The 113,950-nt window shown below is 60.8% G+C and carries 103 protein-coding genes, 3 tRNA genes and 1 pseudogene (2 of these 107 cut by a window edge); 62 read left to right on the top strand and 45 right to left on the bottom strand.

Going from position 1 to position 113,950, the window contains the following annotated elements; all coding sequences use genetic code 11:
* The 7 genes from rplS to LIY36_RS16300 all read left to right on the top strand — a co-directional run.
* Positions 1–178: the 3' portion of a 50S ribosomal protein L19 gene (gene rplS / locus LIY36_RS16330; RefSeq protein WP_003175895.1), read on the top strand. The gene continues 173 nt to the left of window position 1, outside the view; the window shows 178 of its 351 coding nt (coding positions 174–351); its start codon lies beyond the left edge, outside the window; the stop codon is at positions 176–178.
* Between the two features lie 82 nt (positions 179–260).
* Complete coding sequence (locus LIY36_RS16325; protein ID WP_192299522.1) at positions 261–674, top strand: acyl-CoA thioesterase; 414 nt, start codon at positions 261–263, stop codon at positions 672–674.
* Positions 675–825: 151 nt separating this feature from the next.
* A complete protein-coding gene (xerD, locus tag LIY36_RS16320; protein WP_192299521.1) occupies positions 826–1,722 on the top strand; it encodes a site-specific tyrosine recombinase XerD in 897 nt (298 codons plus the stop codon).
* A gap of 139 nt (positions 1,723–1,861) precedes the next feature.
* Positions 1,862–2,593, top strand: a complete 732-nt coding sequence (locus tag LIY36_RS16315; protein WP_124525023.1) for a thioredoxin fold domain-containing protein — start codon at positions 1,862–1,864, stop codon at positions 2,591–2,593.
* A 129-nt stretch (positions 2,594–2,722) separates the two neighbouring features.
* Complete coding sequence (locus tag LIY36_RS16310; RefSeq protein WP_192299520.1) at positions 2,723–4,027, top strand: homoserine dehydrogenase; 1,305 nt, start codon at positions 2,723–2,725, stop codon at positions 4,025–4,027.
* Positions 4,028–4,094: 67 nt separating this feature from the next.
* Entirely contained in the window at positions 4,095–5,504 is a 1,410-nt protein-coding gene (gene thrC, locus LIY36_RS16305) for a threonine synthase (RefSeq protein ID WP_192299519.1), read from the top strand.
* A 356-nt stretch (positions 5,505–5,860) separates the two neighbouring features.
* On the top strand, positions 5,861–6,145 hold the full coding sequence (locus LIY36_RS16300; protein ID WP_192299518.1) for a DUF3509 domain-containing protein: 285 nt from the start codon (positions 5,861–5,863) through the stop codon (positions 6,143–6,145).
* Positions 6,146–6,315: 170 nt separating this feature from the next.
* Here LIY36_RS16300 and LIY36_RS16295 read toward each other — a convergent pair whose 3' ends face one another.
* Both LIY36_RS16295 and LIY36_RS16290 read right to left on the bottom strand, forming a co-directional pair.
* The gene (locus LIY36_RS16295; RefSeq protein ID WP_226456296.1) at positions 6,316–7,200 is read right to left on the bottom strand and encodes a TIGR02285 family protein; all 885 of its coding nucleotides are present in this window, start codon (positions 7,198–7,200) and stop codon (positions 6,316–6,318) included.
* Positions 7,200–8,399, bottom strand: coding sequence for a CaiB/BaiF CoA transferase family protein (locus LIY36_RS16290; RefSeq protein WP_226456295.1), 1,200 nt, complete (start codon positions 8,397–8,399; stop codon positions 7,200–7,202). Before LIY36_RS16290 ends, LIY36_RS16295 begins: the two co-directional genes overlap by 1 nt.
* A gap of 148 nt (positions 8,400–8,547) precedes the next feature.
* Here LIY36_RS16290 and LIY36_RS16285 point away from each other — a divergent pair, with 148 nt between their 5' ends.
* Both LIY36_RS16285 and recJ read left to right on the top strand, forming a co-directional pair.
* Positions 8,548–9,090: a YaeQ family protein gene (locus LIY36_RS16285; RefSeq protein ID WP_192299515.1), complete on the top strand. Its 543-nt coding sequence runs from the start codon at positions 8,548–8,550 to the stop codon at positions 9,088–9,090.
* A 92-nt stretch (positions 9,091–9,182) separates the two neighbouring features.
* Positions 9,183–10,892 (top strand): single-stranded-DNA-specific exonuclease RecJ, encoded by a 1,710-nt coding sequence (gene recJ, locus LIY36_RS16280; protein WP_226456294.1) that lies wholly within the window; start codon positions 9,183–9,185, stop codon positions 10,890–10,892.
* Positions 10,893–11,029: 137 nt separating this feature from the next.
* On the opposite strand, the gene LIY36_RS16275 is transcribed toward recJ, so the two are convergent.
* From LIY36_RS16275 to LIY36_RS16260, 4 genes are all read right to left on the bottom strand, one after another.
* The gene (locus LIY36_RS16275) at positions 11,030–12,310 is read right to left on the bottom strand and encodes a virulence factor family protein (protein ID WP_226456293.1); all 1,281 of its coding nucleotides are present in this window, start codon (positions 12,308–12,310) and stop codon (positions 11,030–11,032) included.
* Complete coding sequence (mprF, locus tag LIY36_RS16270; RefSeq protein ID WP_226456292.1) at positions 12,310–14,952, bottom strand: bifunctional lysylphosphatidylglycerol flippase/synthetase MprF; 2,643 nt, start codon at positions 14,950–14,952, stop codon at positions 12,310–12,312. Before mprF ends, LIY36_RS16275 begins: the two co-directional genes overlap by 1 nt.
* Before the next feature lie 267 nt (positions 14,953–15,219).
* A tRNA-Met gene (locus LIY36_RS16265) sits at positions 15,220–15,296 on the bottom strand.
* A 207-nt stretch (positions 15,297–15,503) separates the two neighbouring features.
* A tRNA-Met gene (locus LIY36_RS16260) sits at positions 15,504–15,580 on the bottom strand.
* Positions 15,581–15,859: 279 nt separating this feature from the next.
* Between LIY36_RS16260 and dinB the strand changes: the two genes are divergently transcribed.
* Positions 15,860–16,918: a DNA polymerase IV gene (gene dinB, locus LIY36_RS16255; RefSeq protein WP_192299511.1), complete on the top strand. Its 1,059-nt coding sequence runs from the start codon at positions 15,860–15,862 to the stop codon at positions 16,916–16,918.
* A 130-nt stretch (positions 16,919–17,048) separates the two neighbouring features.
* On the opposite strand, the gene LIY36_RS16250 is transcribed toward dinB, so the two are convergent.
* From LIY36_RS16250 to LIY36_RS16235, 4 genes are all read right to left on the bottom strand, one after another.
* Entirely contained in the window at positions 17,049–18,002 is a 954-nt protein-coding gene (locus LIY36_RS16250; protein ID WP_192299510.1) for a hypothetical protein, read from the bottom strand.
* Positions 18,003–18,022: 20 nt separating this feature from the next.
* The gene (locus LIY36_RS16245) at positions 18,023–19,738 is read right to left on the bottom strand and encodes a proline--tRNA ligase (RefSeq protein ID WP_226456291.1); all 1,716 of its coding nucleotides are present in this window, start codon (positions 19,736–19,738) and stop codon (positions 18,023–18,025) included.
* A 195-nt stretch (positions 19,739–19,933) separates the two neighbouring features.
* Complete coding sequence (locus tag LIY36_RS16240; RefSeq protein ID WP_192299508.1) at positions 19,934–21,466, bottom strand: AmpG family muropeptide MFS transporter; 1,533 nt, start codon at positions 21,464–21,466, stop codon at positions 19,934–19,936.
* 43 nt (positions 21,467–21,509) lie between these two features.
* Complete coding sequence (locus tag LIY36_RS16235) at positions 21,510–21,872, bottom strand: MGMT family protein (protein ID WP_226456290.1); 363 nt, start codon at positions 21,870–21,872, stop codon at positions 21,510–21,512.
* 143 nt (positions 21,873–22,015) lie between these two features.
* On the opposite strand from LIY36_RS16235, the gene LIY36_RS16230 reads away from it, so the two are divergent.
* The 5 genes from LIY36_RS16230 (at position 22,016) to groL (ending at position 26,645) form a co-directional block, all read left to right on the top strand.
* Complete coding sequence (locus LIY36_RS16230; protein ID WP_192299506.1) at positions 22,016–23,023, top strand: DUF481 domain-containing protein; 1,008 nt, start codon at positions 22,016–22,018, stop codon at positions 23,021–23,023.
* Positions 23,024–23,129: 106 nt separating this feature from the next.
* Positions 23,130–23,861: a HugZ family pyridoxamine 5'-phosphate oxidase gene (locus tag LIY36_RS16225; protein WP_226456289.1), complete on the top strand. Its 732-nt coding sequence runs from the start codon at positions 23,130–23,132 to the stop codon at positions 23,859–23,861.
* Positions 23,862–23,927: 66 nt separating this feature from the next.
* On the top strand, positions 23,928–24,404 hold the full coding sequence (locus LIY36_RS16220) for an FxsA family protein (protein ID WP_226456288.1): 477 nt from the start codon (positions 23,928–23,930) through the stop codon (positions 24,402–24,404).
* 247 nt (positions 24,405–24,651) lie between these two features.
* A complete protein-coding gene (locus tag LIY36_RS16215) occupies positions 24,652–24,948 on the top strand; it encodes a co-chaperone GroES (RefSeq protein WP_124525003.1) in 297 nt (98 codons plus the stop codon).
* Positions 24,949–24,998: 50 nt separating this feature from the next.
* Complete coding sequence (gene groL, locus LIY36_RS16210; RefSeq protein WP_226456287.1) at positions 24,999–26,645, top strand: chaperonin GroEL; 1,647 nt, start codon at positions 24,999–25,001, stop codon at positions 26,643–26,645.
* Between the two features lie 117 nt (positions 26,646–26,762).
* Here groL and LIY36_RS16205 read toward each other — a convergent pair whose 3' ends face one another.
* Positions 26,763–28,712, bottom strand: coding sequence for an LTA synthase family protein (locus LIY36_RS16205; RefSeq protein ID WP_226456286.1), 1,950 nt, complete (start codon positions 28,710–28,712; stop codon positions 26,763–26,765).
* A 201-nt stretch (positions 28,713–28,913) separates the two neighbouring features.
* Here LIY36_RS16205 and colR point away from each other — a divergent pair, with 201 nt between their 5' ends.
* The 5 genes from colR (at position 28,914) to LIY36_RS16180 (ending at position 32,687) form a co-directional block, all read left to right on the top strand.
* On the top strand, positions 28,914–29,597 hold the full coding sequence (gene colR, locus LIY36_RS16200) for a two-component system response regulator ColR (RefSeq protein ID WP_016975511.1): 684 nt from the start codon (positions 28,914–28,916) through the stop codon (positions 29,595–29,597).
* Positions 29,587–30,867 carry a sensor histidine kinase gene (locus tag LIY36_RS16195; RefSeq protein WP_192299501.1) on the top strand — a complete coding sequence of 427 codons (1,281 nt, stop codon included), beginning with the start codon at positions 29,587–29,589 and terminating at the stop codon, positions 30,865–30,867. Before colR ends, LIY36_RS16195 begins: the two co-directional genes overlap by 11 nt.
* 191 nt (positions 30,868–31,058) lie before the next feature.
* On the top strand, positions 31,059–31,739 hold the full coding sequence (locus LIY36_RS16190) for a class I SAM-dependent methyltransferase (protein WP_226456285.1): 681 nt from the start codon (positions 31,059–31,061) through the stop codon (positions 31,737–31,739).
* Between the two features lie 4 nt (positions 31,740–31,743).
* Positions 31,744–32,463 carry a lipopolysaccharide kinase InaA family protein gene (locus LIY36_RS16185; RefSeq protein ID WP_192299499.1) on the top strand — a complete coding sequence of 240 codons (720 nt, stop codon included), beginning with the start codon at positions 31,744–31,746 and terminating at the stop codon, positions 32,461–32,463.
* A complete protein-coding gene (locus LIY36_RS16180) occupies positions 32,460–32,687 on the top strand; it encodes a hypothetical protein (RefSeq protein WP_192299498.1) in 228 nt (75 codons plus the stop codon). Before LIY36_RS16185 ends, LIY36_RS16180 begins: the two co-directional genes overlap by 4 nt.
* A gap of 255 nt (positions 32,688–32,942) precedes the next feature.
* Here LIY36_RS16180 and LIY36_RS16175 read toward each other — a convergent pair whose 3' ends face one another.
* The 5 genes from LIY36_RS16175 to LIY36_RS16155 form a co-directional block, all read right to left on the bottom strand.
* Positions 32,943–35,969, bottom strand: a complete 3,027-nt coding sequence (locus LIY36_RS16175; protein WP_226456284.1) for a multidrug efflux RND transporter permease subunit — start codon at positions 35,967–35,969, stop codon at positions 32,943–32,945.
* Positions 35,970–35,972: 3 nt separating this feature from the next.
* Positions 35,973–37,103, bottom strand: a complete 1,131-nt coding sequence (locus LIY36_RS16170) for an efflux RND transporter periplasmic adaptor subunit (protein ID WP_226456283.1) — start codon at positions 37,101–37,103, stop codon at positions 35,973–35,975.
* 135 nt (positions 37,104–37,238) lie between these two features.
* Positions 37,239–38,336 (bottom strand): DUF1513 domain-containing protein, encoded by a 1,098-nt coding sequence (locus LIY36_RS16165; RefSeq protein WP_226456315.1) that lies wholly within the window; start codon positions 38,334–38,336, stop codon positions 37,239–37,241.
* Positions 38,337–38,338: 2 nt separating this feature from the next.
* Positions 38,339–39,403, bottom strand: coding sequence for an imelysin family protein (locus LIY36_RS16160; RefSeq protein ID WP_226456282.1), 1,065 nt, complete (start codon positions 39,401–39,403; stop codon positions 38,339–38,341).
* 31 nt (positions 39,404–39,434) lie between these two features.
* Positions 39,435–40,862, bottom strand: a complete 1,428-nt coding sequence (locus tag LIY36_RS16155) for a di-heme oxidoreductase family protein (protein ID WP_226456281.1) — start codon at positions 40,860–40,862, stop codon at positions 39,435–39,437.
* Positions 40,863–41,001: 139 nt separating this feature from the next.
* Here LIY36_RS16155 and LIY36_RS16150 point away from each other — a divergent pair, with 139 nt between their 5' ends.
* Positions 41,002–41,565: an NAD(P)H nitroreductase gene (locus tag LIY36_RS16150; protein ID WP_226456280.1), complete on the top strand. Its 564-nt coding sequence runs from the start codon at positions 41,002–41,004 to the stop codon at positions 41,563–41,565.
* A gap of 168 nt (positions 41,566–41,733) precedes the next feature.
* On the opposite strand, the gene LIY36_RS16145 is transcribed toward LIY36_RS16150, so the two are convergent.
* From LIY36_RS16145 to gap, 7 genes are all read right to left on the bottom strand, one after another.
* Positions 41,734–43,872: a methyl-accepting chemotaxis protein gene (locus LIY36_RS16145; RefSeq protein WP_226456279.1), complete on the bottom strand. Its 2,139-nt coding sequence runs from the start codon at positions 43,870–43,872 to the stop codon at positions 41,734–41,736.
* A 139-nt stretch (positions 43,873–44,011) separates the two neighbouring features.
* Positions 44,012–44,413, bottom strand: coding sequence for a YbaN family protein (locus LIY36_RS16140; protein ID WP_226456278.1), 402 nt, complete (start codon positions 44,411–44,413; stop codon positions 44,012–44,014).
* A gap of 202 nt (positions 44,414–44,615) precedes the next feature.
* On the bottom strand, positions 44,616–45,224 hold the full coding sequence (locus LIY36_RS16135; RefSeq protein WP_192299490.1) for a biliverdin-producing heme oxygenase: 609 nt from the start codon (positions 45,222–45,224) through the stop codon (positions 44,616–44,618).
* A 135-nt stretch (positions 45,225–45,359) separates the two neighbouring features.
* Positions 45,360–47,930: a TonB-dependent receptor gene (locus LIY36_RS16130; protein ID WP_226456277.1), complete on the bottom strand. Its 2,571-nt coding sequence runs from the start codon at positions 47,928–47,930 to the stop codon at positions 45,360–45,362.
* A 115-nt stretch (positions 47,931–48,045) separates the two neighbouring features.
* Complete coding sequence (locus LIY36_RS16125; protein ID WP_226456276.1) at positions 48,046–49,014, bottom strand: FecR family protein; 969 nt, start codon at positions 49,012–49,014, stop codon at positions 48,046–48,048.
* A 61-nt stretch (positions 49,015–49,075) separates the two neighbouring features.
* Positions 49,076–49,594, bottom strand: a complete 519-nt coding sequence (locus LIY36_RS16120) for an RNA polymerase sigma factor (protein WP_226456275.1) — start codon at positions 49,592–49,594, stop codon at positions 49,076–49,078.
* 215 nt (positions 49,595–49,809) lie between these two features.
* Complete coding sequence (gap, locus tag LIY36_RS16115) at positions 49,810–50,811, bottom strand: type I glyceraldehyde-3-phosphate dehydrogenase (protein WP_192299486.1); 1,002 nt, start codon at positions 50,809–50,811, stop codon at positions 49,810–49,812.
* Between the two features lie 221 nt (positions 50,812–51,032).
* Between gap and edd the strand changes: the two genes are divergently transcribed.
* The 4 genes from edd (at position 51,033) to LIY36_RS16095 (ending at position 56,149) form a co-directional block, all read left to right on the top strand.
* Positions 51,033–52,859, top strand: a complete 1,827-nt coding sequence (edd, locus tag LIY36_RS16110; RefSeq protein WP_226456274.1) for a phosphogluconate dehydratase — start codon at positions 51,033–51,035, stop codon at positions 52,857–52,859.
* The gene (locus LIY36_RS16105; protein ID WP_226456273.1) at positions 52,856–53,812 is read left to right on the top strand and encodes a glucokinase; all 957 of its coding nucleotides are present in this window, start codon (positions 52,856–52,858) and stop codon (positions 53,810–53,812) included. The genes edd and LIY36_RS16105 overlap by 4 nt, the downstream gene beginning before the upstream one ends.
* A gap of 143 nt (positions 53,813–53,955) precedes the next feature.
* A complete protein-coding gene (locus tag LIY36_RS16100; RefSeq protein ID WP_192299483.1) occupies positions 53,956–54,690 on the top strand; it encodes a response regulator in 735 nt (244 codons plus the stop codon).
* A complete protein-coding gene (locus LIY36_RS16095; protein WP_192299482.1) occupies positions 54,680–56,149 on the top strand; it encodes an ATP-binding protein in 1,470 nt (489 codons plus the stop codon). Before LIY36_RS16100 ends, LIY36_RS16095 begins: the two co-directional genes overlap by 11 nt.
* Positions 56,150–56,275: 126 nt before the next feature.
* Here LIY36_RS16095 and LIY36_RS16090 read toward each other — a convergent pair whose 3' ends face one another.
* Positions 56,276–57,205 carry an AraC family transcriptional regulator gene (locus LIY36_RS16090; RefSeq protein WP_192299481.1) on the bottom strand — a complete coding sequence of 310 codons (930 nt, stop codon included), beginning with the start codon at positions 57,203–57,205 and terminating at the stop codon, positions 56,276–56,278.
* Positions 57,206–57,533: 328 nt separating this feature from the next.
* Here LIY36_RS16090 and LIY36_RS16085 point away from each other — a divergent pair, with 328 nt between their 5' ends.
* Both LIY36_RS16085 and LIY36_RS16080 read left to right on the top strand, forming a co-directional pair.
* Positions 57,534–57,875 (top strand): antibiotic biosynthesis monooxygenase family protein, encoded by a 342-nt coding sequence (locus LIY36_RS16085; RefSeq protein ID WP_192299480.1) that lies wholly within the window; start codon positions 57,534–57,536, stop codon positions 57,873–57,875.
* Between the two features lie 12 nt (positions 57,876–57,887).
* Positions 57,888–58,166 (top strand): hypothetical protein, encoded by a 279-nt coding sequence (locus tag LIY36_RS16080; protein ID WP_192299479.1) that lies wholly within the window; start codon positions 57,888–57,890, stop codon positions 58,164–58,166.
* A gap of 159 nt (positions 58,167–58,325) precedes the next feature.
* Here LIY36_RS16080 and LIY36_RS16075 read toward each other — a convergent pair whose 3' ends face one another.
* Positions 58,326–58,958 (bottom strand): flavin reductase family protein, encoded by a 633-nt coding sequence (locus LIY36_RS16075; protein WP_192299478.1) that lies wholly within the window; start codon positions 58,956–58,958, stop codon positions 58,326–58,328.
* Between the two features lie 196 nt (positions 58,959–59,154).
* On the opposite strand from LIY36_RS16075, the gene LIY36_RS16070 reads away from it, so the two are divergent.
* Positions 59,155–59,916, top strand: a complete 762-nt coding sequence (locus LIY36_RS16070; protein ID WP_192299477.1) for a COG4705 family protein — start codon at positions 59,155–59,157, stop codon at positions 59,914–59,916.
* A gap of 127 nt (positions 59,917–60,043) precedes the next feature.
* On the opposite strand, the gene LIY36_RS16065 is transcribed toward LIY36_RS16070, so the two are convergent.
* From LIY36_RS16065 to LIY36_RS16050, 4 genes are all read right to left on the bottom strand, one after another.
* Positions 60,044–61,363, bottom strand: a complete 1,320-nt coding sequence (locus tag LIY36_RS16065; protein ID WP_192299476.1) for an MFS transporter — start codon at positions 61,361–61,363, stop codon at positions 60,044–60,046.
* Between the two features lie 281 nt (positions 61,364–61,644).
* Complete coding sequence (locus LIY36_RS16060; protein WP_226456272.1) at positions 61,645–62,970, bottom strand: sigma-54-dependent transcriptional regulator; 1,326 nt, start codon at positions 62,968–62,970, stop codon at positions 61,645–61,647.
* Complete coding sequence (locus LIY36_RS16055) at positions 62,964–64,730, bottom strand: ATP-binding protein (RefSeq protein WP_226456271.1); 1,767 nt, start codon at positions 64,728–64,730, stop codon at positions 62,964–62,966. Before LIY36_RS16055 ends, LIY36_RS16060 begins: the two co-directional genes overlap by 7 nt.
* 240 nt (positions 64,731–64,970) lie before the next feature.
* Positions 64,971–66,494, bottom strand: a complete 1,524-nt coding sequence (locus LIY36_RS16050; protein ID WP_016971118.1) for a fumarate hydratase — start codon at positions 66,492–66,494, stop codon at positions 64,971–64,973.
* 217 nt (positions 66,495–66,711) lie between these two features.
* Between LIY36_RS16050 and LIY36_RS16045 the strand changes: the two genes are divergently transcribed.
* On the top strand, positions 66,712–67,644 hold the full coding sequence (locus LIY36_RS16045; protein WP_226456270.1) for an iron-sulfur-binding ferredoxin reductase: 933 nt from the start codon (positions 66,712–66,714) through the stop codon (positions 67,642–67,644).
* Positions 67,645–67,674: 30 nt separating this feature from the next.
* Complete coding sequence (locus tag LIY36_RS16040; RefSeq protein ID WP_226456269.1) at positions 67,675–68,424, top strand: enoyl-CoA hydratase-related protein; 750 nt, start codon at positions 67,675–67,677, stop codon at positions 68,422–68,424.
* Positions 68,425–68,591: 167 nt separating this feature from the next.
* Here the strand turns inward: LIY36_RS16040 and pyk are convergent, their stop codons facing one another.
* Complete coding sequence (gene pyk / locus LIY36_RS16035) at positions 68,592–70,043, bottom strand: pyruvate kinase (RefSeq protein ID WP_192299471.1); 1,452 nt, start codon at positions 70,041–70,043, stop codon at positions 68,592–68,594.
* A gap of 173 nt (positions 70,044–70,216) precedes the next feature.
* Here pyk and LIY36_RS16030 point away from each other — a divergent pair, with 173 nt between their 5' ends.
* A complete protein-coding gene (locus tag LIY36_RS16030; protein WP_226456268.1) occupies positions 70,217–70,591 on the top strand; it encodes a tetratricopeptide repeat protein in 375 nt (124 codons plus the stop codon).
* A gap of 226 nt (positions 70,592–70,817) precedes the next feature.
* Positions 70,818–71,177: a PilZ domain-containing protein gene (locus LIY36_RS16025; RefSeq protein ID WP_192299469.1), complete on the top strand. Its 360-nt coding sequence runs from the start codon at positions 70,818–70,820 to the stop codon at positions 71,175–71,177.
* A gap of 60 nt (positions 71,178–71,237) precedes the next feature.
* On the opposite strand, the gene LIY36_RS16020 is transcribed toward LIY36_RS16025, so the two are convergent.
* Genes LIY36_RS16020 through LIY36_RS15995 form a run of 6 tightly spaced genes read right to left on the bottom strand, consistent with a single transcriptional unit; the run spans position 71,238 to position 77,911 of the window.
* A complete protein-coding gene (locus LIY36_RS16020; RefSeq protein ID WP_226456267.1) occupies positions 71,238–72,569 on the bottom strand; it encodes a DUF58 domain-containing protein in 1,332 nt (443 codons plus the stop codon).
* A gap of 7 nt (positions 72,570–72,576) precedes the next feature.
* Entirely contained in the window at positions 72,577–73,572 is a 996-nt protein-coding gene (locus tag LIY36_RS16015) for an AAA family ATPase (protein WP_192299467.1), read from the bottom strand.
* Positions 73,569–74,729 (bottom strand): DUF4350 domain-containing protein, encoded by a 1,161-nt coding sequence (locus LIY36_RS16010; RefSeq protein ID WP_226456266.1) that lies wholly within the window; start codon positions 74,727–74,729, stop codon positions 73,569–73,571. Before LIY36_RS16010 ends, LIY36_RS16015 begins: the two co-directional genes overlap by 4 nt.
* Positions 74,726–76,255, bottom strand: a complete 1,530-nt coding sequence (locus tag LIY36_RS16005; RefSeq protein WP_226456265.1) for a DUF4129 domain-containing protein — start codon at positions 76,253–76,255, stop codon at positions 74,726–74,728. Before LIY36_RS16005 ends, LIY36_RS16010 begins: the two co-directional genes overlap by 4 nt.
* Entirely contained in the window at positions 76,242–77,222 is a 981-nt protein-coding gene (locus LIY36_RS16000) for a stage II sporulation protein M (protein ID WP_226456264.1), read from the bottom strand. The genes LIY36_RS16005 and LIY36_RS16000 overlap by 14 nt, the downstream gene beginning before the upstream one ends.
* Positions 77,219–77,911: an RDD family protein gene (locus LIY36_RS15995; protein WP_226456263.1), complete on the bottom strand. Its 693-nt coding sequence runs from the start codon at positions 77,909–77,911 to the stop codon at positions 77,219–77,221. Before LIY36_RS15995 ends, LIY36_RS16000 begins: the two co-directional genes overlap by 4 nt.
* A gap of 167 nt (positions 77,912–78,078) precedes the next feature.
* Between LIY36_RS15995 and sbcB the strand changes: the two genes are divergently transcribed.
* Positions 78,079–79,506, top strand: a complete 1,428-nt coding sequence (gene sbcB, locus LIY36_RS15990) for an exodeoxyribonuclease I (protein WP_226456262.1) — start codon at positions 78,079–78,081, stop codon at positions 79,504–79,506.
* Between the two features lie 90 nt (positions 79,507–79,596).
* Here sbcB and mvaT read toward each other — a convergent pair whose 3' ends face one another.
* Positions 79,597–79,971, bottom strand: coding sequence for a histone-like nucleoid-structuring protein MvaT (mvaT, locus tag LIY36_RS15985; protein ID WP_005790963.1), 375 nt, complete (start codon positions 79,969–79,971; stop codon positions 79,597–79,599).
* Between the two features lie 349 nt (positions 79,972–80,320).
* Between mvaT and purU the strand changes: the two genes are divergently transcribed.
* Together purU and LIY36_RS15975 are read left to right on the top strand one after the other, a co-directional pair.
* Positions 80,321–81,169, top strand: coding sequence for a formyltetrahydrofolate deformylase (gene purU / locus LIY36_RS15980; RefSeq protein ID WP_226456261.1), 849 nt, complete (start codon positions 80,321–80,323; stop codon positions 81,167–81,169).
* An 85-nt stretch (positions 81,170–81,254) separates the two neighbouring features.
* Positions 81,255–81,494: a hypothetical protein gene (locus LIY36_RS15975; RefSeq protein ID WP_192299579.1), complete on the top strand. Its 240-nt coding sequence runs from the start codon at positions 81,255–81,257 to the stop codon at positions 81,492–81,494.
* On the opposite strand, the gene LIY36_RS27880 is transcribed toward LIY36_RS15975, so the two are convergent.
* Positions 81,417–82,181, bottom strand: coding sequence for a methyl-accepting chemotaxis protein (locus LIY36_RS27880; protein WP_370694924.1), 765 nt, complete (start codon positions 82,179–82,181; stop codon positions 81,417–81,419). The genes LIY36_RS15975 and LIY36_RS27880 overlap by 78 nt on opposite strands.
* A 93-nt stretch (positions 82,182–82,274) precedes the next feature.
* Positions 82,275–83,306: pseudogene (locus tag LIY36_RS27875) on the bottom strand (cache domain-containing protein); the annotation flags it as partial.
* A gap of 204 nt (positions 83,307–83,510) precedes the next feature.
* On the opposite strand from LIY36_RS27875, the gene LIY36_RS15965 reads away from it, so the two are divergent.
* Entirely contained in the window at positions 83,511–84,989 is a 1,479-nt protein-coding gene (locus LIY36_RS15965) for a helicase HerA-like domain-containing protein (protein ID WP_226456259.1), read from the top strand.
* 4 nt (positions 84,990–84,993) lie between these two features.
* Here the strand turns inward: LIY36_RS15965 and LIY36_RS15960 are convergent, their stop codons facing one another.
* Complete coding sequence (locus tag LIY36_RS15960) at positions 84,994–85,449, bottom strand: DUF721 domain-containing protein (protein WP_192299440.1); 456 nt, start codon at positions 85,447–85,449, stop codon at positions 84,994–84,996.
* Between the two features lie 305 nt (positions 85,450–85,754).
* Here LIY36_RS15960 and secA point away from each other — a divergent pair, with 305 nt between their 5' ends.
* The 3 genes from secA (at position 85,755) to LIY36_RS15945 (ending at position 90,797) form a co-directional block, all read left to right on the top strand.
* Positions 85,755–88,490 carry a preprotein translocase subunit SecA gene (gene secA, locus LIY36_RS15955; RefSeq protein ID WP_192299439.1) on the top strand — a complete coding sequence of 912 codons (2,736 nt, stop codon included), beginning with the start codon at positions 85,755–85,757 and terminating at the stop codon, positions 88,488–88,490.
* A gap of 124 nt (positions 88,491–88,614) precedes the next feature.
* Positions 88,615–89,832, top strand: coding sequence for a bifunctional glutamate N-acetyltransferase/amino-acid acetyltransferase ArgJ (gene argJ, locus LIY36_RS15950; RefSeq protein ID WP_192299438.1), 1,218 nt, complete (start codon positions 88,615–88,617; stop codon positions 89,830–89,832).
* A 20-nt stretch (positions 89,833–89,852) separates the two neighbouring features.
* On the top strand, positions 89,853–90,797 hold the full coding sequence (locus LIY36_RS15945; protein ID WP_226456258.1) for a Nudix family hydrolase: 945 nt from the start codon (positions 89,853–89,855) through the stop codon (positions 90,795–90,797).
* 125 nt (positions 90,798–90,922) lie between these two features.
* Here the strand turns inward: LIY36_RS15945 and LIY36_RS15940 are convergent, their stop codons facing one another.
* Genes LIY36_RS15940 through LIY36_RS15930 form a run of 3 tightly spaced genes read right to left on the bottom strand, consistent with a single transcriptional unit; the run spans position 90,923 to position 94,504 of the window.
* Positions 90,923–91,501 carry a cob(I)yrinic acid a,c-diamide adenosyltransferase gene (locus LIY36_RS15940; protein WP_226456257.1) on the bottom strand — a complete coding sequence of 193 codons (579 nt, stop codon included), beginning with the start codon at positions 91,499–91,501 and terminating at the stop codon, positions 90,923–90,925.
* Positions 91,502–91,503: 2 nt separating this feature from the next.
* Entirely contained in the window at positions 91,504–93,540 is a 2,037-nt protein-coding gene (locus tag LIY36_RS15935; protein WP_226456256.1) for a sensor histidine kinase, read from the bottom strand.
* Positions 93,541–93,586: 46 nt separating this feature from the next.
* On the bottom strand, positions 93,587–94,504 hold the full coding sequence (locus LIY36_RS15930; RefSeq protein WP_226456255.1) for a putative 2-dehydropantoate 2-reductase: 918 nt from the start codon (positions 94,502–94,504) through the stop codon (positions 93,587–93,589).
* 123 nt (positions 94,505–94,627) lie between these two features.
* Here LIY36_RS15930 and LIY36_RS15925 point away from each other — a divergent pair, with 123 nt between their 5' ends.
* Together LIY36_RS15925 and LIY36_RS15920 are read left to right on the top strand one after the other, a co-directional pair.
* Positions 94,628–95,113, top strand: coding sequence for a YajQ family cyclic di-GMP-binding protein (locus LIY36_RS15925; RefSeq protein WP_003175814.1), 486 nt, complete (start codon positions 94,628–94,630; stop codon positions 95,111–95,113).
* A 136-nt stretch (positions 95,114–95,249) separates the two neighbouring features.
* Complete coding sequence (locus LIY36_RS15920) at positions 95,250–96,092, top strand: mechanosensitive ion channel family protein (protein WP_226456254.1); 843 nt, start codon at positions 95,250–95,252, stop codon at positions 96,090–96,092.
* A 192-nt stretch (positions 96,093–96,284) separates the two neighbouring features.
* Here the strand turns inward: LIY36_RS15920 and LIY36_RS15915 are convergent, their stop codons facing one another.
* Positions 96,285–97,574 carry an OprD family porin gene (locus tag LIY36_RS15915; protein ID WP_192299432.1) on the bottom strand — a complete coding sequence of 430 codons (1,290 nt, stop codon included), beginning with the start codon at positions 97,572–97,574 and terminating at the stop codon, positions 96,285–96,287.
* A gap of 733 nt (positions 97,575–98,307) precedes the next feature.
* Here LIY36_RS15915 and LIY36_RS15910 point away from each other — a divergent pair.
* Positions 98,308–98,733: an HIT domain-containing protein gene (locus tag LIY36_RS15910; protein WP_226456253.1), complete on the top strand. Its 426-nt coding sequence runs from the start codon at positions 98,308–98,310 to the stop codon at positions 98,731–98,733.
* A 3-nt stretch (positions 98,734–98,736) separates the two neighbouring features.
* Positions 98,737–98,943 (top strand): SlyX family protein, encoded by a 207-nt coding sequence (locus LIY36_RS15905; RefSeq protein WP_010208093.1) that lies wholly within the window; start codon positions 98,737–98,739, stop codon positions 98,941–98,943.
* 72 nt (positions 98,944–99,015) lie between these two features.
* Here LIY36_RS15905 and LIY36_RS27730 read toward each other — a convergent pair whose 3' ends face one another.
* Positions 99,016–99,618 (bottom strand): cold-shock protein, encoded by a 603-nt coding sequence (locus LIY36_RS27730; RefSeq protein ID WP_191956007.1) that lies wholly within the window; start codon positions 99,616–99,618, stop codon positions 99,016–99,018.
* Positions 99,619–100,046: 428 nt separating this feature from the next.
* On the opposite strand from LIY36_RS27730, the gene LIY36_RS15895 reads away from it, so the two are divergent.
* The 19 genes from LIY36_RS15895 to LIY36_RS15805 form a co-directional block, all read left to right on the top strand.
* Positions 100,047–100,520, top strand: coding sequence for a Dps family protein (locus tag LIY36_RS15895; protein ID WP_122720393.1), 474 nt, complete (start codon positions 100,047–100,049; stop codon positions 100,518–100,520).
* Between the two features lie 181 nt (positions 100,521–100,701).
* Positions 100,702–101,043 carry a ribbon-helix-helix domain-containing protein gene (locus tag LIY36_RS15890; protein ID WP_226456252.1) on the top strand — a complete coding sequence of 114 codons (342 nt, stop codon included), beginning with the start codon at positions 100,702–100,704 and terminating at the stop codon, positions 101,041–101,043.
* Positions 101,044–101,214: 171 nt separating this feature from the next.
* Complete coding sequence (locus LIY36_RS15885) at positions 101,215–101,436, top strand: FmdB family zinc ribbon protein (RefSeq protein ID WP_010208103.1); 222 nt, start codon at positions 101,215–101,217, stop codon at positions 101,434–101,436.
* A 107-nt stretch (positions 101,437–101,543) separates the two neighbouring features.
* The gene (gene aspS, locus LIY36_RS15880) at positions 101,544–103,319 is read left to right on the top strand and encodes an aspartate--tRNA ligase (RefSeq protein WP_192299429.1); all 1,776 of its coding nucleotides are present in this window, start codon (positions 101,544–101,546) and stop codon (positions 103,317–103,319) included.
* A gap of 136 nt (positions 103,320–103,455) precedes the next feature.
* Positions 103,456–104,202 carry a YebC/PmpR family DNA-binding transcriptional regulator gene (locus tag LIY36_RS15875; protein ID WP_226456251.1) on the top strand — a complete coding sequence of 249 codons (747 nt, stop codon included), beginning with the start codon at positions 103,456–103,458 and terminating at the stop codon, positions 104,200–104,202.
* 156 nt (positions 104,203–104,358) lie between these two features.
* On the top strand, positions 104,359–104,883 hold the full coding sequence (gene ruvC, locus LIY36_RS15870; RefSeq protein ID WP_065908840.1) for a crossover junction endodeoxyribonuclease RuvC: 525 nt from the start codon (positions 104,359–104,361) through the stop codon (positions 104,881–104,883).
* A 68-nt stretch (positions 104,884–104,951) separates the two neighbouring features.
* Positions 104,952–105,563, top strand: a complete 612-nt coding sequence (gene ruvA, locus LIY36_RS15865; protein WP_003193868.1) for a Holliday junction branch migration protein RuvA — start codon at positions 104,952–104,954, stop codon at positions 105,561–105,563.
* Complete coding sequence (ruvB, locus tag LIY36_RS15860) at positions 105,564–106,622, top strand: Holliday junction branch migration DNA helicase RuvB (RefSeq protein ID WP_015885611.1); 1,059 nt, start codon at positions 105,564–105,566, stop codon at positions 106,620–106,622. It abuts the gene before it with no gap.
* 138 nt (positions 106,623–106,760) lie between these two features.
* Positions 106,761–107,216, top strand: coding sequence for a tol-pal system-associated acyl-CoA thioesterase (gene ybgC, locus LIY36_RS15855; protein ID WP_015885610.1), 456 nt, complete (start codon positions 106,761–106,763; stop codon positions 107,214–107,216).
* A 1-nt stretch (position 107,217) separates the two neighbouring features.
* Positions 107,218–107,913: a protein TolQ gene (tolQ, locus tag LIY36_RS15850; RefSeq protein WP_010208111.1), complete on the top strand. Its 696-nt coding sequence runs from the start codon at positions 107,218–107,220 to the stop codon at positions 107,911–107,913.
* Between the two features lie 23 nt (positions 107,914–107,936).
* Positions 107,937–108,389, top strand: a complete 453-nt coding sequence (gene tolR / locus LIY36_RS15845; RefSeq protein ID WP_161549410.1) for a protein TolR — start codon at positions 107,937–107,939, stop codon at positions 108,387–108,389.
* Positions 108,389–109,462, top strand: a complete 1,074-nt coding sequence (gene tolA / locus LIY36_RS15840; RefSeq protein ID WP_017738026.1) for a cell envelope integrity protein TolA — start codon at positions 108,389–108,391, stop codon at positions 109,460–109,462. Before tolR ends, tolA begins: the two co-directional genes overlap by 1 nt.
* 17 nt (positions 109,463–109,479) lie before the next feature.
* Complete coding sequence (tolB, locus tag LIY36_RS15835; RefSeq protein ID WP_192299426.1) at positions 109,480–110,760, top strand: Tol-Pal system beta propeller repeat protein TolB; 1,281 nt, start codon at positions 109,480–109,482, stop codon at positions 110,758–110,760.
* A 52-nt stretch (positions 110,761–110,812) separates the two neighbouring features.
* Complete coding sequence (gene pal / locus LIY36_RS15830) at positions 110,813–111,313, top strand: peptidoglycan-associated lipoprotein Pal (protein ID WP_003209827.1); 501 nt, start codon at positions 110,813–110,815, stop codon at positions 111,311–111,313.
* Positions 111,314–111,319: 6 nt separating this feature from the next.
* A complete protein-coding gene (ybgF, locus tag LIY36_RS15825) occupies positions 111,320–112,153 on the top strand; it encodes a tol-pal system protein YbgF (RefSeq protein ID WP_226456250.1) in 834 nt (277 codons plus the stop codon).
* Positions 112,154–112,317: 164 nt separating this feature from the next.
* Positions 112,318–112,965, top strand: coding sequence for a 7-carboxy-7-deazaguanine synthase QueE (gene queE, locus LIY36_RS15820; RefSeq protein ID WP_159955528.1), 648 nt, complete (start codon positions 112,318–112,320; stop codon positions 112,963–112,965).
* 1 nt (position 112,966) lies between these two features.
* Positions 112,967–113,656: a 7-cyano-7-deazaguanine synthase QueC gene (queC, locus tag LIY36_RS15815; RefSeq protein ID WP_226456249.1), complete on the top strand. Its 690-nt coding sequence runs from the start codon at positions 112,967–112,969 to the stop codon at positions 113,654–113,656.
* Positions 113,657–113,719: 63 nt separating this feature from the next.
* Positions 113,720–113,795 (top strand) — tRNA-Lys (locus LIY36_RS15810).
* A gap of 133 nt (positions 113,796–113,928) precedes the next feature.
* Positions 113,929–113,950, top strand: partial view of a phosphotransferase gene (locus LIY36_RS15805; protein WP_226456248.1) — the start only. 848 nt of this gene lie beyond the right edge of the window; the window shows 22 of its 870 coding nt (coding positions 1–22); it begins with the start codon at positions 113,929–113,931; its stop codon lies off the right edge, out of view.

The raw sequence follows: 113,950 nt of genomic DNA, 5'->3' as shown, positions 1-113,950 counted from the left end.
TGCTTTCACTGTTCGTAAAATCTCCAACGGTGTTGGCGTAGAGCGTACTTTCCAGACCTACAGCCCGCAAATCGACAGCATGGCCGTCAAGCGTCGCGGTGACGTACGTAAAGCCAAGCTGTACTACCTGCGTGACCTGTCCGGTAAAGCAGCTCGCATCAAGGAAAAACTGGCTTAAGTCCAGCTTCCCGATGCAGAAAAAAGCAGCCTACGGGCTGCTTTTTTGTGCCTGAAATTTGTCTATTTGCCGGTATTTGTCCATGACCTCCCGCCTTGAAGAAATCCAGCGCCGCACCGACCTGTCCGTCACCCATGTGACCAAGGCCGTGTTCCCGCCGACCACCAATCACCACAATACGTTGTTCGGTGGCACCGCCTTGGCGTGGATGGATGAAGTGTCGTTCATCACGGCCACCCGTTTCTGCCGTCTCCCACTGGTCACGGTCTCCACCGACCGTATCGACTTCAACCACGCGATCCCGGCGGGTTCCATCGTTGAGTTGATCGGTCGCGTGATCAAAGTCGGTAACACCAGCCTCAAGGTCGAGGTGGAAGTGTTCGTCGAGAGCATGAGTGCTGATGGTCGCGAAAAGGCGATCCAGGGTGTGTTCAGTTTTGTGGCCATTGATGCCGATAAGCGACCAGTGCCAGTGCTGCCTGGGTTTGTAGACTGATCTGGAACCGCGTCGCGGCCTGCGCAGGCAAGCCTGCTCCCACATTTGATCGGTGTTGGATGCAAATCAGTGGCCCAACACAAAACCCTGTGGGAGCTGGCTTGCCTGCGATAGGATCTGACAGACACTCCAGTAATCCACCTGAGCCCCCATGCCCGCCATTGACCACCCCTTGATCGACCGCTTCCTCGATGCCCTTTGGTTGGAAAAAGGCCTGTCGGACAACACCCGCCAGGCTTACCGCAGCGACCTGGCCCTGTTCAATGGCTGGCTACAGGAAAAAAATCTCGAACTGCTCAACGCCGGCCGCGAGCTGATCCTCGACCACCTGGCCTGGCGCCTGGAGCAGAACTACAAGCCACGTTCCACTGCGCGATTCCTCTCTGGTGTGCGTGGTTTTTATCGCTATCTGCTGCGGGAAAAGCTGATCGCCCTCGACCCCACCCTGCAAGTCGATATGCCCCAACTTGGCAGGCCATTGCCCAAATCCCTGTCGGAAGCTGACGTGGAGGCCTTGCTCGCCGCCCCGGACCTGAGTGAAGCCATCGGCCAGCGCGACCGCGCCATGCTCGAAGTGCTGTACGCCTGCGGCCTGCGGGTGACTGAGCTGATCAGCCTGACCCTGGAGCAAGTGAACCTGCGCCAGGGCGTGTTGCGGGTGATGGGCAAGGGCAGCAAGGAGCGGCTGGTGCCGATGGGCGAGGAGGCGATTGTGTGGGTCGAGCGCTATATGCGCGATGCCCGCGGCGAACTGCTCGGCGGGCGCCCCAGCGATGTGCTGTTCCCCAGCCTGCGTGGCGAGCAGATGACCCGCCAGACCTTCTGGCACCGCATCAAGCACCAGGCCAGGGTCGCCGGGATCGGCAAGACGCTGTCGCCCCACACGTTGCGCCATGCATTCGCCACGCATTTGCTCAACCACGGGGCGGATTTGCGTGTGGTCCAGATGCTGCTCGGCCACAGCGACTTATCCACCACCCAGATCTACACCCATGTGGCACGCGCACGTTTGCAGGATATGCACGCAAAGCACCACCCGCGAGGCTGAAAACGTCCAATTTATCCGGCCACGGGCTGCCCTGCGGCCCAACTGTGGTAGGCTTTGCCGGTTAGCAAAGGGGACGACCCAGACCTGTGTTGCCAAGCAGTGTTACTTCCCGTCCCTGCATCTGCCTTCAGGAGTTCCCATGCGCTTGACCCAGATTATTGCCGCCGCAGCCATTGCGTTGGTTTCCACCTTTGCCTTCGCCGATGACGCTGCCGAGCAGACCATCCGCAAGAGCCTGGCCAACCTGCAGCTCGATACCCCGATCGAAAGCATCAGCGCCAGCCCGATGGCCGGCCTGTATGAAGTCAAGCTCAAGGGCAGCCGCGTGCTGTACGCCAGCGCCGACGGCCAGTACATCGTCCAGGGCTACCTGTTCCAGTTGAAGGATGGCAAGCCGGTCAACCTGACTGAAAAAGCCGAACGCCTGGGTGTTTCCAAGCTGATCAATGGCATTCCGGTGGCCGAGACTGTGGTGTACCCGGCCATCGGCGAGACCAAGACCCATATCACCGTGTTCACCGACACTACCTGCCCGTATTGCCACAAGCTGCACGCCGAAGTGCCTGCGCTGAACAAGCTCGGCGTGGAAGTACGCTACGTAGCGTTCCCGCGCCAGGGCCTGGGTTCGCCGGGTGACGAGCAGTTGCAAGCGGTGTGGTGCTCGGCCGACAAGAAAGCGGCCATGGACAAGATGGTCGACGGCAAGGAAATCAAGGCGGCCAAATGCGCCAATCCGGTTTCCAAGCAATTCGCCTTGGGCCAGTCCATCGGTGTGAACGGTACGCCGGCCATCGTTTTGGCCGACGGCCAAGTGATTCCGGGCTACCAGCCAGCACCACAAGTTGCCAAACTGGCGCTCGGTGCCAAATAAATCAGTATCGTCGAAACGTCGACGATCAAGGCGCGCTGACACGTCGGCGAGTCGTTAATTGCAAGCCGCAGTCGTGCGGCTGTTTTCCACGGCCGACCTAGCGTCGGCCGTTTCATGGGGAGTTCTTCAGTGAAACCGGTCAAAGTAGGCATCTGTGGGTTAGGGACCGTCGGTGGCGGCACCTTCAACGTACTTCAGCGTAATGCTGAAGAAATTTCCCGCCGTGCAGGTCGCGGGATTGAAGTGGCGCAAATTGCCACGCGTTCGCCAAAGCCTCAGTTCGAAACGACCGGTATTGCGATTACCAACGATGTCTTCGCCGTTGCCACCAACCCTGAGATCGATATCGTCATTGAGCTGGTCGGCGGCTACACCGTGGCCCGCGAGCTGGTGCTCAAGGCCATCGAGAACGGCAAGCACGTGGTCACCGCCAACAAGGCACTGATCGCCGTGCACGGCAACGAGATCTTCGCCAAGGCGCGCGAGAAGGGCGTGATCGTGGCGTTCGAAGCCGCGGTGGCCGGTGGTATCCCGGTGATCAAGGCGATCCGGGAAGGCCTGTCCGCCAACCGTATCAACTGGGTGGCCGGCATCATCAACGGCACCGGTAACTTCATCCTCACCGAAATGCGCGAGAAGGGCCGCACCTTCGAAGACGTGCTGGCCGAAGCCCAGGCCCTGGGTTACGCCGAAGCCGACCCGACCTTCGACGTGGAAGGCATCGACGCCGCGCACAAGCTGACCATCCTGGCGTCCATCGCCTTTGGTATCCCGCTGCAGTTCGACAAGGCCTACACCGAAGGCATCACCAAGCTGACCACCGCGGATGTGAACTACGCCGAAGCCCTGGGCTACCGCATCAAGCACCTGGGCGTTGCGCGCAGCACCCCGGCCGGTATCGAGCTGCGTGTGCACCCGACGCTGATCCCGGCGGACCGCCTGATCGCCAACGTCAATGGCGTGATGAACGCCGTGATGGTCAACGGTGACGCCGCCGGCTCCACGCTGTTCTACGGCGCCGGTGCCGGTATGGAGCCAACCGCTTCGTCGGTGATCGCCGACCTGGTGGACGTGGTGCGTGCCATGACCAGCGACCCGGAAAACCGCGTACCGCACCTGGCCTTCCAGCCGGATTCGCTGTCGGCCCACCCGATCCTGCCGATCGAAGCCTGCGAAAGCGCCTACTACCTGCGTATCCAGGCCCAGGATCACCCGGGCGTACTGGCTCAGGTCGCGAGCATCCTGTCGGAGCGCGGTATCAATATAGAGTCGATCATGCAGAAGGAAGTCGAGGAGCAAAACGGCCAGGTGCCGATGATCCTGCTGACCCACCGCGTGCTCGAGCAGCACATCAACGATGCCATCACCGCCCTGGAAGCCCTGCAAGGCGTGGTCGGCCCGGTGGTGCGCATCCGCGTCGAACACTTGAACTAACCGATTTGTTCCAGGGGCCCCGTACGTGCGGCGGCCTCTGTTCGAGAATGTTTTAGAGGAGCCAGTCATGCGTTACATCAGCACCCGCGGCCAGGCACCGGCCCTGAATTTCGAAGATGTCCTGCTGGCAGGCCTTGCCACCGACGGCGGCCTGTACGTGCCGGAAAACCTGCCACGCTTCACCCAGGAAGAAATCGCCTCGTGGGCCGGCCTGCCGTACCACGAGCTGGCGTTCCGGGTGATGCGCCCGTTCGTCACCGGCAGCATTCCGGACGCGGATTTCAAGAAGATTCTGGAAGAGACGTACGGCGTGTTTTCCCACAACGCTATCGCCCCTCTGCGTCAACTGAACGGCAACGAATGGGTCCTGGAGCTGTTCCACGGCCCCACCCTGGCGTTCAAGGACTTCGCACTGCAACTGCTGGGTCGCCTGCTGGACTACGTGCTGCAAAAACGCGGCGAGCGTGTGGTGATCATCGGCGCCACCTCCGGTGATACCGGTTCGGCGGCCATCGAAGGCTGCAAGCACTGCGAAAACGTCGACATCTTTATCCTGCACCCGCACAAGCGTGTGTCGGAAGTGCAGCGTCGGCAGATGACCACCATCTTCGGCGAGAACATCCATAACATCGCCATCGAAGGCAACTTCGATGACTGCCAGGAAATGGTCAAGAACAGCTTCGCCGACCAGAGCTTCCTGAAGGGCACACGCCTGGTGGCGGTGAACTCGATCAACTGGGCGCGGATCATGGCCCAGATCGTCTATTACTTCCACGCCTCGCTGCAGCTGGGTGGCCCGGCCCGTTCCGTGTCGTTCTCGGTGCCGACCGGCAACTTCGGCGACATCTTCGCCGGCTACCTGGCGCGCAACATGGGCCTGCCGATCAACCAGTTGATCGTCGCCACCAACCGAAACGACATCCTGCATCGCTTCATGAGCGGCAATCAGTACGTCAAGGAAACCCTGCACGCCACGCTGTCGCCGTCCATGGACATCATGGTCTCGTCGAACTTCGAACGCCTGCTGTTCGACATGCACGGTCGCAACGGTGCGGCCATTGCCGGCTTGATGGACACCTTCAAGCGCGGCGGCGGTTTCAGTGTGGATGAAGAGCGCTGGACCGAAACCCGCAAGCTGTTCGACTCCCTGGCCGTGGACGACGCGCAGACCTGCGAAACCATCGCAGAAGTCTATGCCCAGACCGGCGAGCTGCTGGACCCGCACACCGCCATTGGTGTGAAGGCCGCCCGCGAATGCCGTCGCAGCCTGGACATCCCGATGGTGATCCTGGGCACCGCGCATCCGGTCAAATTCCCGGAAGCGGTGGAGAAGGCCGGTGTCGGCAAGGCCCTGGAATTGCCGGTGCACTTGGCTGACCTGTTCGAACGTGAAGAACGTTGCACAGTCTTGGCCAATGACCTGAAGGCTGTGCAGACGTTTGTGAGCCAGCACGGAAATCGTGGCAAGCCGCTCTGATTCAATGGCTTTGCGAGGTTGCTCAAGCCCGTCTTCGTGACGGGCTTTTTTATTGGGGCAAGCCATACCCATGGATTAGCGACGTTTTTTGTTTTTGGCAAGCCCGGCCGAGCGCTATGAGAATAGCTTCTGCGCGACCTCTATTACGGTGCCGACAGCGGCATAAAAGCCTGTTGCGTAAGCATTTATGTGCGCCGTTTTTTGCCTGTCATGTTTCAAGCGCATGCTGGAATCCGTCACCCCTGACGCCCCCATAAAGACGATAAAGCGAACTTTCCTACGTCACAAACAGTCACTTAGGATAGATGCAGCTCCCGTTGAAACGATTGTTCCCGAACTATTGAGTGGTGATCGAGATGGAAAGTATCAGCCTATTGCTCGAAGAAGCACTGAGCCCTTATCAGGTTACGCTGACCACCTCTGGTGTGCAGGCCGAGTGCCTGGTAACCGTGAAGAACCCTGCTGGCGCCATCGTGGTCGAGCGTGAAGTCGACCGCGCCCAATTGATGGACAAGCGTGTGCTGGTGGATGTGGTGGATTGCCTGCTGCGCGACATCAAGATTGCCGAAGGGCGCCTGGAGCCCTCGGTCATTGCAGCCTTGCGCAACGCAGCCCAGACCCGCAGCGCCGCCGTTGCATGAAGAATTGTTTAATCATGGAAACTTCCTACGGCATGGCCGGTCAGATTTCGTAACAGCAAGAGCAAACATTGTGCTCCGGTGTTTGTGCCTTGCTGTACTGGTCTTTGTAGGCCACGTTTAACCCCGAAGTGTCTCCCCACTCTTCGGGGTTTCTTTTTGCCCGGGATTTGTCACTGCTCCGGGAAGTCCTGGAAAAAGCTCGGGTTGTCCCGCAGGTAACGTTCGCGCAAGACCGGGTCCAGCCACGACGCATACGATTGCTGCACCTGCTCCAATGGAATCTCACGCAGCACTTGATTGATTCGCGCTATGGCCTGGCGACCCAGGGGTGTATCCGAGCAAGCAATGTGCGTGTGTTGGTAAGGTGCCGTGCCCTTGATGGGATAGAAGCTCAGGTCGTCGGTGGCAATGCCCTGTTGCTGGGCGTGGTAGCGGATCTCCGGCCAGTAACCCAGTACCGCCTCCAGGCGTCCCAGGCGCTGCATTTGCAACAGGCTGCCCAAGGCATCGTTGCCGTAGTGAAGGGCGAGCGTGTGGGGATCGGCGTGCTTGAGCCGCTCATCGATGACCGGCCCGTAGCTGCGCTCCGCGATCGCGCCCACCCGTGTCTTGTGGGCATCGAGGAAGGCCTGCAGGTCAAACTGGCCCTCGATGATGTAGGGTTTCATCGCGTCCAACTGGCTGTGCCGGATCGCGATGCCATTGCTGGCAACCACAAATGCCTGGCTGGAAAACACGATGTACTTGGCGCGTTCTGGCGTCCACAGCAATGACGGGTCGCAGGTGAACGTAGGTTCGCGCAGCATCTGCATGCCACGCGCGCGATTGACGTGCTGCACCTGATGCCGGTACTCCGGCAAGTGTTCGATGAGTATCGGCAACAATTGGTCCAGCGCGCCCTGGCCTTTGCCCGGCCCCTCGAAAATGGTCAGTGGCGGCAAGTCGCGCAGCAGCCAGATCAAGGTGTCTTCGGCATGCGCCGTTGCAGGCAGCCCACCCAGTATTGCGCAGGCGAGGCACCACTGGATGAACCAGCATCTGCACCGGTGAGCCATCAGATCGCGCCTTCCTCACGCAAACGCACAATGGCGGCAGCGTCGTAGCCCAGTTCAGCGAGTACCACGCTGTTGTGTTCACCCAGTTGCGGCCCGACCCATTCGCAACTGCCTGGGGTGTCCGACAGTTTTGGCACGATGCCTGGCATCTTGAAGTCCTTGCCGCCGGGCAGTTTGGCCTGGAGGAACATTTCCCTGGCGAGATATTGCGGGTCGCCCAGCATGTCTTCGGCGCTGTAGATGCGACTGGCGGGCACCTCGGCGTTGTTCAATGCTTCGACCACCTGATCCAGCGCAAGCGAATTGACCCAGCGATCAATCACGCCATACAGCTCATCGCGGCGGCTGTCGCGCCCGTCATTGCTGGCCAGTTGCGGATCATTGGCCAGGTCTTCGCGACCAATGGCCAGCATGAACCGCTTGAAGATCGCATCACCGTTGGCGCCGATCTGTACGTGCTTGCCATCGGCGCTGGTATGGATCGACGACGGTGTAATGCCCGGCATGATGTTGCCGGTGCGCTCGCGGATAAATCCGAAGACATCGAACTCGGGGATCATGCTTTCCATCATGGCGAAGATGGCCTCATACAGCGCCACGTCCACCACCTGGCCCAGCCCGCCATTCACCTCGCGATGACGCAGCGCCATCAACGCGCCGATCACCGCCCACAGCGCGGCAATCGAGTCGCCGATGGAAATCCCCGTACGCACCGGCGGGCGGTCCTCGAAGCCGGTGATGTAGCGCAGGCCGCCCATGGATTCGCCCACCGCGCCAAAACCCGGCTGGTCTTTCATGGGCCCGGTCTGGCCAAACCCCGACAGGCGCACCATCACCAGCTTGGGGTTCAGTGCATGTAAGGTTTCCCAGCTCAGGCCGAGCTTCTCCAGCACGCCGGGACGGAAGTTTTCGATAAGGATGTCGGCGTCGGCCAGCAACTGTTTAAGGATCGCCAAACCCTGTGGGTGCTTGAGGTTCAGCGTCAACGACTGCTTGTTGCGCGCCTGCACGAACCACCACAGCGAAGTGCCTTCATACAACTTGCGCCATTTGCGCAACGGGTCGCCGCCGTCCGGGGATTCGACCTTGATCACCTCGGCACCGAACTCGGCACAGATCCGTGACGCAAACGGGCCAGCGATCAGGGTGCCCAGTTCGATGACTTTCAGCCCGGCAAGTGGTTTGGCGGTAAACGACATGAGGATCCTTGCAAACATGAGACGGTGGTGTGATGCCTTTTAACATAGGCGAGCGGCCCAGGGATAAGGATGATGCAGCGCAGTATTCGTTGAATGGCCTCGCCATCGGTTAGACTGGCCGCCTTTCCCTGTCTCTAGAAGTCCGTTCATGGCCCAGCCGTCCACAACCTACAAATTCGAACTCAATCTCACCGACCTCGATCGTTCGGTGTACGAGAGCGTCAAACAGACCATCGCCCGGCATCCTTCGGAAACCGAAGAGCGCATGACCGTGCGCCTGCTGGCCTACGCCCTCTGGTACAACGAACAGTTGTCGTTCGGTCGTGGTCTGTCAGATGTAGACGAACCAGCCCTGTGGGAAAAAAGCCTGGATGACCGGGTTTTGCATTGGATCGAAGTTGGCCAGCCCGATGCCGACCGCCTGACCTGGTGCTCGCGCCGCACCGAGCGCACCAGCCTGTTGGCCTATGGCAGCCTGCGTGTGTGGGAAGGCAAGGTGGTGCCGGTGGCGAACAACCTGAAGAACGTGCACATCGCAGCTGTGCCGCAGGACGTCCTGGAGATCCTGGCCAAGGACATGCCGCGCGTTATCAAGTGGGACGTGATGATCAGCGAAGGCACCATGTTCGTGACTGACGACCGTGGCCAGCACGAAGTGCAGCTGCAATGGCTGGTCGGCGAACGCGGCTGAACCTGCAGCAGCAGGCAGCTCCCACAAAGGGCCTGTGCCGTTTTCACTATTCCTGTTTAACCGTTGTATCGAAGAGAAGCCTTCCTCACCCCATGCGTATCGATCCCCGCCCGTTGCCCGCCGTCCTGCCGTTTCTCGGTGATCTGCCACCGCTGTTGACGCGCCTCTACGCCGCACGCGGGGTACAGTCCGAAGCCGAGCTGGATAAAAGCCTGGCGCGGTTGATTCCCTATCAGCAGCTCAAGGGCATCGACGCGGCGGTGGATTTGCTGGTGACGGCCCTGGAACAGCGCCAGCGCATCCTGATCGTCGGCGACTTCGACGCCGATGGCGCCACTGCCAGCACCGTGGGCACCCTCGGCCTGCGTTTGCTGGGTGCGGCCCATGTCGATTACCTGGTGCCCAACCGCTTCGAATACGGCTACGGCCTGACCCCGGAAATCGTCGCCGTGGCCTTGCAGCGCGAGCCGCAGTTGCTGATCACTGTGGACAACGGCATTTCCAGTGTCGAAGGCGTGGCGGCGGCGAAAGCGGCGGGGCTGCAAGTGTTGGTCACCGACCACCACTTGCCGGGCGATGAGCTGCCGGCGGCGGATGCCATCGTCAACCCGAACCAGCCAGGTTGCGAGTTCCCCAGCAAGGCCCTGGCCGGCGTGGGGGTGATCTTTTACGTGCTGATGGCCCTGCGTGCGCGTTTGCGCAGCCTGGGCTGGTACGAGAACAAACCCCAACCGAACATCGGCGAGTTGCTCGACCTGGTGGCCCTGGGCAGCGTGGCCGACGTGGTGCCGTTGGACGCCAACAACCGTATCCTGGTGCACCAGGGCCTGGAGCGTATCCGCGCCGGGCGTGCGCGGCCAGGGATCAAGGCGATCCTCGAAGTGGCCAAGCGCGACGCGGCGCGCATCACCTCCACCGACCTGGGCTTTATCCTCGGGCCACGCCTCAACGCAGCCGGACGCCTGGATGACATGAGCCTGGGCATCGAGTGCCTGCTTACCACCGACTTCGCCGCCGCGCGGGAAATGGCGGCGCAACTGGATGGCATGAACCAGGACCGCAAATCCATCGAACAAGGCATGCAGCGCGAGGCCCTGGCCCAGCTCAAGGACTTGCCGGTGGAGTCGATGCCGTACGGTTTGTGCCTGTTCGACCCAGAATGGCACCAGGGCGTGATTGGCATCCTGGCGTCGCGCATGAAGGAGCGCTACTTCCGCCCGACCATCGCTTTCGCCGATGCCGGTGATGGCTTGCTCAAGGGCTCAGGGCGCTCTGTACCAGGCTTTCACATCCGCGACGCGCTGGCGGTGGTCGCGAGCCAGCATCCCAACCTGATCGCTAAATACGGCGGCCACGCCATGGCGGCGGGGCTGACATTGCCCGAGGAAAATTTCCCACTGTTTGCCGAAGCCTTTGATGCTGAAGTGCGTCGGCAACTGCGCGAAGAAGACCTCACCGGGCGCCTGCTGTCCGATGGCACCCTGGCGGTCGAAGAGTTTCACCTGGAACTGGCCCGCGCCTTGCGCCACGCCGGCCCGTGGGGGCAGCACTTTCCCGAGCCGTTGTTTCACGGGGTGTTTCAGTTGGTGGAACAGCGCGTGGTAGGGGAGCGGCACCTGAAGGTGGTGCTCAAGAGCGAATGCGGGTCGGTGAAGCTCGATGGCATTGCGTTTGGGGTGGACCGCGAGGTGTGGCCGAACCCGACGGTGAAGTGGGTGGAGCTGGCCTACAAGCTGGATGTGAATGAGTTTCGGGGCAATGAAACGGTGCAACTGATGATTGCGCACATCGAGCCACGCTAGACCTTAATCACACCACGAAACAAATGTGGGAGCGGGCTTGCTCGCGAATACGGAGTGTCAGTCAAAGTTGCTGTGACTGATCTACCGCTTTCGCGAGCAAGCCCGCTCCCACATTGGGTTTTGCGTATGGCGCAGGATTACTCGGCCTTGGCCTGGTGCTTGACGATGATGTCCACCAAGCGCTTGGCCAGCGCCGGGTAGTTCTCATCAAAGTGATGCCCACCGGGTAGCTTCAAGGCTTCGCCTACAGCGGTTTTGTCGGTGCAGCCACTCTCGTCGACTTCTTCCGCACCGTAGATGCACACCACCTTCTCTGGCGGCAGCTTGGCCATTTCCGGGCCGGTCGCGGCTTCCTTGCCGGCGTTGCCCAGCCAGCCTTCCACTTCGATTTCAAAGCTGCCGGTACGGGCGAATGCCAGCAGGATGATCGCATCTACCCGTTGCTGTTCGTTTTCCGGCATGCGGTTGTAGATCGCTGGCAGCACGTCGGCACCGAACGAGTAACCGGTCAGCACGAAGCGCTTGGTGCCCCATTTCTGCCGGTAGTGCTGCATCAGCTCGGTGAGGTCCTTGGCGCTTTGTTCCGGAGTCTTGTGCTGCCAGTAGTAGCGCAGCGTGTCGATGCCGACCACCGGGTAGCCGATCTTGGCCATTTCACCGGCCACGTCACGGTCCAGGTCACGCCAGCCGCCGTCACCGGAGAGGAACAGGGTCACGGTGTCCTTGGCCTGGCCAGCGGGCACTTCGACCACCGGGATCGCCAGGCCGCCGTTGTCCGAGCCCACCAGTTGCTTACGCAGCTCGTTGTTCAGCACTTGCGGGTAATGAATGTCGTAGTCGCTGATGCTGGTGGTGGCGCGCGGTGTGTCGCGTACGAAACTGGCGCTTTCATCGTCAGGGTTATCGTTCCAGGCCACCAGCCAGTTGCCGTGGGCCGAGGTTTTCGGCAGTGGGTCCTTGCAGCCTTCCTGCACCAGGGCGAAACCGACGGAGATGGCATTGGCCTTGTCGTCGTTCTGTGTCGCCAGCCAGCGCCAGGCGAGGGCTGCGCCAGGGCCGATGCCGCTGACCAGGGTGGCCGGGCCTTTGAGCTGGGCCAGGGCGCCTTGCAGCGCTTGTTCCTGCAACTTGCAGTCATCCTTTGGCAGGATCACTTGGACGATTTGTGCTTTGCCGCCCTGGCTCAGGGCAATCAGTTGGCTGTCGGTCAGGGTTTCTTCGGCCATCACGGCCACCGCTACGCGAGCTTTTGGCGTGCCGTTCGGGGTTACGCGGGTGATCACCGAACCGTCGGCCTGGGGCAATTGCTCCAGGGTCGGCTGCGGGGCAGGGCGGCTCCAGTACCAAAAGCCAGCGCCCGCGACCAGGGCGAGCAGCACTACCAGGGCCAATACATACCGCCAGGAACGTCGAATCATCAGCGTTTCACCAATCCAGTCAAGCCGCCCGCGATCAGGGCGGCGGTATCGGCCAGTGCCACCAGCGGATCAAGTCCTGCGGGCACGGCCATGTAACGGGGTTCCCAGTCGGGCTGGAACTTGTCTTTGAAGCGGCGCAAACCTTGGAAGTTATACAGTTGCTCGCCACGGCGGAACACCATCGAACCCAGGCGCTGGGTCAGCGGTGCGCCGCGACGTGGCTGCAGGCCCGACAACGGCACCATGCCGAGGCTGAAACGGGCGTAGCCATGACTCTTATAGTGTTGAATCAGGCCGACCATCATGAACTCCATGGTCAGCTTGGGTGCGTCCGGGTGGGCACGCATCAGGTCGAGGCTGGCCAGGTCATGGTTGTACGTCTCGAGCAGGTTGGCGAAGGCCACCGGGCGCCCTTCGAAGCGAATGATCGCAATGCGAAAGTGCTTGAGGTAGTCGTCGCTGAAACGGCCCAGGGAAAAACCCTTTTCCCGCACGTTCTTGCCGGTCAGCCAGGCGTCGGAAATGACTTTGAGCTCATCCATCGGCGCGGTGCCCGGTTCATGGATCTCCAGGGACAGGCCGTCCCGGGTACCACGGTTCCAGGTGTAGCGCAGGTCCTTCATCTCTTTGCCCTTGGCTTCCAGGTCAAAGCGTTTCAGGTCGACGCGGGCTTCTTCGCCCAGTTTGATCGCGGTCAGGCCGATGTCCATGTAGTACGGCAGGTTTTCCGCACGCACCTGATAGAACACCGGGCGGGCGTGGTGGATGTCGCATAGGTCACGAAATTGCCAGATCATTTCGGCGCGAGGTTGGGTCGGGCCGATCGGATCGTACAAGGCTACCAGGCTGCGGCCACGACGGGCGTACATGAGGAAAGCTTCATCATTGGGATGAAACAGCAACGCCTTGTCGCCGGTCAGCGCCAGGCCGCCGTCGGGCTGGGACGAGGCCATCAGGATCTTGCTGGCGCGCTCCAGTTCGTCAGGTGTCGGCAGGTGGATCACCGGGCGCGCAGTACGCAGCAGCCAGGTCAGGGACACGATCACCAGCAACACGGCGGCGCCCAGCAGCGAGCGCAGGCCGCGGGGGGCGTTGGCGTCCAGGGTGAACTGCCACCACAGCTGATGGCTGTACGGTACGTCCTGGTAAGCGAACAGCAGCAGCCAGATCGACGCCCCGAGCACACAGACGCTGGCCACCAGGTACAGCGGCGAGAACGGCAGTTCGGTGAGGCGGCTGGCGCGATAGAACGAGCGTCGGAAGATCGCCAGCAGGATCGCGGTCATGGTCATCAAGCTGGCTTCTTCCCAGTCGAAGCCTTTGAGCAGCGAGAGCAGGGCGCCCGCCAGCAACAGCACCATGGTCAGCATCCAGGCGGCCGACAGGCGTCGACGCAGGCCCTGGGCCAACAGCAGGCACAACACGCCGATCAGGCTGGCGCCAAAGTGCGAGGCGTCAATCAGGCGGTGGGGAATCAGGAAACCGATGTTTTCCAGGCGTGAGTCGATTTCTGGCGTGGCGCCGGAAAACAGCAGGACCACGCCGGACAAAAAAACCAGCACGGCCAACACCGGTGCCGCGAGGCCTGAGGCAACCCGCAGGCTTTGCTGGGTCTGGAACAGGCGCTGGGCTTCGTTGACCAGCAGGAATACGCAGGCGATCAGCAGCGGCAGCACCACGTAGATCATGCGGTAAAGCAGCAGAGCGGCGGCCAGCGGCGCGGCGCCGAGCTTATCGGCAAAGGCCGCGAGCAGGATGGCTTCGAAAACCCCGACACCCCCCGGCACATGGCTGAGCACACCGGCGGCGAGGGCCAGCAGGTACACCAGCAGGAACGGACCAAACGGTGGCGCTTCCGGCAGCAGCATATAAAGGACGGTGGCGGCAGCGGCGACGTCGAGTGCGGTGATGACCAGTTGCAGGAAGGTCAGACGCGCGCCGGGCAGGCGCAGGGTGCGGCGGCCGATCTTGACCAGCAGGTTATCGGCAAACGGTTGCTCCGGCAGGCGGCGGCGATAGAGGCCGACGCACAGTGCGATCGACAGCAGCAGCACCGCACCGGCGACGCCGCCGAGCAAACCTTGCGACAAATTCAGTGCCGTGGCCGCGGCGGGCAGGTTGCTCAAGGTGGCCAGGGCGGCGAGAGGGGGCAGGGCACAACCGAGCGCCAGGCTGGCGAACACGGTCATGCGGGCGACTTCCGAAGCGCCAATACCGTGGCGAGCATACAGGCGGTAACGCACCGAGCCGCCGGAGAGCATCGACAGGCCAATCGCGTTGCCAATGGCAAAGGCGGTGAAACCGCCATGGGCCAGGGTCTTGGCCGGTAACTTCACCCCGGCATAGCGTGCGCCGGAGAATTCGTAGCCCAGCAGAATGACGAACCCGGCCACCGCTGCGGCAAACGCACCCAGCAGGGCAGGCTTGGGCACTTCCAGGATCGAGTCGTGGAGAGCGTAGAGATCCAGTTCTAGCAGCAAGTGTCGGCAAGCGATCAGGGCGATAGCAAACAGCAACAGGGTGACGGCCAATCCGATGGGCTGGCGGTATTTGCTCAACAGATCCAGCCAGCGCAAACGGGTGGGAGTGATCGGTTGTTCTGCTGTGACGGTGTCTTGTGGTTCAGACGAGTTGGCGCGCATCAATCACCTCGTGGATTGTGCGCGACAGGATGGAGGTATCCAGCCAAGTTACCAATCCCTATGGACAAAATAATTACAAATATTAACGCGTATCGCCGGGGGCGGCGACTGCGGCCATTGGTCGTAGAGGATTAAGCATAGCGTGCGATGAAATGGACTCTACAAACCGTGTACGGTTTCATGAAAGATGCCATGTCATTGTTTCAGAAGAACTTTTTCACCGGATACAAAAAAAGGCCACTCTTTCGAGTAGCCTTTTTTGATGTTTGGTTGCGGGAGCCGGATTTGAACCGACGACCTTCGGGTTATGAGCCCGACGAGCTACCAGACTGCTCCATCCCGCGTCTGTGGGCGGCATTCTACAGCCAAGCGGCGGGGTGTCAACCGTTAATCAACTAATGGGTCAAATAAGTGTGAATTGACTGTCATCGGTTGGCCGTGCGCGGTAAGTGCGCGATGGGGAAAGACTTTTTTGTCTTACAATTTTCATACATCCCCAAAACAGGCGCGCACAAAAAAGGCCACTCTTTCGAGTAGCCTTTTTTGATGTTTGGTTGCGGGAGCCGGATTTGAACCGACGACCTTCGGGTTATGAGCCCGACGAGCTACCAGACTGCTCCATCCCGCGTCTGTGTGTCGGCATTCTACAGAGGATCGCTGGGGTGTCAACCGCTGAGTTGAAGAAAAGCGCTTGTGGTTCAATCGCTTAGCTCTCCACGAAGGTCTCTGGAAGCGCTCCAGGCCAGTGTGGCCGAGGGTTTCAGCTCTATTGGGATGCCGAATTCGATTGAGAAAATAAATTCATCTGGGATATTTCCTACCGCTTAAGCGGAAGATTCAAACTACTGGTGCTATATACAGGGGTGAGTGCGATACTGGCGATCCGTTGAATCAACCCTCTGTTTATATGACGCAACGCAAAATCATCCACGTCGACTGTGATTGCTTCTACGCCGCCATCGAGATGCGCGATGACCCGAGCCTGGCGCAAAAGCCGCTGGCGGTCGGTGGCTCGGCAGACAGGCGAGGGGTGATCGCCACCTGCAACTACGAAGCCCGGGCCTATGGCGTGCGTTCGGCCATGTCTTCACGCCACGCCCTGAAGCTCTGCCCGGACCTGACCATCGTCAAGCCGCGCATGGACGCCTATAAGGAAGCGTCGAAGGAAATCCAGACGATCTTTCGCGACTACACCGACCTGATCGAACCGCTGTCGCTGGATGAGGCCTACCTGGATGTCTCTGATAGCCCACACTTTGGCGGCAGTGCCACGCGTATCGCCCAGGACATTCGCCGCCGGGTTTCCAACCAGCTGCACATCACCGTATCCGCAGGCGTAGCGCCGAACAAATTCCTGGCCAAGATCGCCAGTGACTGGAAGAAGCCCAACGGCCTGTTTGTGATTACCCCCGACCAGGTCGAAGACTTTGTCTCGCAGCTACGGGTGAGCAAGTTGCACGGCGTGGGCAAGGTCACCGCCGACAAGCTGGCGCGCCTGGGTATCGAGGATTGTCTGCAACTGCGGGAATGGAACAAGCTGGCACTGGTGCGCGAATTTGGCAGTTTTGGCGAGCGGCTCTGGAGCCTGGCCCGTGGGATTGATGACCGGGCAGTGCAGAACGACAGTCGCCGGCAATCGATCAGTGTGGAAAACACCTACGATGTGGACCTGCCGGATCTCTCAAGCTGCCTGGCAAAACTGCCTGAACTGATGGAAACCCTGGCTGGGCGCATGGCGCGTATCGACAGCAGTTATCGTGCGGGCAAGCCGTTCGTCAAGGTGAAGTTTCATGACTTTACCCAGACCACTTTGGAGCAGGCGGGGGCAGGGCGGGATCTGGAGAGTTATCAACAGCTGCTGACGCAGGCGTTTAATCGGGGTGGGAAGCCGGTGCGGTTGCTGGGGATTGGGGTGCGCTTGCTGGATCTGAGCAGCGGCAATGAACAACTCGAATTTTCCTGGTAAAAACCGGATAGAACGGTGGGAGCTGGCTTGCCTGCGATAGCGGTGGATCAGCCAGTTATTTGCAAGCTGGCTCACCGCAATCGCGGACAAGCCCGCTCCCACATTTTGGATATTTAACTGTCTTAACGTTTTAGCGAGCCCCAGGGTCCGCCACCAACCGCCCCGCGTCCTTGGTCAATGCCTGCAAAAACTCCTGCTGCAACTCGGGGTCATTGCGGGTCAGTTCGATCAGGCTTTGTTCCAGCTCGCTGGCTTCTTCCTCCAGGCCCAACTCCGACAGGCGTTTGACTCGGTGCACCCACTGGTTCACCTCGTCATCTTCCAGGTCGTCATAGATCAGGCCGTGGGCTTCGAGCAACTTGCCGCGCAGGTTGCTGCTGATCGCCAGGGTCGAGTCCGAATGCACGTCGTCCTGGCCATCTTCCACGCTGATTTTCAGGGTGGTGACGCGGTTCAGGTCTTGCTCGGCAAATGGGCTGTCCAGCAGGTTCAGGCGCAGGACGCCGTTACGGTCGGTGGTCAACTCATGGGTTTGCTTGCCGGCGGTAACCTGTACCGGACGTTCGCTCCAGGGCAGGCTCGAATACTCCACGCGCTTGTCGCGCTGGACTTCATCGATACCCGCCAGGTTCTGTTGCGCACGGCCGTGGGATTGCACGTTCATGAACGGGTTGAGGCCGTCCACGCCGTAGGTAAGCCAGTCGCGGGTCACGCTGGCCGGCAGGTTGCCAAGGGCGAAGATATTCACCACGTTGGCGCCCGCGCCGGCCACCAGGGCGACGGCACCCAAAGGCATCTCATAGAGTTTGCGCCAGGGCTGGTAGGGGGTGTAGCGGTCATAACGACGGGTGACTTCGAACTCGGTGACCTCAAAGGTCTTCTGCTCGTGAATCCGGACCCGGCGTTGCGGCAGCTCCAGCACTTTGGGTTCGCCTACATCAATCTGCAGGCTGTGGTCGAGCAACTTACGCTCGACCCGCTCCTCGTGCTCACTGCGTTGCGACATCTGGTTGGCGCAGCCGCTGACCAGCAGGGCGCCGCACAAGGCGGCGCCCCCCAGGGCTCTGGTGTTTCGCTTGAACATGACTTCTCTTGATCTGGTTTTCAGCGACGAATACGCGCCTGAAGGAAAGACAGCACGTCAGCCACCGGCAACGGTTGGGCTTCGGCTTCGGTCCGGCTCTTGTATTCCAGATTGCCATCGGCCAGGCCACGGTCACTGACCACGATCCGGTGCGGGATGCCAATCAGTTCCATGTCGGCGAACTTGATGCCCGGGCTGGTTTTCTTGTCCCGGTCATCCAGCAATACTTCAAAACCGGCGGCCGTCAGTTCGGCATACAGTTTGTCGGTGGCTTCACGTACCAGCTCGGTCTCATAACGCAGGGGGACCAGGGCGATCTGGAACGGCGCCAGGGTGTCGCTCCAGATGATGCCGTTTTCGTCGTTGTTCTGCTCGATGGCAGCGGCAACCACACGGGAAACGCCGATGCCATAGCAGCCCATTTCCATGATCACCGGCTTGCCGTTCTCGCCCAGCACTTTGCAGTTCATCGCCTGGCTGTATTTGTTGCCCAGCTGGAAGATGTGCCCGACTTCGATGCCGCGCTTGATTTCCAGGGTGCCCTTGCCATCCGGGCTCGGGTCGCCGGCGACGACATTACGCAGGTCGGCCACGGTCGGAACCGGCAGGTCACGTTCCCAGTTCACGCCGAAGTAGTGCTTGTCGTCGATGTTCGCGCCGATACCGAAGTCGCTCATCAGCTCGACCGAACGGTCGATGATGATCGGCAGCGGCAGGTTCAGCGGGCCCAGGGAGCCGGCACCGGCGCCGATGGCGTCGCGCAGTTCGGCATCGGTGGCCATGACCAGCGGGCTGGCCACGCCAGGTTGCTGGGCAGCCTTGATTTCGTTGAGTTCGTGGTCGCCACGGATCACCAGGGCGATCAGCTTGCCTTCTTCTTCGGCGCGCACGATCAGGGTCTTGATGGTCTTTTCAATCGGCAGATTGAATTTCTCCACCAGGGCCGCGATGGTCTTGGTATCCGGGGTGTCCACCAGGCGCAGTTCTTCGGCCGGTGCCGGGCGGGACGTTTCCCGTGGCACGGCTTCGGCTTTCTCGATGTTCGCCGCGTAGTCGGAACCGTTGCTGAACACGATGTCGTCTTCGCCGGATTCGGCCAGCACGTGGAACTCGTGGGAACCAGCGCCGCCGATGGAACCGTTGTCCGCTTCAACCGGGCGGAATTTCAGGCCCAGGCGCGTGAACACGTTGCAGTAGGCCTGGTGCATGCGGTCGTAGGTGACCTGCAAGGACGCCTGGTCAGCGTGGAACGAATAGGCGTCCTTCATGATGAATTCGCGGCCGCGCATCAAACCGAAGCGTGGGCGGATCTCATCACGGAACTTGGTCTGGATCTGATACAGGTTCAGCGGCAGCTGCTTGTAGCTGCTCAGCTCATTGCGCATCAGGTCGGTGATCACTTCTTCGTGGGTCGGGCCGGCGCAGAAATCGCGGCCGTGACGATCCTTGAAGCGCAGCAACTCAGGGCCGTACTCTTCCCAGCGCCCGGATTCCTGCCACAACTCAGCCGGTTGGGTGCTCGGCATCAACACTTCCAGAGAGCCGGCGGCGTTCATTTCTTCGCGAACGATGGCTTCGACCTTGCGCATCACCTTCAAGCCCATGGGCAGCCAGGTGTACAGGCCGGAGGCCAGTTTGCGGATCATACCGGCACGCAGCATCAGTTGATGGCTGATCACGACCGCGTCGGAAGGCGTTTCTTTCTGTGTGGCGAGCAAATATTGACTGGTACGCATGGTAGGCCGTTGTCGGTTGCTTGGACTTGAAATGACTTGGGATTGTACGGGCGCAAGCTGTCGGAGTACAGGCATCCGAACGCAGAGGGGGATGTGGGGCTTGTGTGGGAGCGGGCTTGCCCGCGAATGCGCAGTGTCAGGCGCTAAATCCGTTACTGACCCACCACATTCACGAGCAAGCCCGCTCCCACAGGCTCAGTCTTCTACCGGCGGGTTCAACCGAATCCGTCGATTCTCCTGGAACCAGTGCAACGCGATCAGAAACAGCGTTGGCACGCCCAGCATGCAGGTAATCAGGAAGAAGTTGTGATAGCCGAACTTCTCCACCATCACCCCCGAGTACCCGCCGATCAGGCGTGGCAGCAGCAGCATGATCGAGCTGAGCAGCGCATATTGTGTGGCGGAGAACTTGAGGTTGGTCAGGCTCGACAGATAGGCCACGAACGCCGAAGTGGCGAGGCCGGAACTGAAGTTATCCAGGGAGATGGTGAAGATCAGCATCTGCAGGTCCGGGCCCATGTCGGCAAGCATCACGAACAGCAGGTTGGTGCCTGCCGAGGCGATCCCGCCGATGAACAGGATCGGCAGGATACCGAACCGCACAATCAGCAAGCCGCCCATACCGGCGCCGAGCAGGGTCATGATCAGGCCGAAGATCTTGCTGACTCCGGCGATCTGGTCCTTGGTGAAGCCCTGGTCGATGTAGAACACGTTGGCCATCACGCCCATCACCGTGTCGGACATGCGATAGGTGGCAATCAGCCCGAGCAGCAGCAGCGCCTGCCAGCGGTAACGCAGGATAAAGTCGTTGACCGGCGTCAGCACCGGCGCCAGGCCGCGACGGCCCATGGCTGACAGGCACAAGGCGGTGAGGGTGATATAGAGGATGGCGCGCAGGAACGCGCGGTCGTCCATCAGCAAGTCCCACACGCTCATGCCGTGGAACAGCACGCTGTCGAAATCGGTGTTGTACAGCTGGGTGAACATTGCCGGCACCGACACCAACAGCACGATCAGTACGAATACCGAGACCAGCTGGTGCACAAAACTGTAGCGTCCGGCTTGCAACTGGGTGCGCAGTGGCACGTTCGGTTCACGCATGAACAGGGTGGTCAGCAGCGCAGGCACCATCAGCACGCCAAACAGCACATAGGTGCCGAGCCACGCCGAGTGTTGATAGTTGAACCCGGTAGAGCCGAAACCTTCGGCAAAGAACAGTGCGCCGGCCGTGGCCAGCAGGGCGGCGATGCGGTAGCCGGACATGTAGCTGGCGGCCAGGGCGGCCTGGCGGGTGTCGTCGGCGATTTCCAGGCGGTAGGCGTCGACGGCAATGTCTTGGGTGGCGGACGCGAAGGCCACCACGACCGCGATGGCGATCAGCCAGGACAAGTGTTTCTGCGGGTCGCAGAAACCCATGCCGATCAATCCGAGGATCACCAGCGACTGGGCCAATACCAGCCAGGAACGACGACGTCCGAGTTTGCCCAACAGCGGCAGGCGCCATTGGTCGAGCAGCGGCGACCAGACCCATTTAAAGGCGTAGGCCAAACCGATCAGGCTCGCATAGCCGATGGTTTCGCGAGCCACTCCGGCCTCACGCAACCACACTGAAAGCGTCGAGAACACCAACATGTAAGGCAGGCCGGCGGCAAAGCCGAGCAACAACAGGACCAACGTCGAGGGGCTGGCATAGGCAGCGAGCGCGGCGCGCCAGGTTTTACGGGGCATGGGCTGGAGTCTGCCTCAGGTTTGCGGAAACAAAGCGCGCACTCTAACCGCTGTGCTCTACCGGGCGCCAGCCATGACGCTGAATATCCACGCGATTGTTCAGGATACTGACACCTTCGCTGCGTAAACGCGCACGTTGTTCGTCGCCCGAGGCGCTGCCCACCGGCAGACTTATCCGACCGCCGGCACCCAACACCCGATGCCAGGGCAGGCGCGTGTCTTCGGGCAACTGGCTGAGGGTGCGTCCGACCCAGCGTGCAGCGCGGCCCAAACCCGCCAGATGGGCCAACTCACCGTAGCTCACCACGCAACCTTCAGGCACTTGGGCCAGCGTCAGGTACAGCGCGGTACGGCGCATTTCGGCAGGGCTTTGCGGCGTATCGGCGGGTTGATTCACTGTGCGCATCCGTTGAAAACATCGGTCTTATTGTAAGAAACGTCTGTAAACGTGCCGATGAGAATTGAACTCAATATAAATCCTTGAGTCAGTCCTAGCTATCTAACACGATAACGCGCCCTTTTCGCCAATCCTGAGCTCCGAATCCGCTTATGTTGTCCAGAACCCTGCTGTGCCTTGCTGTTTTCAGTGCTTCCACGCCCTTGCTGGCTGACACCGTCTGGTTGAAGAACGGTGACCGCCTGAGCGGCAAGATCAAAGTCTTCGACGGTGGCAAGCTGCTGATTCAGACCGACTACGCAGGCGCCATCCCGGTGGACTGGAAGCAGGTGAAGACCCTGGAGAGCGACCAGGAGTTGCTGGTCAAGCAGGATGCCTACACGGGCGAGAAGGCCAAGTCCCTGAGGGCGGCAGAGGACGGCAAGGTGGTGCTGGCCAACGGCGAGGCGCCGAAGACGGTCGATTTGGCCAGCATCCAGCAGATCATCAAGCCCAAGCCGGTCATCGAAGACCTGGTGTGGAAGGGCAATGTCGACCTGGCGCTGGACTACAAGCGCGCCGAGAAAGACACCAATGACTACGACATCGACTTCAAGACCAGCGCGCGGCATGGCCAATGGCGCCACACCGGGCAGGGCGAGTACAACCGCGAGTTCCAGGACGACGTGACCACCACCGACAACTGGGCGCTGGAATATGACCTGGACCGCTTCCTCACCGAACACTGGTTCTGGCAGGGTCGTTTAACCTACAAGCGCGACAAGGTTGAAGACCTGTCCCGCCAGCGTACCGTCGGTACAGGCCCGGGCTACCAGTTCTGGGATGATGAACTGGGCGCGTTCTCCCTCGGCTCGCTGATCAACCGCACCGATTATGAATATGCCGAGGGCGGCAAGGACCATTTCTACTCGGCAGCGATGAAGTGGAACTACAACCGCTACCTGGTGGGCAAGACCGTCGAGTTCTTCACCATGGGCGAATTGGGTAAGCCGATCGACGGGCCGATCGATTATTCCCTGGATGCGGAAATGGGCCTGCGCTACAAAGTCACCGAATGGGCGTCCCTCAACCTCAAGGCCGAGCGCGACATCATCAGCGGCGACTCCGACAGCAGCCTGAGCAAGACCCGCTATACCGCCGGCTTCGGCGTGGCCTGGTAATAAGGCTGCACAAAACCCGCTTGGCAACCTTCGCCGATATTGATTACCTTGTGTTGAGATCCATTCCCATATGCCATGGGCGGCTGAATACCCGAGGAGTCATACGTTGAGCGCACAGGTTGCCAAGAACGCCCGAGAGCTGTTGCTTAAGGAATACCGTGGGGCTCTCGCCACACAATCGAAGGCCATGCCCGGTTTTCCCTTCGGCTCCGTGGTGCCGTACTGCCTGGACGAACAGGGCCGCCCGCTGATCCTGATCAGCCGCATTGCCCAGCACACTCATAACCTGCAAAAAGACCCCAAGTGCTCGCTGCTGGTTGGCGAGCGCGAGGCGGACGACGTGCAAGCAGTGGGGCGCCTGACCTACCTGGCCGAGGCCGAAAAGATCGACGACCCGGCGGCGATCGAAGCGGCGGCAGAGCGTTATTACCGTTACTTTCCCGACTCGGCCAACTACCATAAGGCTCACGACTTCGACTTCTGGGTGCTCAAGCCCGTGCGTCATCGCTACATCGGCGGATTTGGCGCGATTCATTGGGTTGATCAACTCACCCTGGCCAACCCGTTCGCCGGCAAGGCCGAGCGCAGCATGATCGAGCACATGAACAGCGACCACACCAAGGCCATCGCCCACTACGTCGCCTTGGCCGGCTTGCCTACCTCCGAACCTGCGCAACTGGCTGGCATCGACAGCGAAGGCATGCACCTGCGTATCGGCCAGTCGTTGCATTGGCTGCCCTTCGCGGAGTCTTGCAATACGCCGACACAAGTGCGCGAAGCCTTGGTTTCATTGGCTCACGCCGAGGTCTGGCCGAAAAAAACAGTGGCCAGCGCTTGAATTCACGAAACGGCGACGTCATCTAAGGTGGACTAGCAAGGCATTCTTGCGTTGAGGAACCATTTGATGCGCCCTTTTTTATTGCTCTTTCTGCTATTTCCAGTGTTGGAGCTGTTCGTCTTCGTTCAGGTCAGCGGAGCCATCGGGTTTTTCCCGGCGCTGCTGCTGATCATTCTCGGCTCGATGCTTGGCGTGCTGGTGCTGCGCGTCGCCGGCCTGGCCACTGCGCTGCGTGCCCGTGAGAGCTTGAACCGTGGCGAGCTGCCAGCCCAGACCATGCTTGAAGGCCTGATGATGGCCCTGGCCGGCGGCTTGTTGATCCTGCCGGGTTTCATCAGCGACGTCGTTGGCCTGGTGTTGCTGTTGCCGTTCTCGCGCAAGTTGCTTGCCGGCAAGATGCGCCAGCGCGCCGAAGAGGCAGCGCTGCGCCAGCGGGCTTTCGCCGACGACCTGCAACCCCGTGGCGGCCCGGCCCCGCGCCAACCGCTGGGGCGTGAAGGGGATGTGATCGAAGGCGAGTTCGAACATCGCGACAGCAAATAACCGCATCTTTGGCACGGCACCTTCGGGTGCCGTGTTGCTTTCAGCCGTCGGCACACGTAAAAAATTTCCGCCGAGGCCCCTTGTAATCGGCTTATGCGCCCTTATGTAACGGTCACCGCAAGGTTTCTGGTGGCAACACCAGACAGACTTCCGCGTCTTGCTTGGCGAGACGCGACCGGCACCGCCGGAATACAACCCGCCGGTACTGATACCGGCCGATGAAAAACACAATTAGGAGAGATCGACAATGAGCAAGCTTCGTCCTCTGCACGACCGCGTCGTTATCAAGCGCAGCGAAGAAGAAAAGAAAACCGCCGGCGGTATCGTTCTGCCAGGTTCGGCTGCTGAAAAAGCCAACCACGGTGTGATCGTCGCTGCAGGCCCAGGCAAGACTCTGGAAAACGGTGATGTTCGTGCGCTGGCCGTTAAAGTCGGTGACAAGGTTGTATTCGGTCCTTACTCCGGCAGCAACACTGTGAAAGTCGACGGCGAAGACCTGCTGGTTATGGCTGAGAACGAGATTCTCGCCGTTCTGGAAGACTGATTTCCCCGCTCATTTTCCCGTTACTACAAAGTATTTAAGGAATATCGATCATGGCTGCTAAAGAAGTTAAATTCGGCGACTCCGCCCGTAAGAAAATGCTCACCGGTGTCAACATCCTGGCTGACGCAGTAAAAGCGACCCTGGGCCCTAAAGGCCGTAACGTGATCATCGAGAAGAGCTTCGGCGCTCCGACCATCACCAAGGACGGCGTTTCCGTCGCCAAAGAAATCGAACTGGAAGACCGTTTCGAAAACATGGGCGCGCAGCTGGTCAAAGACGTTGCCTCCCGTGCCAACGATGACGCAGGCGACGGCACCACCACCGCCACCGTACTGGCTCAGGCTATCGTCAACGAAGGCTACAAAGCCGTCGCTGCCGGCATGAACCCGATGGACCTCAAGCGCGGCATCGACAAGGCGACCATCGCCATCGTTGCCGAGCTGAAAAACCTGTCCAAGCCTTGCGCTGATACCAAGGCTATTGCTCAGGTAGGCACCATCTCCGCCAACTCCGACAGCTCCATCGGCGACATCATTGCCGAAGCCATGGAAAAAGTCGGTAAAGAAGGCGTGATCACCGTTGAAGAAGGCACTGGCCTGGAAAACGAACTGTCGGTTGTAGAAGGCATGCAGTTCGACCGTGGCTACCTGTCCCCGTACTTCGTCAACAAGCCAGACACCATGGTTGCCGAGCTGGAAAGCCCGCTGATCCTGCTGGTCGACAAAAAGATCTCGAACATCCGCGAAATGCTGCCAGTGCTGGAAGCCGTTGCCAAAGCCGGCCGCCCACTGCTGATCGTTTCCGAAGACGTTGAAGGCGAAGCCCTGGCGACTCTGGTTGTGAACAACATGCGTGGCATCGTCAAGGTTGCAGCCGTCAAGGCTCCAGGCTTCGGCGACCGTCGCAAGGCCATGCTGCAGGACATCGCCGTTCTGACCGGCGGTACCGTTATCTCCGAAGAGATCGGCCTGAGCCTGGAAAGCGCCACCCTGGAAAACCTGGGCAGCGCCAAGCGCGTGACCATCTCCAAGGAAGCCACCATCATCGTTGACGGTGCTGGCGTTGACGCTGACATCCAGTCGCGCATCACCCAGATCCGCGCCCAGGTTGCCGAGACTTCGTCCGACTACGACCGTGAAAAACTGCAAGAGCGTCTGGCCAAGCTGTCCGGCGGCGTTGCAGTGATCAAGGTTGGCGCTGGTTCCGAAGTTGAAATGAAAGAGAAGAAAGCCCGCGTTGAAGACGCCCTGCACGCTACCCGTGCAGCCGTTGAAGAAGGCGTGGTACCTGGCGGTGGCGTTGCGCTGATCCGTGCTCTGGAAGCGATCAGTGGCCTGAAAGGCGACAACGCTGACCAGGACGTAGGTATCGCTGTACTGCGTCGTGCTGTCGAAGCACCGCTGCGTCAGATCTCCGCTAACAGCGGCGACGAGCCAAGCGTTGTGGTCAACGCAGTCAAGAGCGGCAAAGGTAACTTCGGTTACAACGCTGCAACTGGCGAATACGGCGACATGATCGAAATGGGCATCCTGGACCCTACCAAGGTGACTCGTTCGGCGCTGCAAGCTGCTTCCTCCATCGGCGGTCTGATCCTGACCACTGAAGCGGCAGTCGCTGATGCACCGACCAAATCCGCTCCAGCTGGCGGCGGTATGCCAGACATGGGCGGCATGGGTGGCATGGGCGGCATGATGTAAGCCAGCCTTACCCCCGCACTGAAAAAGCCCCGCCTGCAGCGATGCAGGCGGGGCTTTTTTATCGGCATTTATTAACAGGCGCCTTTGTAGTGAGCGGGGCAAGCCCGCTCACTACAATCAACGTTCGGTCAGTTGCGGGCTCGCATCCTTGGGGCCCTTCCAGCTCAACAACTGCTGCTTGAACCCATAACTGGCTGCCTGGTAGTAGGTGATCGCTCGCTGGATCAACGGATCATCGCTGCCCACCCGCGACTCCTGGCTCTCACCCAGGGCCTGGTCGTGGCGGCGCAAGCCCTGGCGTGGGCTGAGGATCGCCAGATCCTTGCCGTCAAACAAGCCCAGGTGCTGATAGTTGCCGACCACCACGCGCGGTGGCAGTGGGTTGTCCTGCAACAGGTTGCGGCCAAAGAAGGTCGATTCGTAGCTCAGGTTGATCAGCCCCAACAACGTCGGCGCAAGGTCGATCTGGCTGGCCAGTTGCGCGGACTCCCGAGGGTCGATCAGCTTGGGTGCATAGACGAACAGCGGAATCTGGTAGTTGGTGATGGGCAGGTCTTCCTTGCCCGCGCTGCCGGCGGTGTGGTCGGCGACGAACACGAAGATCGTGTTATCGAACCAGGGTTTCTGGCGCGCCGCCTGCAGGAATTCGCCGATGGCGTGGTCGGTGTATTTCACCGCGCCGTCACGACCGTTGCCGGACTTGATGTCGATGCGCCCGTCCGGGTAGGTGTAGGGGCGGTGGTTGGAGGTGGTCATCAGTTGCAGCAAGAACGGTTGCTGCTTGGCGTAGTCGGCATCGGCCAGTTTCAGGGTTTGTTTGTAGAGATCTTCGTCGGCCATGCCCCAGGCGTTTTTAAACGAGATTTCCGCTTCCGGCACGCTGCTCTGGTCCACCACCCGATAACCGTTGCCGCTGAAAAACGCGTTCATGTTGTCGAAGTAACCGCGCCCGCCATAGACGAACACGCTGTCGTAACCAATGGCACTGAGTTGCTGGCCGAGGCTGGCGAAACCGCTTTCGCGGCCAATGCGCTTGACGATCGAGCGGCCGGGCGTCGGAGGGATCGCCAGGGTGATCGCTTCCAGGCCGCGGTCGGTGCGAGTGCCAGTGGCGTAGAAGTTGTTGAAGTACAGGCTTTGCTTGCGCAGGGCGTCGAGGTTGGGCGTCAGGTTGCGTTCATCGCCGTTGCTGCCCATGTACTTGGCGCTGAAGCTTTCGATGGTCACCAGCACGATGTTGGGTTTGCGCAGCGTGCCGGGGTTGTCGATGGCGCGGCGAATATCCAGTGGGTCTTTGCCGATGAAGCGTGCATTGGGCTCGCTGAGTTCGGCCCGCAATTGCTGGGCGACTACATCTGCCGGCAGTGTTTTGTAGAACTGCGGGTAGTCCAGCTCATTGTTGCGGAAGGCGGCGAAAAACTGATACGGGCCGTTGCTGGCCAGTTCGTTGTTGTAAGCATTGCCGCCTTGGGTGCGCGGGCTGTCCTGGCTGATCAGTTGCAGGCTCAGGCCCGTGATGACCAGCAGGCTCAACGCAGTCACCAGTCGCCCACGCAGTGGCGGCAGCGGCGCGTTCATCGCCGCGTTGAACGGCTTGCGCAGGACCAGGCTCAACACAACCGCGAGCATCGCCAGCAGGCTGAGCAGTTTGCCGATCGGGTAGGACTCCAGCAGGTTGTTCAAGACCTCGTCGGAATACACCAGGTAATCGACGGCAATAAAGTTGAAGCGCACGCCGAATTCATCCCAGAACAGCCACTCGGCCACCGAGGTAAACAGCATAGCGAACAGGCTGACGCTGAGCACCGCTTGCAGGAACCAGCGATGGCCACGGCGGCGCCACAGCGCAGGCGGGCAGAGCAGCAGATACAGGCCCAGTGGCAGGGCGGCGTAGGCGAGGAAACCCAGGTCGTACAGCAGGCCCACACCAAACACCGGCAGCAGGTTGCCGCTGACTTCATCGAGGTGAGTGATGAGCAACACGCTACGCGTGAGCAGGAAAACCAGGAGCCAGGCCCCGGTTACAAGCAGCAAATAGCGCATAGGCGCGGTTTTGAGAAACCCCATGTCCAAATTCCTTATATCGATGGGCGGCGATCTTCGTGCTGACACTGTAGTCAGTTTGTGAAGCTATAGTGAAAAACTCGTTGTAAGGTTAAATCAGTTGAAATCCTTTATCGACCGGTCTTTCAGGTCTATCCCTGAACCACACTTGGCCTTAAGCTGCGCGAGCCAACACGGCCGTTACCGCGTACGGAGACACTGCCCATGCGAATTCTATTGGTTGAAGACAACCGCGATATTCTGGCCAACCTGGCCGATTACCTGGGGCTCAAAGGCTATACCGTGGACTGTGCGCAGGACGGTTTGTCGGGCCTGCACCTGGCCGCCACCGAGCATTACGACCTGATCGTGCTCGACATCATGCTGCCCGGTATCGATGGCTACACCCTGTGCAAACGCCTGCGCGAAGACGCCCGTCGCGACACGCCAGTGATCATGCTCACCGCGCGCGACCAACTGGATGACCGGCTGCAGGGCTTCAAGTCCGGCGCCGATGACTACTTGCTCAAACCCTTTGCCCTGTCGGAGTTGGCCGCGCGCATCGAAGCCGTGCTGCGCCGCGCCCAGGGTGGCGGGCGGCGTGCCCTGCAAGTGGCCGACCTGCATTACGATCTCGACACCCTGGAAGTCACCCGCGAAGGGCGCTTGCTCAAGCTCAACCCGGTCGGCCTGAAGCTGCTGGCGGTGCTGATGCAAAAAAGCCCGCATGTACTGCGCCGCGAAATCCTTGAAGAAGCCCTGTGGGGTGATGACTGCCCTGATAGCGACAGCCTGCGTAGCCACGTCCACCAATTGCGCCAAGTAATCGATAAACCGTTCGCCAAGCCATTGCTGCAAACGGTGCACGGTGTCGGTTATCGCCTGGCCGAGGGGCGTGATGGAGTTTAAGCAAAGCCTTGCCCAACGGATCATCATCGCCTTTGCCTTGATGAGCGCGTTGGTCGCGGGGGCCTTCGCCATGGGCATCGTTGCGACCGTGCACCTGGTGGAAGAGAAATTGATCTCGGCGGGCCTCGGCGGTGACTTGCAACGTCTGCTGCTGATGGACAGCGTCGAGGACTGGAACCACCGCCCCGAGCCGGACCAGCTGTTTTATTTCAGCGGCGGCCCCGGTGATTTCGACCTGCCCAAGGATCTGCGTCACCTTGAGCCCGGCTTCCATGAAGTGTTCCGCGAGTCGCTGTCGTACCACGCCATGGTCGAAGTGGTGGACGGTCGGCGCTACGTATTGCTGCAGGATCAAAGCGATTTCGAAGAGCGTGAGCGCGTACTGTTTGCCGTCGTGTTGGTGGGCTTTGTGCTCAGCCTGGCCCTGGCGGTATTCCTCGGCTGGGTGCTGGCGCGCAAAGTGATGGCGCCGGTGGTGCGTCTGGCCCGCCAGGTGCGTCATCGCGACCAGTTGCTGGGCCTTGCACCGCCCCTGGCGCCGGACTACGCGGCCGATGAAGTGGGCGAACTGGCCGTGGCGTTCGATGCCACGCTGGGGCGTTTGCGGCAGGCGTTGTCTCGCGAGCAGTTGTTTACCAGCGATGTCAGTCACGAATTGCGCACGCCGCTGATGGTGCTGGCCAGCTCCTGTGAATTGTTGCTGGAAAACCCTGCCATCGACCAGCGTGGGCGCAACCAGGTGGAGCGGATCGCTCGCGCCTGCGCGGAAATGCGCGAACTGGTGCAGACCTTCCTGATGCTGGCCCGTGCCCAGCATGACGATGGCAGCATGTCGCCTCGGGTGACCCTCAAGCAGGTGGCCGACGACTTGCTCGGCCTCTGGCGCGAACCTATCGAGTGCAAGGGCCTGGAGTTGATCTACCAGCCGGGCAACCCGCTGGATACCCGCTACAACGCGACCTTCCTGCACGCGGTGATGGGCAACCTGCTGCGCAATGCCTTGCACTACACCGAGCACGGCTTTATCCGCCTGACGCTGGAGCCCGAAGGCTTCGTGGTGGAAGACTCGGGCGTCGGCATCCCGGAAGACAAACGCGAAGCCATGTTCGAGCCCTTCGTGCGTGGCAGCGAGAAGCGCGGCGAAGGCCTCGGCCTGGGCTTGTCGCTGGTGCAACGGATCTGTGAGAACCAGGGCTGGAGCGTCAGCTTGAGCACCATGGAACCCAACGGCTGCCGCTTTCATGTTGAGCTGAGCCAGGTCAAGTCCTGAGGGCCAGGCTTGCCGTTATGCTGCGGCAAGCCTGCGTCGAATTTCGGCGAACATGGCGCAATGATACTGAATGTGTCTGTAAAGTCTTGAAATGTATGGGATTCGACAGGACAACTTTTTCACAAACAGTTGACCTGATGATCACAGTAGGGTGCTTAAGGTTGTAGGCATCAGCTACTGGAGATCCGTTGATGTCTTCCCCGATCAAGCTCGAATTTTCCGATAAGTACGACGATCAGCACGCCCAAGAATATTTGCTCAAGCATAAGGACAATCTGGCTCGCCGGTTGTCCCACAAACGCGACGAGCAATTGGCCCGTGGTGCGTTGGCCATGGCCGGTGAGCCTGGCCTGGTGCTGGACCTGCCTTGTGGCGCCGGGCGTTTCTGGCCGCTGTTGGCCGAAAAACCCAACCGCGTGATCATTGGTGCGGACAATTCCGAATCGATGTTGAAGGTCGCAATGGCCGCCCAACCCGCCGATGTGGTGAAACGGGTACGACCCTTGCAGACATCTGCCTTTGATATCGATTTGCCGGATAACTCGGTCGACAGCATTTTCTGTATGCGTCTGCTACACCATATTGGTGATCCGGCGCATCGGGTCGCGATACTGCGCGAGTTTCAGCGGGTTACACGCGACAGCGTGATCCTTTCATTGTGGGTCGATGGCAATTTCAAGGCCTGGAAGCGTAAGCGTCTCGAAGAAAAACGGCGTGGCGAAGGTGAGCAAGAAGGTTACCAAAACCGCTTTGTGTTACCAGCTGCTACTGTTGAAGACGAATTCGAACAGGCCGGTTTCCGCGTTCAGGAATCTCTGGACTTCATGCCGCTCTACGCCATGTGGCGAGTGTATGTACTGAGAAAGAGGTAACAGGATGGCAGTTGAGTGCGTAGCGGGCAGTCACGTAGCTCCGGAGGAGAGATTTGATTTTTTCTGGCGCCAGCAGGGCGAATGGGTCGAGGAACCCAATCGTCGGCGCGGCGGTGAAAGTGGCGTGCAACGGGTGACCGGTCCTAACGGCCACTTGCTCTACAGCAAGCGCCAGACCGGCCACATCTACCGCAGTTGGCTGCATCCCTTCGGACGGCCCACCGTGCTGCGTGAGCGTGATGCGCTCAAGGGCCTGCGCTCCCTCGATGTGCGCGTGCCGGACCTGGTGTTTTGCGGGGCGCGTCGCGACCCCGAGCACCAGTGGAAAGCACTGTTGGTGACGGCCGCCCTGGATGGCTTCGATGAAATCGAAAACTGGTATGCCGCCGGTGGCCGCGAACAGTACGGCGAATTGGTTCACGAACGTGTGCTCAAGGAGTTGGCCGGCACGCTGGTGCGTATGCACAAGGGGCGCTGGCAGCATGGCTGCCTGTACATCAAGCACATCTTTATCCGTGTCACCGGCGAAGGCGACTCGGCCAATGTGGAGATTGCCTTGCTGGACTTCGAAAAATGCCGGCAGCGGCTGACCGCTTATCGCGCGGCTTCTCACGACATGCAGCAGTTGCGGCGCCATTCGTCGTGGAGCAGCGCTGACTGGAACAAACTCAGCTACTTTTACGAGACGGCGTTTGGCAGCGCTATCAAGGGTTTAACCAGATGAAGCTAGAAATAGCACGAGGTCTGTTCCTGGTTGGGGCGCTGGGCGTTGCGGCGCTCGCCCTGGCGGCGTGGGAACAACCTCGCACACAAGTGCTCAGTGCCACGCAGGGTGGCGCGCAATGCCTGTTGCCGCGCGTTGCCAAGGCGAGCACGGCGGTCAAGCCTGATCATGAATTGTTGCTGTTCATGTTTGGGATGTCTCAAGGCATGAGGCCGCAAAGTTGAAACGATTCAACCCCCCTGAATAAGGCCTCGCACAGCGAGGCCTTTTTTTTGCCTGTAGTGAGCGGGCTTGCCCGCGCCGGGTGGCGAAGCCGCCCCAAATCCCGGCACCTCGGTCTTTCTGATGCACCGCGGCGTACCGTTTAGGGCGGCTTCGCCCCCCAGCGCGGGCAAGCCCGCTCACTACAAGGTTCGGGTCAGGGGGATTGGCCCGCAGGACAAGGTTCGGTTTAGCAGCATTGGCCCGCAGGACAAGGTTCAGGGTTTATCGGGTCTGGCCAGCAGGGTGTAGACGCACGGCAGCACAAACAGCGTAAACAACGTGCCAATCGACATCCCCGTCGCAATCACCATGCCGATGTCAAACCGGCTCACTGCCCCCGCGCCAGTGGCGAGGATCAGCGGCACCATGCCGAACACCATGGCGGCGGTGGTCATCAGCACTGGGCGCAAGCGAATCGCCGCGGCTTCTTCCACGGCCTGGCGAGGTGTCAGGCCCTTGTCCTTGCGCAGTTGGTTGGCAAACTCGACGATCAGAATCCCGTGCTTGCTGATCAGCCCGATCAAGGTGACCAACCCCACCTGGGTATAGATGTTCATGCTCGACCAGCCGAGGAACAGGGGAATCAACGCCCCGCAGATCGACAACGGCACCGTTACCAGGATCACCAGCGGGTCGCGAAAGCTTTCGAACTGCGCCGCCAGCACCAGGAAGATAATCGCCAAGGCCAGGCCAAAGGTCACCCACAGCGCCGTGCCTTCCTGGATAAATTGCCGGGATGCGCCGCTGTAGTCGAACGCGTAGCCGGGCGGTGTTTCTTCGATGGCAATCTGGCGCACCGTGTCTATCGCTTCACCCATGCTGACAATCGGGAAACCCGAGATCAGCGCCGAGTTGAGTTGCTGGAACTGGTTCAACTGCCGAGGTCGGGCGCGGTCGGAGAGTGTAATCAGCGTCGACAATGGCAGCAGTTCACCCTTGTTGTTTTTCACGTAGTAATTGTTCAACCAATCGGGGTTGTCACGGTAGGCGCGCTCGACCTGGGCGATCACCTTGTAACTGCGCCCGTCCAGGGTGAACCGGTTGATCTCCGCCTCCGCCAGCAACGTCGCCAGGGTACCGCCAAGGTCCTGCATCGACACGCCCATCTGCGCCGCCTTGGCGCGGTCGATGTCGACCACGATTTCAGGTTTGTCGAACGCCAGGTCGATGTCGACAAACGCGAACTTGCCCGACTCCATCGCGCGCTTTTTCACCCGGTTGGCCACTTCCAGCAACGACTCGTAATCGTTGGCGGTGTTGATCACAAAGCCGAACGGCAAGCCTTCGCCCGTGCCCGGCAGGGACGGCAGGTTGAAGCCGAACACTTGCAGGCCGGGAATCTGCTCCAGGCGGTGCTGCACCTCGGGGAGGATTTGCATCTGGGTGCGGTTGCGCTCGTTCCATGGCTTGAGCAGAAAACCGCCGATGCCCGATTGCACGCCGTTGAAGCCGTTGATCTGGAACGACGAGTAGTACTCCGGGAACTCCTTGAAGATTTTTACGAACTCGTCGGTGTAGGTGTTGAGGTAGTCCAGGTTGGCCGGTTGCGGCGCGCTGGCCATCATGAAAATGATGCCCTGGTCTTCATCCGGGGCCAGTTGCGACTGGGTGAACTTGAGGAACACCGGGATCAGGGCCAGCACGATCAGCGCAAACACGATCACCACCGGGCGCGTGTTCAGGGTGCCGTGCAGCAGGCTTTGGTAGCGACGCTTGAGGCCGTCGAAAATGCGGTCGAGGCGGTGGGCGAGGCCGGACGGGTTTTCGTCATGGCGCAACAGCAGCGCGCACATCATCGGCGACAAGGTCAGGGCAATGATGCCGGAGATGATCACCGCGCCGGCCAATGTCAGCGCGAACTCCTTGAACAGCGCCCCGGTGAGCCCTTCAAGAAAACCGATGGGCGCATACACCGCCGCCAGGGTGATGGTCATCGACACCACCGGCAGGGCGATTTCCCGCGCACCTTCGAGCGCCGCATCCAGGGGCGTCTTGCCTTCCTCGATATGCCGGTGGATGTTTTCCACCACCACGATCGCATCGTCCACCACCAGGCCGATGGCCAAGACCATCGCCAGCAGCGTCAGCAGGTTGATCGAGTAGCCCATCAATTGCATGAAAAACAGCACGCCGATCATCGACAACGGGATGATGATCACCGGAATCACCACCGAGCGCAGGGCGCCGAGGAACAGGAACACCACCACGATCACGATCAGCACCGCTTCGAACAGGGTCTTGACCACCTCGTTGATGGACGCCTGGATAAACAGCGTGGCGTCGTAGGCAATTTCTGCCTTGAGGTTGGGCGGCAGCTGGGATTCCAACTGCGGCATGATCTTGCGCACTTCCTTGATCACCTCCAGCGGGTTGGCGCTGGGTGTGGCCTTGATACCGATGTATACCGACGGCGTGCCGCCGAACGAGCTGATGGCGTTGTAGTTTTCCGCGCCCATTTCCACACGTGCCACATCCCGCAGCAGTACGCGGCTGTCGCCGTCGGCCTTGACGGTAATGGCGCCAAACGCTTCGGCGGACTTGAGGTCGGTGTTGGCGTTGATGCTGGTGACCACGAACTCGCCCTTTACCTCGCCGGCGGCGGAGAGAAAGTTGTAGTGGCGCACCGCGTCGGTGATGTCGCTGGCGCTGAGGCCGAAACCGGCGAGTTTCACCGGGTCGAGCCAGATGCGCATGGCGAACACCTGGTTGCCGAGGATCTCCGCTTCGGCCATGCCCGGCAGGGTCGCGAGCTTGGGCTGGATCACCCGCGACAGGTAGTCGGTGATCTGCGGGTTGCTCAATTGCCCGCTGGAGAAACTGATGTACATCAGCGCCGAGGCGTCAGCGGCCTCTTTGCTCAGCACCGGGTCTTCGGCGTCCTGGGGCAGCTTGTTCTTTACCTCGTTGGCCTTGGCCAGCAGCTCGGTGAACAAGCGGTCGCTGTTGGAGCCGATGCGCGCGTAGATCGAGATCACCGAGAAATTCTGCCGACTGACCGAGGTCATGTAGTCGATGCCCTCGGCGCTCGCCAGGCTTTGCTGCAACGGTTGGGTGATGTAGCCCTGGATCGTTTCGGCGTTGGCACCGGGGTAGGCGGTGGTCACGGTGATCAGGGCGTTTTCCATGCTCGGGTATTGGCGCAGCGGCAACTTGCTGTAGGCCTGCATGCCCAGTAACACGATCAGCAGGCTGACCACCATGGCCAGCACCGGACGGCGGATAAAGGCGTCTGTGAACTTCATGGCTCAGTGCCCTGCCGGCAGGTTTTTGTCCGGGCTGATGGCAATGGGCGTGCCATTGTCCAGCTTGAGCTGGCCGGCGCTGACCACCTGCTCACCGGCTTTGAGGCCCTTGCTCACCAACACCAGGCCAGCGCGGCGCTCACCAGTCTCGACAAAGCGCCGCTCGGCGATCAGCACGGGCTGGCCGTTGGCGTCTTTTTCCGGCGTGCCGTCTTCGGCCTTTTTCTCGGCCACGGCATACACCGAATTGCCGTAGAGGGTGTAGGTGATCGCGCCTTCCGGCACCACGACTTGCGCGGTCGGATCTGGCAGCAACACGTCCAGGCTGGTGAACATACCGGGCAGCAACTTGCCGTCCGGGTTGGCCAGGGTGGCGCGCACCAGCACGTTGCGCGTGGTGTTTTCCACCTTGGGGTTGATCGCGCTGATATTGCCGGGGAACTGCTGGCCTGGCCAGGCCGAGACTTGCACCTGCACGGCCTGGCCGAGGGAGATTTTGGGCACCGATTGCTCGGGGACGTAGAAGTCGACGTAGAGGCTGCTGAGGTCCTGCAAGGTGGCGATCACCGTGCCGCTGGCCAGGTAGTCGCCGACGTCCACCTGGCGAATGCCGATGGTGCCGCTGAACGGCGCGACGATGTGTTTCTTCGCCAGCGACGCCTTGAGCTGATTGACCGTGGCCTTGTTCTTTTGCAGTTGTGCAGAGAGGCGATCGAACTCGCCCTTGGAGATTGCCTGGCTGCCCACCAGTTGGCTGCCGCGTCCGTAATCGAGCTGTGCCAGGCCCAGGTCGGCCTGGGCGGTTTCCAGCAGCGCGCTTTCCACCGCGCTGTCGAGTTGCACCAGGGGCTGCCCGGCCTTGACCTTCTGCCCGGATTCGAACTGCACGTCCTTGACCGTACCGGCCACCTCCAGGCTGAGGTTGACCCCTTGCAAGGCCTTGAGCGTACCCACCGACGGCAGGCGTTGCTGCCATGGCTGCTCGGTCGCGGTGGCAACGGCCACGCTTACGGGGGGCTTGGGTTTGGCAAAGACCTGGATCTGCTGGTAGATGGAAAAGGCTTTATAGCCCCCCAGCAGCAGGACAATGAACAGCACGACAGCAAACATGATCAGCATGCGACGGCGCAGCATATTCCGATTCCTTGGAAAAACTGGGACAGACGAAGACAGACAAGTCCGGAACATTACTCCAGGTATTGAGGGGTTTCCAGCCGGTAAACCTGACAGGTAATGGGGCCAGTGCTGGCCCCCTCCAGGCTGCGCGGGTCAGACCAGATGCAGATGGTTATCCCAGAGCCCTGCCGGCAATTCCAAGGGTTTTGCGACCAATTGCGTCTGGCGGCAATCGTAGAAGCGGCAACGTCCCTGGCCGGAGGTGACGACAAAGCCGTCGGCCACCGCACCCACGCCGGCACAGTCCGGCAACGGCCCGTCCAGGCGCAGTGCACCGCTGTCCATGTCCCAGATAAAGAAGCGATTGCCACGCGGTGCGGTCAACGCCACCAGGCGCAATTCACTGTGCACGGCAACGCTGGCGGTGTAGTGCCCCATGGCCTGCAACTGCTCGTCGGCCACCGGGAACGCCACGAACGGCTGCCCCGGCCGCTTGATCGCGAGCAGCTCGGAACGCTCCTGGGATGGCCCCATGAACTGCTGGCCGGTGAGGATGGTGCCGTCGCTGGCGATCCCCATGTGGCGCACGCTGTTCATTTGCTGGCCGAGGGTTTCCTTGCTGATCAGCGTGCCGTCGCGCTGCATCAGCACCAGGCTGGGCTCCATGGCGTTGAGGTTCATTTCCACACGGCTTTCGGCTTCGGTGCGGATGCCACCGTTGGCCACCACCAGGGTTTCACCGTCTGGCATCCATGACACCTGGTGCGGGCCGATGCCGTGGGTGGATATCTCGCCGCTGTGCACCAGGCGCTCGCCTTCGAATTTGTACACTCCGAGCAAGCCACGGCCGGGGTCGGACGTGTCGTTCTCGGTGGCATACAGCCAGTCGCCGCTCTTGTGGATCACCGCGTGGCCATAGAAGTGACGATTGGCATGGGAGGTGATGGTCTGCAGCAGCGTGCCATCGCGCAAATCGATCAGGTAACTCTCGGTGCCCGGGCGACGGGCGACGAACAGTGCAATCGGCAGTGTCGGGTGGTTGATGATGTCGTGGCAGCGCTGGCCGACCTGGGTGGCAAACACCTGCTTGCCGTCCAGGCGAAATCCTACGGCGTAGTGCTTGCCGTCGCCATCATCCCGCGCTGACAAGAGCAGCGGGCCCTTGTCCTTGCTTTTGAACAGCGTCCAGCCCCCTAGCGTGAGAGCACTGAGCAGCACGCTGCCAACGGCCAAAGCCTGTCGCCTGAGCATCATCAGTCACCGTCGTTGGCGTTGAAGCCCAGTTGGATACCCAGCGCCTTGGCCAGGTCCCCCTCGTGCAGGCGGTGCACGACGTTGAGGCTGTCATAGAGGTCGTTGAGCTGCTGGCGCCCGGCGTCATCGCCCAACAGCTCGTTGAGGCTGCGCTGGTTGCTGGCGAACAGTTTCAGAGACGCGGCGTAGGCGGCGTCGATCTTGTCGGCCAATGGCTTCTGGTCGGACGGCAGCAGGCCACGCAGGCCTTTGTTGTCGACCCCGACCCAGACGGTCTGGGCCGCCGCGAGGCTGGCTTCGAGGCTTTGCAGGGACGACTGGCTGCGCCACGCATCGGCCTGGAACGGCTGCGGGATGCCCTTGGTCTGGCGGCCCATCGGCGTGCCGAGTTTCTTCTTCAGGGTGTCGAGTGCGGTCACTTGGACGCGCAGCAGATCGGCGATGGCTTCGTGGGAATCAGCGTAACGCTGGTTCGGAAACTTGCTCATCTGCGCGAGCATGCCGTCGGTGCTGTTCCAGCTCGCCAGGATCTCCTCGGCGAGGGCTTTCTGGCGCTCGCCGATGGCCACCAGCAGCGGGCAGTAACGGGCCTTTTGCGCTTCGTCGGCGAGGTCGGTCTTGGCGTCATAGAGGATGTATTCGTAGGCCGACAGGCCTTGCACCACCACGCTGGACTTGGCCAGGGCGGCGCCGTCGATCTGCGGCTGGGCGGTCACGAGTTGTTCAACCTGACGGCCGACAAGGTTCTTTTTGTCTGGCCAGAACTGCACCTGCCACGAACGGTTGCCCTCGGCCAGCGGGCCGATCAGCAGCGGTTGCAACTCGGCCCAGGCTTTTTGCGCGTGGAGGAAATCGGCGCGGGCGGTGTCCAGGCTCTGTTTGCCCTGGCAGTAGGCGAGGGCGCTGACGGCCAACTGGCGGTCGGCTTCGACCCAACGGCTGTAGGTCGGCAGGATCACTTGCTTGGCGATGGCCGCCGAGGTCACGGCTTGCGGGTCTTGCGGCGAGCAGGCGCCCAGGGCGAGGGCGGCCAGGCTGGTGAACAACAACTTGGGACGGAACATGTCGAGCTCCCTTCTGTAATTGGGGCGAAGCTTATAAAGAATTCAGGAACGCCAGCAACGCAGCGCGCTGCTCGGCATTAAAGGACAACACATGCTGCTGCGCCGCTTGTGCTTCACCGCCGTGCCACAGCACGGCTTCCAGCAGGTTGCGGGCGCGGCCGTCATGCAAGAACTGGGTGTGGCCACTCACGGTCTGCGTGAGGCCGATGCCCCACAACGGCGCGGTGCGCCAGTCGCGGCCACCGGCTTTGAATTCGCTGCGGTTGTCGGCAAGGCCTTCGCCCATGTCGTGCAGTAGCAGGTCGCTGTAGGGGCGGATCACCTGGTTGGCCAGTTCAGGTTCGGCGGCATTGGCGGCCGTGGTGAACGCAGGTTTGTGGCAACCCTGGCAACCGGCGCTGTAGAACAGGTTCTTGCCGGCGAGTACCTGCGGCGTGTCGACGTCGCGACGCACCGGCACGGCGAGGTTGCGGGTGTAGAACAGCACCAGGCGCAGGATATTGTCGCTGACTTCCGGTTCGCCATCCGGGCCATCGCCGTTGGGCGCCTGTTTGCAGGCCACTTGGGCATCGGTGCAGTCATCAAAGGGTCTCAGGGACGTGGTGAGGCCCATATCACCAGAAAACGCGTGAACATTTTGTTGATTGAGGTTCGGTTGCCCGGCTTTCCAGCCAAAACGCCCGAGCACGGTTTTTTGTTGCGCGTCATCCCAGACCTGATTGGCACGGCCGACGATGGCGTCTGCGTCAGCGGTGTCCGCGCTGGTGTTGCGCAGTATGTCGGCGTCGCTGATGGCTTCGAGCAGGCCCAGGCCGATCATCGGCGGGGCGATACGCGCGGAAAAACGTGTGTCCGGGTGCATCGGGCCGTAGCCGAGCTGGGTGATCTGCAGGTTTGGCTTGCGCAACTCGACCACCGTGCCGTCGTTGAACGTCACGTTGACCGGCGTGTAGTCGACCCGCACCTTGCCTTCCGGCACGACGCCGGGCACTGCCATGTCCTGCAATTGGCCGCCGTAGACGGGCTCGGGCACCACGCCGGCTTGCTCGATCAGCTTGGCGTAGGCTGGCGCATCGGGGATCGACAGGCGCACCAGCATCGACACCGCGTTGGCCGCGTCGGGCAACGGCGGATGGCCGCGACCGTCCTTGATATGGCAGTTCTGGCAGGCATTGGTGTTGAACAGCGGGCCCAGGCCATCACGCGCGGTGGTGGTGGACGGCGCGATTACCCAGGGGCTGCGAAAGAAGCTATTGCCGACGCTGAAATCCAGGCGACGTGTAGGCGACAGGTTGGCCGAGGGTAGGGAAAACGCGTTCTGGTCGCGCTTGTTCACGGTCGCAGCGCCGCCCGCCCGTGATTCACCCGGCTCGGCCTTGGTAAACCTGGGCGCGTCGTCGCAGGCGGTCAGGCTCAAGGCCAACCAAGCAGCGGACACGGGAAAAAGCCAACGGGACATCGAATTTCCTGAACGGCGGGCAAAAATAAGGTCGCAAAGTCTAACAGGGCAGGGCCGAATGAATAAGAGCAATTATCGTTTGGTGGGTGGTGCTGCATTCCCGCTAGAATGACCGCACATTTTTTTCTGGAGGTGGCCAATGCAGGCTCTCGACGCTTTGCTCAACCGTGTTTCCGTGCCGCGATTGTTGGAACCTGCGCCGACCCAGGAGCAGCGCGAGGTGTTGTTCGCCGCCGCCATGCGCGCGCCGGACCACGGCCAGTTGCGCCCTTGGCGGTTCCTCACCGTCGAAGGCGCCGCTCGCGAGCAGATGGGCACGTTGCTGGCCGAAGCGGCACGCCTGCAAGACGCCGACGCCCCGCAAGCGCTGATCGACAAGGCCCAGAACGGCCCGCTGCGTGCGCCGTTGGTGGTGGTGGTGATTGCGCGTTTGCAGGAACACTTCAAGGTGCCCAAGTCCGAACAATTGCTGGCGGCGGCCTGCGCGGCCCATGGCATTTTGCTGGCGGCGTACGCCCAGGGGATTGGCGCGGTGTGGCGCACCGGCGAATTGTCCTACTCGGCGCATGTGGCCAAAGGCTTGGGGCTGACGGCGGATGAGCAAGTGATTGGCTTCCTCTATCTGGGTACGCCGCAGAACCCGCCGCGTACGGCGGCGAAGGAAGATGTGGCGGCGTTTGTCCAAGCCTGGCCGGGTCATTAAGACCAACGTGATCTAAATGTGGGAGCGGGCTTGTGTGGGAGCGGGCTTGCTCGCGAAGGCGGTGGATCAGTCAGAGATGAATTGACTGACACGCCGCCTTCGCGAGCAAGCCCGCTCCCACAAAAGCCCCGCACCCACAGGGGGGGCCATTGTTCTTGGGGTTGGGGACTAAACCCTGAACTGATCCATCAATTTCATCTGCTGGCTGGCCAATGCATTCAGTTGGCTGCTGATCGCCGCCGACTCGGTGGCCTGGCCGGTGAGTGTCTCGGTCACCGTACGGATCGCCGAGACGTTGCGGTTGACCTCTTCGGCCACCGCACTCTGTTGCTCGGCGGCGCTGGCGATTTGCAGGTTCATGTCGCTGATCACCGTCACCGCATCGCTGATCTTGCCCAGCGCCTGCACCGCCTGATGGATCTGCCCGGCATTGCTCTGGGCCTGGCTCTGGCTCGAATGCATGGTCGCCACCACGCCACGGGTGCCGCTCTGGATGCGTTCGATGACCACGCGGATTTCCTCCACCGAATCCTGGGTGCGCTTGGCCAGGTTGCGCACTTCGTCGGCCACCACCGCGAACCCCCGGCCGCTTTCGCCGGCGCGTGCCGCCTCGATGGCGGCGTTGAGTGCCAACAGGTTGGTCTGCTCGGCAATGCTGCGGATCACTTCCAGCACGGAGCCAATCTGCTCGCTGTTCACCGCTAGCGCCTCGACTTCGCCCACGGCCTTGCTGACTTCTTCGGCCAGGGTGGTGATGTCGCGGGTGCTTTGCTCGATGATCGACATGCCCTCACGCGCCGACTGATCGGCGCCCCGTGCCGCGCTGGCGGCATTGGAGGCGCTGTTGGCGACGTCATGGGCGGTGGCGCTCATTTCATTCGAGGCGGTGGCTACCTGGTCGATTTCGCGGAACTGCACCTGCATGCCTTCGCTGGTCTGGCGCGCGATGGCCGAGGATTGGTCGGCCGTACCGCGTGCCTCGGTGATGCTTTGCTTGATCTGCGCGATGGTCGGTTGCAGCTTGTCGAGGAAGCGGTTGAACCAGTTCGCCAACTCGCCCAATTCGTCTTTTTTGCTATAGGTCAGGCGTTGGGTGAGGTCGCCGTCGCCGCTGGCGATGTCCTTGAGCATGGCGGCCACGCTGTTGATCGGGCGGGTCACGCCGGTGGCGGTCAGCCAGATCAGCAGCAAGCCCAGCAGGCCAGCGGCGGCGGCCACCAGCAGGGCCTTGAGCGTACCGGCTGCCTGGGCGTTGTCGAGTACCCCTTGCAACTTGACGCTATCGGCGAGCATCACCGCTTTTGGCAGCTTGATCACCACGCCCCAGGCTTTGGCGTCGGCAATCGGCTTGACCGGGTACACGGCGCGGATGGTGTCAGCCTGTTCACGGATCATGGGTTTATCACTGGCCAGCAACTGCACGATTTCCTTGCCCTCGGCGCCGAGGGTGTCGACCAGGTTCTTGCCGACCTTGGCCGGCTCGCCGCTGTAGGCGGCAATCAGGCCGGTGCTGGAGAGAATCTCCAGGTGCGCTGCGCCGTTGAACAGGTCCTTCTGCGCAGCGTCGGCGGTTGCTTGCAGGGCGGTGAGGGCGATGTCGACACCGATGACGCCGATGAGTTTGCCCTCCACGATCAGCGGCGAGGCGATGGTGGTCATGAGTACCTTTTTGCCGGCCACCGTATCCTCATACGGGTCCAGCAAGCAGGTATTGCGGGTATCCCGTGGGCAGGTGTACCAGATGTTGTAGGGCGTACCGTTGAGGGTGAGGGTGGTCTTGTTCAGGTCCTCTTCGACCATGATGGTGTTCAAGCCTTCACCGCCGGCACGGCTCCAATAGCTGGAGAAGCGCCCTTTTTCGTTGGAGACGCGCGCCTTGTCATCGACGAATTCGCTGTCTTTGCCGTCGAGGCCGTTGGGCTCGAATGACAGCCAGAAACCCAGCACTTTGCTGTTGCGATCGAAGGTGGTTTTCAGGCTCTGGTTGATTTCTTCGCGCAGTGCGCCGGCTTCCAGGCCACGCTTGCTGGCCATGATGCGCAAATCCTTGATTTGGTCGGCCAGCGCGGTCAGCGCCATCAGGCTGTCGCCGAAGGTTTTTTGCAACTGCACCGCTTGCTCGGCGGCCCTGGCTTGCAGCAGTTGTTCCACGCTGGCGGTGAGCATGCGCGAGCTTGAATCGCTGACCAACAGATCATTCTGGTTGGTGTTGTAGATATTGATGCTGACGACCAGCGCTATCACCCCCAACAGGCAAAGGCCGGACAGCAGCACGATTTTCAGGCGGATGGAGAGGGTGTTGAACATAGGCTCACTCGCGAGTGGAGTTGTTGGAAGGCACGCAGTGCAGGCCAAGTCCCTTCAGCGCTATGTCTGAAACATCGGCGTAACAAATTTATTCATGAGCAGCAGGCGATGAGCGGTAGGAAAACACCTACAGCCTGCGTTACACGGGCTGTGCGAGTCGTTCGGGGCGAGACCAGATCCACAGGTTGCCCAGGCTCATTCCGGCAATCGCCAGGTAGATCGGCCAGCCGTGATCGAGCATCACCAGCATCAGGCCGGCGCAGAGCAGCATGCTCACGGTGGCGCTGACCTTGGCGCGCCGGGCGATGATCTTGCCGTTGCGCCAATTGAACAGGATCGGCCCGAACAGGCGGTGGTTCTCCAGCCAGGCGCTGAGGCGTGGCGAGCTTTTGGTGGCGGCCCAGGCGGCCAGCAGGATGAATTCAGTGGTGGGCAAACCCGGCACGACAATCGCGATCAACCCAATGCCCAGGCTGACGTAGGCCAGCAGGCCGAAGAGGAGCCGGGCGATTTTCGAGGTGGATTGGGTTTTGCCGGTCATGGGGGTATCACAGGGATTCAATATGAAATGAGACCAGAATGTGGGGGCGGGCTTGTGTGGGGGCGGGCTTGCTCGCGAAGGCGGTGTGCCAGTCGACATCTTTATCAACTGACAGACTGTATTCGCGAGCAAGCCCGCTCCCACACAAGCCCGCTCCCACACAAGTCCGCTCTCACATTTTTGATTGCATCCCAACCAAGGGTCAGGCCAGTTCAGGGGCGCTAGCGTACGCCTGTTCCAGCAATACGGTGAAGCGTACAAACGCATCCACAGCACCTTTTTCCACCGCGGCTTCTTCTTCAGCACTGAACTGCAGCGCGTCGAGGGTGCGGGTGAAGCGCTTCCAGCCTTCGGCGCGACCACCGGCGGGCTCGCCCAGGTGACGGGCACCGAAGGTTTCGCTCAGGCCCAGGCCTACCGCGCGCTTGATCAGGAACGCGGCGCCCAGCTTGGAGCCTTCGGACACGAACAGCCAGCCCAGGGCTTCGGCCTTGCTCGGGTTGCTCACCGCACCGGCCACGGGTGCGGGCACTTCGGTGTCGAGGTCGGCCAGGTCCAGCTTGGCGGCGTCGGCACGGCAGCGCTCGGCCAGGTCTGGGATGAGCTTGATCAGTTCGGCATCGGTGTACAGGGCCACCAGTTCCGACTGGAACAGGTACTGCGCGACCACGAAACGGGCGAAGTTGGCCTGGGTTTCGAACGGAGCGTGGGCTTTGACGAGGGCATCAAGCTGGGCGTGTGGCGCGTGGGTGATCTGGTTCAGGCGCTGGGAGCGCAGGTGTGGGCGTTCTGCGGTAGCTGTAGCGGTCATGGAAAAGTCCTTGAGAAGGGGAGCGCCTTGTTGCTCTTAAAGAGAGCCGTTATCAAATAGACGAACAGGAAGACGCGGCACAGTAAAAAAACCTCACCCCGTCGATGAAATTTCGACGAGGTGAGGCGGGTGCTATCAGATGTCCCAGATCAGGTTGATCGCAAAGTTGCGGCCAGGCTGGGTCAGGCGGTCGATGTTGGCGGGCGCGGTCACGCCGGCTTCGCCGATGCTGTCGAAGCTGCGCACGTCATCCCAGTTCCAGTATTTCTTGTCGGTCACGTTGTACAGGCCACCATTGATGGTCACGTCGTTTGTGACTTTGTAGAAACCGGTCAGGTCGACGATGCCAAAGCCTGGGGTCTTGAACGGGGCCTTGGTGGTGTCGCCATCGGGTGAGAAGAAGGTCGCGCTGTCGACACGGTTCTGTTTCTTGACCAGGGTCCAGCTGACCAGCGCACCGTAGTTCTGCTGCTCGTAGCCCAGGCCGAACACGCCCTTGAGCGGGTTGACGCTATTGATCGGCTCGCCGGTGTCCTCGTTGCGGCCGTAGGCATAGGCCACCGAACCCAGGGAGTACAGGCCTTGCGGCGCGCCGAAGGCGTCGAGGTTCAGGCGTCCCTTGGCTTCCACGCCCTTGATGGTGGCGCGCTTGATGTTGCTGGCCTTGAAGGCGGTGCCGGTGGGGGACAGCAGCGCGGCGTCTTCGTTGATGAAGTCGCGGTACTTGTTATAGAACACCGCCACGTCGAAGTTGCCCGATTCGAAATTGCCACGCAGGCCGGTTTCGAAGCTCTTGCTGCTTTCCGGCTTGAGGTCCGAGTTCGGTTCGACCACGTAGCCTTGCTGGATATTCTCGAAGCGCCCGTACAGGGCCTTGGCCGATGGGGTGCGGAAACCTTCGGCGTACTGGCCGAACCAGGTGTAGTTATCGGTCAGGGCGTAGGTCAGGCCGAATTTGGGCGATACGCGGTGCCAGGTCTTGTCGCTGTCGTCGTGGGCGTAGATGCGGTTCGGGTCGGTGGCGTTGAGGAAATCCTCGGTCAGCTTGGGCTTGAGCTGGGTGTAGTCATAACGCACGCTCGGCAGGAAGGTCCAGTCGCCCCAGCTGATCTGGTCCTGGGCGAACAGCGCGTAGGTGTTGATGGTCGGGTCCGGGAAGTCGCTGGCCGGTGTGACTTTGTCCGAGGCGAAGCTGCTGGGACCACCGACGGCCGCGCAGTAGGTGCTGACGGTCAGGCAGGTGGCGCTGCCGGTACGCGAGCCGGTGACTTTGGCCTGTTTGAGGGTGGTGCCGTAGGTCACCACGTGGTCGGTGTCACCGATGGCGAAGGCTTTGTCCAACTGGGCGTCGAAGATCCATTGTTTTTCCTGGTAGAGCGTCTCGCGCTCACGCAGCAGGTTGCGCGCACCCGATACGTAGTGTTCGGCGGTGCTCTGGTCGGTCTTGGCGACCTGGTAGTTGAGGCTGGTCTTGATGTGATCGGCAAACGGCGCGTCGAGGGCGAAGGTGTTTTCCAGGCCGAAGCGTTCACGGCTGATGGTGTCGTTGCCCGAGCGTGCGCGGTACAGGTTGCTGTTGAAGCCGGTGTTGAACGGGCCGCCTACCGCACTTTTCTGGTTTGTATCGCGGTCGTCCTTGTACTTCTCGTAGGTCAGCACCAGGCGGTTTTCGTCGCCGTAGTTCCAGCCCAGCTTGGCCAGGACGTTGGTGGTGCGCGCGTCTTCCGGGTTGGCGCCGGTGCGGGCCAGGCCGGTGGCATTGTTGCCGTCGTAGGATTCGGTCTCGTGGCCGTTGCGCTGGCTCAGGTGCAGCAACCCGTCGAAGTCCTGCACGCGGCCGGCGACGGTGCCGGAGGTCAGCCAGCTCTCGTCGGCGGAACTGTAGCCGGTCTTGAGGCGGGCGCCGACGTCCTGGCCGGGCTTGATGATGTCGTCCGGGTCGAGGGTGAAGTAGCTCACTGCGCCGCCGATGGCGCTGCTGCCGTACAGGGCTGACGCCGGGCCGCGCAGGATCTCGACGCGCTTGACGATTTCCGGGTCGACGTAGTTGCGACGGGTTTGCGCGTAGGGGCCATTGGAGAAGTGATCGGGCACTTCAACGCCGTCGACCTGGGTGAGGATGCGGTCGCCGTCGATGCCACGGATGTTGAAGCCGGCATTACCGGAGCGGGTACCTGCGCCGCCGACGGAGACGCCGGGCTCGTAGCGCACCAGGTCGCGGCTGTTGCCGACGTTGAGGCGGTCCAGCTCCTGGCGATCATGCACGCTGACGGTGCTGGGGACGCTGTTCACATCCTGTTCGTGGCGGGTGGCGCTGATGGTCACCTGTTGCAGGTTGAGGGTACTGCCGGCGGCGCGCTTTTCCAGGACGATATTGTTGTTGCCCAGTTTGCGGTAGCTCAGGTTGGTCCCCACCAACAGCTGGTCCAGGGCCTTTTCCGCTGATAGCGGGCCGCGTACGCCGGGGGACGAGACACCCTGGCCCAGTTCCGCCGGCAGGCCGACTTGCCAGCCGGTGACGCCGGTGAAGGCATTCAGCGCCGAGACCAGCGGTTGCTGGGCGATGCTGAAGTTGTAGTTGCCGTGGCTGCGTGGCGCCGGTTCGGCGGCGCTGGCGCTCATCACCGGCGCGCCGGCCAGCAGAACGGCGGCGGTCAGCAAGGACAAGACGGGCGAAGAAGACCGGCGATTGAAACGAGAGGACATCGAGAGCGCTCCGGAGTACGAATCTTATAGTTGCGAACCGAACCAAATAGGAATCAGTTGCATTTGCTAAGACGAGACGTACCGTCGCAGGCTATCGAGTAAAAATAATTCTCATTTAGTTCAGGATCACCAGCGCGGGGTATTCCGAGAGCTTGGCCGAGGTGATGTGTGCCAGGGAGCGCACCACGTCCAAGGGCTGGTCGAGGCGGTAGTTGCCAGTCACGGCGACGCTGGCGAGCTGGTCGTTGTTATTGACGATCCAGCCGGGGTAGTAGCGGCGCAGCTCGGCGAGCACTTCGCCCATGGGGCAGTTTTCAAAGATCAGCCGGCCCTCGACCCACGCCAGGTCCTTGTCTGCATCCAGCTTGGCCGGTGGGCCGAAGCCCTTGGGGCCGATGCGAATGCTTTGCCCGGCGCTCAGGCGCACACGGGCGTCGTCGACGGTGTTGCTCAGGTCCACATCGCCGCGTTGTACTTGCACCTGGGCCTCGCCGTTGAGGTAGCGCACGGCGAAGGCCGTGTCGCGCACGCTGGCGCGCACCGGGCCGGCGTCGATCTCCAGGGGCAGGCCACGGTTGGGCGCGATCTCGAAAAACGCTTCGCCCTGATACAGGCGGGCAACGCGCTGGTGGTCCTTGATGCTGCTGGAAAACGCCGAGTTGGTGTTCAGCAGCACTTTCGCGCCGTCGTCGAGTTGCAGGCGCTGGCGCTCGCCGACCACGGTCAGGTGGTCGGCTTGCAGGCGCACCGGCAGGTTGCTGAAGCTGAACAGGCCGATCAGCAGCACGGCGGCGGTGGCCAGGGGTTTCCAATGCGGTTTGAGCCGGCGCCAGGCACTCGGCTTGCGCGGCGCGGCGAGGGCGACGGCAGCGCTGTGCACCGGCGCGCCCCCCCAGGCGGCCTGGGCCTTGGCGAAAGCGTGGACGTGGGCCGGATCGCTGGCCAGCCAGGCCTGGAACTCGGCCTGCTGCCCAGGCTGCGGGCACTGCAAGGTGATCAGCCAGTCGAGGGCCTGGTCCATAGCCGTGTCTTGCAACACCTCATGAGCCAGCTCATGGGGGCGCAGTTTATTCGGGTCCGTCACGGTGTTCCTCGGGTCTTCGCCACGTTTTATTGATCTTTCCTACAGCTGAATCGGGTGAAGCTTAAGGCCGATCCAGCCTTTCGGCCACACCTACACAGATGGCCATGATCAACTTCAGTTCCTTTTGCACGGTGCTCAAGGACACGTCCAACTGATCGGCAATCTCCTGGTAGCTGCAACCGTGCAGGCGGCTGAGGATGAAGATCTGCTGCTGGCGGGCGCTCAACTGGCCGAGGCTGACGCTCAGGTGTTCCAGCAGTTGCTCGGCCTGGGTCGCGTCTTCGGGCGTACTGATGGGGGCGGCGACGCTTTGCAGGACATCCAGCGGGACATCTTCCTGCAACGTACGGGCCTGGATCCTGCGTGAGCGCAGATGATCCAGCGCCAGATTGCGTGCGGTTTGATAGACGAAGGGTTCGAGGTGGTCGATCGGCCGCTCGCTGAGGGCGCGGGTGACACGCAGGTAGGTTTCCTGCAAGAGGTCCTCGGCGGTGCTGTGGTTATTTACCATCCGCTGCAAGGTGCGTAGCAGAATCACCCGTTGGGTGATAAAGACTTGGTTGAAGCGAGATTGGCTCACAGGGGTACCAGACCGATTTGCAGTTAATGATAATGCTTATCATCAACTCAAATAGCAAGGAGCACTTTTGGGAGGGTTGGCGCAGGACAAATGTGGGAGCGGGCTTGCTCGCGAATACAGTCTGTCAGTTGATAAAGATGTCGACTGACCCACCGCCTTCGCGAGCAAGCCCGCTCCCACACAAGCCAACTCCCGTGGGGATTTCTACTGGGCCGTTATTCGGCGTTGCACAGCGCCAGGCAGTTATCCAGCATGCGGTTGGAGAACCCCCACTCGTTGTCATACCAGGCCAGCACTTTCAGCAATTTGCCAGTGGACTTGGTGTGATTGGCATCGAAAATCGACGACAACGGGTTGTGGTTGAAGTCGCTCGAAACCAGCGGCAGGGTGTTGTAACCGAGGATTTTCGAGTGCTGGCTGGCTTCCTTGAGCAGCGCGTTGACTTCTTCGGCCGTGGCTTCCTTCTTCAACTGCACGGTGAGGTCGACCAGCGACACGTTGATCACCGGCACACGCACGGCCATGCCGGTCAGCTTGCCTGCCAGTTCCGGCAGCACCAGGCCGACCGCTTCGGCGGCGCCGGTCTTGCTCGGGATCATGTTCTGGGTGGCCGACCGCGCGCGGTACGGGTCGGTGTGGTAGACGTCGGTCAGGTTCTGGTCGTTGGTGTAGGCATGAATGGTGGTCATCAGGCCGCTTTCGATGCCCAGTTCGCGGTGCAATACCTGGGCAACCGGCGCCAGGCAGTTGGTGGTGCACGAGGCGTTGGAGATGATTTGGTGGGATTGGCGCAGAATGTCGTGGTTCACCCCGTAGACGACGGTGGCGTCCGCGCCCTTGGCCGGTGCGGAAATGATCACCTTGCGTGCGCCGGCGGTAATATGGGCGGCAGCCTTGGCGCGGTCGGTGAACAGGCCGGTGCATTCGAACACCACGTCGATATTCAGCGCGGCCCACGGCAGTTCGGCCGGGTTGCGAATGGCACTGACAGCGATCCGGTCACCATTGACGGTCAGGCTTTCCTGATCGTGGGCGACCTCTGCTTCGAAAGTGCCATGTACGGTGTCGAATTTGAGCAGGTGGGCGTTGATCGAACTGTCGCCCAGATCGTTGATGGCGACGATCTGCAAATCCTGGCGGTAGCCTTGGGTATACAGTGCGCGCAGGACATTACGGCCGATACGGCCAAAACCATTGATTGCGATACGAAGAGTCATTGGAAAGTGCCTGTCGTCGATTTGTTGTAAGAATTACAAGATTATTCGCATAAAAATAGAAAACAAGCCTTTTTAGTGGCAATATTTTGTTCAATCTACAACGAGTGACCTGAATCAACTGGTCCGATGATTCAAACGACACCCTGCCATCCCATGGTTAGCGGGCGTTTGATCAGCATAGACACTCAGGTCGCCACATCCGTTAGCCTGGAGTTCTACACATGCATCCCCGCGTTCTTGAGGTCACCGAACGGCTTATCGCCCGTAGCCGCGCCACCCGCGAGGCTTACCTTGCGCTCATTCGCGGCGCAGCCAGCGACGGTCCGATGCGCGGCAAGCTGCAATGCGCCAACTTCGCCCACGGCGTGGCCGGTTGCGGCACTGAAGATAAAAATAGTCTGCGCATGATGAATGCCGCCAACGTGGCAATTGTTTCGTCATATAACGACATGCTCTCGGCGCACCAGCCGTACGAACATTTCCCTGAACAGATCAAGAAGGCCCTGCGCGAAGTGGGCTCGGTCGGCCAGTTCGCCGGCGGCACCCCCGCCATGTGCGACGGCGTGACCCAGGGCGAGCCCGGCATGGAGCTGAGCCTGCTCAGCCGCGAAGTGATTGCCATGTCCACGGCGGTAGCGCTGTCCCACAACATGTTCGACGCCGCGCTGATGCTGGGCATCTGCGACAAGATCGTCCCCGGCCTGATGATGGGCGCGCTGCGCTACGGTCACCTGCCGATGATTTTCGTGCCCGGCGGGCCGATGCCGTCCGGTATCTCCAACAAGCATAAAGCCGACGTGCGCCAGCGCTACGCCGAAGGCAAGGCGACCCGCGAAGAACTGCTGGAATCGGAGATGAAGTCCTATCACAGCCCCGGCACCTGCACCTTCTACGGCACCGCCAACACCAACCAATTGCTGATGGAAGTGATGGGCCTGCACCTGCCCGGCGCCTCGTTCGTCAACCCGTACACGCCGCTGCGTGACGCCCTGACCCGCGAAGCCGCGCACCAGGTCACGCGCCTGACCAAGGCCAACGGCAGCTTCATGCCGATTGGCGAGATCGTCGACGAGAAGTCCATCGTCAACTCCATCATTGCCCTCAACGCCACTGGCGGCTCGACCAACCACACCCTGCACATGCCGGCGATCGCCATGTCGGCGGGCATCATCCTGACCTGGGACGACATGGCCGACCTCTCCGAGGTGGTGCCGACCCTGTCCCACGTGTATCCAAACGGTAAGGCCGACATCAACCACTTCCAGGCGGCTGGCGGCATGTCGTTCCTGATCCGCGAACTGCTCGAAGCCGGCCTGCTCCACGAAGACGTCAACACCGTGGCGGGCAAGGGCCTGAGCCGCTACACCCAGGAACCGTTCCTGGTCGACGGCGAGCTGATCTGGCGCGACGGCCCGATCGAGAGCCTCGACGAAAGCATCCTGCGCCCCGTGGCCCGCGCGTTCTCGCCGGAAGGTGGCTTGCGCGTGATGGAAGGCAACCTCGGCCGTGGCGTGATGAAAGTCTCGGCCGTGGCCCTTGAGCACCAGATCGTCGAAGCGCCGGCGGTGGTGTTCCAGGATCAGCAAGACCTCGCCGATGCCTTCAAGGCCGGCCAGTTGGAAAAAGACTTCGTCGCGGTGATGCGCTTCCAGGGCCCGCGCTCCAACGGCATGCCCGAACTGCACAAGATGACCCCGTTCCTCGGCGTGTTGCAGGACCGTGGTTTCAAGGTTGCGTTGGTGACAGACGGGCGCATGTCCGGCGCCTCGGGTAAGATTCCCGCCGCGATCCACGTCAACCCCGAAGCCCAGAGCGGCGGGCCACTGGCGCGGGTGCGTGATGGCGATATTATTCGCGTGGATGGCGTCAAAGGCACCTTGGAGCTCAAGGTGGACGCCGAAGAATTTGCAGCGCGCGCGCCGGCCACGGGCCTTCTGGGCAATAACGTGGGGGCCGGTCGCGAGCTGTTTGCATTTATGCGCTTGGCCGCAAGCTCCGCAGAGCAGGGCGCCAGCGCCTTTACCTCTGCCCTGGAGACGCTTAAGTGAAGCTTGCGCTGGTCGGTGATATTGGTGGAACCAACGCGCGTTTTGCGTTGTGGCGCGATCAGGAGCTGCATTCGATCCGCGTGCATGCAACGGCGGACTATGCCAGCCCTGAGGATGCGATCAAGGTTTACCTCAAGGAAGAAGGCCTGCACATCGGCGACATTGGCGCGGTGTGCCTGTCGGTGGCCGGTCCCGTGAGTGGCGATGAATTCAAGTTCACCAACAACCATTGGCGCTTGAGCAGGGCGGCTTTCTGCCAGGCCTTGCAGGTAGACGAACTGCTGCTGGTCAATGACTTCTCGGCCATGGCCCTCGGCATGACCCGCCTCAAACCCGGCGAATTCCGCGTGGTCTGCGAAGGCACGCCGGAACCGTTGCGCCCGGCGGTGGTGATCGGCCCGGGCACCGGCCTGGGCGTCGGCACGCTGCTGGACCTGGGGGGCGGGCGTTTTGCGGCGCTGCCGGGGGAGGGCGGCCATGTCGACCTGCCATTGAGCAGCCCGCGAGAGACCCAGCTGTGGCAGCACATCTACTCTGAAATCGGCCATGTCAGCGCCGAAACCGCCTTGAGCGGCGGTGGCTTGCCGCGTCTGTACCGGGCGATTTGTGCCGTCGACGGGCATACCCCGGTGCTGGAAACCCCCGAAGCCATCACGGCCGCAGGCCTGGCCGGCGACCCGGTGGCGATGGAAGTGTTGGACCAGTTCAGCATCTGGCTGGGCCGCGTGGCCGGCAACAACGTGCTGACCACGGGCGGGCGCGGTGGTGTGTATATCGTGGGCGGGGTGATACCGAGGTTTGCCGACTTCTTTATCGCCAGCGGTTTCGCCAAGAGCTTTCGCGACAAAGGCTGCATGAGTGACTATTTCAAAGGTATTCCGGTGTGGTTGGTGACGGCGCCTTATTCCGGGTTGACTGGCGCGGGCGTGGCGCTTGAACAGGCTTTTGCGTAGGCAGCGATGGCCTCTTCGCGAGCAGGCCCGCTCCCACATTCTGATGTGTGAACACCTTCAAGTGTGGGAGCGGGCTTGCCCGCGAAGGGGGCCTCAAGGGCAACAAATGACTTAAGCTTGGCCATAACAACAAGGAGGCCCCCGTGAGCGTAATCAGTAAATCCATTCTCCTCGTCGACGACGACCAGGAAATCCGCGAATTGCTGCAAACCTACCTCAGTCGCGCCGGCTTCCAGGTGCGTGGCGTGCCGGATGGCGCGGGGTTCCGCCAGGCGATGAACGAGGCGCCGTGCGACCTGGTCATCCTGGATGTGATGCTGCCGGACGAAGACGGTTTCAGCCTTTGCCGCTGGATCCGCCAGCACCCGCGCCAGGCGCAGGTGCCGATCATCATGCTCACCGCCAGCTCAGACGAAACCGACCGTGTGATCGGCCTGGAACTGGGCGCCGACGATTACATCGGCAAGCCGTTCAGCCCCCGCGAGTTGCAAGCGCGGATCAAGGCGCTGTTGCGCCGTGCGCAGTTCGGCCAGGAACAACGCGGCAGCAGCGATGTGCTGGCGTTCGATGAGTGGCGCCTGGACATGATCAGCCACCGGCTGTTCCACGTAGACGGCGAAGAAGTGATCCTCTCCGGCGCCGACTTTGCGCTGCTCAAATTGTTTCTCGATCACCCGCAACAGATCCTCGACCGCGACACCATCGGCAACGCCACCCGTGGCCGCGACCTGATGCCGTTGGACCGTATCGTCGATATGGCCGTCAGCCGCCTGCGCCAACGCCTGCGCGATACCGAAAAACCGCCGAGGCTGATCCGTACCGTGCGTGGCAGCGGTTATCAACTGGCAGCCAGCGTGGTTGCCGGCAATGCCCACTGAACATCTGAGCGAACGCCGCCGCCGCTTCCCGGTACCGCGCTCGCTGCTGGGGCGCATGCTGCTGCTGACCTTGCTGGTGGTGTTGTTTGCCCAGGCGCTGTCGAGCGTGATCTGGGTTTCGCAACTGCGCGCCACCCAGCTTGAAGGCCTGGTCACCAGTGCCCGCAGCCTGGCGCACTCGATGACGGCCAGCGTGAGTTATTTCCGTTCGTTGCCGGTGGCCTATCGCCCGTTGGTCCTCGACCAATTGCGCAGCATGGGCGGCACACGGTTCGTGGTGACGCTCAACGATCGGCCGCTGGACATGCAGGTCTTGCCGCAAACTCCGCGCAAACAGGCGGTACTGGAGGCGGTGGATGAAGTGCTGCGCCAGACCCTGGGCGCCGACGTGCACATCTCGGTGGAATTCGTCAGCGCCGAAGACCTGCGCATCTTCAACGCCGGTTTGAAACTCGACGAGTTGCCACGCTCATGGGCGCATTACGCGCTGACCCTGGAGCCGGTGAACCCGCCGGTGCTGGTCACCCAGATCCAGCTCGCCCCTGGCGAGTGGCTGTACATCGCCTCGCTGCTGCCCGAGCCCTACACCAGCCTTGAAGAACAGGGCCTGCCGTCCCAGCAAGTGTGGTTTATCGTACTCACCAGCGGCTTCTTGCTGCTGTTTATCGGCCTGCTGGTGCACTGGCAAAGCCGGCCGCTCAAACGCCTGGCGCGGGCGGCGCGGGACATGTCCCTGGGCGCTGACGTCGAACCCGTGGCCGAAGGCGGCGGCAGTGAAGTGGTCGAAGTGGGCCGCGCCTTCAACGCCATGCGCGAGCGCATCAGCCGTTACCTGACCGAGCGCAGCCAGTTGTTCAGCGCTATTTCCCACGACTTGCGCACACCGATCACACGCCTGCGCCTGCGTGTGGAGTTGCTTGAGGACGAAAACCTGCAAGCCAAGTTCGGCCGCGACCTGGATGAATTGGAGTTGCTGGTCAAAGGTGCGCTGCAATGCGTGAAAGACACCGACATCCACGAAAACATCGAGCCGGTGGACCTCAACCACGTGCTCGACTGCCTGGTCGAGCCGTACCTGGCGCCGAACGGCAACGGCCGCGTGACCCAGCACGGTCGTGCGCTGAGCACCTATCCGGGCAAGCCGCTGGCGCTCAAGCGCTGCATCGGCAACCTGATCGACAATGCGTTGAAGTACGGGCAGAACGCGCATTTGCACATCGAAGACGATGGCGCGCAGTTCATCCTGCATGTGGATGATGAAGGGCCGGGCGTGCCGGAGCAGCGCTTGGAGCAGGTGTTTGAGCCGCACTTCCGCTTGGCTGGGCAGCAGCAGGGGTACGGGCTGGGGTTGGGGATTGCGCGCAATATCGCCCACAGTCATGGCGGCGAGGTGAGTCTGCAGAATCTGCGCGAGGGGGGGCTGCGCGTGACCCTCCAGCTACCCCGTGGCCTGGATTAAAAAACGCCGCAGCTCAAAATGTGGGAGCGGGCTTGCTCGCGAATGCGGTGTGTCAGTCAAAAATATACTCACTGATCCACTGCATTCGCGAGCAAGCCCGCTCCCCCATTTTTGATCTCTATTGAATCAGATGCTTTGGCGCAGTCTGGCCAGGTCTCTCAAAGGCGGCGCGCCGAATAACCGGCTGTATTCGCGGCTGAACTGCGACGGGCTTTCATACCCCACCCGATACCCCGCCGCCGAGGCTTCCAGCCCTTCGGCAATCATCAGTCGGCGCGCCTCCTGTAACCGCAGCTGCTTCTGATATTGCAGCGGGCTCATGGCGGTAATCGCCTTGAACCGATGGTGCAAGGTCGAGACGCTGAGGTTCACTTCCTTGGCCAAGTCATCGATGCGCAGCGGCTGTTCATAGTTGCTGTTCAACCAGGTGATCGCCTGGCTGACCCGATGGCTCTGACTGTTGGCCACGGCGATTTCATACAGCCGATAGCCCTGCGGCCCACGCAACAAACGGTAGAGGATTTCCCGGTTGATCAGCGGCGCGAGCATGGCGATGTCTTTGGGCGTATCCAGCAGGCGCGCCAGGCGCAGCACCGCGTCGAGCAACGGGTTGTCGATGCGGTCGACGTACATGCCGCGGGCGGTCGGACGCGACGGCACGCCCATCGGCCCGGCTTCGGCGATCAGCGCGGTGAGTTGCGCCGGGTCGATATTGATGCGCACCGACAGGTTCGGGTCTTCGGGCGTGGCATCGATGATCCGCCCGGCGACCGGCATGGCGACCGAGAACACCAGGTAATTGAGCGGGTCATAGGCAAAGATTTCATCGGCCAGGCGCACTTCCTTACTGCCACTGGCGAGGATGCACAACGCGGGCTCCACCAGCACCGGCATAAAGTCGCGTGGGGTGTTGTGGCGGTTCAGGTAGAGCGAAGTGATCGCGGTGCCGTAGGAACCGTCCTCCCAGGTGTGCCGGTGGACGATGCTGGCCAGTTCGGCACGCTGTTTTTCCATCTCGGCATCGAGGGGCGTGGACTGATGTTCAGCTGACGACATGGGGCGTCCTCTACAGGCTTTTTTGATGGGCTCAGCTTAGCGGCGACTTTTCAAAAAGTGTTACGTCGATTCTGCACAATCCTTGCCTGATCCTGCGATACGTCACGAATCAGGCAAGCAGCGGGGCTGTCATCTGCCTGAAACACTGAGTCTGCGGTGCTCATCTCTCCAGCGCCCCGGACCTGCGCGCTACGCTTCTCGCAGGATTGTGCAATAAGCCGGCAGGAATCGACTAACCGCGCCGAGCGCCGCGCCGTTATCTTTGATCCTGTGGCAACACGCCCTCACCGTGCTTGCCGAGCATCACTTCTCAACGGGAGAGTCGAACATGTCCACCCCCATTCCCGCGAGCCATATGGCCTTTATCCGCGCCCGCAGCGGGTGCAGCACCGAACTCGGTGCACGCTTGAGCAGTTTGATCGAACCGGGCCGCCAGGCTCAGGGTTGCCTGCAATTCTCGTTGCAGCAGTCCCAGGTTGACGCCGATGTGTGGCTGGTCTCGGGCTTCTGGAGCAGCGAGCAGGCGATGAGCCTCTACTTCAACTCACCGGCCTTGATGATCTTCACTGAGCTGTTGAACGACATGGTGATCCGCAGTATGGATTTCCAAACATTCACCGATGCATCCGCCGCCAACGCCTATGGCGAGTACCTGCAACTCGCCGGCTAAATCAGGTTTAGAATGGCCGACTTTCCATTGGCCAGGACCTGCAACATGGCACGTAAAGAATTTGCCCACCACGAAGCCGTTTCCGCCGTAGTGCCGGGAGAGGGTGGCTACAGCGCCGCCGTCGCCGTGAAGGCACTGGACGGCATGGGCGCACCGCGCTTTCACAAGATCCTTGATGGACAGAAGTTCAAGACGGCGTCCGATGCTGACGATGCGGCGGCACTGCAGCTTGAGCGGTTGATTGCTGTGGATGAAGAAGGTCAGCTGTCCTGGGCGCCTGCCACAGTCTAAATAACACTGCTGATCCAAAGGTGGGAGAGGGTTTGTGTGGGAGCGGGCTTGCTCGCGAATGCAGTCTGTCAGTTGATAAAGATGTCGACTGATACACCGCCTTCGCGAGCAAGCCCGCTCCCACACAAGCCCTCTCCCACAGTTTTGATCGCATTTCAGTCAGGGTTTGGTGGCGCCTGGGCGGTACATCTTGAACAGGGCTTCCGGGCCCAGCTGGAAGTAATCTGCCGGCCCACCGCCACGCAAGATCGGCTCGGCGGCGGCCGTGTCGTAGACGCCATCCTTGAGCAACCACTTGGCAATATGCACCGCCACCACCTCACCGAGCACCAGCCAGCTCGGCACCCGTTCCTTGTCGGCCCGTTGCAGCTGAATAATCTGCGTCACCTTGCATTCAAACGACACCGGGCTCTCGCCGACCCGTGGCACGGCAACGATTTTCGAAGCCACCGGCGTCAGCCCGGACAACTCGAATTCATTCACCTCAGGCGATACCGCTGCGCAACTCTGGTTCATCTGCTCGGCCAGCGGGCGGGTCGCCAGGTTCCACACGAACTCGCCGGTCTGCTCGATATTGTTCAGGCTGTCTTTGCGGCCGACGCTGGAAAACCCAATGATCGGCGGAATGTAGTTGAACGCATTGAAGAAGCTGTAAGGCGCCAGGTTCAAGCGGCCTTCGCGGTCCTGGGAGGAAATCCAGCCGATGGGCCGTGGGCCGACGATGGCATTGAACGGGTCATGGGGCAGGCCGTGGCCGTTGGCGGGTTCGTAGAAGTGGATGTCGTCGGGCATGGCCGGGGTTCCTGCGATTGAGTGCGGTGAGGTGGCCATACTGCAAGGCATGGCGGTGAATTTCCATCGGCGATATGGAATTTTCATACAGCGCCCACCTATTTTTCACAGCTACACGTTCAGTCTGCGCGGCAGGTCGACGCCCCCTCATAAGTCGGCCAGTTCAAAGACTGAGCATTGGAGCTTTTTACCCCTCATGAACAAACTTCCTCAGATCACCCTGGCGTTCTGGGTCATGAAAATCTGCGCAACCACCCTGGGCGAAACCGCCGGGGATTTGCTCTCGATGACCCTGAATGTCGGCTACGCCCTCAGTTCGATGATCTTGATCAGCGTGTTCCTTGTCACCCTGGTGACGCAACTCTGGTCGAAAACCTACAACCCGGTGCTGTACTGGATCGTGATTCTGTCCACCAGCACGGCCGGCACCACCATGTCGGACTTTATGGACCGTACCTTGGGCCTGGGCTACGCAACGGGGTCGATGATCCTGATTGTGATCCTGATGATCATCTTCGCGATGTGGCACCTGAGCGGCGATTCGCTGAACGTGAACAAGGTGCAGACGTTCCGTGGCGAGTTGTTCTACTGGATGGCGATTCTGTTTTCCAACACCCTGGGCACCGCACTGGGCGACTTCCTGGCGGACGATTCGGGGCTGGGTTTTGCCGGCGGTGCGTTGTTGATCGGCTCGACCATTGCGGCCGTGGTGGCGCTCAAGTACTTCACGCGGATCTCGTCGGTGTTGTTGTTCTGGGTGGCGTTTGTGTTGACCCGCCCGTTTGGCGCGACACTGGGCGACTTCCTCACCAAACCCCATGAAAAGGGCGGGCTGGATTTCGGCACGATTGGCTCGTCGGCGGTGCTGGCGGCGGTGTTGGTGGTGATGATTGTCGGGGCGTCGTATGCGCAGCGGCGGTATGGACGTGACCGCATTAGCCCGGCGATACAAAACTAAAATGTGGGAGCGGGCTTGCTCGCGAATGCGGTGGATCAGTCAAAATATCTGTGTCTGATACACCGCATTCGCGAGCAAGCCCGCTCCCACACAAGCCCGCTCCCACATTTAGAACTGCATTCAGCTGTTAGTCAGTGGTAATCCGCGAATGCTTGCGCGTGTCCTTCATGGTCACGTAGACCACCAGCGACACCGCGATGCACGCAGTCACATACCAGTAGTAACCGGTTTCCATGCCGATGCTCTTGAACCACAGCGCAATGTATTCAGCCGTACCGCCGAAGATCGACACCGTCAGCGCATACGGCAGGCCCACGCCCAGTGCACGGATTTCGGTAGGGAACAGTTCGGCCTTCACCACCGCGTTGATCGAGGTGTAGCCGCTGACGATGATCAGCGCGGCCATGATCAGGAAGAACGCGCCCCACCAGGTCTGGATGGTGTGCAGGGTCGTGAGGATCGGTACGGTACACAGGGTGCCGAGGATACCGAAGGCGATCAGGATCGGCCGCCGGCCAACCTTGTCCGACAGGGCGCCGACCAGGGGTTGGATGCACATGAACAGAAACAGCGTCGCCGCCGAAATGGTGGTGGAGTCGGAAATGCTCATGCCGACGGTGTTCACCAGGTATTTCTGCATGTAGGTGGTGTAGGTGTAGAACGCCAGCGTGCCGCCCATGGTCAGGCCGACCACGGTCAATACTTCCTTGGGGTGACGCAGCAAGGTGCGCATCGCGCTTTCCTTGGCTTTTTCCTTCTTGGTGAACGACTCGGTTTCTTCCATGCCGCGACGCAGGTACAGCGCAACGACCGCGCACAGTGCGCCGATGGCGAACGGGATGCGCCAGCCCCAGGCGTACAGTTGCTCGGTGGTGAGCACTTGTTGCAGCACGATCAATACCGCCAGGGCAATGAGCTGGCCGGAAATCAGGGTCACGTACTGGAAGCTGGAGAAGAAGCCGCGACGTTCCTTGGTCGCCATTTCACTCAGGTAGGTCGCGGAGGTGCCGTACTCGCCACCCACGGACAGGCCTTGCAGCAAGCGCGCGAGGACCAACAGGATGGGTGCGCCGATGCCGATGGTGTCATAGCCCGGCGTCAGGGCGATCAGCAGCGAACCGAAGCACATCAACAGTACCGAGGCCATCAACGCGGCCTTGCGGCCTTTGTAGTCGGCGTACATGCCCATCAACCAGCCGCCGATCGGCCGCATGATGAAGCCCACGGCAAAGATCGCGGCGGTGTTCATCAGTTGCGCGGTGGAGGAACCGGCGGGAAAAAAGGCTTTGGCGAAGTACAGCGAGAATGCCGCGTAGACGTACCAGTCGTACCACTCGACCATGTTGCCGACCGAGCCGCTGAAGATCGATTTGATCCGGCTGGAGGTGGTGCGTTCTTTTGCCGGCGCGGCCGCCGACCCCAGAGGCAGGGCGTTGGAGTTATCCATTGAAGGATCCTTCATCTAGTTGTTTTTATGGAGCGTGCCTGGGCACAGCCTGGTTGGGGCTATAGCAGGAGCTGTGCCAGGTGGATGAAGGCCCGGTCTAGAAGGGTTTGGCGGATTTTTTGAGCGGAAAGTCGCTGATGTTTTGTGAGGGGTGAGCGGAAATCCGCTTATGGCGACTGGCCTTTTCGCGGGCAAGCCCGCTCCCACAGTTGACCGAGTTCCAAATTTGGAATGCAGTCAGTGTGGGAGCGGGCTTGCCCGCGAAGACGGCCCGAAGGTCGCTAGAGAAACATCTCCCGCACCAACCCATGGCGCTGCATCTTTTCATTGAAGGTGCGCCGCGGCAGTTGCAGCTCCGCCAGCACCGCCTTGATGTCACCTTTGTGCCGCGTCAACGCCGCCTTCAAGCAATGGGCTTCAAACGCTTCCTGCTGCTCCGCCAACGATTGCCCGGCCTCGATGCCTTCCGGCTCCGGCTCGCCCAACCCCAGCACTTGGCGTTCGGCGACGTTGGCCAGCTCGCGCACATTGCCCGGCCAGTCGTGGCTGAGCAGGCGCCCCAACTGCGCGCCGCTCAAGGGCTCGATACTGCGGCCGAGGCGCTCGGCGGCACTGTGTGCAAAGTGGTCGAACAACAGCGGAATATCTTCACGCCGCTCACGCAACGGTGGCAGGCGCAGTTGCGCGACGTTCAACCGATAGGCCAGGTCTTCACGGAAACGCCCGGCGCGCGCTTCTTCCAGCAGATCGGGTTTGGTCGCGGCAATAATGCGCAAATCCACGTGGATGCTCTGGTTGGAGCCCAAGCGCTCCAGCTTCTGCTCCTGCAACACCCGCAGCAGCTTGACCTGCTGGGCCAGGGGCATGCTTTCGATTTCATCCAGGAACAGGGTGCCGCCGTGGGCGTATTCCAGTTTGCCGATGCGTTTGCCCTGAGCGCCGGTAAACGCGCCGCTTTCATGGCCGAACAGCTCGGCCTCAAACAGTTGCTCGGGGATCGCCGCGCAGTTGAGCGCCACAAACGGCTTTTTCGCGCGCGGGCCGAAATCATGCAGGCAGCGCGCAACCAGCTCCTTGCCGCTGCCGGTCTCGCCGCGGATCAGTACATTGACCGGCAAGCCTGCCAGGTCCAACACCTGGCGCCGCAGGTTCTGCAACCCCCGGGACACGCCGAGCAGGCTCGATTCAAGCTGGGCCTTGTGGTCAGCCTGTTGATGCAGGCGCCGGTTTTCCAGGATCAGCCCGCGCTTGTCCAACGCCCGGCGCAGGCTGTTGAGCAGGGCGTCGGGGCTGAAGGGTTTTTCCAGAAAGTCGTAGGCACCGTCGCGCATGGCTTCCACCGCCATCGGCACATCGCCGTGGCCGGTGAGCAGGATCACCGGCAGGTCGGCATCGCGGCGTTGCACTTCGGCGAGCAACTCCAGGCCGCTGAGGCCGGGCATGCGCACATCGCTGAGGATCACGCCGGGGAAGTCCCTGGGCAACTGCGCCAGGCATGCCTCGGCGCGGCTGAACAGCTGCACCTCAAAGCCCGACAGGCTCAACCACTGCTCCACGGCCGTGCGGATGCTGGCTTCGTCATCGACCACAATCACCGCGTTCAACATAGGTCGGGCGTCTCCAGCGCGATTGGCAAGGTCAGGGTAAACACCGCGCCGTCGCCACGGTTGCCGGCGATCAGGCGCCCGCCCAATTCGTGCACGATGGCGTAGGACACCGCCAGCCCCAGGCCCAGCCCATCACCCACCGGCTTGGTGGTGAAGAAGGGGTCGAACACGCTGTTCAGGTGCTCTTCGGCGATCCCGCCGCCGCTGTCGCTGACGGTCAGTTGCCACAGCTGCTGGTCGGCGTGCAGGCGGATTTCCAGGCGTTTGCGCGGCTTGTCGGCCATGGCGTCGAGGGCATTGCGCAGCAGGTTGATCAGCACCTGTTCCAGGCGGATCGCGTCGCCGCGGACCCAGGCCGGGCGGGTCAGGTCGAGTACCACGCCGATGCCTTCATCACGCAGGCGTGCGTCGAGCAGGTGCAGGGATTGGTCGACCACCATCGCCAGGTCCAGGCGTTCGCGCAGGCCGCTGGGGCTCTTGCGGGCGAAGGTCTTGAGGTGGCCGGTGAGCGCGGCCATGCGTGTGAGCATTTCGTCCAGCGGGGTCAGGGCCTTGTAGGCATCGTCCACGCGGCCGTGGTCGAGCAACAGGCGCAGGGTGGCCAACTGCATGCGCTGGGCGGTCAGCGGCTGGTTGATCTCATGGGCGAGGGCGGCGGACATCTGCCCCAGCGCCGCCAGCTTGGCCGATTGCACCAGGCCATCCTGGGCGGTGCGCAGCGCCTGGGTACGTTCTTCCACCAGGCGCTCCAGCTCTTCGCGGCTGCGCTGGCGCAACCGGGCCAGGCGCCAGCGCTGCGTGAGGAACAACACCAGGAAGACCAGGGCCAGCCAGGAACCGGCGGCGGCCAGGCCGGCGTTGCGCTGGTCTTCAAAGGCGAATTGCGGTTTGCGCAGCAGGTGCAGGGTCCAGCCTTCGGCTTTGAGCGGCAGGGATTCCCAGATGTAATTGGCGTTGCCATCGGGGCCGTTGACGCGCATCAGGTGGCTGTTGTCGTCAAAGCGCTGCAAGGGCTGGGTGTCCAGCGGTTCCAAGTGTTTCTTGTCGTATTGGCGGGTGGCCTTGAGTTCGGCCAGGTCGGTGTCCGACAGCGGTCGCAGGTTGCGGTAACGCCAGCCTGGCTGATTGGCGATAAACACGATGCCGCGCGCGTCACTGACCAACAACAGGTCGTTGCCCTGGGCCCATTCGCGCTCGAGTTCGGGGAATTCCAGCTTGACCACCATGGCGCCGAGGAACTGCTCGTGTTCATCCACCACCGCGCTGGAAAGAAAATAGCCCGGCACGCCTGTGGTCACCCCCACCGCGTAGAAGCGTCCCGTGCCCTGGCTTTTGGTCTGGCTGAAATACGGCCGGAACGCGTAGTTGTGCCCGACATAACTGCTCGGCAGGTTCCAGTTGCTGGCAGCCACCGCGAGGCCGTTGCGGTCCATCAATTCCAGGGTCGATGACTGTGCGGCGCCGTTGATGCGTTCCAGTTTGCGGTTGAGCACATCCTGGGTTGCGGGGTCCAGCGGGCCTTTCAACGCGCTGATCATTTCCGAGTCCAGCGCCAGTACGGCGGGCAGGGCGCGGTAGCGTTCGATCAGGGTGTGCAGGGAATTGGCGTACAGGGCGAGTTGCTGATTCGCACGAGCCGCATCGTCCACCAGGGCTTGGCGTTCGGCGTGGCGGGTGGCCAAGGCGGCGGCCAACAGCGCACCGGCGATGATCAACAGGGAATAGAAGGTCAGGCGCAGGGGGCGAGGGATCACGATCATACGGTGATGAACAGGCGCAGTGAGGGGAGTGCACCATACCATGCGTGCCTTGAATCTTGTGACGAATGGGTTTGTGTGGGAGCGGGCTGGCCCACGAATGCGCTGTGTCAGTCGCCGCAGATGTTGGCTGATCCACCGCCTTCGCGGGCAAGCCCGCTCCCACATTTGAAGCGTGCCAGCCATAAAAAAGGCGACTGGGCCGTGTAGCCGCAGTCGCCATTTTTTATGGCAGGGAAGTGCTTATTGCACTTCTACCGCCAGGCTTTCACTGATCTTTTTCTGCCAGATGGCAGGACCGGTGATGTGCACGGATTCGCCCTTGCTGTCGACTGCAACGGTGACCGGCATGTCTTTGACGTCGAACTCGTAGATCGCTTCCATACCCAGTTCGGCGAACGCAACCACGCGCGACTTCTTGATGGCTTGCGCCACCAGGTAGGCAGCACCGCCGACGGCCATCAGGTACACGGCCTTGTGGTCCTTGATCGCTTCGATCGCAGTCGGGCCGCGCTCGGATTTGCCGATCATGCCCAACAGGCCGGTTTGCTCGAGGATCTGGCGGGTGAACTTGTCCATCCGCGTCGCGGTGGTCGGGCCAGCCGGGCCAACCACTTCTTCGCGCACCGGATCAACCGGGCCGACGTAGTAGATGAAACGACCCTTGAGGTCCACCGGCAGGGTTTCGCCCTTGTTCAGCATCTCGACCATGCGCTTGTGCGCGGCGTCGCGGCCGGTGAGCATCTTGCCGTTGAGCAACACGGTTTCGCCCGGCTGCCAGCTCTGCACTTCTTCCGGGGTCAGGGTGTCGAGGTTGACGCGACGGGCCGATGGGCCGGCTTCCCAGACGATTTCCGGGTAGGCGTCCAGCGGTGGCGCTTCCAGCGACGCCGGGCCCGAACCGTCGAGCACGAAGTGTGCGTGACGGGTGGCGGCGCAGTTGGGGATCATGCACACCGGCAGGGAGGCGGCGTGGGTCGGGTAGTCCATGATCTTCACGTCGAGCACGGTGGTCAGGCCACCCAGGCCCTGGGCGCCGATGCCCAGTTGGTTGACCTTCTCGAACAGCTCCAGGCGCATCTCTTCGATACGGTTCTGCGGGCCGCGTTTTTTCAGTTCGTGGATGTCGATGGATTCCATCAACACTTCCTTGGCCATCACCGCGGCTTTCTCGGCGGTGCCGCCGATGCCGATACCGAGCATGCCCGGTGGGCACCAGCCGGCGCCCATGGTCGGAACGGTCTTGAGCACCCAGTCGACGATCGAGTCGGACGGGTTGAGCATGGCCATTTTCGACTTGTTCTCGGAACCGCCACCCTTGGCCGCCACGTCCACTTCCACGGTGTTACCCGGGACGATGGAGTAGTGGATGACCGCAGGGGTGTTGTCCTTGGTGTTTTTACGCGCGCCTGCCGGGTCGGCGAGGATCGATGCGCGCAGGACGTTTTCCGGCAGGTTGTAGGCGCGACGCACGCCTTCGTTGATCATGTCGTCCAGGCCCATGGTGGCGCCATCCCAACGTACGTCCATGCCTACGCGCACGAACACGGTAACGATACCGGTGTCCTGGCAGATCGGGCGATGGCCGGTGGCGCACATGCGCGAGTTGATCAGGATCTGGGCGATGGAGTCACGGGCCGCTGGCGATTCTTCGCGCAGGTAGGCTTCGTGCATGGCCTGGATGAAATCAACGGGGTGGTAGTAGGAAATGAATTGCAGGGCGTCGGCAACGCTCTGAATCAGGTCGTCTTGCTTGATCACGGTCATGAGTCGCGCTCCTCTATAAGGGAACATTCAATAAAGGTGGCTTCAGTGGGGTGCATCGGTCGGCTGAAGCCACCTTTCCAAGGCACGCCAATGGTGCAGGCGCGACGCTAAAAAGGCGCGGCAGTATAACCCGGCACGGTGGCCGATACACCCGACTATGGTCAAACTGTCGCAGGCATGATTCCCTGTGCCCATCCCCTGTGATTGAGACCTTTATATGCCTGAACTGCACGTCGGCGAACGCCACTGGTCGGTCGCCACCGGCAGCAATCTGTTGGATGCGTTGAATCAGGCGGGTGTGGCGGTGCCCTACAGTTGCCGCGCCGGCAGTTGCCATGCGTGTCTGGTGCGGTGTACCGGCGAGGTTTCCGATCGGCAGCCGGATGCCTTGAGCCCGGCCCAACGCCAGGAGGGTTGGCGGTTGGCCTGTCAGTGCCAAGTCAGCGCGGATCTGCGTGTCGAAACCTTTGATCCGGTGCGTGACGGTTTGGCGGCGCAGGTCGTGGGCGTCGATTGGTTGAGCTCGACGGTGCTGCGCCTGCGTCTGCAACCGGAGCGTGGCCTGCGCTATCGCGCCGGCCAGCATCTGGTGGTGTGGGCGGGGCAGGTGGCGCGGCCTTACTCGCTGGCGAGTTTGCCGCAGGAGGACCCGTTCCTGGAGTTTCACCTCGACTGCCGCCAGCCTGGGGAATTCACCGATATTGCCCGTCAGTTGCAACTCGGCGACGGTTTGCGTCTGGGCGAGTTGCGTGGCGGCGCGTTGCAATATGATCCGGACTGGCAAGCCCGACCGTTGTGGCTGCTGGCGTCGGGCACGGGCCTGGGCCCATTGTGGGGGGTATTGCGTGAGGCGCTGCGCCAGGATCACCAGGGCGCCATCCGCGTGATTCACCAGGCCCATGATGTCGCCGGGCATTACCTGGCCGAACCCCTGGCAGCGCTGGCCGCGCAGCATCCGAACTTGACGGTGGAGCTGTGGACGGCGGCGCAGGCGACCCAGGCATTGGCGCAACTGCGGCTTGTTTCGCGGCAAACCTTGGCCTTACTCTGCGGACACCCCGCCCATGTTGACGCGTTCTCCAAGCGCCTGTTCCTGGCGGGCCTGCCGCGCAATCAACTGCTGGCCGACGTGTTCCTGCCCCGTGGTTGAGCGCTGAACTCCACAGCCGCGAGAATCGCCATGACCGACGCCATCCTGCAGCACCGCGAACGTGGGCTGCTGACCTTGCAGCTCAATCGCCCCGACAAGAAAAACGCTCTGACCCGTGGGATGTACACACAGTTGGCCAAGGCGCTGGAGTTGGCCGATGCAGATTCAGCCATTCATGCGGTGCTGATCCAGGGCAGCAGCGAGTGTTTTACCGCCGGCAATGACATCGGTGACTTCCTCGAGCAACCGCCAGCCGACCTCGACAGCCCGCCGTTTCACTTCATGCAAAGCCTGCTCAACTGCCGCAAACCGGTGATCGCCGCAGTGGCGGGCGCGGCGGTGGGGATCGGCACCACGCTATTGCTGCATTGCGACCTGGTCTATGTCAGCCGGGATGCGCGGTTGCGCATGCCGTTCGTCAACCTGGGGCTGTGTCCGGAGTTTGGCTCGAGCCTGATCCTGCCGCGACTGCTGGGGCATGCGAAGGCGGCAGAGCTGTTGCTGTTGGGTGAGGGGTTCAGCGGTGAGCAGGCGGCGGCTTGGGGGATTGCGACCGAGGCGCTGGGCAGTGGCGAAGCGGCGTTGGCCAAGGCGCGGGAAGTGGCTGCGCGTTTCGAGACGCTGGCGCCGGGGGCGGTGCAGGTGACCAAGCAGTTGATGAAAAGCGTGGATCGCGAGCAGTTGCGGCGGGTGATTGAGGAGGAGGGCGCGTTGTTTACCCAGCGGTTGAGGTCGCCGGAGGCGGTTGCGGCGTTGTCGGCTTTTATCACTGGGCGATGAAGCTTGGCTGATTGGTCTGGCCTCATCGCGGGCAAGCCCGCTCCCACAGGGGATCGCGCTCAAACTGTGGGAGCGGGCTTGCCCGCGATGAGGTCCTGTGCAGCCACACAAAAACCCAGGCATAAAAAAGCCCCGAACCAGTCGGGGCTTTTTCATTCAGCAGTCACTCAGACCATTGGGTCGCCAACGTGCAGGATCTTCATGCCGTTGGTGCCGCCAGTGGTGTGGTAGCTGTCGCCCTTGGTCAGGATGACCCAGTCGCCTTTTTCCACGACGCCGCGCTTGACCAGCTCGTCGATGGCCGCCTGGCTGACTTCGTGCGGCGGCAGCGATGCCGGGTCGAACGGCACGGTGTACACACCACGGAACATCGCCGCGCGGGCCTGGGCTTCGCGGTGTGGGGTGAACGCGTAGATCGGCACCGAAGAACGGATGCGCGACATGATCAACGGCGTGTAGCCACTTTCGGTCAAGGCGATGATCGCCTTCACGCCCGGGAAGTGGTTGGCGGTGTACATGGCCGCCAGGGCGATGCTCTGGTCGCAGCTTTCGAACTCTTTGCCGATGCGGTGGCTGGAGGTCTTGCTGGTCGGGTGCTTTTCAGCGCCGACGCAGATACGCGCCATCGCTTGCACGGCTTCCAGTGGGTACGGGCCGGCGGCACTTTCAGCCGAGAGCATCACGGCGTCGGTGTAGTCGAGCACGGCGTTGGCCACGTCGGACACTTCGGCGCGGGTCGGCATCGGGTTCTGGATCATCGACTCCATCATCTGGGTCGCCACGATCACCGCTTTGTTGTGGCGGCGTGCGTGCAGGATGATCTTCTTCTGGATACCGATCAGCTCGGCGTCACCGATTTCCACACCGAGGTCGCCACGGGCAACCATCACGGCGTCGGAAGCCTTGATCAGGCCATCGAGGGTTTCGTCATCGGCCACGGCTTCGGCGCGTTCGATCTTCGCCACCAGCCAGGCGGTGCCGCCGGCTTCGTCGCGCAGTTTACGGGCGTATTCCATGTCGGCTGCGTCGCGCGGGAAGGACACGGCGAGGTAGTCCACTTCCATTTCAGCGGCGAGCTTGATGTCGGCCTTGTCTTTTTCAGTCAGGGCAGGAGCGGTCAGGCCACCACCGCGACGGTTGATGCCTTTGTGGTCCGACAGCGGGCCGCCGATAATCACGGTGCAGTGCAGTTCGGTCGGGGTAGCGGTGTCGACGCGCATGACCACGCGGCCGTCATCCAGCAGCAGTTCGTCGCCGACGCCGCAATCCTTGACCAGGTCCGGGTAATCGATACCCACGACTTGCTGGTTGCCTTCGGTCAGCGGGTGGCTGGTGGAGAAGGTGAACTGGTCACCGATCTTCAGCTCGATGCGCTTGTTGGCGAATTTGGCGATACGGATTTTCGGGCCTTGCAGGTCACCTAGCAACGCCACGAAACGGCCATGCTTGGCCGCGAGGTCACGCACCAGCTTGGCACGAGCCTTGTGCTCGTCCGGGGTGCCGTGGGAGAAGTTCAGACGGGCGACGTCCAAACCAGCCAGAATCAGCTGTTCGAGGACTTCCGGCGAGTTGCTGGCCGGGCCAAGGGTGGCGACGATTTTGGTACGACGGACGGACATGCACAGACTCCTGAGTTCAAGCGCTGAGGAAGGCTACTATGCTCTTTCGTTGTAGTCATTGTTCGTTTGCACTACTTATCGACGATTAACTTGTTTTCGCGGCGGCTGATTACGAACAACCTTGAAGATTTTCGACTAGGGGTCGATACATTGCACAAGACAGGAGAACCCTCATGCGAATTTTGCTCGTTGCCGCCCTGGCCGTCAGTGTTGTCGGCTGCACCCGCTGGTCGATGGACCACCATTTGAACAACGCTTATCGCGCCTACAAGGTCGGCGATTGCGAGCGCGTCACTCTGGAATTGTCCCAGGTCGACCGCGAGAGCCGTACCCGGCGTTATGTGCAGCCGGAGGTCTCGATGTTGCGTGGGCAGTGCCTGGAACGCCAGAAATTGTTTGTCGACGCCGTGCAGACCTATCAGTTCATCATCAATCAGTATCCGTCGAGTGAGTACGCCTACCGTGCCCGCGCGCGGCTCGATACCTTGCAACAGCTAGGACACTACCCTGGAGCAAGCACCGCCCAGGCGCGCCCGGCCTCGCTGTGATGACATTCGTCATTTAATAACTGGCCCGTTGCCAGTCTTGGGCTATCCTTCGGATGTTCGTTTGTACAAGTTTCTATTCGAACGAATGAGGGACCCGGATTCGGCAGTTGTCTGGTGACACAAGGTTGTATGTTGTCACTCCGATATCCAGGGAGAGCGAGAGATACGCGCTCGTTCCGAATCACTGGCACGGCCAGATTAATGGCCATTGGATGGCGATCTCACCATGTTTACCGACCGACGGATCGAGCGGCATCAGCTACCTTGTTTTCTGCAAGTATTCAACCGCCTCACTGACAAGCCCATCGGCTTTTTGGGTAACGTCTCGGCAGACGGGCTTATGTTGATCAGCCTGCTGCCCATGATGGTCGACGCGGACTTCGAGTTGCGCTTGAAGATTCCCGTGCCTGGCGACACCTTTGAGGCCATTGACCTGACGGCGACCTGCTTGTGGAGTCATGAAGACATCAACCCACAGCATTACGATTCCGGGTTCAGGGTGCTCCAGGCGCCCGAGGAATATGGGCAACTGATCAGCGTATTGATGCATTACTTCAGTTTCGATCCTTTGCAGGCTTCAGCCTAGCTATCGCGTGCTGTCGGCCCGGTTGGGGACTGCCCCTTGCCGAGGCCGTGCGCTCTATTCTCAGAGTACGCCCGCTTTCTTCCAGCCCAGGTAGCGTGTCACCAGGGCTGGGCCAAGCTCCGATGGTGGAGTGTCCAATACCGACAGGCCATGGGCGCTCAAGCGGTCATGCAGTTCATCCCGGGTATTGAGGTAGTCGACGGTGCCGCTGTAGGCCAGGGCTTCGGGCAAGGTTTGCACGGGGATCTGGCGCAGTTGGTCGAGTACTTCCTCGCGCAGGCTGGCTACCAGCACCCGGTGTTGGCGGCCGATGCGCTTGGCCGCGGTCAACAAAGCCTCATCGTCCTCATCCCGAAGGTTGGTGACCACAATCACCAGGGCGCGGCGTTTTTGTCGGGCCAGCAGTTGGCTGGCCGCGGCCTCGTAGTCGGCTGTGCGTCGTGTCGTGTCCAGGTCGTAGACTGCGTTGAGCAGCAGGTTCAACTGGCTGCTGCCCTTGACTGGTGCCAGGTAGCGCGACTGTTCACCGGCAAAGGTGCATAAGCCCACCGCATCGCCCTGGCGCAAGGCTACATAGCTGAGCAGCAGGCAGGCATTCAGCGCATGGTCGAAGTGCGACAGCTCGTCGTCCTGGCTGCGCATGCGTCGGCCGCAATCAAGCAAGAACACGATTTGTTGGTCGCGCTCATCCTGATATTCCCGGGCGATCGGTGTACGTTGCCGTGCAGTCGCCTTCCAGTCGATCTGGCGCAGGCTGTCGCCCTCGCGAAATTCGCGCAGTTGATGAAACTCCAGCCCCAATCCGCGTCGCTGATGCTGCCGAACGCCCAACTGGCTCAGCCAGTTGTCCACTCCCAGGAGCTGTGCACCATAGAGTCGGGCGAAATCCGGGTAGACACGTGTGGCGTCGTTGACGTCGATCAAGCGCCGCACCGCCCACAGCCCGAGGTGGCTCGGCAGGTGCACCTCGCAACGAGTGAAAGTGAAATGCCCGCGCCGCAAGGGGCGCAGGCGATACCCCAGCTCACTGCGTTCACCCGGTCGCAGCGCGATGGACTGCGGCATGTTCTCTACGCTCAGGCCGTCAGGAGCATGGTCGAATACCTGCACGGTCAGGGGCTGTGGCGAGTCGTGTTCCAGCGTCAGGCGCACCTCGCCCCAGCGGCCCAACGCCAGGCTGCCGGGCATCTGCCGTTGCACGCGTGGGGAGGGGCGATGGCGCAGGCGCGCGGCATCCAGCAACGCCAGCAGCAAAAGCGCCAGCAGCAGGCCCCAGGCTATCGAGTACAGGGTGTCGGGCACCTTGAACTGCAACGCGGTCGCCGCGCCGAGCAGGGTGTTCAGGCCAAGCAGCACTGCGAGCCAGGTCAACAGCAGGCGGGTCGGTTTCATGGGCGGTTCATTGCCGAGGTGCCGGGATCTGGTCGAGCATTTGCTTTAGCACCTGGTCCACGTCCAATCCGTCGATGTCCAGTTCGGGGGCGATACGCACCCGATGGCGCAATACCGCCAAGGCGCAGCCCTTGATGTCATCCGGGGTGACAAACTCACCGCCGCGCAACAGGGCCCTGGCCCGGGCGCCGCGTACCAGGGCGATGGACGCCCGTGGGCCGGCGCCAATGGTCAATCCTGGCCAACTGCGGGTGGCGCGTGCCAGGCGCACGGCATAGTCGAGTACCTGCTCGTCGAGGGGCAGTTCGCTGGCGATCTGTTGCAATTGCAGCACATCTTCAGCCTGCAACACGGTACGCAGGGGCTGTACATCAAGCATGTCGGCGCGGGATGAGCGCGTCACTTCGCGCACCATGTCCAGCTCTTGTTGTGCATCGGGGTAGTCCATGCGGACTTTCAGCATGAAGCGGTCCAGCTCGGCTTCGGGCAGGGGGTAGGTGCCTTCCTGTTCGATCGGGTTCTGGGTCGCCAGCACCATGAAGGGTTGGCCGATGGGCAGCGCTTCGCCTTCAAGGGTGACCTGACGTTCTTGCATGGCTTCGAGCAGCGCCGCCTGGGTCTTGGCCGGGGCGCGGTTGATCTCGTCAGCCAGCAGCAGATGGGTAAACAACGGCCCCTTTCGCAACTTGAACTGCTCAGTGTGCAGGTCGTACACGGCATGGCCGGTGACGTCACTGGGCATCAGGTCCGGGGTGAACTGGATACGCGCGAATTCTCCACCGAAACACCGCGCAAGGGCGCGCACCAGCAAGGTCTTGCCCAGGCCGGGAACGCCTTCGAGCAAGACATGGCCTCCGGCGATCAGCGATGTGAGGACATCATCGATCACCTGATCCTGGCCAATGACCGCTTTACGTAGTTCGACACGCAGGGCCTGTGCCTGCCGACTGGCCTTTTGCAGGCTTTCGGTCGTCAGGGCAGTTGCCGGGGAATATTCGCTCATAGGGCGTTCCTGAGAGTTTGCAGGCTGGCCACCTGACGGCTGAAATCGGCGCTGGTGAGCCGTTTTGCCGGGAGGGGGCCGAGGGCCTGGCTGATGACGTGAGAAGGTTGGCGCGTCAGGTGTTCGAGCACCTGCTGCTGTTCTGCGGAGTCGAGGTGTTCAAAACCTGGGTGACGCCGCCTTGCGGCGCGCAGGATGTCGCGCTGCAACGCACGCAGCAAAGCACCCTGGCCGCCGCGGCGGAGCAGGAAGTCGGCGCTCGCGTTCAGGTGTTCTTGCAGTTGCCGGCGTGCCTTGGGGGCCGGCGCTTGTATCGGACCTTGGCGCATGCCGACGTGCCAGAGTGCCAGGGCGAGCAGCGCAGCGAGTGCCACCAACGCCTGGGGGAAGTAGCGCAGCAACAGGGTGAACAGGTTGTCCACGTCACTGTTGAACAGCAGGGTCACCGCGGTGCCTTGGTTGAGATACCACAGCAGCCAGGCGTTGTCGTGCTTGCCGATGTTCGGGTTTTTCCACAGGTCGCTGTCGGTGATCACCGTCACACGGCCATGCCCGAGATTGAGTTGCATCAGGTGGCTGGACTGGGCGCTATTGGCAGAAAACTGTGCCAGATGCTTGGGGTCGGTGAGGTTGAAGTCGGTATCGAAACTGAAATAGGCCGGTGCGGTTTCGTTGTCGACATAGAGCTTGGTCAGGTCTGGGGATTTCTGTTTTCGCGCAGGTACGGGCTCGTCAGGTTCGTCGCTCAATGCCTGGTGAATCTGCAGGTGATCCAGCAGCAAGTCGCCGCTGTTGCCGGTTTCTTCATCCCAGAGCGCTTCAGCCACCAATAGCAGATGGCCGCCGGACCTGGCCCAGTCCAACAGCTGCTCGGCCTGGCGTGGTGTCATGTTGCTGCGCTCGCCCAGCAACAGCAGGCTGTTGTTTTTGGCTGGCAGGGTCTTCAGCCCCTCAAGGCTATTGGCGTGTTCGACGCCCAGGCCTTGCTGGCGTAAAAAGTGTTCCGCTGCCAGGTAGGGGTTGGCTGCGGCCTCGGGTGAGGGGCCGCGGTCTATGACTTCATCGTAGGGGATCGCTTTGTTTCCGACATAGACAAGGCCTGCCCCCAGCAGGCACGTCAGCAGCGCTACGATGACCCACAGTAAAGTCCGTTTCATCGGGCTGCCCCCGCGTTGAACAAGGTGCGCCAATCACTGCACAGTTGCTGTTGAGCCTGGGCCGGGGGCAAGCGGTGGCCGTACGCGAGGTTTTGCCAGTGCCGGGTCAGCTCATCGCTGAATGCCAGCAAGTGCGGCTGTTGCAGCCGATGGATGCGTTCCAGGACCTGGCCTTCCGTATCGGCGCTTTTCAGTGGCAGGTTGAAGTCATGCAGCAACCGGCTAAGCAAGCCTCGATAGAGCAGGCCGAGTGCTTCCCGTGGCTGTGTGGGCCAAAGTTGCTCGGCCGTGCTGGCGATGTCGTCGGGCAAGGTCTCGACGCCCAGTTCCAGGCCGAACAGTTGCGTGGGTATCGGTTTGGCGGGTTTTGGTTGGCGTGAGCGGCGCCGGCTGACAAAGGCGTGCAGCCAATCGCGATAGCGCCAGATGAGCAGGGCAATACCGGCGGCCAACAGGCTCCACAGCAGCACTTCCATGCCCAAGGCGACGTGTTTGAGGGTATTGCCGTTGAGGTTGTCCAGCCATGCCCGCAACCAGGCCGGCAGCTTGCCGTCTCCGTGTGCCTTGCTCTTAGTGGCGGGTTTCTCATCGCCGAAACGATAGCGCGTGACGGTTTCCGGATTTTTGAACGGTGGCTTCTCCAGCAATGTCTTGATCGACTGGCTGGCGGCCTGGGTTGTCACTTGTTTGGGCGGGGAGGCGTCCTCGGCCATGGCGGGGCCGCTGAATGGGCTCAGGGCCAGCACCGTCACCAGCACCAACAACGGCACTACGCTGCTCAGGCGTTCGCGCAGGCGGCGGAATACCAGCTCCAGGTCCCAGGCCTCCAGCACGGTACGGCGGTTGAGGTACAGGCTGAAGCCGCACGCGACATACATCGGCTCCCAGAACACCAGGATCAGGGCATAGAAGGCATTGCCCAGGTGTTCCAGCCAGAGCCCCTCGGAACCCGTGGCCAGTGCCATTCGTTGCCAGTCCCAATCCAGTTCGAGCTGCTGGGGGATGAGTAGATAGAACAGGGCCATGCAGCCGAACCACAGGCCTATTTCCAGATGCACCCCAATAATGGTCAGCCAGCGTCCGGCCCAGGCGCTGCGTTGCTGCAAGACGCCCAGGCGTTTTTGGCGGTCGGGACCATCCAGGCCTTCGAGTTGACTGACCGGCATCAAAAAGCTGCGACTCGGGCTGAGTCGCCGCCAGGTCAGGCTGGCCAATAGCTGGCCTTTGAGCAGTCGCGGCCATTGGCTGACGGCCTGCCTGGCGCTGGGTGTCTCTGCGAACAGGGCTTTCGACAAGATATACAGCGGCAGACGATCAAAGGCCGGCTTCAGCCACCAGAACACCAACAGAGCCGTGGAGGGATACTTCCAGAACAGTGCGGTCAGCAACGCGAAAACCGGCAAGGTCACCATCGCCCAACTGCCCATCAGCAGCCAGCGATGTTCCTGGGCCAGCCGTACTCCAAGGTCCATGGCTTCCCATGGCGTGCGGGGGCGGATCACTACGCTGGCATTACTCAGGCGCATGGCGAGTCCGTCCGGCAAAGATCAGGTAAGCGGCCACCAGCAACCAGAGCAGGGTGCCCACCAGGTATTTGAGCCAGGGCGCAACGCTGGTGGTGGAAGACCAATAGGCTTCGATGAACGCGGCGATCAGCAGGAACACCATCACGCCGCACAGCATCTGCACGCTTTGATGCGCCGCCAGCCGCAGGGATTCGCCTCGCGTCAGTTGACCCGGGGCGATCAATGCCCAGCCCAGTTGCAGTCCCGCCGCGCCGGCCAGGGCGATGGCGCTGAGTTCGAAGGCGCCATGGCCGATCACAAAGGACCAGAACGTCTGGCCAAAGCCTATTTCGGTGAGGTGGCCGGAGATCGCACCGATGATCAGGCCGTTGAAGATCAGGAAGAACACACTGCCCAGCCCCAGCAACAAACCGGCGGCGAAGGTCTGGAACGCGATACCGATGTTATGCATCACGTAGTAGCCAAACATCATCCAGTCTTCGCTGGAAGCACGTTCGGCCGCACGCCCGAGGCGGCTGGCCTCGGGGTTGTACATGCTGTGCATCTCGGCTACCTGCTGGGGGCTGACGATGCTGTAGATCAGGTCGGGAAACAGGTACACCAGCAGTGCTACACCGGCCAGGCTGCCGAAGAACAGCAGGCTGGCAACCAATACAAAGCGCCACTGCGCGCGAACCAGGCGTGGGAAGTCGGCCAGGATAAAACTCAGGACCTTTGCGCCCAATTGGCTGCGATGGCGGTAGAGCTGTTGATGGCCACGCAAGGCCAGTTGTTGCAGGGGGTCCACCAGATAACTGCTGTAGCCGCGCTCCTGAGCCAGGGCGAGGTGTTGGCACAGGCGCCGATACTGGTGGGGGAAGTCGGTCACGTCAGCGGCCTTGGCCTTGCCTTGTTCCAGCTGGGTCAGTTGTTCGGCGAAGGCATGCCATTGCGGCTGGTAACGGCTTTCGAACAGGCTCTGTTTCATATTGGCCCCAACAGGCCGCGAGCCACGCCGTTGAGTTGTTCGGCGGCACGTGCCGGTGACACTTGCAGGGGCGTGGCGAGAATGGAGGCCAGTTCGTGGACCCGCTCGGCCGACAACTCACCCTGGCGTTCGGCAAAGCCAAGGATGGCGCGTTGCTCGCTGAGGTCCAAGGCAAAGGGCAGGCGCAAGGCCGCAGCTGCGGGGACATTGGGACGGGGCAGGGGATGCTCGCGGTAGATCACCAGCGTACCGGCGGCGAGGTCGCCGAGTCGTTTGAAATGGGGGTGCTGCAGGCAACTGATGGCCCCGAGAAAGTAGCCGAAAGGCAGCATGTCGACAAAGCGCAGCAGGTTGCGGATCAACGAGGCGGACCAGCCGATGGGCGTGCCGTCATCCTGTACCACGCGCAAGCCCATCACCTGCTTGCCTGGGGAGCAGCCCTGGTTGAGCACTTCGAACAGCACCATGTACCACCAGCTGACCAGGAACAGCAGCAGCGAACCGATGCCGATGCCGATATTGCCGAGCAGCGCCAGGGGCACGACGAGGATTCCCATGACCAGCCCACGCAGGCCCAGGTCGAACCCGAAGGCCAATGCACGGGGTACCAGGCCGGCTGGGCGCAACGGCAGGTCGATGCCCTCCGGGGTCTCGATCTGGTAACGGGTGTCCAATGGGGCTGATGGCATCGCGATCCTTGGCAGTGCAGTGTGGCTGAGAGAGACGGATGCTAGCAGTGTCGGCGCTGGAAGCAACCATTCAAGGTTTTACTGGATGTTTGTACAGTGTCGATGGCGCTGGCTTCGAATGCCTTGCAGCGCCTAGACTTTGCCGATCTTCAGCACAGGAACAGCCCGTGACCTCCATTTTCTGGTACGACTATGAAACCACCGGCATCAATCCGCGCAGCGATCGCCCCCTTCAGGTTGCCGGTATCCGCACCGATCTTGAACTGAACGAGATCGGGCCGCCGGTCAACCTATACTGCCAACCCAGCGACGACATCCTGCCGCATCCTGCTGCATGTGCGATTACCGGCATCACCCCCGGCATCCTGGCGCAAAAAGGCTTGGCCGAGGCCGATTTCATGACACGGGTGCACGCCGAACTGGCTGCCCCCGGTACTTGCGGGGCCGGTTACAACACCTTGCGGTTCGACGATGAAATGACGCGCTACAGCCTGTATCGCAACTTCTTCGACCCTTATGCCCGCGAGTGGCAAGGCGGCAACAGTCGCTGGGACTTGATCGACGTGGTGCGCACCGCCTACGCCCTGCGTCCGGAAGGTATCGAATGGCCACAGCAGGACGGCCGTGTCACGCTCAAGCTTGAACGCCTGACCGCCGCCAACGGGATTGATCATGGCCAGGCCCACGATGCCTTGTCCGACGTGCGTGCAACCATTGCGCTGGCCCGGTTGGTACGGGAGAAACAGCCCAAGCTGTATGACTGGCTGTTCCAGTTGCGCAGCAAACAGCGGGTGATGGACCAGGTGCGTCTATTGCAGCCGATGGTGCATATCTCCGGACGTTTTTCGGCCGAGCGTCATTACCTGGGCGTTGTGTTGCCATTGGCTTGGCACCCACGCAATCGCAATGCGTTGATTGTCTGTGACCTGGGTCTCGACCCTCAAGGCTTGCTGGACCTTGATGCCGAAACCTTGCGTCAGCGCCTCTACACGCGGCGTGACGAACTCGCTGACGGGGAACTGCCTGTGCCCCTCAAATTGCTGCACATCAATCGCTGCCCGGTGGTGGCTCCGTTGAATGTGTTGCGGGCGCAAGATCGTGAACGCTTGCACTTGGATATGGACAGTTACCAGGCGCGCGCGCTGCGGCTAACTGACGCACAGGAAGTTTGGCGCGACAAGTTGGCGAGCATTTATGCCGAGGAGGAATTTGCGCCGACAACAGACCCGGAGCAGCAGCTTTATGATGGTTTTATCGGCGATCGCGATCGGCGCTTATGTGAACAAGTACGCAACGCTGAACCTGCGCAACTAGCACATCAGCAGTGGCCGTTCGACGATCATCGCCTGCCCGAATTATTATTTCGCTACCGTGCGCGCAACTTTCCCGAGACCTTGAATAACGAGGAGCAACAACGCTGGAAATTATTTTGCCAGCAGCGTTTGTCGGACGCTGAGCTGGGCGCGCCGATTACCCTTGAGGGATTTAATCAGGCACGCCTGGAGTTGGCGGCAAGTGCCACGCCGTATCAGTTGCAGGTGTTGGCGCAGTGGCAGGAATATGCCGACGCTTTAGCGGCCCGGTTCAATTTGTAATCGGGGACCTAGAGTATTTTCAGGCAATAAAAAACGCCAGCGAGCTGGCGTTTTCAAAGTGTCGCGTATCAGGCCGCAGCCCGATGGGGCTTAGCCCAGCAGGGTAGCCCAACCTTCAACCACGTCACCGCCCCACTTGGCTTTCCACTCTTTCAGAGTCTTGTGGTTGCCACCTTTGGTTTCAATCACTTCGCCGTTGTGTGGGTTCTTGTATTGCTTGACCTTGCGAGCACGCTTGGTGCCGGTAGTTTTCACGGCGCCACGTGGAGCCTTAACTTTCGACTCTGGGTCCAGCAGCGCGATGATGTCACGCAGGGACTTGGAGTATTCACCCATCAGGGTGCGCAGTTTGCCTTCGAATTCCAGCTCAGTTTGCAGCTTGTCGTCTTGGGACAGGTTCTTCAAGCGGGCTTGCAGCTCTTTGATAGCTTCTTCGGTGGCACGGTATTCGTTGATCAGGGACATGTGGACTACCTTATGTAGAGCGCTGATTGACAGGAAGTGGGTCAATAATAGTCAGGCCAAATCCTCAAGTAAACATTTAAGGGTGTATTTATGTGAATTGCGTTGAATGTTTGTGGCAATGCAATGCGTTGGAGTTAATTAATAGGGCATACGCGGCAAAGATAATCTACGTAAGAAAAGCATAATTGCCCGATTTTGCGCGTGAACGTTCATATAGCGCTGGTAAAACCTTACGCTATTAAGGGGCGTATCGCTGCCAGGCCACCAGAATAAGCCTCGACGGATACTGCAGTTTTTCTGCGTAGTGGCTAGAATGGCGGCCTTTGCGAAGTTCTGGAGTTTTCCCCTAATGCGCACTTTTCGGCTGGTGATTGCTTGCCCGGACCGGGTTGGTATCGTTGCCAAAGTCAGTAACTTTCTGGCCTCCCACAACGGCTGGATCACCGAGGCGAGCCATCACTCGGACAATCTCAGCGGTTGGTTCTTCATGCGTCACGAGATTCGTGCCGACTCGCTGCCCTTTGGCCTTGATGCCTTCCGCGAGGCGTTTGCGCCGATTGCCGAAGAGTTTTCGATGACCTGGCACATCACCGACACCGAGCAGAAAAAACGCGTGGTGCTGATGGCCAGCCGCGAATCCCACTGCCTGGCAGACTTGCTGCACCGCTGGCACAGCGATGAGCTGGACTGCGAGATCGCCTGCGTGATTTCCAACCACGACGACCTGCGCAGCATGGTTGAGTGGCATGGAATCCCGTACTACCACGTGCCGGTCAACCCGCAGGACAAGGAACCGGCGTTCGCCGAGGTGTCCCGCCTGGTCAAGCAGCACGAAGCCGACGTCGTGGTGCTGGCGCGCTACATGCAGATCCTGCCGCCGGAGCTGTGCAGTGCCTACGCTGGCAAGGTGATCAATATCCACCACAGCTTCCTGCCGTCGTTTGTCGGCGCCAAGCCGTATCACCAGGCATCGCTGCGTGGTGTGAAGTTGATTGGTGCGACCTGCCACTACGTGACCGAAGAGCTGGACGCCGGCCCGATCATCGAGCAGGACGTGGTCCGCGTGAGCCACAGCGACAGCATCGAAGACATGGTGCGTTTCGGCCGTGACGTCGAGAAGATGGTGTTGGCCCGTGGCCTGCGTTACCACTTGGAAGACCGCGTGCTGGTTCACGGTAACAAGACTGTGGTGTTCTGATCACCGAGTGGTGATTGAAGAATGAAGGGCCTGGGCGTTAAATCGTCCCAGGCCCTTTTTTTTGCCTGCCCTCAAGGAGTGGACCATGAGCGATCCGTTGGACAAAGCCACATCCAAAGCCCCGGCGACGCTGGGGGAGGGTTGTTTGAGCCGCTATGACCCGGATGACCTCGACAGTGAGGACGGCACCGATTTTCCCGGTGCCGCCGAACTGTGGGCGCGTGAGCAGGGCAAGCCTGCACACGGGTCAGATGCGGAAGCTGCCGACCAACTGCTTGAGCCGCCCGGCCTGTTGCTCAAGGTCGGCACAGGCACGCAAGGTTGACTGCAGGTTTTCCACACCTTCCTGGTTGAGGGTGTTGATCTCGGTGATGTCCATGTTGATCGACTCCACCACCGAGGTCTGTTCCTCGGTAGCGGTGGCGACCGACTGGTTCATGCCGTCGATTTCGCCGATACGTTGGGTCACGCTGTTCAGGCGTTCGCCGGCGAGGTTGGCAATCTCCACGCTGTCCTGGCTGTGACGCTGGCTTTCGCTCATGGTGCTGACCGAGTCCCGCGCACCGACTTGCAGCTCTTCGATCATGGTTTGCACCTGTTGCGCCGATTCCTGGGTGCGATGGGCCAGGTTGCGCACTTCATCGGCGACCACGGCAAAGCCACGGCCAGCTTCCCCGGCGCGGGCGGCTTCGATGGCGGCGTTGAGCGCCAGCAGGTTGGTTTGCTGGGAGATGCTGGTGATGACTTCGAGGATTTGCCCGATGTTCACCGTTTTGCTGTTAAGTGCTTCGATATTGGTGCTCGAAGCGCTGATCATCGCCGATAGCTGCGTCATCGCCTTGATGTTGCGCTCCACCACTTGCTGACCATCTTCCGCCAGGCTGCGCGCATCGCTGGCCTGGCTGGAGGCCTGCGCGGCGTTACGGGCGATTTCCTGGGCGGCGGCCCCCAGTTGATTGATGGCGGCAGCCACGCTGTTGGTGCGGTTGGCCTGTTCGTCGGAATTGACCATTGATGAGTTGGACGCGCTGACCACACGCAGGGCCACTTCATTGACCTGCCCGGTGGCCGAGGACACTTCGCGGATCGACGTATGAATACGCTCGACGAAGCGGTTGAACGCGTTGCCCAGGGTGCCGAATTCGTCGTGGTTCTGGATGGTCAGGCGGCGCGTCAGGTCGCCTTCGCCATCGGCGATGTCCTGCATGGCGCGGGTCATCAGGTGCAACGGTTGCAGCAGTACACGGATCAGCATGCCAAGCAGGGCGATGATGATCACCACGGCAATGAGGGTGGCGATCACCGCCGAGGTGCGAAATTCGCTGAGCATGGCGAAGGCTTTGTCTTTATCCACCGAAATGCCGAGATACCAGTTCACCGACGGCAAGCCTTTGATCGGTGTGAAGGTGACGATGTTGTCCTTGCCGTTGGCCTCGACCTCGCTGAAGTCGCTGCCGATTTTCGGGGTGTTTTTGGGGTAGACGTCGGCCAGGGTCTTCATCACCAGGTTTTTGTCCGGGTGCACCAGGACCTTGCCGTCGGCACTGACCAGGAAGGCGTAGCCCATGCCGCCCAGGTCCAGCGCGCCAATGTTGTCCACCAGGGTTTGCAGGCTCAGGTCACCGCCCACGACGCCGATGCTTTGGCCGGACTTGATGCTGGGGGTGGCGATGGAAATGATCAATTTGCCAGTAGCGGCGTCGATGTAGGGTTCGGTCAGGGTCGAACCGTTACTGCTCTGGGCGCCCTTGTACCAGGGGCGAACGCGGGGGTCGAAGCCGTCCGGCATTTTGGTGTCGGGGCGGATGGTGAAGGCGCCCGTGCTGTCGCCTACGTAGGTTGCCATGAACGAGGAGGTCAGGGTTTTCTGATCCAGCAGGCTGCCGACCACACTCGGCTCGGGGTTGATGGCGATGTTCTGTGCGGCGTTTTCCACCAGGGCAATGCGCCCGGTGAGCCAGGTTTGAATGTTGCCTGCGGTGACGTCGCCCATTTCATTCAGGTAGCTGTTGAGGTCGTTGCGAATGGCGTTGCGTTGCAGGTAGTCGTTGTAGAGGGTAAACAGCGCGAATGCGGCGACGACTATAAGGGAGGCTGCAAGCAGGATTTTATGGCTGAAGCGTAGATTTTTATTCATGGCTTGTAGGGTCCGCTAAGGTCTTAATATCCGATGCGCGTCCTTGTGGGAGGCGCAGAATGGCAGCGTCAAAAAAGGTGTGATATTGCTTGTGATAGCTCCGCTGGCTCCTGTGGGAATTATCTGACCTATTTTTAGACTTTGTGGGTCTCACATCTGTCTGTATCGACCTCGCGCTATTAAAGCTTAATCATGGGAGACAAAATGTCTGACTCCACGCAACTCCTGATCGGCGCAGACCTTGAAGGCCAGCCCATCGCCCAGGCCATGCGCCTGGGCAATCGCCACGGGCTTATCGCCGGCGCCACCGGCACGGGCAAGACCGTCACCTTGCAGCGTCTGGCCGAGGCGTTCAGCGATGCCGGTGTGGCGGTGTTTGCCGCTGACATCAAGGGCGATCTGTGTGGCCTGGGTGCCGCCGCCAACCCCCAGGGCAAAGTGGCCGAGCGCATTGCCGGCATGCCTTTCCTTAACTACACGGCCAAGGCTTATCCGGTCACGTTATGGGATATACACGGGCAGTCCGGTCATCCGTTGCGTACCACCATCAGCGAAATGGGCCCGTTGTTGCTTGGCGCCCTGTTGGAGCTGACGGACAGCCAACAATCGGCGCTCTACGCGACATTCAAGATGGCCGACCGCGAAGGTCTGTTGCTGCTGGACTTGAAGGACCTCAAGGCGCTGCTCAACCACTTGCGTTATCACCCGGAGTTGCTGGGCGACGATGCCGCGCTGATGACCACCGGCTCCAGCCAGGCGCTGTTACGGCGCCTGGCGGTGTTGGAGCAGCAGGGCGCCGAAGCCTTGTTTGGCGAACCGGCCCTGCAACTTGAAGATATTCTGCAACCCGCCAGCGACGGACGGGGGCGCATCCACCTGCTGGACGCCAGCCGCCTGGTACACGAGGCGCCGAAGGTCTACGCGACATTCCTGTTGTGGCTGCTGGCGGAGTTGTTCGAACAACTGCCAGAGCGTGGCGATGCAGACAAACCGCTGCTGGCGCTGTTTTTCGATGAGGCGCATTTGTTGTTCGCCGACACGCCCAGGGCCCTGCAAGAGCGCTTGGAGCAGGTGGTGCGGTTGATTCGTTCGAAAGGGGTAGGGGTGTATTTCGTCACCCAGTCCCCGGGTGACCTGCCGGACACGGTGCTCGCGCAGCTCGGCCTGCGTATCCAGCACGGCCTGCGCGCGTTCACCACCAAAGAGCAGAAGTCTCTGCGGGCGGTGGCAGATGGTTTTCGACCGAACCCCGCGTTCGATGCTCTGGCGGTGTTGACCGAGTTGGGCACGGGTGAGGCGTTGGTGGGCACCTTGCAGGAAAAAGGCACGCCGGAAGTCGTCCAGCGCGTGTTGGTTGCGCCGCCGCAATCGCGGATCGGGCCGTTGAGCGAGGTTGAACGCGTGGCATTGATCGCCAGTTCGCCGTTGCAGGGGCGCTATGACAAGCCGATCGATCGCGAATCAGCCTACGAAGTGCTGATGGCGCGCAAGGAGCTGGGGCCGACCGAGGAGGCCAAGCCGGCCGAAGAAGAGCCGAGTTTTACCGACAAGGCCGGAGCGTTTCTGGGAACGGCAGCGGGCAAGGCGTTGAAATCCGCCATGCAGCAGGCTGCCAATCAGATGGGGCGGCAGCTGGTGCGGGGGTTGCTGGGGTCGTTGCTTGGCGGCAGCAAGCGCAAGTAACGGCTCAGGCCTTGGGCTTGGCGTGGGCGGCGAGCCGCTCAAGCGCTGCGCGCAGGCCTGGATCGCTGATCCCGTCGGCCGTTGCCTGAATGGTTTCGGCCGCGTTTTCCGACAAATCCATGGTGTGCCCCACCGCGCCCTGCTGGACAGTGGGCGGTTGCACCTTGAACTGGATGCGCGTCAGGCTGGCGAACTCATCAAATGCCATCAATTGGCGTTGCAGGCGCTTCTGTTGATAGCGCAGGCGGGTGGCCCAATGGCCATCTGTGACAATGAGTAGCAGGTTGCCCTCGCGCCACGACGCCACATGACAATGTTCACGTGCGGCCGGTTGCAGTTGGCTTTCGACCAGGCGCTGCAGATGGCCCAGGCGTTGTGCATGGCCAAAGATGGCTTTCAACGGTTTGGCTTCGCGAAGCAACGCGCCGGGAGCGCGGGCTGTAAGGGGGCGAAATGCCATTATTGGACACCTAAAGTAACAGAGCGGCCATCTTAGCAGAAAGCGCCTGTACGCCCCCAAGCCATGCGCTGAAGGGGTAAAGCCCGTGAAATCAATAGTTAACTTCTGTGCTCCATGGGTTGAAAGTCCGGTAAAAGCCCTTATTTTAAACAAGCCCTCTCACCGCCCCATGCCTGCATCGGGGAACAACGCCACTTTCCTCACCCACGATTCCGGGTAGAATGCGCGTTCGCATGCGGCCGTGAGGGCTGCTCGGGCCACTCACGGTGCGCCCTCCATCCCTATGTGTGGAAGAACCTGCCGATATGTTTGCGCCTTTGTTAAAGAAACTTTTTGGAAGCAAGAATGAGCGCGAAGTCAAACGCATGCTCAAGACGGTGCAGCTGGTCAATGCCTTCGAAGAGCAGATGGTTGCCCTTTCGGACGAGCAATTGCGCGCCAAGACCGAAGAGTTCAAGGCCCGCATAGCCAAAGGTGAAACCCTCGACAAGCTGCTTCCCGAAGCCTTTGCGGTCGCCCGTGAAGCCGGCAAGCGTGTCATGGGCATGCGCCACTTCGACGTCCAGTTGATCGGCGGCATGACCTTGCATGAAGGCATGATTGCCGAAATGCGTACCGGTGAAGGCAAGACCCTGGTGGCAACCCTGGGTGTTTACCTCAACGCACTGTCCGGCAAGGGCGTGCACGTTGTGACGGTGAACGACTACCTGGCTCGCCGGGACGCCAACTGGATGCGCCCGCTGTATGAATTCCTCGGCCTGACCGTCGGCGTTGTCACGCCGTTCCAGCCGCCGGAAGAGAAACGCGCCGCCTACGCCGCCGACATCACCTACGGCACCAACAACGAATTCGGTTTCGACTACCTGCGCGACAACATGGCGTTCAGCATGGAAGAAAAATTCCAGCGCGAACTCAACTTTGCCGTGATCGACGAAGTCGACTCCATCCTCATCGACGAAGCCCGTACCCCGCTGATCATCTCTGGCCAGGCCGAAGACAGCTCGCGCCTGTACACCGAGATCAACAAGTTGATCCCGCGCCTGGAGCAGCACATCGAGGAAGTCGAAGGCGTGGTGACCAAAGAAGGTCATTTCACCATCGACGAGAAGACCCGCCAGGTCGAACTCAACGAAGCCGGTCACCAGTTCGTCGAAGAAATGCTGACCCAGATCGGCGAGCTGGCCGAGGGTGAAAGCCTGTACTCGGCGCACAACCTGGGCTTGTTGACCCACGTGTATGCCGGGCTGCGTGCCCACAAGCTGTTCCATCGCAACGTTGAATACATCGTGCAGGACGGCCAGGTCGTGCTGGTCGACGAGCACACCGGCCGTACCATGCCGGGCCGCCGTCTGTCCGAAGGCCTGCACCAGGCCATCGAAGCGAAGGAACACCTCAACATCCAGGCTGAAAGCCAGACGTTGGCGTCCACCACCTTCCAGAACTACTTCCGTCTGTACAACAAACTGTCCGGCATGACCGGTACGGCCGACACCGAAGCGTTCGAATTCCACCAGATCTACGGTCTGTCGGTGGTGGTTATCCCGCCGAACAAGCCACTGGCGCGTAAGGACTACAACGACCTGGTGTTCCTGACCGCCGAAGAGAAGTACGCGGCGATCATCAACGACATCAAGGACGGCATGGCCAAGGGCCGTCCAATCCTGGTGGGTACCGCCACCATCGAGACTTCCGAGCATGTGTCCAACCTGCTCAACAAGGAAGGCATCGAGCACAAGGTCCTCAACGCCAAGTTCCACGAAAAAGAAGCCGAGATCATCGCCCAGGCCGGTCGCCCAGGCGCACTGACCATCGCCACCAACATGGCGGGTCGTGGTACCGACATCCTGTTGGGCGGCAACTGGGAAGTGGAAGTCGCGGCTCTGGACAACCCGAGCCCCGAGCAGATCGCCCAGATCAAGGCCGACTGGCAGAAGCGCCACCAGGCCGTGCTGGAATCCGGTGGCTTGCAGGTGATCGCTTCCGAGCGTCACGAATCGCGCCGTATCGACAACCAGCTGCGTGGCCGTGCCGGTCGCCAGGGTGACGCCGGCTCCAGCCGCTTCTACCTGTCCCTGGAAGACAGCCTGATGCGCATCTTCGCCTCGGACCGCGTGAAGAACTTCATGAAGGCCCTGGGCATGCAGTCCGGTGAAGCGATCGAGCACCGTATGGTGACCAACGCCATCGAGAAGGCGCAGCGCAAGGTTGAAGGGCGCAACTTCGATATTCGTAAGCAACTGCTCGAGTTCGATGACGTCAACAACGAACAGCGTAAAGTGATCTATCACATGCGTAACACGTTGCTGGCCGCCGACAACATTGGCGAGACCATCGCCGATTTCCGTCAGGACGTGCTCAACGCCACTGTCAGCGCGCACATTCCGCCACAGTCGCTGCCTGAGCAGTGGGATGTGGCCGGTCTGGAAGCAGCGTTGAAGAGCGATTTCGGCGTGGATCTGCCAGTTCAGCAATGGCTGGACGAAGACGACCACCTGTACGAAGAAACCCTGCGCGAAAAACTGATGGCCGAATTGCTGGCCGCGTACAACGAGAAAGAAGAGCAGGCGAGTGCCGAAGCACTGCGCACCTTCGAGAAGCAAATCGTACTGCGCGTGCTGGACGACCTGTGGAAAGACCACCTGTCGACCATGGACCACTTGCGTCACGGCATCCACCTGCGCGGCTACGCCCAGAAGAACCCGAAGCAGGAGTACAAGCGCGAGTCGTTCACGCTGTTCTCCGAACTGTTGGATTCGATCAAGCGCGATTCGATTCGCGTGCTGTCCCACGTTCAGGTGCGTCGCGAAGACCCGATCGAGGAAGAAGCTCGCCTGCGCCAGGAAGCCGAGGCACTGGCTGCGCGCATGCAGTTCCAGCACGACGAAGCGCCGGGCCTGGACGCCCCAGAGGTGTTGGGCGAAGAGGTCGATGTGGCCTTGGCTCAAACCCCGGTTCGCAACGACCAGAAACTGGGCCGCAACGAGCTGTGCTACTGCGGTTCGGGCAAGAAGTTCAAACACTGCCACGGCCAGATCGAATAAGATTTCGCCCTGACGCTGCAACACCTTGCGCCGCGACCGGCCTGTGCCGTCGCGGCGTTTTGCCATTAATTTCACCGTCGCTTACGACGGCACAGACATCACCTATTTTTTAAGGAGCGCATTCATGGCTGTTGGTCTTGGTCCTTTGCCCACTTTGCACCCGGTTGCCGGTTTTGAACTCGGTATCGCTTCGGCCGGCATCAAACGCCCAGGGCGCAAGGATGTGGTGGTGATGCGCTGTGCCGAAGGCTCGACCGTCGCCGGTGTGTTCACCCTCAACGCGTTCTGCGCTGCGCCGGTGATCCTGGCCAAGCAGCGTGTTGCCGGGACTATCCGTTACCTGCTGACCAACACTGGCAACGCCAACGCCGGTACCGGCGAGCCTGGCCTGGTAGCGGCTGCGCGTACCTGCGCCAAGCTGGCCCAACTGACTGGCGTGGACGCCAGCCAAGTGCTGCCGTACTCCACCGGCGTGATCGGCGAGCCGCTGCCCGTCGAGAAGATCGAAGGCGCACTGCAAGCCGCGCTGGACGACCTGTCTGTGGATAACTGGGCCGCCGCCGCCACCGGCATCATGACCACCGACACCCTGCCAAAAGGCGCCAGCCGCCAGTTCGTGCATGATGGCGTGACCGTCACCGTGACCGGCATCAGCAAGGGCGCGGGCATGATCCGTCCGAACATGGCCACCATGCTCGGCTACATTGCCACCGACGCCAAAGTCTCCCGCGACGTGTTGCATAGCCTGATCCTCGACGGCGCCAACAAGTCGTTCAACCGCATCACCATCGATGGCGACACCTCGACCAACGACTGCTGCATGCTGATCGCCACCGGCCAGGCCAACCTGCCGGAGATCACCGAGGCCAGCGGCCCGCTGTTCGCGGCGTTGAAGCAGGCGGTGTTCGAAGTGTGCATGGACGTGGCCCAGGCCATCGTGCGTGACGGCGAAGGCGCAACCAAGTTCGTCACCGTAGAAGTCAACGGCGGCGGCAATCACCAGGAATGCCTGGACGTGGGCTACACCGTGGCGCACTCGCCGCTGATCAAGACCGCACTGTTTGCTTCCGACCCGAACTGGGGCCGTATCCTTGCGGCCGTCGGTCGTGCCGGCGTGCCAGACCTGGACGTGAGCAAGATCGACGTGTTCCTCGGTGACGTCTGCATCGCCAGCCGTGGCGCGCGTGCCGAAACCTACACCGAAGCCCAGGGCTCGGCCGTGATGCAGCAGGAAGAAATCACCATCCGCATCGAGCTGGGTCGCGGCGATTGCAGCGAAACCATCTGGACCACTGACCTGTCCCACGAGTACGTGAAGATCAACGCGGAATACCGCACCTGATCGCAGAGAGGATGAACGCGGTGAAACGAGTGCATGTAGCAGCAGCGGTGATCCGCGGTGTCGATGGCAGGATTTTGCTGGCGCGCCGCGCAGACACTCAGCATCAGGGCGGCCTCTGGGAGTTTCCCGGTGGCAAGGTGGAGGCCGATGAGTCGGTCGCCACCGCGCTGTCCCGCGAATTGCAGGAAGAACTGGGTATCCAGGTCACCACGGCGCGGCCACTGATCCAGGTGCAGCATGACTACCCGGACAAGCAGGTGTTGCTGGATGTCTGGGAAGTCTCGGCCTTTACCGGCGAGCCCCATGGTGTGGAAGGGCAACCGCTGGAATGGGTGGCGCCCCGGGACCTGCCGAACTATGAGTTCCCGGCGGCCAATGCGCCGATTGTGGCTGCGGCGCGTTTGCCTGCCGAGTACCTGATCACTCCTGGTGAGCTGGAAACACCGACGCTGTTGCGTGGCCTTCAGAAAGCCATTGCCGGCGGCATCAAGCTGGTTCAGCTGCGTGCGCCCAACGGCTACGACCCCAAGTATCGTGACCTGGCGGTGGATGCGGTTGGCCTGTGTGCCGGCAAGGCGCAATTGATGCTCAAGGGCCCGTTCGAATGGTTGGGGGATTTTCCTTCAGCCGGCTGGCACATGACCTCGGCGCAATTGCGTAAATACGCCAGCAAAGGTCGACCGCTGCCTAAAGATCGTTGGTTGGCGGCGTCGTGCCACAACGCTGAAGAGCTGACGCTGGCGGAATTGATGGATGTGGATTTTGTCACGCTGTCGCCGGTGCAACCGACCCAGACTCATCCTGACGCGCAGCCGTTGGGTTGGGAGCAGGCCGCGCAGTTGATCAGCGGCTTCAGCAAGCCGGTGTTTCTGCTGGGTGGGGTTGGGCCGGCCGAGCGGGAAAAGGCTTGGGGCGCTGGGGCTCAGGGTGTGGCCGGGATCCGGGCATTCTGGCCTGAGGTTTGATGCGGTTCTGACTGGCCTCTTCGCGAGCAAGCCCGCTCCCACACTTGACCGAGTTCCGACATGAGAATGCGGTCGAATGTGGGAGCGGGCTTGCTCGCGAAGGCGTCAGATCCGGCACTGATTAATCAATGGGGTTTAGCGGCTGCCTGCCACAAAACCTCAGCAACACCCTGGCGTTTGGCAATAATCCGCGCCGCCACGAACAACAAATCCGACAACCGATTGATATACGCCAACCCCACGCCATCCAGTGGCTCAATCCCATTCAACTGCTGACACCGCCGCTCGGCACTACGCGCCAGGCTGCGGCACACGTGTGCCTGGGCGATCAACGCCGAGCCACCGGGCAGGATGAAGTTTTCCAGCGGCCCGACCTCCTCGTTCCAACGATCAATCGCCGCTTCCAATCGGTCCACTTCCGCCGCATTCAGCGCCTTGTACACCGGCATGGCCAGTTCACCGCCAAGGTCAAACAAGCGATGCTGGCACGGCGTAAGCACTTCGATCACATCTTTGAGTTGTGGGTGTTTGCCGCTCTGTTCTTCTAGATTGGCCAGCAATAGCCCCAGTTGACTATTGAGCGTATCCACCTCGCCAATCGCCTCCACGCGCGGGTGGTCCTTGGGCACGCGGCGGCCGTCACCGAGGCCGGTTTCGCCCTTGTCGCCGGTGCGGGTGTAGATCTTCGACAGGCGAAAGCCCATGGTCATTGCTCCAGTTGGGTGAGTTCGTAAGGCGGCAGTTGGCTGCCCGCCAGGGGTAGGCGCAAGGTGAAGCAAGTGCCTTGGCCGAGGGTCGATTGCACTTCCATCTGGCCCTTGTGGTTGTTGGTGATGATGAAGTACGACACCGATAGCCCAAGCCCGGTGCCCTGGCCGATTTCCTTGGTGGTGAAGAACGGCTCGAACGTGCGTTTGCGCACGTTTTCGCTCATGCCGATGCCGTTGTCTTCCACCTGGATCTCCGCCCACGGTGGGTTGAGGCGCGTGCGCAGGATGATGCGTCCGGGCTCGCGGTCGTCTTCACGCAGGTGAATGGCCTGGGCGGCGTTCTTGAGCAGGTTGAGCAACACTTGCTCAAGCTCGTTGGCGGTGCCGGGCACGGGGCCCAGTTGCGGGTCGAACTGGCGGACGATGGCCTGGCCCTTGAAGTCGAAGCCGATGGTCAGGTCGAAATCATTGCCAGCGATTTCCACGGCTTGATCGATCAGCGCGGGCAGGTCGCAGGGCGCCATCTGCCGGTTGCTGCGGCGACTGAAACTGAGCATGTGGGTCACGATTTTCGCTGCGCGCGCGCCGGCCTGCTGGATGCCGTCGAGTAGTTGCGGCACTTCACGGCTTTGCAGGTAGCGGTTCACCGTGTCCAACTCGACGCCGACCTGTTCGGCGTGTTCGAGGTTCTTGGGCAGGTCCGGTGACAAGCGGCGGCGGATGTTCTGCACGTTATGCAGGATCGCCCCCAGTGGGTTGTTGATCTCATGGGCCATGCCGGCGGCCAGCCCGCCGACCGAAAGCATTTTCTCCGACTGCACCATCATTTCTTCCAGGGACAGGCGCTGGGTGATGTCGTCGATGCGGATCACCACCCCGCGCCCGGCGCCGCCCATCAGCGGGTAGAAGGTCAGGGCGTAGTGTTTGGGCTCGTCGTCCTTGATCCAGGTAACGCGCTCGATGCGTTCCACGGTGTGCTGTTCCACTGTGGCCTTGATCTGCGGCAGGTATGGCTTGAGCGGCTGGAACGCAAGGAAGATCGGTTGGTTCAGCGCTTCATCCAGGCGTGTGCCGGAGAGCGCGCTGGCCTCCTGGTTCCACTGGGTGACGTAGAGCTGTTCGTCGAGGGCGATCAGGGCCGACGGCATGGAGTCGATGATGCTATTGAGGTAGTTCTGGAAACCCGTGAGCTTTTTCTCGATCTTGCTGCGCACCTGTACTTCGAGTTCCAGCTTGCGGTTGGTGTGGCGGGTTTCTTCGGCCAGGCCCTGGGCTTGGGCGTAGGCTTCCTGGGAGTCGTCCCGCGCGCGCTTGAGCTGCTGCTCGCGGGCTTCGATGCGCGACAGCATGGTGTTGAAGGCTTCGGCCAGGCTGCCGATTTCATCGTGGTTGCCGCGCCCGGCACGCAAGGCGTAGTTCTCTTCGCGGGTAACCTGGCGCGACAGTTCTTCCAACTCATGGATCGGCCGGGTGATCAGGCGTTTGATCTGCCGGGCGATGACCAACCACAACAGCACACTGAAAATCAGGATGCCCAGGCTCGCGGTCAAGGTGCCGGTATAGAACGCTACCGGCAGCTCGCTGCTGGCGACCAGCAGCAAATGCCCGGATGGCTGGCCCGGACGGGGCAGGGTGATGACCTGGTTGCTGCGAAACTCGGTGGCGCGCCAGGCCTCGATATGCCGGTAGTTGTCCGGCAGGTGCAGGCGGTCGCCATGTTGCAATTGCGCCAGGCGGTTGCCTTCGCTGTCATACAGGGCGGCGGCGCGCAGCGGTGAGTAGCTGGTCAGCTCGTTGAGCAGGGCGTCGGCTTTGGCCGGGGATTCCAGGGCTTCGGCGGCCAGGGCCGGGTTGGAGACCAACCGACCGATGGCTTGGAGTGCCTGGGGGGCCATGCTCTCCTGGGAGATCCAGTAGGCGGCGCTGATAAACGTGAGGTTGGCCACCAGCAATACAGTGGTCAGCAGCACCAGCAGGGCGGCGAGCAGTTTCTGCCCGACCGGTAGATTTTCAAGACGCTGGCGCAGCGACATCAGGGTTTTCCCAGGTAATAGACAGGCGGGCAGGGTAGCGCGTGGTTCAGTCGCGGGGCAATCCGCGTGCATGCAACTGCTCGACCAGGCGCATTTGCACTTGTTGCAGGTGCGGCAGATTCAATTGGTGACGGGCCGCCGCCTGGCAAGCATAGCCCAACAGGTAGCTGATTTCGGTGCGCCGGGCGTTGGCCACGTCTTGGTACATCGAGGAGTAATTGGCTGCAGTCGCCTGGATCACCCGTACCACTTCGCTGTGCAGGTCTTGTGCGGCGACGGGCTGGCCGCAGCATTCGAGCAACTCGCTCAATTCCGCGCAGAGGGTCGCGACCTCACAGGCGTGGGCCTGCAAGCCGCCGTTGCGGCATTGGTAAAGCACCGTCAGCGGATTTATCGCACAGTTGAGTGCGAGCTTGCGCCACAGGCGTGTGAGGATGTCGGTGCTCCATTCGTGAGGGATTCCTGCGGCCTGTAGGTCTTCCAGCCACAGCGGCGGGGTGGGGTGCCTGGCGTCACCCAGCCAGGTGTAGCCGTGGCCGGCGAACACCACACGCCAGTCGCCGTCGCGAAACGCGCCTTCGGTGCTGGAGGCATAGATGCAGCGGGCCTGGGGTAACTGGGTGGCAACGGCGTCCTGGCTGCCGAGGCCGTTCTGCAGCAGGATCAGTTCGGCGTCTGGCGCTAGCCGATGTTGCAGCTGTGCGACGGCGCTTTGCGCATCGTAGGCTTTGCACGCCACCAGCAGGCGACGGATTGGCTCTGGGCTGTCGGGCGTTTCGGCGATCACCGGGTAGGTGTATGCCACATCATGCTCCACCAGGGTCAGGCCAGGTGTCGCCTGATAGCTGGCCAGGCGTGCCGCATCGCGCAGGATCAACCGCACGGGCACGCCCGCACGGGCCAGCCGCGTGGCCCAGAGGGTGCCAAGGCTGCCGGCGCCGAGAATATGCCAGGTGGTCGACATCAGATTTTGCTCCGTAGGGTCGCCCGCAGTGAACGAGGCGAAAGAACCGCTATAATGCTCCGGCATTTTAGCTCGGGCGCGCTCCATCTCTACTGAGCCCGCCCCTTATATTGGAGAAATGACATGCCTTCGTTCGACGTGGTATCCGAACTGGACAAACACGAAGTCACCAACGCCGTCGAGAACGCCGTCAAGGAACTGGACCGTCGCTATGACTTGAAAGGCAAGGGCAGCTTCGAATTCAAGGAAAAGGAACTGACCGTCAACCTGACCGCTGAAGCCGATTTCCAGCTGGAAGCGATGATCGAGATCCTCAAGCTGTCGCTGGTCAAGCGCAAGATCGATGCGCAGTGCCTTGAAATCAAGGACGCCTACGCCTCCGGCAAGCTGATGAAACAGGAAGCCGTGCTCAAGGAAGGCATCGACAAGGAGCTGGCGAAGAAGATCGTCGCTCATATCAAGGATGCCAAGCTCAAGGTCCAGGCTGCCATCCAGGGCGAGCAGGTGCGTGTCACCGGCAAGAAGCGTGACGACCTGCAAGAGGCCATCGCGGCCCTGCGCGCCAAGACCTTCGACATGCCGCTGCAGTTCAATAACTTCCGCGACTGATGGCACATCGCGGAACCTGGGGGCGTTTTTGACGTCCCACGCCCCAGAATCCGTGCCTACACTTGAGCCCTACGGGGCTCATTTGCGTTTTTAGGCAGTCAATAAAGCCGCACATCCGCCACATAGGAGAAGCTACATGGATTTGAACGCTGAAATGGATCACTTGATCAAGACCTCGCAGTCGTGGGTCCCGATGATCATGGAATACGGCAGCCGGGTGCTGCTGGCCGTCCTCACCCTGGCCATCGGCTGGTGGCTGATCAACATGTTGACCCACCGTGTGGGGCGCCTGCTGGCTCTGCGCAATGCGGACCTGGCCCTGCAACACTTCATCACCAACCTGGCCAACATCGCGCTGAAAGTCATGCTGATGGTCAACGTGGCGTCGATGATCGGCGTGGCAACCACCTCGTTCGTCGCCGCGATTGGTGCCGCGACTCTGGCCATCGGCCTGGCATTGCAGGGCAGCCTGGCGAACTTCGCCGGCGGCGTGCTGATTCTGCTGTTCCGCCCGTTCCGCATTGGTGACTGGATTGAAGCCCAGGGTACTTCGGGTACGGTCGACAGCATCCAGATCTTCCACACCGTGCTGCGCACCGGCGACAACAAGACGGTGATCATCCCGAACGGCAGCCTGTCCAACGGCATCATCACCAACACCAACCGTCAGCCGACCCGCAAGGTGGTATTTGATGTGGGTGTGGATTATGACGCCGACCTGCAGAAGGCCCGTGAGGTACTGCTGGATCTGGCGAAAGACCCGCGCGTGCTGGCAGACCCGGCCGCGGTGGCGGTGGTTTCGACCTTGGGCGACAGCTCTATCACTGTGTCCCTGCGTTGCTGGACCAAGACAGCGGACTATTGGGATGTGATGTTCATGTTCAATGAACTTGCCCGTGACCGTTTGAAAGCGGCGGGGATTGATATTCCGTTTCCACAGCGGGTTATTCGTGTGATGCAGGAAACTGCAGCTAAATAATGCCAGGTCAATTGCGCCGAACTTGGCTGAAAGGTCAGGTTCGAAGCTGCGAGTTTAATCTCGTTAGTTAGCTTGCTAGTTATTTATCCGCTGAAACAATACTGCAATAAAAAAGCCGCTCCCTTGTTTGCAGGGGAGCGGCTTTTTATTTAAGGCCGAAGCCTTACGTCATCGTTGTAATCAAGCAATCAATTACAGGATGTTCAGCGGGTATTGCGCGATCAGACGCAGTTCGTCGAGCGAACCCGAGTAAACCTGATCAGACGAACGATAGGTCGCTTGACGTACGCGCAGGCTCAGGTCTTTGGCTGGACCGCTCTGGATCACGTATTTGGCTTCGATGTCGCGTTCCCACTCTTTACCGTTGCTGGTGCTGGCGATGTTGGCGCCGGTACCTTTCACGTAACGGGTCATGAAGCTCAGGCCAGGGATACCGAAGGTAGCCATGTTGAGGTCATAACGAGCCTGGTAGGACTTCTCGCCTTCGGCGTTGAAGTCGGAACGGGCGATGGAGTTGGCCAGAAAGATCGTGCCGCCGCCGTCTACGCCGTAGGCGTATTGGCCGTCGCCGGTGACTTTCTGGGCTGCCAGGGTGAAGGTGTGAGCGCCGAGGGTGTAAGCACCCTGCAAGCTGAACGCACGGTTGTCGAGCTTGCTGCCGTCCTTGTCGGAACGTACCAGGCCAGCACCTTCGCTCTTGGTGTCGTAGATGTTGAAGTCTACGGCTACGGATTGGTCATCGCTCAGGGCGTGGGTCCAGTTCACGTTGGCGTAGATCTTCTTCCAGTAATCTTCCACTTTCGAGTAGTAGAGGCTGGTAGTGAACTCTGGGGTCCAGGAGTAAACGCCGCCGACGAAGTTGGCATCACGCAGGCCACGCTTGGAGCCAGGCTCGGAGCTGCTGATACTGTCCTTGTAGGTCTGGTCCTGGGCAACGATCGAGGTGAAGTGACCGGCTTCCAGTTTCAGATCTTTGATGTCGGTGCTGGTGATGGAAACGCCTTGCGGCAGTTCCGGCAGCAAGCGGCTGTCATCGGAGGCGAATACTGGAGCGGTGGTGTATTGATCGCCGACCTTCAGGACCGTGTTGGAGATACGGAACTTAACGGCAGCGCCGCCTTTGGAATAGTCGTCTTCCGAACGGCCGTCGGAGCCTTGAGGGAACAGGCCGGTACCGGCGCGACCCTTGCCGCTGTCGAGTTTGACGCCCAGCAGGCCGATCACGTCTACACCGACACCGATGGTGCCTTGGGTGTAACCCGAGCTGAACAGGCCGTGGAAACCAAGACCGGTTTCTTCGATACGGCTTTGAGTCGCATCGTGGTTACGGCGGTCACGGCTGAAGTACAGGGCGCGGGTCAGAATGCTGGCCGTGCTGTCTTCGATAAAGCCCTTGGAGTCGTCCTGGGCGGACGCCATTGCGAACTGCGAGGTGCCTGCTGAAACAGCCAGGGCGATCATGCTCCACTTCATCACGCGCATCGTGATTTGCTCCTTTGGTTTTTAGGAAGAGTACTGCCGTCCCACCTGTATTTTTGTCTGGGCGGCTCTTTCTTTTTGTGTCGGCGCAAAGTTATATCACGCTGACAATACTTGGCGATACTTGCCTATCTTTCCTTTCAGCTTCTTTACGAGGCTGTCGCAAATTGCTAGATCCATGTCGCAAATTCACAGTCCTGAATGTAGCGGGACTGACAACTTCAATGCTGTTTCCAAGCTTTTTAAAAGTTTGGATTCTTCCTGGTTATACATTGAAACGCTGCTGTTCTTATCGCGTAACACCTGCTTCCAGGCGGGTGTCGTTGTCGACGATGTGAGGTTGAATGCAACAAGCGTGCACAAACCGGTAACCGAATGTCATTTTTTCGTGAAAGCCGTTATCTCAATGTAAAAACCGCATAAGCACGGGGTTTTTACGCCGTTTGGTTTGGGCTTGACGCCGGGCCATTACACCTGAACGGGGCCGCGCAAAACTTGCTCCAGAGCAAAACGTTACTGGTTCACCCCGCGAGTGGGTAATCGGCGGATCGCTTTGAGGCACAAGTGGGTCATTTTGGTGCGTCCCGCTGAGGCCCGTCTTAGCGTAGTTGAAATATCCGCCTGCATCGAAAAGGTGCAGTTGTTTTTCTCGGGTTGCATCGCGTCTTCTGCATGGCGGGCCATTCGAAGGTATGCTGGGCGCCTGAAACTGACCTGCCAATACGGAGTGCCCGCGGTGTTCGCCTTAGACCAACGCCTGCAACAAGATACGCTGACCCTCGGGGATTTCCCCTTGTGCCGCCTGCTGCTGTCCAATGATTCGAATTACCCGTGGTTCATTCTTGTGCCGCGTATCAACGGTATCAGCGAAGTGTTTCAACTGGGTGTCGCCGATCAGCAGACGCTGTGGCAAGAGACCACAGCCCTGGCGCAACTTCTCAATGAAGGCCTGGCGGCGGACAAGATGAATATCGGCGCCCTTGGTAACGTGGTCAGTCAGTTGCACGTGCATGTGATCGTGCGCAAGCGCGATGACGCTGCCTGGCCTGCGCCGGTGTGGGGCAAACACCCCGCCGTGCCATATACCACGGAGCAGGTTGCGGCCATTCGCACCAGGTTGCGCACGCTGTTGCCTGCCGACTTCATCTTTATCCAGGGCTGAACCATGGATCTGCAAGACCGCGTCAACGACCTGGAAAGCCGCCTGGCCTTTCAGGACGATACTATCGAAACCCTCAATGACATCCTTGTCACCCAGCAACGGGCGGTCGAGCGTTTGCAATTGCAGATGACGGCACTGCTCAAGCGCCAGGAAGAAATGGGCGGCCAGTTCGAGACCTCCGAAGAAGAAGCGCCGCCGCCTCATTACTAAACAGGCGCGCAATAAAAAACCGCGATCCAGTCTGCACTGGATCGCGGTTTTTTTTTGCTGCGAAGGCGTGGATCAGCGACGCGGCAGGGCCGCAATCACGTCTTCGGCTTGCAGGCCTTTGTCGCGGTTCATCACGGAGAACTCCACGCGCTGGCCTTCCACCAGGACACGATGGCCTTCGCCGCGAATGGCCCGGAAGTGGACGAAGATGTCGTCGCCCGAATCACGAGAAATAAAGCCGAAGCCCTTGGACGTGTTGAACCACTTGACCGTCCCGGTATCGCGGTTGGTCATGTCGTAGTTTTGCGAAGCGGCTGCAGGCGACGAACGGTAGAAACTGATTGCCAGGTGCAGAACGATGGCAACCACGGCAATTACCAGGCTGAGCAGGATGGCCGGGTGGCCACCGACTTCAGGCATGGGTGCCAGCAGGGTGAGGGTTTGTACGACAACGGTCAGTACCAGCAGTGCGCTGACCAGGTTTTGCAGTTGATGACGTGTGCCTTTGTTCCAGTAAGGGATCACCGGTGCCAGCGTCAGGTTAAGAAGGCCGAACAAGGCCAGGTACAGAGCGTCATATTGTTGCAGGTAGGGCAGGCTTTCAGGCTGCAGGCTCGGGATAAAGGACAGCAGCAAAGCTGCAACGCCCGTTAGCAGGTGGACGATTTTCAACATTTTGATTAACTCACGTTAAGACGGATCACAAGGAAGAGCTGACTGGCACGGTTCGCTTCTGAACAATGGGAGGCGTTGAGCACGTGCGCGGGTATCAGCCTATGTAACGTGCCGCAAACATTAACGGCAGCCACACGCCGCCTATTTAACAGCAAAGGCTGTGCCTACTCAAATCAAGCATTTGCGGGTGTTGCGGGAGACGCGGCGTTTATGCGGCAAACGCTTGTCCTAGACAGGTTTGGGTGTTTTGAGGGGTATTTCAAGAGTCTGCCTGAGCGCTGTAGCGCTTGCCCCACGCGGCCTGGCGAGCGGCAGAGGGGCGATTTGCCGCAGGTCACCGGGGTGTGTCGGGCTGCACAACACCGGGTCTCTTGCTAGAGTGGTCCTGCACCTGATCAATGAACGCTCGTCAATTGAAGGGGAAAAACATGGCAATCGATATTGGTATCAGTGAAGCAGACCGTAAATCCATCGTCGATGGGCTTTCGCGTCTGCTGTCCGATACCTACGTACTGTATCTGAAGACCCACAACTTCCACTGGAACGTCACGGGCCCCATGTTTCGTACGCTGCACTTGATGTTTGAGGAGCAGTACAACGAACTGGCGCTGGCGGTGGATTCCATTGCCGAACGTATCCGTGCCCTGGGTTTCCCGGCGCCGGGTGCCTATTCGATCTATGCTCGCCTGTCTTCCATCAAGGAGGAGGAAGGCGTGCCCAGCGCTGAAGAGATGATCAAGCAGCTGGTGGCGGGCCAGGAGGCGGTCACTCGTACCGCGCGTGGCATTTTTCCATTGCTCGACAAGGTCAGCGATGAGCCGACTGCCGACCTGCTGACCCAGCGCATGCAGGTCCACGAGAAGACCGCGTGGATGTTGCGTTCCCTGCTCGAAAACCAGTAGATACCTGCTTCGAGCGGCGCCACCCTGGCGCCGCTCGCTTGTTTCCCTGCGCTTCCTGGCGTTGTCCTACGACTATCAACTCCGCGTCTTCTGGCCGCTCCGCTCTTCCTGCTGTTTTATAGGCCCACTGTCCAACGGGAGTACCCCGTGGGCTGTTGTTTGGCAATGGAGTGTCAGGTGTATGTCACGCGGAGTGGGTAGTGGAGTGATGGAGGCCTGTGGTTTCCATAAGATAAAGGTCGATCCCTTTGCAAAGGGGTTCGACATGGGGCTGTCCAAGCCCTTGTCCCGATCGGTCAGGCTCAATGGGTTTTCCACGTGCCTGCGGCTTGAGCAGATCTATTGGAATATCCTCACGGAAATTGCCAGGATCAATGCCTGTTCGGTCAGTGCGTTGCTGTCGTATGTCGATCGGGAAGTGCATTTGCGTTACGGGGGGGTGAAGAACTTCAGTGGTCTGGTCCGTGTGGTGTGTGTGGTTCACGCATTGAAGGGCCAGGTTGTGCCGCCGAACCCCGAGTAGCACGGCGGCCCCGAGGACGACCCGCTGCCCTGGCGGGCCGTGCTTAGGGCAGAAAGCCGGCTGCGCTGCCTTGATTTACCATATATAATCCCGCGCTTTGCTGCGCAGGCCGGGGCTGTTCTCCAAGGGCCAGGCGTGGCGCAGTAATGATCTGATCGCCGAGACATCGCCATGCCCATGTACGACTATCAATGTGCTTCCTGTGGTCATCAGTTGGAAGCCATTCAGAAGATCAGCGCAGCACCGTTGGTCGATTGCCCAGCCTGCCAGGCGCCGGAACTCAAGAAGATGTTGTCCATGCCGGGCTTTCGCCTGAGTGGCAGCGGCTGGTACGAGACCGATTTCAAGACCGGCTCGAAGAAGAATCTGGCGGGCGGCGACAAAGCAGACTGAGTTGAACTCTACGCGCAGGCTCCTGCATTATCCGTCCCCTGCTTTAATGTACGGTGACGAGGCAGGCCTCCACCGAATTTCGAATTACGAGAAGTGAAACCACTACCATGATGCGCAGCCACTATTGCGGCCAACTGAACGAGACCCTGGATGGTCAGGAAATCACCCTTTGCGGATGGGTTCACCGTCGCCGCGACCACGGCGGGGTGATCTTCCTCGATATCCGTGATCGTGATGGTCTGGCCCAGGTGGTGTTCGACCCGGACCGCGCCGAAAGCTTCGCCGCCGCCGACCGCGTGCGCAGCGAATACGTCGTGAAGATCACCGGCAAGGTTCGCCTGCGTCCGGCCGGTGCCGTGAACGCGAACATGGCCTCCGGTGCGATTGAAGTGCTGGGCTATGAACTGGAAGTGCTGAACGAGTCGGAAACCCCGCCGTTCCCACTCAACGAATACTCCGACGTGGGCGAAGAAACCCGCCTGCGCTACCGCTTCCTGGACCTGCGTCGTCCGGAAATGGCCGAGAAGCTGCGCCTGCGTTCGCGCATGACCACCAGCATCCGCCGTTTCCTCGACGAGAACGGCTTCCTGGACGTGGAAACGCCGATCCTGACCCGGGCCACCCCGGAAGGCGCGCGCGATTACCTGGTGCCGAGCCGTACCCATGCCGGTTCGTTCTTCGCCCTGCCGCAATCGCCACAGCTGTTCAAGCAACTGCTGATGGTCGCTGGCTTCGACCGTTACTACCAGATCGCCAAGTGCTTCCGCGACGAAGACCTGCGCGCCGATCGCCAGCCCGAATTCACCCAGATCGACATCGAGACCAGCTTCCTCGATGAAAACGAGATCATGGGCCTGACCGAAAAAATGATCCGCAACCTGTTCAAGGAAGTGCTGGATCTGGAGTTCGGCGATTTCCCGCACATGACCTTCGAAGAAGCCATGCGCCGCTACGGTTCCGACAAGCCAGACCTGCGCAACCCGCTGGAACTGGTAGACGTGGCCGACCAACTGAAGGAAGTCGACTTCAAGGTGTTCAGCGGCCCGGCCAATGACCCTAAATGCCGTATCGCCGCCCTGCGCGTACCTGGCGGCGCAAGCATGCCGCGCAAGCAGATCGACGACTACACCAAGTTTGTCGGCATCTACGGTGCCAAGGGCCTGGCTTACATCAAGGTCAACGAGCGTGCTAACGGTGTTGACGGTCTGCAATCGCCGATCGTGAAGAACATCCCGTTGGACAACCTGAACGCGATCCTCGATCGCGTTGGTGCGGTCGATGGCGACATCGTGTTCTTCGGCGCCGACAAGGCCAAGATCGTCAGCGAAGCCTTGGGCGCGCTGCGGATCAAGCTGGGTCACGACCTGAACCTGCTGACTTGCGAGTGGGCCCCGATGTGGGTCGTTGACTTCCCGATGTTCGAAGAGAACGACGACGGCAGCTTCAGCGCCTTGCACCACCCGTTCACCGCGCCGAAGTGCTCGCCGGCCGAGCTGGAAGCCAACCCGGCTGGCGCACTGTCCCGCGCCTACGACATGGTTCTGAACGGTACTGAGCTGGGTGGCGGTTCGATCCGTATCCACCGCAAGGAGATGCAGCAAGCGGTGTTCCGCCTGTTGGGCATCAACGAAGCGGAACAGGAAGAGAAGTTCGGCTTCCTGCTCGACGCCCTGAAATACGGTGCGCCGCCCCACGGTGGCCTGGCGTTCGGCCTGGACCGTCTGGTGATGCTGATGACCGGCGCCCAGTCGATCCGTGAAGTGATCGCCTTCCCGAAAACCCAGAGCGCTGCGGACGTCATGACCCAGGCTCCGGGTGTGGTGGATGCCAAGGCACTGCGCGAACTGCACATCCGCCTGCGTGAGACACCGAAGGCTGAGTAAGGCTGCGGCGTGAAAGCGCGTTGAGTTCTACGCAGTCTAAAAAAGGCGCATCTTCGGATGCGCCTTTGCGTTACAAGGGTTGCATCCTGCCTGGGGCAGGGTTGACAAGGTTTCTACAGAATTTCGGAGTTGTGTTATGGCTGGCCATTCCAAGTGGGCGAACATCAAGCACCGCAAAGAGCGTCAGGATGCCAAGAAAGGCAAGATTTTCACCAAGTGGATTCGCGAGCTGACTGTCGCTGCACGCCAGGGCGGTGGTGACCCGGGCTCCAACCCGCGCCTGCGCCTCGCGCTGGACAAGGCCCTCGGCGCCAACATGAGCCGCGACATTATCGACCGCGCCGTGGCCCGTGGTGCCGGCGCTGCCGATACCGACGACATGGTCGAGCTGACCTACGAAGGCTACGGCCCGGGCGGCGTGGCGGTGATGGTCGAGTGCATGACCGACAACCGCAACCGCACTGCGGCGGCCGTGCGCCATGCGTTCAGCAAGTGCGGCGGCAACCTGGGCACCGATGGTTCAGTGGCTTACCTGTTCGAGCGTAAAGGGCAGATCACGTTCGCGCCGGGTACGGATGAAGACGCGCTGATGGAAGCGGCGATGGAAGCGGATGCCGACGACGTGGTCACCAACGACGATGGTTCTATCGACGTGTTCACCTCGTTTGCCAGTTTCTACGCCGTGCGTAACGCCCTGGAAACCGCCGGTTTCAAAGGTACCGACGCGGAAATCGTGATGCTGCCGACCACCAGCGCCGAACTGGACCTGGATGGCGCACAGAAAGTGCTGAAGCTGCTGGATATGCTCGAAGACCTGGATGATGTGCAGAACGTCTATTCCAACGCCGACATCCCGGAGGATGTGGCTGCACAGCTAGTCTGAGGTATGACGTCGATCAAAATGTGGGAGCGGGCTTGCCCGCGAATGCGGTGTACCAGTCGCTGAAAATGTTGACTGATCCACCGTCTTCGCGGGCAAGCCCGCTCCCACATTGGATCTCCTTTGTATCAAAATTGTTTTACCCAAACCGCAGGCGTTATGACTTTAATCCTAGGTATCGACCCCGGTTCGCGCATCACCGGTTTTGGCGTGGTGCAACAGACCCCTCGTGGCTGCATCTATGTCGCCTCGGGCTGTATCCGCACCGGGGCGGGCGAGCTGGCCGAGCGCCTGCAGATTGTTTATCGCGGCGTGCGTGAAGTGATCCAGACCTATGGTCCGGTGACCATGGGCATCGAAAAGGTGTTCATGGCCAAAAACGCCGATTCGGCGCTGAAGCTCGGCCAGGCCCGTGGCGCTGCCATCGTCGCAGGTGCCGAGGAGGGCATGGAGATCGCCGAATACACCGCGACCCAGGTCAAGCAGGCCGTGGTCGGCACCGGCGCGGCGAACAAGGAACAAGTGCAGATGATGGTCATGCACATGCTCAAGCTCACCGCGAAGCCACAAATCGACGCCTCCGACGCACTGGCCATCGCCATTTGCCACGCGCACACCCGTTCCAGCCTGTTGCCTCACGGCCTGGGTACTGCACGCAGTCGTGGCGGGCGGCTGCGTCTCTGATAGCATCAGCGCAATCGTTTTTCCCGGTCAGGCCTTTTATCTGACCTCAAGCTTTAAGGATTTGAACCGTGATTGGACGCTTGCGCGGCACCCTGGCTGAAAAACAGCCGCCGCACCTGATTCTGGATGTAAACGGGTTGGGGTATGAGCTGGAAGTGCCCATGACCACCCTGTATCGCCTGCCGTCGGTCGGCGAGCCGATTACGCTGCACACCCACCTGGTGGTGCGCGAAGATGCGCAATTGCTCTATGGTTTCATTGGCAAGCGCGACCGTGATTTCTTCCGCGAGCTGATTCGCCTCAATGGTGTCGGGCCGAAACTGGCGCTGGCGTTGATGTCGAGCCTGGAAGTGGATGAGCTGGTGCGCGCCGTCTCGGCCCAGGACACGTCGGCGCTGACCAAGGTGCCGGGGGTTGGCAAGAAGACCGCCGAGCGCTTGCTGGTCGAACTCAAGGACCGCTTCAAGGCCTGGGAAGTCGTGCCAAGCATGTTCGCCCTGGTGCCGAACCAGCCGGATATGCCGGCGGCCCAGGTCGCCAGCGCCGAGAGCGATGCTGTCAACGCGCTGATTTCCCTGGGCTACAAGCCCCAGGAAGCCAGCAAGGCCGTGTCGGCCATCAAGGACAAGAACCTGAGTGCCGAAGACATGATCCGCCGCGCCCTGAAGGGAATGATTTAAGTGATTGAAGCTGATCGTCTGATTGCGGCCACCGGTCCGCGTGACCGTGAAGAAGTCCAGGACCGCGCCATCCGCCCGTTGAGCCTGGCCGACTACATCGGCCAGCCCACCGTGCGCGAGCAGATGGAGCTGTTCATCCAGGCTGCGCGCGGGCGCAGTGAGTCCTTGGACCACACGCTGATCTTTGGCCCGCCGGGCCTGGGTAAAACCACGCTGGCCAACATCATTGCCCAGGAAATGGGCGTGTCGATCAAGTCCACGTCCGGCCCCGTGCTGGAGCGTCCGGGTGATCTGGCGGCGTTGTTGACCAATCTTGAGCCCCACGACGTGCTGTTTATCGACGAGATTCATCGTCTGTCACCCATCGTCGAGGAAGTGCTGTACCCGGCGATGGAGGATTTCCAGCTCGACATCATGATCGGCGAAGGCCCGGCGGCCCGCTCGATCAAGCTCGACCTGCCACCCTTCACCCTGGTCGGCGCCACCACTCGCGCGGGCATGCTGACCAACCCGTTGCGAGACCGTTTCGGCATTGTTCAACGTCTAGAGTTCTATAGCACTGCAGACCTGGCGACCATCGTCAGCCGTTCGGCGGGCATTCTCGGCTTGCCCCTGGACCCGGAAGGTGCGTTTGAAATCGCCCGTCGTGCCCGCGGTACGCCACGAATCGCCAACCGTCTGCTGCGTCGCGTGCGTGACTTCGCCGAAGTGCGGGCCAAGGGGCATATCACCAAGGCCGTCGCCGACCTGGCCTTGAACCTGCTGGATGTGGACGAGCACGGCTTCGATCACCAGGACCGACGTCTACTCTTGACCATGATCGAGAAGTTCGATGGCGGCCCAGTGGGCGTCGACAGCCTCGCGGCTGCCATCAGTGAAGAACGCCATACCATCGAGGATGTGCTGGAGCCTTACCTGATCCAGCAGGGCTATATCATGCGCACGCCGCGGGGGCGCGTGGTGACACGCCACGCCTATCTGCACTTCGGGCTAAACATTCCGTCACGATTGGGTGAGATGCCCGTGGTAGACGAATTCCTTGATGCAGTGGACGATTAAAAAGGTCACGCCAGTCGATTTATCTGAGGTTTGTGCTGTCCTAGTGGCTGGTGTCGTCATTCAGTCGTTAGAAATGTTTCATAGAATGAAAAAACAGTTGCCCAGCCAATTGGCAACCTGAGGAGTAAGCACTAGAGTATGCGCGCGCAAAACGGGGATCAGTCGTTCGCACATCGCTGTCGCGTTTATTACGAGGACACCGATGCGGGCGGCATCGTGTATTACGTCAACTATCTCAAGTTCATGGAGCGGGCTCGCACCGAGCGGCTGCGGGAGCTGGGCTTTGCCCAATCCCAGCTGGCAGGGGAGGACCTGTTGTTTGTCGTGCATTCCAGCGAGGCGCGCTATCACGCGCCGGCGCGGCTCGACGACGAACTGCTGGTCAGCGCTGAAGTAATCGAATTGAACCGTGTCAGCCTGCGCTTCAAACAGCAGGTCAGGCGGGCAACGGATGCAACGCTGCTCTGTGAGGGGCAGTTCCTGGTGGCCTGTGTGCGCACCAATAGTTTGAAACCCCGGGCCATTCCCGAAGCTCTACGTGCGGCCTTTGCCGACGTAAGCGGCGCGGGTAAACAATCAAAGCAGGAGATTTAGCGTGGAACCTACCGTCGTCGACCATTCCTCCATGTGGAGCCTGGTCAGCAATGCCAGTGTCGTGGTTCAACTGGTGATGCTGACCCTGGTAGCCGCATCGGTTACCTCTTGGGTCATGATTTTTCAGCGCAGCAACCTGCTGCGTGCCGGTCGACGTGCCCTGGAGAGCTTTGAAGAGCGCTTCTGGTCGGGTATCGACCTGTCCAAGCTGTACCGCCAGGCGGGCAGCAACCCGGACCCGGATTCGGGCGTCGAGCAGATCTTCCGCGCCGGCTTCAAGGAATTCTCCCGTCTGCGCCAGCAGCCAGGCGTCGACCCGGAAGCGGTGATGGAAGGCGTGGCCCGTGCCATGCGCGTCGCCATCTCCCGCGAAGAAGAGAAACTGGAGCAGAGCCTGCCGTTCCTCGCCACCGTGGGTTCCGTGAGCCCGTACATCGGTCTGTTCGGTACCGTGTGGGGCATCATGAACTCCTTCCGTGGCCTGGCCCAGGCTCAGCAAGCGACCCTGGCCACCGTGGCCCCGGGTATCGCCGAAGCCTTGATCGCTACTGCGATCGGCCTGTTCGCTGCGATCCCGGCAGTCATCGCCTACAACCGTTTTGCCGCTCGCGGCGAAAACCTGATTGGCCGTTACTACACCTTCGCCGATGAATTCCAGGCGATCCTGCACCGTAAAGTGCACACCAGCGAAGAATAAGCAGGTACCTCCCGATGGCTTTAATCACTCGAGCTCGAACCAAGCGCAAGCCGGTCGCCGAGATGAACGTAGTGCCTTACATCGACGTGATGCTGGTGCTGCTGGTGATCTTCATGGTGACCGCGCCGATGCTCAACCAGGGTGTGAAGGTTGACCTGCCCAAGGTTTCCAGCGAAGCCTTGCCCCAGGACAACAACACGCAGGTGCTGACCATTTCGATCAAGTCCGATAAGACCTATTACTGGAACCTTGGCAGCGAAGTCGACACTCAGAAGCAACAGGACAAGGCCATGACCTTGCCGGCGATGACCGATGCGGTGACCAAGATCATTCGCGCCGGCAACGAAGGCGGCAAGCACACCCAGGTGTTCATCCGGGGTGACAAGGCAGTCGACTACGGTTCCGTCATGGGTGCCATGGGCGGGCTGCAGAAGGCCGGCGTCGGTAACGTTGGCTTGATTACCGAGGCGCCCTGATGCAGCAACAGCGAGAGCCGTCCGCCTCGGAAAGCTACTTCTGGCCTAGCGTCTGGGCAATTGCCCTGCACGTCCTGGTGTTTGGCATGCTGTTCGTCAGCTTTGCCATGACCCCGGACCTGCCGCCAGCCAAGCCGATCGTGCAGGCGACCCTGTATCAGCTGAAATCGAAAAGCCAGGCCACCACCCAGACCAATCAGAAGATTGCAGGTGAGGCCCAGAAGTCGGCTGCGCGCCAGACTGAAGTCGAACAGATGGAACAGAAGAAGGTCGAGCAGGAAGCGGTGAAGGCTGCTGCGGAACAAAAGAAAGAAGAGGCGGCTCAAAAGGCCGAGGAATCGAAAAAGGCTGACGAAGCGAAGAAGGCCGACGAGGCGAAAAAGGCTGATGAAGCCAAAAAAGCCGAGAAGGCTGCCGAAGCTAAAAAAGCCGAAGAGAAACAATTGGCTGATATAGCCAAGAAGAAATCTGAAGAAGAAGCCAAGAAAGCTGCCGAAGAAGAGGCCAAGAAAAAGGCCGCTGAAGAAGCCAAGAAGAAAATAGTCGAAGACGCGAAGAAGAAAGCCGCCGAAGACGCCAAGAAAAAAGCTGAAGCAGACGAGGCGAAGAAAAAAGTCGCCGACGACGCGAAGAAGAAAGCTGCCGCCGATGCCACCAAGAAAAAGGCCCAGGAAGCAGCACGTAAATCCGCCGAAGAGAAAAAGGCCCAGGCCCTGGCAGATTTGCTTTCCGACACGCCGCAGCGTCAGCAAGCCTTGGCCGATGAACGTGGTGACGAAGTCGCGGGCAGTTTCGACGACCTGATTCGGGCACGGGCAGCGGAAGGTTGGACACGTCCACCTTCGGCACGCAAAGGCATGACAGTAGTGCTGCAGATCGGCATGTTGCCGGACGGTACGGTGACTTCGGTCAGCGTGGCCAAGTCCAGTGGCGATGGTTCGTTCGACAGTTCGGCGGTTGCAGCGGTCAAGAACATTGGCCGGTTGACCGAGATGCAGGGAATGAAACCAAGCGACTTCGCTCCCTATCGTTCATTCAAGATGACATTCACACCTGAGGATCTAGCCTTGTGAGAAACCTTCTTCGAGGAATGCTTGTCGTTATTTGCTGTATGGCAGGGATAGCGGCGGCGGATGAAAAGAACATCCTGGTCACCAGCGGTAGCGATCGGGCCACCCCGATCGCGGTAGTACCGTTCGGCTGGCAGGGCGGCAGCGTGCTGCCGGACGACATGGCCCAGATCGTCAGCGACGACCTGCGCAACTCCGGCTACTACGCGCCGATTCCGAAAGGCAACATGATCAGCCAGCCGAACCAGGCCAGCGAAGTCGTGTTCCGTGACTGGAAAGCCGTGGGCGCGCAGTACCTGATGGTCGGTAATATCACGCCGGCCGGCGGTCGCCTGCAAATCACCTACACCTTGTTCAACGTGGCCACCGAGCAGCAGGTCCTGACCGGCAGCGTGTCGGGCACAGCCGAGCAAATCCGCGACATGGCCCACTACATCTCGGACCAGTCGTTTGAAAAGCTCACCGGCATCAAAGGTGCTTTCTCGACGCGTCTGCTTTATGTAACGGCTGAGCGTTTCTCGGTAGACAACACCCGCTACACCTTGCAGCGTTCGGACTACGACGGTGCTCGTGCAGTGACCTTGCTGCAGTCGCGTGAGCCCATCCTGTCGCCGCGTTTTGCGCCGGACGGCAAGCGTATTGCCTACGTGTCCTTTGAACAGAAGCGTCCGCGTATCTTCGTCCAGCACATCGATACTGGCCGTCGTGAGCAGATCACCAACTTCGAAGGCCTCAACGGTGCGCCAGCCTGGTCGCCGGATGGTTCGCGCCTGGCGTTCGTGCTGTCCAAGGACGGCAACCCGGACATCTACGTGATGAACATGGCTTCGCGTGCGATTACTCGCGTGACCAGCGGCCCGGGTATCAACACCGAACCGTTCTGGGGTAAGGATGGCTCGACCATCTTCTTCACCTCCGACCGTGGCGGCAAACCACAAATCTACAAGGCGAGTGTTGGTGGCGGTGGCGCGGAACGCGTGACTTTTATCGGCAACTACAACGCCAACCCTAAACTTTCGGCTGATGAAAAGACGTTGGTGATGATTCACCGTCAGGATGGTTTCACTAATTTCCGGGTTGCGGCCCAGGATTTGCAGCGCGGAACCGTAAAAATCCTCACAGATACCAACCTTGATGAGTCAGCCACTGTTGCGCCCAACGGCACCATGGTAATCTACGCCACCCGCCAGCAGGGCCGGGGAGTCTTGATGCTCGTGTCCATTAATGGACGCGTAAGGCTCCCACTTCCTACCGCTCAAGGCGAAGTCAGAGAACCATCCTGGTCCCCTTACCTGAACTGACGCGGCGCTACAAGATTTGCTTAACACACTGGGGTTCATTAGGAGTTTCACGATGGAAATGCTGAAGTTTGGTAAGTTTGCTGCTCTGGCTCTGGCTCTGTCCGTAGCCGTTGGTTGCTCGTCTAAAGGCGGCGACAATGCCGGTGAAGGCGCAGCTGTTGATCCAAACGCTGGTTACGGCGCTAACACTGGTGCAGTTGACGGCTCCCTGAGCGAAGAAGCTGCTCTGCGCGCTATCACCACTTTCTACTTCGAATACGACAGTTCGGACCTGAAACCAGAAGCCATGCGCGCTCTGGACGTTCACGCGAAGGACCTGAAAGCTAACGGCGCTCGCGTTGTTCTGGAAGGTAACACCGACGAACGTGGTACTCGTGAGTACAACATGGCACTGGGCGAGCGTCGTGCGAAAGCCGTTCAGCGCTACCTGGTACTGCAAGGTGTTGCTCCAGGCCAACTGGAACTGGTTTCCTACGGTAAAGAGCGTCCAGTTGCTACTGGCCACGACGAGCAGTCCTGGGCTCAAAACCGTCGCGTCGAACTGCGTAAGTAATTCGTCATGCGAACGTGCCGTCGTGCTCTGACTGTATTGGCTCTCAGCTTCGCACCGCTTGCGGTGTGGGCTGCGGTTCCTGTGGAAGATAGCAACTCTGGCTATAACAATAGCGGGAGCAGTTATCCGCCAGCAGGTTATGGCACGAACGGCGCCTATGCGGGGGGAGCGGCTACGTCCGCTCCCTCGGCACAGGGCGAACTGTTCAACCAGCTGCAACGTATGCAGGATCAATTGGCGCAGCAACAAGGCACCATTGAAATTCTGCAGAACGAAGTGCGCCAGCTGAAGCAAGAAGGCCTGGAACGTTACCAGGATCTTGATCGACGCATTGGAGCCGGTGTTACACCTGCCGCAACTCCTGATAATTCTTCCGCCGGTGGTGCACCTAGTGCTGCCATCGGTGGTGCAGCAGCGGGGGCGGCTGCCAGCCAAGCCCCTGCCGCGAGCAGCGAACCGGGTGATCCGGCGAAGGAAAAGCTGTATTACGATGCGGCCTTCGACCTGATCAAAGCCAAGGATTTCGATAAGGCCAGCCAGGCATTCAGCGCTTTCCTGCGCAAATACCCAAACAGCCAGTACGCGGGTAACGCCCAATACTGGTTGGGCGAGGTGAACCTGGCCAAGGGTGACTTGCAGGGCGCAGGCCAGGCATTTGCCAAGGTCAGCCAGCTCTATCCCAAGCATGCCAAGGTGCCGGATTCGCTGTACAAACTCGCTGACGTAGAACGCCGCCTGGGTCATACCGACAAGGTCAAAGGCATTCTGCAGCAAGTGGTTGCCCAGTATCCGGGGACTTCCGCTGCCCAGTTGGCCCAGCGGGATCTGCAACGCTTGTAGGCAAAGCAGCCCGTTCAGAAGAAACCCGCGCCTGGCGCGGGTTTTTTCGTTAGAATCCACGCCCTTTTATGAAACACGCTTCTTGGGGTCTACGCGTTGGCGGGGTCTCATGAAGTGCCTGACGGAGGCGGACAGCCTGTTTAGCTGTTACGCCCGTGGCGACTATGCAAGACACATTACGTATCACCGAAGTTTTTTACTCTTTGCAGGGTGAAACGCGCACCGCTGGCCTGCCCACAGTCTTTGTGCGCCTGACTGGTTGCCCGTTGCGCTGCCAATACTGCGACAGCGCCTACGCCTTCAGTGGTGGCACCGTGCGCACCCTCGACGACATCCTCGAACAGGTTGCCGGTTACCGGCCGCGCTACGTCTGCGTGACGGGGGGTGAGCCGTTGGCGCAACCCAATGCCATCCCTTTGCTCAAGCAGTTGTGCGATGCCGGTTACGAGGTGTCCCTGGAAACCAGCGGCGCCCTGGATATTTCCGCGGTCGACCCGCGGGTAAGCCGGGTAGTCGACCTCAAGACCCCGGACTCCAAGGAGTCGCACCGCAATCGCTACGAGAACATCGACTTGCTGACGGCCAACGATCAGGTCAAGTTCGTTATCTGTTCCCGTGATGATTACGATTGGGCGAACTCCAAGCTGATCCAGTATGGCCTGGACCGTCGCGCGGGCGAGGTGCTGTTCTCTCCAAGCCACCACGACCTGAACGCACGCGACCTCGCCGATTGGGTGGTGGCGGACAATCTACCGGTGCGCCTGCAATTACAGTTGCACAAATACCTTTGGAACGACGAGCCAGGACGCTGACATGACTGAGCACACCAACGATCAAAAACGCGCCGTGATTCTCCTGTCCGGCGGCCTCGACTCCGCTACCGTGGTCGCGATGGCGCAGGCGCAAGGCTACAGCTGCTACACCATGAGCTTCGACTACGGCCAGCGTCATCGCGCCGAACTGAACGCTGCCGCCCGCGTCGCCCGCGACATGGGCGTGGTCGAGCACAAGGTGATCGGCTTGAGCCTCAATGGCATCGGCGGCTCGGCGCTCACTGACAGCAGCATCGACGTACCGGAAACACCCGGCGAAGGCATCCCGGTCACTTACGTACCGGCCCGCAACACCGTCTTCCTGTCCCTGGCCCTGGGCTGGGCTGAAGTGCTCAACGCCCGCGACATCTTTATCGGCGTCAACGCGGTGGACTACTCCGGTTACCCGGACTGCCGCCCAGAGTTCGTCGAGTCGTTCGAACGCATGGCCAACCTGGCGACCAAAGCCGGTGTAGAAGGGCAGGGCTTCCGCATCCTGGCGCCGCTGCAAAACCTCAGCAAAGCCGACATCGTCAAGGCTGGCGTAGGACTTGGCGTCGATTATTCGCTGACAGTTTCCTGCTACCAGGCAGACGATGACGGCCGTGCTTGTGGGAAATGCGACAGCTGCCGACTGCGTGCAGAAGGCTTCCAAGCGGCCGGAATTACTGACCCAACGCGTTATTTCTGATTTTTTTAAAATAAGGTGTTGAATAATCCTTAGAAATCAGTATTATACGCGCCACCACACAGCGGGTCGTTAGCTCAGTTGGTAGAGCAGTTGGCTTTTAACCAATTGGTCGTAGGTTCGAATCCCACACGACCCACCATTTTTGGCGGTTTAGAAAATCCGGAAGGCCCACGCAAGTGAGGATTTCCGGGTTTTTTTTTGCTTGCGATTTAGGTAAGCCTGCGTAGCTGGACGATTTAGCCAAAGCCGATAGCCCATGTGAGGAAGGCCCAATGCGTCACCTAAACCGCATGA

The organism is Pseudomonas sp. AF03-9 (assembly GCF_020515815.1).
Lineage (GTDB): Bacteria > Pseudomonadota > Gammaproteobacteria > Pseudomonadales > Pseudomonadaceae > Aquipseudomonas.
The sequence above is the reverse complement of the archived record's forward strand: the minus strand, read 5'-3'. Positions and strand labels throughout refer to the sequence as shown.

Excerpts from the sequence above, each read along its gene's own strand:
- LIY36_RS16325 (WP_192299522.1), top strand. The coding sequence starts at position 261 with ATGACCTCCCGCCTTGAAGAAATCCAGCGCCGCACCGACCTGTCCGTC.
- xerD (WP_192299521.1), top strand. The coding sequence starts at position 826 with ATGCCCGCCATTGACCACCCCTTGATCGACCGCTTCCTCGATGCCCTT.
- LIY36_RS16315 (WP_124525023.1), top strand. The coding sequence starts at position 1,862 with ATGCGCTTGACCCAGATTATTGCCGCCGCAGCCATTGCGTTGGTTTCC.
- thrC (WP_192299519.1), top strand. The coding sequence starts at position 4,095 with ATGCGTTACATCAGCACCCGCGGCCAGGCACCGGCCCTGAATTTCGAA.
- LIY36_RS16300 (WP_192299518.1), top strand. The coding sequence starts at position 5,861 with ATGGAAAGTATCAGCCTATTGCTCGAAGAAGCACTGAGCCCTTATCAG.
- LIY36_RS16295 (WP_226456296.1), bottom strand. The coding sequence starts at position 7,200 with ATGGCTCACCGGTGCAGATGCTGGTTCATCCAGTGGTGCCTCGCCTGC.
- LIY36_RS16290 (WP_226456295.1), bottom strand. The coding sequence starts at position 8,399 with ATGTCGTTTACCGCCAAACCACTTGCCGGGCTGAAAGTCATCGAACTG.
- LIY36_RS16285 (WP_192299515.1), top strand. The coding sequence starts at position 8,548 with ATGGCCCAGCCGTCCACAACCTACAAATTCGAACTCAATCTCACCGAC.
- recJ (WP_226456294.1), top strand. The coding sequence starts at position 9,183 with ATGCGTATCGATCCCCGCCCGTTGCCCGCCGTCCTGCCGTTTCTCGGT.
- LIY36_RS16275 (WP_226456293.1), bottom strand. The coding sequence starts at position 12,310 with ATGATTCGACGTTCCTGGCGGTATGTATTGGCCCTGGTAGTGCTGCTC.
- mprF (WP_226456292.1), bottom strand. The coding sequence starts at position 14,952 with ATGCGCGCCAACTCGTCTGAACCACAAGACACCGTCACAGCAGAACAA.
- dinB (WP_192299511.1), top strand. The coding sequence starts at position 15,860 with ATGACGCAACGCAAAATCATCCACGTCGACTGTGATTGCTTCTACGCC.
- LIY36_RS16250 (WP_192299510.1), bottom strand. The coding sequence starts at position 18,002 with ATGTTCAAGCGAAACACCAGAGCCCTGGGGGGCGCCGCCTTGTGCGGC.
- LIY36_RS16245 (WP_226456291.1), bottom strand. The coding sequence starts at position 19,738 with ATGCGTACCAGTCAATATTTGCTCGCCACACAGAAAGAAACGCCTTCC.
- LIY36_RS16240 (WP_192299508.1), bottom strand. The coding sequence starts at position 21,466 with ATGCCCCGTAAAACCTGGCGCGCCGCGCTCGCTGCCTATGCCAGCCCC.
- LIY36_RS16235 (WP_226456290.1), bottom strand. The coding sequence starts at position 21,872 with ATGCGCACAGTGAATCAACCCGCCGATACGCCGCAAAGCCCTGCCGAA.
- LIY36_RS16230 (WP_192299506.1), top strand. The coding sequence starts at position 22,016 with ATGTTGTCCAGAACCCTGCTGTGCCTTGCTGTTTTCAGTGCTTCCACG.
- LIY36_RS16220 (WP_226456288.1), top strand. The coding sequence starts at position 23,928 with ATGCGCCCTTTTTTATTGCTCTTTCTGCTATTTCCAGTGTTGGAGCTG.
- LIY36_RS16215 (WP_124525003.1), top strand. The coding sequence starts at position 24,652 with ATGAGCAAGCTTCGTCCTCTGCACGACCGCGTCGTTATCAAGCGCAGC.
- groL (WP_226456287.1), top strand. The coding sequence starts at position 24,999 with ATGGCTGCTAAAGAAGTTAAATTCGGCGACTCCGCCCGTAAGAAAATG.
- LIY36_RS16205 (WP_226456286.1), bottom strand. The coding sequence starts at position 28,712 with ATGGGGTTTCTCAAAACCGCGCCTATGCGCTATTTGCTGCTTGTAACC.
- colR (WP_016975511.1), top strand. The coding sequence starts at position 28,914 with ATGCGAATTCTATTGGTTGAAGACAACCGCGATATTCTGGCCAACCTG.
- LIY36_RS16195 (WP_192299501.1), top strand. The coding sequence starts at position 29,587 with ATGGAGTTTAAGCAAAGCCTTGCCCAACGGATCATCATCGCCTTTGCC.
- LIY36_RS16190 (WP_226456285.1), top strand. The coding sequence starts at position 31,059 with ATGTCTTCCCCGATCAAGCTCGAATTTTCCGATAAGTACGACGATCAG.
- LIY36_RS16185 (WP_192299499.1), top strand. The coding sequence starts at position 31,744 with ATGGCAGTTGAGTGCGTAGCGGGCAGTCACGTAGCTCCGGAGGAGAGA.
- LIY36_RS16180 (WP_192299498.1), top strand. The coding sequence starts at position 32,460 with ATGAAGCTAGAAATAGCACGAGGTCTGTTCCTGGTTGGGGCGCTGGGC.
- LIY36_RS16175 (WP_226456284.1), bottom strand. The coding sequence starts at position 35,969 with ATGAAGTTCACAGACGCCTTTATCCGCCGTCCGGTGCTGGCCATGGTG.
- LIY36_RS16170 (WP_226456283.1), bottom strand. The coding sequence starts at position 37,103 with ATGCTGCGCCGTCGCATGCTGATCATGTTTGCTGTCGTGCTGTTCATT.
- LIY36_RS16165 (WP_226456315.1), bottom strand. The coding sequence starts at position 38,336 with ATGCTCAGGCGACAGGCTTTGGCCGTTGGCAGCGTGCTGCTCAGTGCT.
- LIY36_RS16160 (WP_226456282.1), bottom strand. The coding sequence starts at position 39,403 with ATGTTCCGTCCCAAGTTGTTGTTCACCAGCCTGGCCGCCCTCGCCCTG.
- LIY36_RS16155 (WP_226456281.1), bottom strand. The coding sequence starts at position 40,862 with ATGTCCCGTTGGCTTTTTCCCGTGTCCGCTGCTTGGTTGGCCTTGAGC.
- LIY36_RS16150 (WP_226456280.1), top strand. The coding sequence starts at position 41,002 with ATGCAGGCTCTCGACGCTTTGCTCAACCGTGTTTCCGTGCCGCGATTG.
- LIY36_RS16145 (WP_226456279.1), bottom strand. The coding sequence starts at position 43,872 with ATGTTCAACACCCTCTCCATCCGCCTGAAAATCGTGCTGCTGTCCGGC.
- LIY36_RS16140 (WP_226456278.1), bottom strand. The coding sequence starts at position 44,413 with ATGACCGGCAAAACCCAATCCACCTCGAAAATCGCCCGGCTCCTCTTC.
- LIY36_RS16135 (WP_192299490.1), bottom strand. The coding sequence starts at position 45,224 with ATGACCGCTACAGCTACCGCAGAACGCCCACACCTGCGCTCCCAGCGC.
- LIY36_RS16130 (WP_226456277.1), bottom strand. The coding sequence starts at position 47,930 with ATGTCCTCTCGTTTCAATCGCCGGTCTTCTTCGCCCGTCTTGTCCTTG.
- gap (WP_192299486.1), bottom strand. The coding sequence starts at position 50,811 with ATGACTCTTCGTATCGCAATCAATGGTTTTGGCCGTATCGGCCGTAAT.
- edd (WP_226456274.1), top strand. The coding sequence starts at position 51,033 with ATGCATCCCCGCGTTCTTGAGGTCACCGAACGGCTTATCGCCCGTAGC.
- LIY36_RS16095 (WP_192299482.1), top strand. The coding sequence starts at position 54,680 with ATGCCCACTGAACATCTGAGCGAACGCCGCCGCCGCTTCCCGGTACCG.
- LIY36_RS16090 (WP_192299481.1), bottom strand. The coding sequence starts at position 57,205 with ATGTCGTCAGCTGAACATCAGTCCACGCCCCTCGATGCCGAGATGGAA.
- LIY36_RS16085 (WP_192299480.1), top strand. The coding sequence starts at position 57,534 with ATGTCCACCCCCATTCCCGCGAGCCATATGGCCTTTATCCGCGCCCGC.
- LIY36_RS16080 (WP_192299479.1), top strand. The coding sequence starts at position 57,888 with ATGGCCGACTTTCCATTGGCCAGGACCTGCAACATGGCACGTAAAGAA.
- LIY36_RS16075 (WP_192299478.1), bottom strand. The coding sequence starts at position 58,958 with ATGCCCGACGACATCCACTTCTACGAACCCGCCAACGGCCACGGCCTG.
- LIY36_RS16070 (WP_192299477.1), top strand. The coding sequence starts at position 59,155 with ATGAACAAACTTCCTCAGATCACCCTGGCGTTCTGGGTCATGAAAATC.
- LIY36_RS16065 (WP_192299476.1), bottom strand. The coding sequence starts at position 61,363 with ATGGATAACTCCAACGCCCTGCCTCTGGGGTCGGCGGCCGCGCCGGCA.
- LIY36_RS16060 (WP_226456272.1), bottom strand. The coding sequence starts at position 62,970 with ATGTTGAACGCGGTGATTGTGGTCGATGACGAAGCCAGCATCCGCACG.
- LIY36_RS16055 (WP_226456271.1), bottom strand. The coding sequence starts at position 64,730 with ATGATCGTGATCCCTCGCCCCCTGCGCCTGACCTTCTATTCCCTGTTG.
- LIY36_RS16050 (WP_016971118.1), bottom strand. The coding sequence starts at position 66,494 with ATGACCGTGATCAAGCAAGACGACCTGATTCAGAGCGTTGCCGACGCC.
- LIY36_RS16045 (WP_226456270.1), top strand. The coding sequence starts at position 66,712 with ATGCCTGAACTGCACGTCGGCGAACGCCACTGGTCGGTCGCCACCGGC.
- LIY36_RS16040 (WP_226456269.1), top strand. The coding sequence starts at position 67,675 with ATGACCGACGCCATCCTGCAGCACCGCGAACGTGGGCTGCTGACCTTG.
- pyk (WP_192299471.1), bottom strand. The coding sequence starts at position 70,043 with ATGTCCGTCCGTCGTACCAAAATCGTCGCCACCCTTGGCCCGGCCAGC.
- LIY36_RS16030 (WP_226456268.1), top strand. The coding sequence starts at position 70,217 with ATGCGAATTTTGCTCGTTGCCGCCCTGGCCGTCAGTGTTGTCGGCTGC.
- LIY36_RS16025 (WP_192299469.1), top strand. The coding sequence starts at position 70,818 with ATGTTTACCGACCGACGGATCGAGCGGCATCAGCTACCTTGTTTTCTG.
- LIY36_RS16020 (WP_226456267.1), bottom strand. The coding sequence starts at position 72,569 with ATGAAACCGACCCGCCTGCTGTTGACCTGGCTCGCAGTGCTGCTTGGC.
- LIY36_RS16015 (WP_192299467.1), bottom strand. The coding sequence starts at position 73,572 with ATGAGCGAATATTCCCCGGCAACTGCCCTGACGACCGAAAGCCTGCAA.
- LIY36_RS16010 (WP_226456266.1), bottom strand. The coding sequence starts at position 74,729 with ATGAAACGGACTTTACTGTGGGTCATCGTAGCGCTGCTGACGTGCCTG.
- LIY36_RS16005 (WP_226456265.1), bottom strand. The coding sequence starts at position 76,255 with ATGCGCCTGAGTAATGCCAGCGTAGTGATCCGCCCCCGCACGCCATGG.
- LIY36_RS16000 (WP_226456264.1), bottom strand. The coding sequence starts at position 77,222 with ATGAAACAGAGCCTGTTCGAAAGCCGTTACCAGCCGCAATGGCATGCC.
- LIY36_RS15995 (WP_226456263.1), bottom strand. The coding sequence starts at position 77,911 with ATGCCATCAGCCCCATTGGACACCCGTTACCAGATCGAGACCCCGGAG.
- mvaT (WP_005790963.1), bottom strand. The coding sequence starts at position 79,971 with ATGTCCCTGATCAACGAATACCGTGCCACCGAAGAAGCTATCAAAGAG.
- purU (WP_226456261.1), top strand. The coding sequence starts at position 80,321 with ATGCGCACTTTTCGGCTGGTGATTGCTTGCCCGGACCGGGTTGGTATC.
- LIY36_RS15975 (WP_192299579.1), top strand. The coding sequence starts at position 81,255 with ATGAGCGATCCGTTGGACAAAGCCACATCCAAAGCCCCGGCGACGCTG.
- LIY36_RS27880 (WP_370694924.1), bottom strand. The coding sequence starts at position 82,181 with ATGGTCAATTCCGACGAACAGGCCAACCGCACCAACAGCGTGGCTGCC.
- LIY36_RS15965 (WP_226456259.1), top strand. The coding sequence starts at position 83,511 with ATGTCTGACTCCACGCAACTCCTGATCGGCGCAGACCTTGAAGGCCAG.
- LIY36_RS15960 (WP_192299440.1), bottom strand. The coding sequence starts at position 85,449 with ATGGCATTTCGCCCCCTTACAGCCCGCGCTCCCGGCGCGTTGCTTCGC.
- secA (WP_192299439.1), top strand. The coding sequence starts at position 85,755 with ATGTTTGCGCCTTTGTTAAAGAAACTTTTTGGAAGCAAGAATGAGCGC.
- argJ (WP_192299438.1), top strand. The coding sequence starts at position 88,615 with ATGGCTGTTGGTCTTGGTCCTTTGCCCACTTTGCACCCGGTTGCCGGT.
- LIY36_RS15940 (WP_226456257.1), bottom strand. The coding sequence starts at position 91,501 with ATGGGCTTTCGCCTGTCGAAGATCTACACCCGCACCGGCGACAAGGGC.
- LIY36_RS15935 (WP_226456256.1), bottom strand. The coding sequence starts at position 93,540 with ATGTCGCTGCGCCAGCGTCTTGAAAATCTACCGGTCGGGCAGAAACTG.
- LIY36_RS15930 (WP_226456255.1), bottom strand. The coding sequence starts at position 94,504 with ATGTCGACCACCTGGCATATTCTCGGCGCCGGCAGCCTTGGCACCCTC.
- LIY36_RS15925 (WP_003175814.1), top strand. The coding sequence starts at position 94,628 with ATGCCTTCGTTCGACGTGGTATCCGAACTGGACAAACACGAAGTCACC.
- LIY36_RS15920 (WP_226456254.1), top strand. The coding sequence starts at position 95,250 with ATGGATTTGAACGCTGAAATGGATCACTTGATCAAGACCTCGCAGTCG.
- LIY36_RS15915 (WP_192299432.1), bottom strand. The coding sequence starts at position 97,574 with ATGCGCGTGATGAAGTGGAGCATGATCGCCCTGGCTGTTTCAGCAGGC.
- LIY36_RS15905 (WP_010208093.1), top strand. The coding sequence starts at position 98,737 with ATGGATCTGCAAGACCGCGTCAACGACCTGGAAAGCCGCCTGGCCTTT.
- LIY36_RS27730 (WP_191956007.1), bottom strand. The coding sequence starts at position 99,618 with ATGTTGAAAATCGTCCACCTGCTAACGGGCGTTGCAGCTTTGCTGCTG.
- LIY36_RS15895 (WP_122720393.1), top strand. The coding sequence starts at position 100,047 with ATGGCAATCGATATTGGTATCAGTGAAGCAGACCGTAAATCCATCGTC.
- LIY36_RS15890 (WP_226456252.1), top strand. The coding sequence starts at position 100,702 with ATGTCACGCGGAGTGGGTAGTGGAGTGATGGAGGCCTGTGGTTTCCAT.
- LIY36_RS15885 (WP_010208103.1), top strand. The coding sequence starts at position 101,215 with ATGCCCATGTACGACTATCAATGTGCTTCCTGTGGTCATCAGTTGGAA.
- aspS (WP_192299429.1), top strand. The coding sequence starts at position 101,544 with ATGATGCGCAGCCACTATTGCGGCCAACTGAACGAGACCCTGGATGGT.
- LIY36_RS15875 (WP_226456251.1), top strand. The coding sequence starts at position 103,456 with ATGGCTGGCCATTCCAAGTGGGCGAACATCAAGCACCGCAAAGAGCGT.
- ruvC (WP_065908840.1), top strand. The coding sequence starts at position 104,359 with ATGACTTTAATCCTAGGTATCGACCCCGGTTCGCGCATCACCGGTTTT.
- ybgC (WP_015885610.1), top strand. The coding sequence starts at position 106,761 with ATGCGCGCGCAAAACGGGGATCAGTCGTTCGCACATCGCTGTCGCGTT.
- tolA (WP_017738026.1), top strand. The coding sequence starts at position 108,389 with ATGCAGCAACAGCGAGAGCCGTCCGCCTCGGAAAGCTACTTCTGGCCT.
- tolB (WP_192299426.1), top strand. The coding sequence starts at position 109,480 with ATGCTTGTCGTTATTTGCTGTATGGCAGGGATAGCGGCGGCGGATGAA.
- pal (WP_003209827.1), top strand. The coding sequence starts at position 110,813 with ATGGAAATGCTGAAGTTTGGTAAGTTTGCTGCTCTGGCTCTGGCTCTG.
- ybgF (WP_226456250.1), top strand. The coding sequence starts at position 111,320 with ATGCGAACGTGCCGTCGTGCTCTGACTGTATTGGCTCTCAGCTTCGCA.
- queE (WP_159955528.1), top strand. The coding sequence starts at position 112,318 with ATGCAAGACACATTACGTATCACCGAAGTTTTTTACTCTTTGCAGGGT.
- queC (WP_226456249.1), top strand. The coding sequence starts at position 112,967 with ATGACTGAGCACACCAACGATCAAAAACGCGCCGTGATTCTCCTGTCC.